Origin of the sequence: Bradyrhizobium sp. Bra78, from assembly GCF_024519855.1 — a bacterium.
GTDB lineage: Bacteria > Pseudomonadota > Alphaproteobacteria > Rhizobiales > Xanthobacteraceae > Bradyrhizobium > Bradyrhizobium japonicum_G.
The window spans coordinates 1-106,246 of record NZ_JALJRE010000021.1 but is presented as its reverse complement, the minus strand read 5'-3'; the positions used below and the strand labels follow the sequence as shown (position 1 = coordinate 106,246).

The window sequence follows — 106,246 nt, the reverse complement described above, 5'->3', positions numbered from 1 at the left end:
CAATGCCCCCGCAGAAAACGACCCGATGTCGCGAACTTCTGGTTCAGGACACTAGGGCGCATTCATCGCGTGCACTTCGGCCGCCAAAGCCGAATGCGGTCGGGCCGTCGCCTGCAGCACGACTGCTACATGTAACGCCTCACACTCTCGAGAAAGCGTTCTTTTTCGCCGGGCGCGTAACCCTGGCAAGCCCCGTAATAGGCTTCGACGCCATGATTGCACGATCTGGTCTCGGCAGGCGCGCGAGAGCCTGATCCGATTTGGCGATGATATCGCGGATCATTCCGTCTCACCCGGGACTTCGTACCGGCATAGTATGGATTAAGGCTGCACGATTGACCGTTAGCCGCTGCCCGGCATTGGTCCATCGTATGGTAGGCGCATCTATGGTAAGAGGCGCCTCCCCGGGCGACGACGCGCAAGCAGACCGGAAAAGCCGGATCATAGGTCTGAGCCCCGGCGTACCCCGCTGTTAAAACGATGCCCATCGTCAGGATCGTCAAAACCAACTTGCGCATTGGAACTTCCTCGACGTCGCACGAGGCTTCTGCACTTGGACCGTAGGCAGTCTTGATCCAAGTCAATGTTCTCCAAGTCAATGTTCCCGGAATAGGTTCCGTGCAGTGACAGGCCGCGCGCGGCGTCATTTTGCGCCGTGCAAATTCTGAACGGCGAAATGCCTTACATGGGTCGAAGACGGCGGCCGTCGTCCCTTGAGTGGGACGACTTCTGCTCTACCTCTCGCTCGAGACAGGTCGCTGCGGTGTGACAACCAACTCGATGGACCATTAGCGGTCATTCAGGTGCCGTGGCGAGAGTCAGCCTGACGTGAAAGATGGCGCCACCGGTCGGCTTGTTCTCCGCCCACAACTCCCCGCCATGCGCTTCTACAATGGTTCGGGCAATGGACAGGCCCATGCCCATGCCCCGGGGCTTGGTCGTAAAAAACGGCTCAAACACGTTCTTGAGCTTCTCAGTGGGAATGCCGGGACCTACATCTGATACGGAGAGTTCCGCAAAATTGCGGTCACGTTTGGCCGAAATCGCAATTGCGCGTTCAGCAATCGGCATATCAGACATCGCATCCATCGCGTTCGTGATCAAGTTCAAGACGACTTGCTGGAGTTGAATCGGGTCGGCTTTGATGGGCAGCGGCAGCGGATCAATGTGGTTGGTGAGATTGACATTCCGAGCAACAGCCAATGCAGAGAGAAAGTGCACGGTGTCGCGGACAACATCATTTAAATCGATCTGCTTAAGTTCAAATGGCGCTTTCCTAAGCAAACTGCGCAATCGCGCGATGACCTCGCTTGCGCGTTGATCGTCCCGGCGAATATCCGCAAGGATATCTGCGATTTCGTTAAGGTTGGGCGCGCCGGATTTAACAATGATTTCCGCGGTCTCGGTGTTGGTCAATATCGCACCAAGCGGTTGGTTCAGTTCATGCGCAATAGTCGCAGTAAGCTCACCCGCCGTCGAATATCGATTGATATGCGCGAGTTCCGCCGCGCGCTGCTGCGCCTGCACTTCGGCACGCGAACGACGCAGCCGCTCCCTCAGCAAATTAGAAATCAGCACGCCCTGAAGTAAAATGACCGTGGCAATTAAAGCAATTTGCCAACGGTATTGCTCCCACGCGGTCGGACCGCGAAAATCGACTTCACTTCCTTGAGGAAGGCGACCCTCGGCTATCCCCCAACGTTTCATTTCGCGCCAGTCGAATTTCGGAGCTGCAAATGGAAGAGCGGGGATCCTGATTTCGCCTGCCTTTTCACCTCCAAGGATGCGAACCGAGACAGCGGCCGTGGTGCGGCTTGTGTCGCGTATTGCGTTGAACGGTCCCCCAACAACGCCTTGCCCGATAAGTGGCTCGGTATAACCAAAGATGGGTGCATTAGCGACAGCACGTAAACTCTTAAAAGGTTCGTCGCCGTCGTGCACAACACCTGCCGCATCGACATTCATCCCTTCCCAAATGATCGCAGAGTGCGGCGGAAGACGGGAAGCTTCTTTCAATATGTCTGCAAAGGACAAATTGTCCCATATTGTTAGCTCTACGCGGCCCGCTAAAGGTGCCGCTTCCTTTTTGATGAGGTTTGACCAAAACTGCTCGTTGGGTGAAGTGCCGTTGACGACCGCGATATGTCGGGTGTCGGGTAATACCTTTAGGATGTTCGCGATCACCGCCTTGTAGTCGATCTGAATAGGTATGACCGCATCGTCCTGCGTAAGGTCGGAATATCGGATGCGACGCTCCTCGAGAGTGGTCAGGACCATCGGAGTAGAAGCAAATAGCTGGCCGCGGTTTCGTTGCACAAACGCCGCCGCAGGAGCGCCGACACTTATGATCACAGCGGGAGGGTGTTGGGCGAACAGAGCAGCGAGATAGTCGGCGAACGGCTTCTCCGAACTGTTGGTATCGTAGCGAGCCGAGACCACCGATTGGTCTGTAATCGTCAGCGGCCATGGCGATTGACGGTTCAGCTCTTGACGAATGCCTTGAGCATAGTCACTCCAAGGCCTCATCTCGGCGCCGAACGAATGCAACAACAAGACGTGTTTGTTGTCGTCGGCCAAGACGCCGGGACCAGCGGCCATCGCCAGCAGCAAAAGTGCAGAAATCAAAGCCCGTGAAATGCAAGGCATATAGAAAAACAGCCGGCTTAAGGTCGACAGCTAGGCTTGCAAATGTTGCCACCGAACACAAGGCCGATGGGCAAGAGTCGCTCGGTTCGGGTAGGGTCAGTCTCGTCGGCTTGCCCCCGATGTGATGACTTCCGGTCTGACCGAATGAAGCGACCTCGTCAGATCGGACCTGCATGTCTCGAACGGGCCAGAACGCCCGCTTCGGGGCATGAGCCGTCGGTGATGACTTAAGCGGGGGCGACCTTCGCTTTGCCGTCAGTAGCCGCCATTTCTGAGTACGCGCTCGCAACGCAGACGTTCGTCACCTAGGTCTCGCCGTCGACCATTGTCCGTCTGGCAAAACACCGGGACATTTGGATCACTTCTCCTGTCAATCTCCATCTGCGAAAATATTCCACTTTACCGAATTTCGGAATTATCGTACAGACGAGCCACCCTGGCCCGAGACAAGGGGCGGATCGCGATCGTCACGAACCGCGGTCCGGGCAGCGATGGACGCGACGGCGTTGGGCGCGATCGGCGTTACAGGGCGGCTTCGGCCGTGAGCAATCGCCTTCGCGCGTACGACACGACGCTGACAAGCGTCTTGGCATGGCTTCGACGGCGAGCACACGCCAGCCTTCGAAGTCCCAGCGAAGACGTGCGCGGACGGAGAAGTCGTGTGGTCCTGACGCCCGGGGTCTGTGCGTCAAGCCTTGCGGTGACGTGGCGGCCCGACCGGGCACGTGCATCAGCCATCCGCAAGCGCGACGGGGGCATAGTGCATCGCTCCCCGGGGAGAGCGCGAAGGACACCGTTAAAACCATTCGCGCAGGGAAGGCCGGGCGATCCGGCGAGACCTGTGGTCCACCCCGTGTGCATTTCTATGGCGCACGGACCTGCGGGTGCCAGCCGGCGCCCGGCCTTCCCTGCGCCCTTTCCTTGAAGATGGCGCGAAACTGACCGTAAATCTCGGGCACAACATGCCGCGAGAAAGCGACGGCGTGTCTGCTGCTTGACATGTGAATTGGAGAGCGATGCCTCGGCGCTTGCTCCGTCATTGCGAGCATCATGCCATCATCCTTAGGGCGCGCCTCAGGATGATGGTAACGAGTGGGTTTTGGCGCAGTAGCTCTACCGCATCATCATCCGCGCGATCGCCTCGCCGATCACCACCGTCGTGAAGTGGGTGTTGGCGCGGCAATCCGACGGCATGATCGAGGCGTCGGCGACACGCAGGCCGGAGATTCCCTTCACGGTGCCATCCGGGTTGACCACGCCGTCGGCGTCGTTGACGCCGCTCATCCGACAGCTGCCGGCGGCATGCTGGATGTCGCCGGTCTCGCGGCGCAGCAGCGCGTCGAGCTCGTGGTCCGGCAACGCTGCAGCCTGCGGCAATGTCAGTTCGGTGTCGGTGAGCCGGATCCAGTCGGCGATGCCTGAAAGCGCCGGCTGGGAGGTGATCACGGCCAGGCGCTTCACTGCATCCATCATGCGCAGCATGTCGCGGGGATCGGCCAGCATGTTTTCCTCGACAACAGGATCGATCGTCGGATCGGCCGAGGCCAATTTTAGCGTTCCACGCGAATATGCATTGAACAGACCCGCGCCGATCGCTCCGGGCACGCCGATGCCGCGGTGATTGAAGGCGATCAGGATCATGTCGCGCTTGCCGCCGTCGGCGAGGCCCGACGAATAGGTCACGCAGCAATTGGTGTGGCGGGGGTCGGGATCGGTGGGCCGCAGATTTTCGTGGAGTTGGATCGTGGCGCGAAACAGCGGATGGTCGAAGAAATGGCGGCCGACCGGCAGGTCGCGCTCGACCGCGATCCCCATCGCCTTCAACTCGTCGGCCGGTCCAATGCCCGAGCGCAGCAGGATAGCGGGGCTGTGGATGGCACCGGCGCACAGCACGATCTGGCGCGCGCTGATCTCGCTCGTGCCCTGGCCCTCGACGTGAACACGAAGGCCGGTCGCCCGGCCGTCGCTGATCAGCACGCGATCGACCAGCGCGCGCCCGCGGATCTCCAGATTGGCGCGCCCGCGCGCGGGCTCCAGATACCCCTCATTGGTCGTGATGCGGCGGCTGTCTCGGCTGTTGATGGGATAGCACGCCACCCCCTCGCCATCAGGACCGTTGAGGTCGTCGCACCAGGGATAGCCGCTCGCCAGTGCGGCATCGCGCAAGCCCCGATCGATCGGGCCCCACTTCTCAGGCGGCGCGCGGTAAACTGGCAGCGGGCCGCCGCGGCCATGGCCGGCAGCGTCGCCGAACTCAAAATCGTCCTCGATCACCGAGAATAGCGGCATCACTTCCCTGGCCGACCAGCCGGTGCAGCCATTGGCAGCCCATTCGTCGAACGCGTCGGCGACGCCGCGGATCGCGATCTGGCCGTTCATCATCGACGAGCCGCCGAGACCCTTGCCGCGCCAGTAGAAGCGCGGCTCCTGCCCGGCCACGCGGCGCGTCAGAAGATCAGGCCACTGCCACTTCTCCTGGTATTCGCGCTTGTGGATGATCGGGATCGGATTCGGCGTCCTGACCTCCCAGGGCGCCTCGTCGGCACGCCAGTCAAGGCCCGCTTCGAGCAGCAGGACACGCCTTGCGGAATCTTCCGAGAGCCGCGCCGCAACAGCGGCGCCGGCGGAGCCGCCGCCGACAACAATGACATCGTACATCGCGTTACTTCTCGACGTTCCAGAAAACCGGGATGGCGGACGGTATCAGACCGCGCAAGGTGGCGGAATGCAAATTGGAGAGCGACGCTCTCTCCTCGCGTCATTGCGTTGTGGAGGCAGTTGCACGCTGCTTCCACAACGTCACGGCCGCCCCTACCCGATCACCCGGCCGAACTTGTTCGACTTCGGGAATCCCTTGGGCGGCAAGCGGCCGGCGTCGGCGCGGGTGCCTTGCCACTCGGCCAGCTCCTTCATGGTCGCCGAGAATTCGCGGCCCGCGGAGTCCTTCCAGGTCAGGCCAGCCTTGGCCTCGAACACGGCAACGTCCGACAGGCCGCCGTCCTTGTACTTCTGCAGGCGGACGCCGCGGCCGCGGGCCATCTCCGGCACCTGGTCGAGGGGGAAGACCAGCATCTTGCGATTCTCGCCGATGACCGCGACGGTGTCGCCGAGCACCTCGGTGACCGTGCGCGCCTCGTTCGGCATGTCCACGTTGAGGACCTGCTTGCCCTTCTTGGTGGTGCCGACGCAATCGTCCTCGTTGACGACGAAGCCCTGGCCCTCGTGGCTCGCGACCAGGAATTTGCGGCCGCCCTTGTTGACGAACAGCGCGACGGGCGCCGCCTCCTGCTCCATGTCGATGAACAGGCGGATCGGCTCACCGTGACCGCGTCCGCCCGGCAGCTTCGCGACGTCGAGCGAGTAGAACTTGCCGTTGGTGGCGAACAGCAGCAGCTTCGAGGTGGTCTCGGCGAAGAAGGCAAAGCCGAGCTTGTCGTCCTGCTTGAAGGCAAGGCCCGAGAGATCCTCGACATGGCCCTTCATGGTGCGGATCCAGCCCTTGTCGGAGACGACGACCGTCACCGGCTCGCGCTCGACGAAGGCCTCCTCGATCGCGGCGAGATCGTGCTCGGGCGCGTCCGCGAAGGTGGTCCGGCGCTTGCCGAGCGGCGTCTTCGGCCCGAACATGTCGCGGACCTTGCCGACCTGCTCGCTGACCTTCCTCCACTGCTCGGGCTCGGACGCCAGGATTGCGTTGATGCCCTTCAGCTCGTTGCGGAGGTTCTTGTCCTCGGTGCGGATCTCCATCTCTTCCAGCTTGCGCAAGCTACGCAGCCGCATGTTGAGGATGGCTTCGGCCTGCACGTCGGTGAGCTTGAACGCCTTGATCAGCGCCGGCTTCGGCTCGTCCACGGTGCGGATGATCCTGATCACCTCGTCGAGGTTCAGATAGGCGATCAGAAGGCCGCCGAGAACTTCCAGCCGGTGCTCGATCTGCGCCTTGCGATAATTGGTGCGGCGGATCAGCACGTCGCGCAGATGGTCGAGCCATTCACGCAGGCACTCCGCGAGTCCCACCACCTTGGGCACGCGGCCCTTCAGCAGCACGTTGAGGTTCAGCGGAATCTTGTTTTCGAGCTCGGTCAACCGGAACAACGATTCCATCATCAGGGCAGGATCGACGTTCTTCGACTTCGGCTCGATCACGAGACGGACGTCTTCGGCCGACTCGTCCCTGACATCGCCGACCAGCGGCAGCTTCTTCTGGTCCAGCAACTCGGCGATCTTCTCGACCAGGCGCGACTTCTGCACCAGAAAGGGGATCTCGGTGACGACGACGACCCAGGTGCTGCGGGCGCCCTCCTCCTGCTCCCATCTGGCGCGGACTCGGAACGAGCCGCGGCCGGTGGTGTAGGCTTCGGCGATCGCCTGCTTGGAATCGACGATGATGCCGCCGGTCGGGAAATCCGGACCCTTGACCCACTTCAACAACGCCCTGGATTTGGCGTCGGGCTTCTCGATCAGATGCAGTGCGGCGTCACAGAGCTCGGCGGCGTTGTGCGGCGGGATCGAGGTCGCCATGCCGACCGCGATGCCCTGCGCACCGTTGGCGAGCAGGTTCGGGAAGCCGCCCGGCAGAACCACCGGCTCCTTGGACTGGCCATCGTAATTGGGACGGAACTCGACACCGTCCTCGTCGATGCCGTCGAGCAGAAGCCGCGCGACATCGGTCATGCGCGCTTCGGTGTAGCGGTAGGCGGCGGGATTATCGCCGTCGATATTGCCGAAATTGCCCTGGCCGTCGACCAGCGGATAGCGCGAGGAGAAATCCTGCGCGAGGCGCACCATGGCGTCGTAGATCGCCTGGTCGCCATGCGGATGGAACGAGCCCATCACGTCGCCGACGATCTTGGCGGACTTCTTGAAGGCCGTGCCGGGGTCGAGCCTGAGCAGACGCATGCCGTAGAGGATGCGCCGGTGCACCGGCTTGAGGCCGTCGCGCGCGTCGGGCAGCGCGCGGTGCATGATGGTGGACAGCGCGTAAGCAAGATAGCGCTCTTCCAGCGCCTCACGCAGCGGCACATCGTGAATTTCGGCCGGGTCTTCCGGCGGAATCAATCGTTTTCCCATGCCGCCCGGTTAAACCGTGGAAGCGAATCGGGCAAGGATCGATTGGTTCCCGGTGGGCGGCCTACTGGCCGGCCCAGCCGGCGGTGAAAGTCTGGGTGGGTTGCGCGTTTTTGGCCTGCGTGGTGGCCGGGGCATTGGTCACGCAACGCCGGGCGGTCTCGATCTCGGCCTCGGTTGCCCCCTTGGATCGCGCCCATGCCTCTGCTGCTGCAGCGGAATATTTGGCCACATAGAATCTGACGACGGTGCAGGAGGCGCGACGAAACACGCCCGGCTGCTCGCCAGCGAGCGCTTCCGGCGCCAGCGCGACAAGCGCTGCCGATACGATAAGTCCCTTGATCAGCATCAGGTTATCCCCGGGTTGGAACCCCAAAAGGCAAGTCAGGGAAACCCGATTTCGTTCCACGGCGGGCTGGCCTATTGCGACAATGCAGAACTGCGACAGGCTCATGGCGCCGGAATGGCCGCCTTCGCCTGCTGCCGCGTCAGCGCGTTGATGAAGCCGGCCCGGGCGTCGGAATGGCCTTGCCCGCGCGGCTCCAGCACGTGGCGCAGCAGGAACAGGCCGGTCAGTCGAAAGCCGTCCTGGAGATCCTCGTCAGTGAGGTCACTCTGCATCTCGCCCTGGCGCAGGAACGGCGGCAGCCGCAACAGCCGGTCGCGCCATGGCTCGCCGGCGCCGCGCGACACCGCGCCGCCGGATTTGGGCGAGACGTAGATCAGGTCCGTGGTCTCCCCGGTCACCGCACAGTTCTCCAGCGCCAGCCCGAAGCCGAGCTCGGCGAGCATCGCCAGCTCGAAATGGATCACGTGGACGGCCGCGCTGCCGATGTCGTCGAAATCGTCGAGCGAATGTTCGAGCAGCGCAAATATCTCCCCGTGCGGATCGCGCTCCGGGAGCAGCCGCGCGATCGAGGCCAGATGAGTGATGCCGTAGACGCCGTGGGACGATCCCAGCAGCGCCGCCGCGCGCAGCTTGAGGCCCTCGATGGCATAGGTCCCGAGATGCTCGTCGAGCCGCGCCCGCCACACCACGCTGACGCTGTTGCCGGGCTGCAGCAGCGGCCGCATCCGCGAGCCGGCGCCACCGCGGACGAGACCGAGATGCCGGCCATGCGCGCGGGTCAGCAGCTCGACGATGGCGCTGGACTCGCCATGCCGCCGCACGCCCAGCACGATGCCTTCGTCGGTCCATTCCATGGGGTGGATTCTACCGCATTTCACGCGTCCGTAGGGTGGGCAAAGCGAAGCGTGCCCAGCAATTTTGATCCGAACGGCGCGCTGGCAGTTGCGGTGGGCACGGCGCGCGAGTGCGCGCTTTTGCCCATCCTAAGGCACCGCGCGGACGCTCACGCGTTGAACCAGCCCTGCGCGTCGCCGCGGAACGAGAAATACAGGCCCATCGCCGTCAGCACGCAGGAAACGATCTCGATGGCGCTGTCGAGCTCCATGCCCTTCTCGCCGATGATCTGGCCGAGCGAGATCACCGACAGCACGAGCGCTGCCGCCAGCACCCAGCGCGGCCAGTTCTTGCGCCAGCGCGCGGCCAGCCAGACGAAATAGACCAGCAGCAGGATCATGCCCCCGGCGAGCAGCGACGACGTCATGATCATCTGCTCGGTCATCTCGGCATTGGGCGTGCGGTCCTGCACCGCCACCGACAAGGCATCCAGCATCAACGATGCATAGAGCAACGCTTCGAAGCGCCGGACGTTGCTGGGCACGCTCATCGGATACCGATCTTTTCTTGGTTATTCTTTGGGAAATTCCAGGCCCATCTCGCGGTAGCGATCGGGATCGTCGCCCCAGTTCTCGCGGACCTTGACGAACAGGAACAGGTGCACCGGCACGCCCAGGATCTCGCCGATCTCCTTGCGCGAGTCCGCGCCGATCGACTTGATGGTGGCGCCGCCCGCGCCGAGCACGATCTTGCGCTGGCTCTCGCGCTCGACGAAGATCGTCTGCTCGATGCGCACCGATTTGTCCTTGCGCTCCTCCCACTTGTCGGTCTCGACGGTGGATTGGTAGGGCAATTCCTGGTGCAGCTTGCGATAGATCTTTTCGCGCGTGATCTCGGCCGCAAGCTGCCGCATCGGCGCGTCCGACATCTGGTCCTCGGGGTAGAGGAACGGGCCCGGCGGCACCATCTCGGCGAGCGTATGCCTGAGATCGTCGACGCCGTCGCCCGAGATCGCCGCAATCATGAAGGTTTTCACGAACGGCATGCGCTCGTTGGCGGCCTGCGCCAGCGCCAGCAGCTTTTCGCGCTGGACCAGGTCGACCTTGTTGATGACCAGGATCTTCTCGTGCTTGACGCTCGCCGCCTTGGTGAGGATCGCCTCGGCCTCCTCGTCGATGCCGGCCTTGGCATCCAGCAGCACGCAGACGAGGTCGGCGTCATGGGCCCCGCTCCAGGCGGTCGAGACCATGGCGCGGTCGAGCCGGCGCTTGGGCAGGAAGATGCCGGGCGTGTCGACCAGGATGATCTGCGCGTTGTTCTCGATCACGATGCCGCGGATCAGCGCGCGCGTGGTCTGCACCTTGCGCGAGACGATCGTGACCTTGGCCCCGACAAGCGCGTTGACCAGCGTGGATTTGCCGACGTTCGGCGCGCCGATCAGCGCGACGAAGCCGCAGCGCGTCGCAGTGGGCGCCTCGCCGCTTGCTTCAACCGTCATTGCTGCCGCCGACGCCTTCGCGTTCGATCATCACCGAAGCTGCCACCTTCTCTGCCGCGCGCTTGCTGCCGCCGATGCCTTCAGCCGGAGCGAGACCCGGCAGGTCGACGGCGACGCGGAATTGCGGATCGTGATGCGGGCCGGTGCGCTCGACCTCGCGGTAGACCGGCGTCGGCAGCCCCTTGCCCTGCGCCCATTCCTGCAGCACGGTCTTGGGATCGCGCAAGGGACGGCGCGGCTTGTGCATGCGCTCGGTCCAGTTGCGCTTGACGAATTCGGACGCCGCCTCGTAGCCGCCATCGAGGAAGACGGCGCCGATCACGGCTTCGCAGATGTCGCCGAGCACGCTCTTGCGCAGGCGCGCATCGGCGCTGGGCCCGACCGAACCGAGCTTGACGTCGTCGAGCAGACCGAGCGACTTGGCAACGTCGGCGCAGCTTTCCTTGCGCACAAGTTCGGCAAGTCGCTTGGACAACTCGCCTTCGTCCGCGTTCGGGAAGGCGTGATAGAGCATGTCGGAGACGACCAGCCCGAGCACATGGTCGCCGAGAAATTCCAGCCGCTGGTAGCTGTCGCCGCGCTTTCGCCCGGACTTCAGGGCCGAGACATGCGTGATCGCCTGCATCAGGAGATTCGGATCGGCAAAGCTGTGGCCGATGCGCGCCTCAAGCGCCGCGTTCGCGTCCGTGGCCTTGGCCTTGCTGCTCCGCGCCCGCTTCTTCTTCGCGGGCATCTTGGTCGCAAGTGCCTTGGTCGCAGCTTCGCCGTCCGGGCCCGCTTGCGCCTCGGTCGGTTGGGTCGCGATGTCCTTGGCCTCGTCTTTCATCGGACGATTTTGAAGAAGCGGTTCCAGCGCACCGCCCACGGCCAGCGCCAGAACATCCAGGCATGCTCGCCTTCGGCGATGGAGAAGAAGATCATCTGGGCCCGCCCGATCAGATTCTCCTGCGGCACGTAGCCGACCTGGCCGAGGAAGCGGCTGTCGGTGGAGTTGTCGCGGTTGTCGCCCATCATGAAGAAGTGGCCGGTCGGCACGGTGTAGACGTTGGTGTTGTCCACATAGCCATTGTCGGCGCAGTCCAGCGTCTCATAGGACACGCCGTTCGGCAGCGTCTCCTTCCAGCGCTTCACCCGGGAGACGCCGCCGCCTTCGGCGCCGCAGGGATCCTCGCCGACAAACTCGCTCATGCGCTGCCGCTCGACCGGCGTGTCGTTGATGTAGAGCAGCCCGTCCCGCATCTGGATGCGGTCGCCGGGAAGCCCGATCACGCGCTTGATGTAGTCGGTGGAATCGTCCTTCGGCAGGCGAAACACGACGATGTCGCCGCGATTCGGGTCCGAGCCCCAGATCCGCCCCGAGAACAGCGGCGGCGAGAACGGGATCGAGTAGTGGCTGTAGCCGTAGGAATATTTCGAGACGAACAGATAGTCGCCGACCAGCAGCGTCGCCTTCATCGAGCCGGATGGGATGTTGAAGGGCTGAAACAGGAAGGTGCGGATCACCAGCGCGATCAGGAGAGCGTGGATCACGACCCGGATCGTTTCGCCGACGCCGCTTTCAGTTTTTGTTCCCGAAGTCACGCTCATTGCTCTCTCAATTCCGGCCGGCGGTCATAGAGCGCCCTCCTCCCGCGAACAGCCCATCGGTTCGCGGCCCAAGGAGATTGTCCTGATTCTGATAATGAGGGCCAATTCCGGCGTAAAGCCGAATTCGCCCAGCCTGATTTGCGTCCGCGGACTTTTAGACGGTTGTCGGAGGCCACGCAATCGATGAACACATCAAAAGCGCGTAAGCGACTGATGTATAACGAGAATTATAAAATATTCAGAAACCGTCAGGGTTTGGCCTGCGGAACGGCCGAAATGACGACGAAAGCCTGGGCCAACGGCCAGTCGTCGGTGATCGACAGGTCGATCCGGGGCTCGAACCCCTCCGGCGTCAGGGCCTGGAGCCGGGCCAGCGCCCCGCCCGTCAATTGCATGGTCGGCCGTCCTCCCGGCAGGTTGACCACCCCCATGTCGCGCCACCACACGCCGCGCCTTATGCCGGTGCCGAGCGCCTTGGAGCAGGCCTCCTTGGCTGCGAAGCGCTTGGCGTAGGTCGCCACGACCATCTTCTCGTTCTTGGCGCGCCGCTCCGCCTTGGCCCGCTCGGCGGCGGTGAAGATGCGATCGAGGAAGCGCTCGCCATGGCGCTCCATCACCTTGGCGACGCGCGTGATATCGATGAGATCAGAACCGATGCCGATGATCATGCCCGGCTCCGGCCGCGGTCCATCGCCGCGCGCATGCTGCGCACCGTTTCGGCGAGACCGACGAACAACGCTTCGCCGATCATGTAGTAGCCGATGTTGAGCTCCATGATCTCCGGCAGTGCCGCGATGGTCTCCGCCGTCGCGTAGTCGAGCCCGTGCCCAGCGTGCACTTCCAGCCCGGCGGCCTTCGCCAGCTTCACGCCCGCCACGATCCGCTTCCACTCCACATCTGCCTTGTCGCTGTGGCCGTCGACCACGGCGTCGCACCAGGCGCCGGTGTGGATCTCGATCACGGGCGCGCGCAGCCGCGCCGCCATCTCGATCTGGGCGGGATCGGCGGCGATGAACAGCGAGACGCGGATGCCGGCATCGTTCAGCCGCGCGATATAGGGCGCCAGCGCATTGTGCTGGCCGACCACATCGAGCCCGCCTTCGGTCGTCACCTCCTGCCTGCGCTCCGGCACCAGGCACACGGCGTGCGGCTTGGTGGCGAGCGAGATGCGCATCATGTCGTCGGTCGCCGCCATCTCGAAATTGAGCGGCTTGGCGATCCCGGCCTTCAGCCGCGCCATGTCCTCGTCGCGGATGTGCCGGCGATCTTCGCGCAAATGGGCCGTGATGCCGTCGGCGCCGGCCTCGATCGCCAGCAGCGCCGCGCGCACCGGATCGGGATTGCGGCCGGCGCGCGCGTTGCGCAGGGTCGCGACATGGTCGACATTGACGCCGAGGCGGAGCGGAGGTGCAGGCATTTCAGGACTCACGACGGTGACATTTCTCAACTTGTCATGCGCGGGCTCGACCCGCGCATCCATCCTCTTCGAAGAGACGGGTTGCCGGGTCAAGCCCGGCAACGACGAGCCTCATCCATTAACACGTTCGACGCGGGCGACGACCGCCTTCGCACGCAGTTGGGCCAGGATCGCGCTCAAATGCTTGAGATCGTAGACTTCGAGATCGATCGTCGTCTCCGTGAAGTCCGGTGAGCGGCGCTGCATGCTGATGTTGTCGATGTTGCCGTCGTGCTCGGCGATCACGGTCGCGATCTGCGCCAGCGCGCCGGGCTCGTTGACGTTCTCGACCTTGATGCGGGCGGGGAAACGCTGCGGCGCGGAGTCCTCGATGTCCCAGCGCACGTCGAGCCAGCGCTCAGGCTCCTCCTCGAAATCCTTCAGGGCCGGCGCCTGGATCGGGTAGATGGTGATGCCCTCGCCCGGCGTCACGATGCCGACGATGCGGTCGCCGGGCACGGCGCCGCCGTTCGGCGCGAACTTCACCGGCAGGTCGGAATTGATGCCGCGGATCGGGATCGCGACCGGACTGCGGGGCGGCTCGGACGACTTTTCCTTGAGCTTGGCGGCGAGCCCCTTCTTGATGCCGTAGCGCGCGATGCGCTCTTCCTTGTAATCGGGATACATTGCGCGCGCGACGTGGGAGGCCTTGATCTCGCCGCGCCCCACGGCCGCCATGACGTCCTCGATCGAGGTCCGGGCGAGCCGCGGCAGCGCGCCCTTGAGCTTGTCGTCGGCGTATTCGATCTTGGCGCGCTCGAACAGGCGCTCGACGATGCGCCGGCCGAGGCCGACATATTGATCGCGCACGGCCGTGCGCGTGGCGCGGCGGATCGCGGCGCGCGCCTTGCCGGTGACCGCCAGCGTTTCCCAGGCCGACGGCGGCGCCGATTGCGCCTCCGAGGTCAGCACCTCGACCTCGTCGCCGTTCTGGAGCTCCGAGGACAGCGGTGCGAACTTGCCGTTGATCTTGCAGCCCACCGCGCTGTTGCCGACGTCGGTATGCACGGCATAGGCGAAGTCGATTACGTTGGCATGGCGCGGCAGCGCGATCAGCTTGCCCTTCGGGGTGAAGCAGAACACCTGGTCGTGGAACAGCTCGAGCTTGGTGTGCTCGAGGAATTCCTCGGGGTTCGCACTCTCGGAGAGAATGCCGATGGTGTGGCGCAGCCAGGCAAACGCATTGGACTCGCGCTTGAGGAATTCGGTCGGCGAGCCCACGCCTTCCTTGTAGAAGACATGCGCGGCGATGCCGCGCTCGGCGATCTGGTCCATCGCCTCGGTGCGGATCTGGAGCTCGACGCGCTGGTTGCCCGGACCGATCACCGTGGTGTGGATCGAACGATAGTCGTTCTGCTTCGGCGTCGAGATGTAGTCCTTGAAGCGTCCCGGCACGACCGGCCAGGTGGTGTGGACGATGCCGAGCGCGCGATAGCAGGCCTCGATGTCGTTGACGACGACGCGGAAGCCGAAGATGTCGGACAATTGCTCGAAGCCGACCGACTTGCGCTCCATCTTGGTCCAGATCGAGAATGGCTTCTTGCGGCGGCCATAGACCCGCGCCCCGAGGCCCCGGTGGCGCAGATTGTTGGAGAGCTGGTCCTCGATTTCCCCGATCAGGTTGCGGTTGCGCTCGGCGAGTGCGTCGAGCCGCTGCATCACCACCGAATAGGCTTCGGGATCGAGCGTGCGGAAGGACAGGTCCTCCAGCTCCTCGCGCATCTCCTGCATGCCCATGCGCCCCGCCAGCGGCGCATAGATGTCGAGCGTCTCCTCGGCGATGCGCCGTCGCGATTCCGTCGGCACGAAGTCCAGCGTGCGCATGTTGTGCAGGCGGTCGGCGAGCTTCACCAGAAGCACGCGGACGTCGTCGGCAATGGCCAGCAACAATTTGCGAAGATTCTCGGCCTGCTTGGCCTCCCGCGACACCAGCTCCAGCCGCTTCAGCTTGGTCAGGCCCTCGACCAGGGCGCCGATCTCGGGCCCGAAGATCTGGTCGATCTCGGCCCGCGTCGCTTCGGTGTCCTCGATCGTGTCGTGCAGCAGCGCAGCCACGATGGTGGCGTCGTCGAGCTTCAAGTCGGTGAGAATCGCCGCCACTTCGAGCGGGTGGGAGAAATACGGGTCGCCCGAGGCGCGCGTCTGCGAGCCATGCGCCTTCATGGCGTAGACATAGGCGCGGTTCAGCAGGTCTTCGTTGGTGTTGGGATTGTAGGACCTGACGCGCTCGACGAGGTCGTATTGACGCATCATGCGCGCGCGAGGCTTTGCCGGGCGCGCCACCGGCGCAGTCGGGGCCACGGCAACCGATTCGGTTGCGGCCTGCATCTGCGATGGTGTGCGGCGCCGATATACCATGCCGTCCTGCCTTCAAACGGGCCACGAGACCGCCCGTTGTATACATCTTAGCTCCGATCGCGCGCGTGTCCGATCAAATCAGTGACAGGGCGAGGCGCGAACTGACAACGCTATGGTAACCACGAAAACGCCAACAAAAGCAAAGGCCCGAACAACGGTTCGGGCCCTTGATAAGATCACAAGAAGTCGACGATCGCGACGGGACGATTTACTCGTCCTCCTCGGGCTGCTCCTCGGGCGGCGCGAGGCCTTCGAGACCCTTCAGGAGCTCCTCTTCCGTCATGCGCTCAACGGCAACTTCGGTATCATCCGCATCCACGCTCGCACCCGCGGAGCCGATCAGCGGCACAGTGTCCGGCTCGGGCTCGTCGACCTCGACGAACTTCTGGAGCGAATGCACCAGCTCCTCGCGGAGATCCTCCGGCGAAATGGTCGTGTCGGCAATTTCACGCAAAGACACAACAGGGTTCTTGTCGTTATCGCGGTCAACCGTTAGTTGTGAACCAGACGAAATCATGCGGGCACGGTGGGCGGCCAGCAGGACCAGGTCAAACCTGTTGTCGACCTTGTCGATACAATCTTCTACGGTGACGCGAGCCATGGACTGTCGCTCCGTTGTGGGTGGGACGAAATATGTGGATGATTGGGGCTAGTTATAGGGGCCGGGATGGTTTCGCAAGGCCAATTTGTGATTTGGCCTCGCCAAACGGCTCTGATACCTCCACATTAGGGCTGGGATGGGTGGTTTCCCGGGCTGCCATCGAGGGCGGCCCCGGGTGTATGCAAGTCCGCCATAACTATACCTTGATTGCCCCGACTTCTCCGGATTTGCGGTTTCGACGGGTTTCGGCGGGACTTTAGAAGTGCGCGGCCTGCGGCCGCCGCGCCAACAATAAACGATCAATCACGAACTCTACGCGAGCAAACTGAATGTCACCTTCCACCACCGACAAGATCGCGCTCTTCATCGATGGAGCCAATCTCTACGCGACGGCGAAAACTCTCGGCTTCGACATCGACTACAAGCGCCTGCTGAAGGAGTTTCAGAGCCGCGGGACGCTGCTTCGGGCGTTCTACTACACCGCCATCATCGAGGATCAGGAATACTCCTCGATCCGCCCCCTGATCGACTGGCTCGACTACAACGGCTACACCGTGGTCACCAAGGCGACCAAGGAGTTCATCGACGCCTCCGGTCGCCGCAAGGTGAAGGGCAACATGGACATCGAGCTCGCCGTGGACGCCATGGAGCTCGCCGAGCACATCGACCAGATGGTGCTGTTCTCGGGTGACGGCGACTTCCGCTCCCTGGTCGAGGCCGTTCAGCGCCGCGGCGTGCGGGTCACCGTGATTTCCACGATCGCCAGCCAGCCGCCGATGATCGCCGACGAGCTGCGCCGTCAGGCCGACGTCTTCACCGACCTCGTGGAGCTTCAGTCCAAGCTCGGCCGCGACCCGTCCGAACGCCCTGCCCCGCGTGACCGCGGCGAACGCGAGGCGCGCCACCACGCCCCGCAGTTCCTCCAGCGCGCGACCACCATGGCGCCGAGGGGCGATGACGACTTCGAGGAGTGAGGCGGCTCGGTCAAGCCGCCAGCCTCTCACCGTCGTCCCCGACCGCGATTGTCCGCTCTGCCCGCGCCTGGTCGCCTTTCGCGAGGCGAATCGCGCGCGCGAGCCGTTGTGGCACAATGCGCCGGTTGCGCCTTTCGGCGACATCAAGGCGCGCCTCCTGATCGTCGGCCTCGCGCCGGGGATGCAGGGCGCCAACCGCACCGGCCGTCCCTTCACCGGCGACTATGCCGGTGACCTGCTCTACGCCACGCTGCTCGAATACGGTTTCGCCAAGGGCAAATATCAGGCGCGGCCCGATGACGGGCTGAAGCTGGTCGACTGCCGGATCGCCAACGCGGTGCATTGCGTTCCGCCGCAGAACAAGCCGCTGCCCGCCGAGATCAACACCTGCCGCCAGTTTCTCGCGGCGAATCTCGCGACGATGCCGAACCTGCGCGCGATCGTCGCGCTCGGGCGGATTGCGCACGATACCGTGCTCAAGCCGCTGAATCTGAAGGGCTCGCAAGCCCCGTTCGGCCACGGCGCTGTGCATCAGGCCGGCGCGTTCAGGCTCTACGACAGCTATCACTGCTCTCGCTACAACACCAATACCGGGGTGCTGACGGCGGACATGTTCCGCTCCGTCTTCGCGAAGGTGAAGGCCGAGCTCGACTAGTTTTGGGCTAGGCCTTGGCGGGATTGGCCTTCAGCCAGTCCAGCACGTCCCCGGCGTTCCGATCGGGCGGAAACACCGGATAGAACACATGGGTGACCTTGGCATCGTCGATGATCAGCGCGAGGCGCTTGATCAGCGTCAGGCCTGCGACCGCCATGGTCGGTAAATTGAGGGCACGCGTGAACGCCAGCTTCTCGTCCGACAGCACCGGGAACGGCAAATGCAGCCGCGAGGCCATCTCGGTCTGGTACGCGTTGCTCTGGGTCGATAGGCCGAACACGTGGGAGGCGCCGGCCGCCTTCAGCTCGGCGAAAAGATCGCGGAACGCGCAAGTCTGCGGGGTGCACCCGCGCGCGCCGGGAATCATGTCCCAGTCGTCGACCAGTGCAATCTTGCCGGGCTCGCCGGTGCGGGGATAGGCGAACACCACGGTCCGGCCACGCAGCGCCGACAGCGCGACCGACGTGTCGTCCGTGGCGAGCAGGCTGATCGGCGGCAGCGTCATGCCTTTCAGGTGCGAGGCGCCGCCGTCGTCCGCGGGGGCGGGAATCTGGGTCCAATCGACCTCGAGCAGGTTTCTCTGGGTCATCTCGCTAGCCCCTCGCCCGCATCAGGCGCCCCTTCTCCCGACTCCAGTCGCGCTTCTTCTCGGTCTCGCGCTTGTCGTGCAGCTTCTTGCCCTTTGCCACCGCGAGCTGCAACTTGGCGCGACCTCGCTCATTGAAGTAGAGCTTGAGCGGGATCAGCGTCATGCCCTCGCGGTCCACCGCGCCCATCAGCTTGTTGATCTGCTTGCGGTGCAGCAGCAGTTTTCGCGGCCGTTTCGGCTCGTGATTGAAGCGATTGCCCTGGAGATATTCGGGAATGGTGGCGTTGATCAGCCAGATCTCGCCGTCCTTGGAATCGGCGTAGGATTCCGCGATCGTGCTCTTGCCGCTGCGGATCGACTTGACCTCGGTGCCGGTGAGCGCAATGCCGGCCTCGATCGTATCCTCGATGGCATAGTTGAAGCGGGCCTTGCGATTTTCCGCCATGACCTTGATAGGACGTTCGTTCTTATCGGCCATGGTCGAAAAACCTGATCGCGTTGCGCGCGTAAGCTAGCAGTTTGGATGAAGCGCGCGCGTCACTTCTTGAGGAGATCGCGGATCTCGGTCAGCAGTTCGACCTCCGCCGACGGTTTTGGCGGCGCGGCTGGCGCGCTCTCTTCCTTGCGCTTCAATGTGTTCATGGCGCGGATCACCAGGAACAGCACGAAGGCGACGATGATGAAGTTGATCGTCAGCGTAAGGAAGCTGCCGTAAGCAAGCACTGCGCCTTGCTTTTTCGCATCCGCCAGGTTGGTGGCGGTGACCGCCTTCGACAAGGGGGCAAAGTAGTTCGAGAAGTCGAGGCCGCCGGTCGCAGCGCCGATGATCGGCATGATGATGTCACCGACCAGCGACGTGACGATAGCGCCGAAGGCCGCGCCGATGATGACGCCGACCGCGAGGTCGACGACGTTGCCCTTCATGGCGAACTCGCGGAACTCCGTGAGCATCCGCCTGCCCTTTTCGTCGACTGCGCTCATGACAAGCTCCCCGGTAGCCGATGCATCAGTTGATCAGGCCAGCGTGCACCATCGCACTGCGCACGGCAACGCGCGTCGGCTCGGTTACCGGAACCATCGGCAGCCGCAGCGTCTCGTCCAGCTTGCCGAGCAGCGACAGCGCATACTTGATCGGCGCCGGATTGCTCTCGATGAAAAGGTTGTTGTGCAGCGGCATCAGCTTGTCGTGCAGCTTCAAGGCGGTGGCATGATCGCCCTTCGCCCAGGCGGCCTGGAACTCCGAGCACAGGCGCGGCGCGACGTTCGACGTCACCGAGATACAGCCATGGCCGCCATGGGCCATGTAACCGAGGATGGTGGCATCCTCGCCCGAGAGCTGGTTGAAGTCCTCGCCCATCGCTGCGCGCTGCTGCGAGACACGGACCATACTGGCGGTGGCGTCCTTGACGCCGGCGATGTTCTTCAACTCCCACAGCCGCTTCATGGTGTCGACCGACATGTCGATCACCGAGCGCGGCGGGATGTTGTAGATGATGATCGGAATCCCGATCGCGTCGTTGATCGCCTTGAAGTGCTGGTACATCCCTTCCTGGGTCGGCTTGTTGTAGTAGGGCGTCACCACCAGCACCGCGTTCGCGCCCGCCTTTTCGGCGTGCTGAGCGAGCTCGATCGCCTCCTTGGTCGAGTTGGAGCCGGCGCCGGCGACGACAGGCACGCGCCCCTTCGCTTCCTCGATGCACCATTCGACGACCTTCTTGTGCTCGTCATGGCTCAGCGTCGGGCTCTCGCCGGTGGTGCCGACGGGGACCAGGCCGTTGGTGCCCTCTGAAATCTGCCAGTTGACCAGGGAGCGAAACGCCGCCTCGTCCAGCGAGCCGTTCTTGAACGGCGTGACCAAGGCGGTGAACGATCCCCGGAATTTCGTCTTGGCTGCCATGGACTTCCTCCGTACGCGGCAATCTTGAGAGCAAGCCGCATTCATATCGGGTCTATCCCGCGGGTAAAAGGCCCGCTTCCGCGTGACGCACCGTTTAGGCCGCGATTTTGCCGCGGTGGTGGTGCAAACCCGGCAAAGGTAAGCGGCTGTTGGTATTTTGTCCGCATATTCAATCAAATACAGCCAGATCTTGTACAAGCAGGTTTTGAGCCAGCTGACTGATTCGGGGCGACGAAACGCCGTGACCTCCTTTCCGCGCGCCGCATGGCGATCCCTGGGTTTGCTCGTGTGCCTGATGGCAGGGCTGTCGCTCGGCTGCGCCGCCTGGGCCAAGTCCAATGAGACAAGCGCGGAAACCTCCAAGGAACCACCTAAGGAAACCGCGAAGCCTGCCGCCAAGCCAGCCGCCAAGGACACCACGAAGGGACCCGCCAAAGGACAGGCCAAGGAATCGGCCAAGGGGACCAATAAGGGAACTGGCCCCGCCAAAGAAACAGCGAAGGGAGCAAGCAAGGGGGCAACTCCCGCCGCGGCGAAGGATGCCGCGAAGAAGCCTGCGCGGGACGCCGGCAAGGACCCCGCAAAGAACAAGCCCAAGTCTGCGGCAGCGGCCCCCGCGCCAAAATCACACCCGACCGCCAGCGGCCCGGTCCCGAGGACCGCACCCGCGCCGGCCATGACGGCCACCGTCAGGCCGACCGCCCCGGCCGCGGCCAAACCGCTTGCGGCTCCCGTGCTGGCTCCTGCGACCCGACAGCACGCGGCGCCTCGCAAGCCGATCACGCCGGCCGCGGTTGCCGCGACCTCCTCGACGTCACAGGCCGACAAGGACACGCTGGAGACCGTCATCGAACTCGTGCGCAAGCGCAAGTCGGGTGACGCCACCAATGCCGCGGACACGATCTCGGATCCCGTCGCGCGAAAACTCGCGGAATGGATCATCCTGCGCAGCGAGGACAATGGCGCCACGGTGGAGCGCTATCGCGCCTTCCTGTCCGCCAATCCGAGCTGGCCGTCGCAAACCTTCCTGCGTCGGCGCCTCGAGGCCGCGATGTGGGACGACAGGCGCGACGATGCAGTCGCGTGGTCATGGTTCGAGAACGAATCCCCCGTGTCGGCCAAGGGCCGCTTCACGCTCGCCAAGGCGATGCTGGCGCGCGGCGATCGCGCCAATGCCGAACGGCTGGTGCGCGAGGCCTGGCGCAGCGATCCGATGTCGGAAGACACCGAGAACAACGCACTCGACCAGTTCGGCGCGCTGCTGACACCGGGCGATCAGAAGGCGCGCATGGACACGCTGCTGTACGGCAGCGAGACCGAGGCCGCATTGCGTGCTGCAAAGCGCCTCGGCGCCGGCTATGTCGCACTCGCCAAGGCCCGCATCGCCTCCCTCAAGAAGGCACCGAACGCGCGTGCGCTGCTCGATGCCGTGCCGCACGAGCTGCACGGCGACGCCGGCTTCATCTTCAGCAAGATCCAGCTGTTGCGCCGCGAGGAGAAGTTCTCCGAAGCCGCGCAGCTCATGCTTTCGGCGCCAAAGGATCCGAACCGGCTCTACAACCTCGACGAATGGTGGATCGAGCGGCGCCTGCTGGCACGCAAGATGATCGACACCGAGGAATTCCGCAGCGCCTATCTGATCGCGCGCGACGCCGCACTGCCCTCGCGCGACATCTACAAGACCGAGCAGGAGTTTACCGCGGGCTGGATCGCGCTGCGCTTCCTCAACGATCCCGCGGCCGCCACCCAGCATTTCGCCCGCATCGGGATCGGCAGCGTCAATCCGACCACGCTGGCGCGCGCCGGCTATTGGCAGGGCCGCGCCGCGGAAGCCGCTGGCCGCCAGCAGGAGGCGCGCAACGCCTACGCGCGGGCAGCCGAGCAATCCACCAGCTATTACGGCCAGCTCGCGCGCGCAAAACTCGGCCTGCCCCAGATCGAGCTCAACAGCCAGCCGCGCGGCCGCGGCGCCGAGCGGCTCGAGATCGTGCGCGCCGCGCAATTGCTCTACGAGCTCGACGAGCGTGAGATGGCGGTGCCCGTTCTGGCCGACATGGGCGAGAACGGCGATCCCGAGGCGCTTGCCGGCCTCGGCGAACTCACCCAGCGCTACAGCGACGCGCGCGGCATGCTGCTGCTCGGCAAGGCGGCGCTCAACCGCGGCCTGCCGTTCGATTTCTATGCCTACCCCATCAACGGCATTCCGCAGTTCACGCCGATCGGCCCGGAGGTCGAGCGCAGCATCGTCTACGCCATCGCGCGGCAGGAGAGCGCGTTCAATCCTCGTGTGGTCTCGCCGGCGCAGGCCTACGGGCTGATGCAGGTGACGCCGGATGCCGCGCGCTATGTCTGCAAGCGGCACGGCGCGACCTACGATCTGGGAAGGCTGAAGAACGATTCGGTCTACAACGCCACGCTCGGCTCGGCCGAGCTCGGCGGACTGCTCGAGGATTATCGCGGCTCCTACATCATGACCTTTGCCGCCTACAATGCCGGCCGCGGCAGCGTGAAGAAGTGGATCAATCGCTACGGCGATCCGCGCGACCCGAAGGTCGACGCGATCGATTGGGTCGAGCTGATTCCGTTCTCCGAGACGCGCAACTATGTGCAGCGGATCATGGAGAACCTTCAGGTCTACCGCGCCCGCTTCGGCGGCGGCACGCGATTGCAGATCGAGGCCGATCTGCGCCGCGGTGCCGGCAGCGTGGAATAGCGGCGCGTCGGTGGACCCGATCGGCTCCTGAGCCGGGGCGCCGGTGCGGCAGACCTCGGCAGGATTCCGTTACTGCGTCAACGGCGCGGAGAGAGGGTTGGAACTAGCAATCCCACTCACCGGTTGGTAAGCCTCACAAAGTTGGAGACGTGTCATGTTGCGCGTGGTCGGTGCATTCATCTTCACCGCCGTGATTGTGTCGGTTCTGCCGAGCGGTGGCCCGCCGGCCTACGGCAAGAGTCGCCACCATTCCCAGCCGCAGGCGACCGGCATTCAGGATCGCTATTGCCTGCAAGGACGGCGTTGGGGGTACCCCGGCAACTGCCTGTTTTCTACTTACGGCCAGTGCATGGCGACCGCGTCAGGCACGAACGATTCCTGCGGTCTCAATCCAACCTACGCCTTCCAGGAGTGGAAGGGCCCGAGGTGGTAGTCTGATCGTTGTGCTCGGGGCAGCTCCGGGGAGCTGCAAAGCCGGCGCCGCCTCACGCGCGGAGGATGATTTTTCACCACGTCCTGGTCGGGGCGGACCGGCCCTGCGGCGCACCGGCTGGACTCGGCTGGGACCAATATGGATTGGCCATGCACATCGCCGACAGTCCCATTGCGGCGGCCCTGCAATCTTCCCATGACAGATAGCTGCAGGAGACCCTGTTACTGCCGCCCCACTCCCATTTCTGGAGGCAGACCGGATAACGGGGATCCAGGGGTTCAGCAGCTGCCGGCGCAAGAAGTGCCGTAACCGCGGCGACCATCGATGCCGCTGTCACGGCCAGCATCCGTCCCGTTAGAACCTTCATGCGCAGAAACTCCAATACCGCACAGCCCACCGAGCCGCTTTTAGACCGCCTCTACAAGGCCCGCAAAGAAAAACCCCGGCAGTTGCCTGCCGGGGTTTCCAGATCAACCGTAAGATTGATCAGAAGTTGCGCTGAGCGCGGAGCAGCAGCTGGAGATTGCCCTGATCCTTCAGCTCGTAGGTGGTCGCCGGCTTCGCAACCGCGGCGTTCGCCGTGGCCGCACCCGTGATCGTGCCCGAGTACTTCTGGTCGAGCCAGACGTAGCTCAGGTCGGCGGTGAAGGCGAGGTTCTTGACCGGGGTCCAGACCACGTTACCACCGAGAACCGCGAGGTTGAAGTCGGGGTTGCAAGTCGAAGTTGCGGCGCCGTAGGCGGCGACGAAGTTGGCGCAGATCAGAGCCTTGCCCGTGTCGCCGTAGCGAAGCGAAGCATAAGCACCATAGATCGACGAAGCCCAGTTCGGAGACCAGTTGTGGGTGTAACCACCGCGGAAGCCCCAAGTCTTGACCGTATCGATACCGGTACCGGTGCCGAAGACGCCGTCAGAAATACCGACGAAGCCGAGGCTCTGGTAGGCGATGCCGCTGCCACCGTAGATGAACATGTTCTGCGGCATCAGGCTCTGGAAGTTGTAGCGCGATGCACCGTCAGTGTAGACGGCCTGCAAGTTGATCGAGTCACCCGCGCCGGTCGGGATGTTCTTGATCGACAAGGCGCCCTGCACCGCAAAGCCCCACTTGTCGTCCGGGTGACCGGTCGTTTCCGAGGTGCCGTAGTAGGCCGAGTGCAGTTCGTGCGCGGCAACCGACACCTGGGCAAGACCCCAGGCCTGATCGACGCGAACCTGACCGACGATGTCGGGGGTACGCGTGCCACCCCAATCGTTGGTGCCGTAGATGCCCTGGATCATGGCGGCGCCGGCAGCCGAGGCCGAGGTGAAGCCACTGATGCCACCAGCAGTGATGCTGGCGTTATAGAGGTTCGTCTGGCCGCCCGCGGCGGTCGTCATGTCCTGCAACGCCACCGAACCGGTGATGCCCTGGCCGAAATCAGCCGTGTAGGCAACCTGGTTCACACCGGTCACGTTGTTGCTGCCGCCCGGGAGGAAGTCGGGGCCACCAGCCGGATAGCTCTGCCACGGCGCGTCGAAGATCGAGACCGTGCGGCCGAAGGTGAAACCAGCGAACTGGATGAACGCATGGTAGAGGCCGAGCGTCGCGGAGCCGACCGAGAACGCCGACGGGTTGCTGGCGGTGGTCGCCTGGCTATCCCAGCTGAAGATCATATCGGCGTAGGTGCGCACAACGCCATACTCGGTCGCCGTACGCGTATCGACGTTGAAGTCCATACGAGCGCGGGACTGGTAGTAGTTGTCCAAACGGTTGTTCGCACCGCCGGGAGCGCCCTGGCCGATGCCGTAGTCGCTGTTCGTGTTCCCCAGCATGTCCGCACGGACGTAGCCGCCGAGCTTGATGCAGGTGTCAGTGCCCGGCATGTAGTAGAATCCGGCACCGTACAGGGAGCAGATCTTCACGTATTCGACCGCTTTGGCCTTCACGGGAAGATCGGCTGCCTGAGCTCCGCCAACGGCGATCAGACCCGCCGCCGTACCGAGCAAAAGGCTCTTAAACTTCATGGTAAACCTCCAAGTTTGCTCTATAGGGAAGGTTCCGGATCCGCTGGGTGATGACACCCTAAGGTTGGTTCCCTTGTCCCTTAACTCACCGCTTAGCCGCTTCGCGCCTTCGGACACACCCGCTGAACGCGAGGGACTTAAGCGAACCACCTAAACCGGGACGACCTCGGGATGCCCCCCTCCGTCGCCCGATCACAATTGCCGAACGTCCCTGCACACACAACAAAAGAACGCTTCGAAGCGGGCCCGTGACGCGTGTTTTCCGACGGGTGTTGCACAAATAACACGCAGTTGTGATCAGAGCGCCCTCGTAACTATTTGATAAATATAACAAGTTTCAGACGGTTCCATTTGCCTTCAAAAATCCGCGGTTTGGGCGCCGGGGCCAATGGGCGCCGTTCCGCCTTCCGTCTCCTCGAATCGTGCGAACGAATCCGCGTCGAATCTGGAGGCCCCTCCTTGCAACAAGGACCGGGCAGGCACCCGAGCATCGCGTGGAACATTCGTGCGTGAACCGGATGCTCGCGGCTCCCGCATCAAACGGATGACACCGGAGAAATCTCGATGTGATCCGGCGGCAATCCGGCGCGACACCGCCGAACCATGACCTCGAACGCGTCTTCCAGGTTTCGGGCAAGCAGAGGCGTATCGAACAGCGGTGCCGTGAGACGTTGCTGTTCCAGCCTTTCCCGGATGCCCCGAAGCCTCTCACGATCGAGAGCCAATGCGATCGCGCGCTCTTCATATTCATCACGAGAATGCGTGATCAGTTCGGCAAGTCCCAGTGCCTGCAGCAGGCTGGCCGCCACCCGTCCCGCAAAGGCTTCTCCGGCCAGCGTCAACACTGGCAGGCCGGCCCAGAGAGCGTCGCTGGCCGTGGTGTGAGCGTTGTATGGCAGCGCGTCCATGAACAGGTCGGCCAGGCCATGCCTCGCCAGATGATCCGCCGTCGAGGCAACGCGTGTCGCAAAGACCAGGCGCTGGGGATCAACGCCGCTTGCCTCGGCCGCTCTCCGCAAATTGGATTTCGCGACATCCTGCAGATCGGAAAGCCAGATAACGGAGCCCTGGACCTCCTTCAGAATGCGCATCCAGCTCCGAAACGTTGCCGGATTGAGCTTGTAGGCGTTGTTGAAGCCGCAGAAGACAAAGCCCTCGGCCGGCAGTCCCTGCTCTCGCCTGTCGAGCCCGACATGCGACATCGCACGTCCCTCGGCATCGTGGGGCATGAAGCAATGCGGCAGCCAGACAACCTTTTCCGAAAAATGCTTGCGGTCGTCGGCTGGAATGACCCTCTCGTCGGCGATCACATAGTCCAGCAATCCCCCGCCGACCGTGCCGGCGAAGCCGAGATAGTTGACCAGGATGGGAGCTGGCCGCTGCGCGAGAACGCCGAGCCGCGCTCCAAGCGTGTGCCCCATCAGATCCACGAGGATGTCGATCTTGGCCGTCTTGATGCAGCTGACGATTTCGTCATCGCTCTGCCCGTGGAGATCGGTAAAGTGGACGAAGCTCCTCTCCAATCGTGCACGCAAATCGCTGTCATCGGTCGGGCCGATCGAGAATCCATGCGTTTCAAATCTGGTGCGATCGTGGGCTTCGAAAAGTCCTGCGGACAGATAGCTCACCGGGTGGGTGCGAAAATCCGCCGACAAGTACCCGATGCGGATCTTGTCGGCCTCGGCGGGGACGACGTCATCCGATTTGCGCACGGCAAGACCAAGCATTCTTTCGATCCAGAAATCGGCGCTTCGTCGTTGGTCCTCGGCCGATGCGGCGATCGAGAGAAGCGCAAACGGCTGACATGCGCCCTCGCCCGCGCGAATGGATTCAATCAAGCGCGCCTTTTCGCTCTCGATGTCGGTCCAGTCGCAGCAATTCAGCTTCGAGTAGAGCCGCGCGCCCTCCACGCCGGGCAGTTCGCGATTCAGCGATAGCGCCCTGTCGAAGGCTGCGAACGCATCGTCGTGGCGGCGAAGATCGGCGAAGATATTCCCTCGCCCGAACCAGGCTTCCGCCAAATCGGACCTGAGGGACAGCGCCTTGTCGTAGCCCTCGAGCGCCTCCCCGTAGCGCTTGATGTCAGCAAAGACGTTGCCTCGCCCCAGCCACGCTTCGGCAAGGTCCGGAGCGATGGAGAGCGCCCTGTCGTAGGCAGCGAGCGCCTCGTCATGGCGCCGCAGATCGAGAAAGACGTTGCCGCGGCCGAGCCAGGCCTCGGCCGAACCTGCCCTGCCCGAGAGCGCCGCGTCATAGATTGCGAGCGCATCGTCGTGGCGCCTGAGGCCGAGGAAGACGTTGCCGCGACCAATCATGGCTTCAGAGGAGTCCGGCTTGATCGAAAGTGCCTTGTCGTAGGCTGCGAGCGCTTCGTCATGGCGCTTGAGATCGGCGAGGGCGTTGCCCCGGCCGAGCCAGGCGGCCGCCGCCTGCGGGGCGATGGCGAGTGCGCGGTCGTAGGATGCGAAGGCGTCCTCGTGGCGCCTGAGCTCATACAGAACATGACCCCTGCCAATCCAGGCCTCCAGCAGGTCTGTCCGGATCGAGAGAACCCTCTCAAAGGCGGCAAGAGCCTCCGTGCGGCGCCTGAGCCGGGCCAGCACGGTGCCGCGGCCTAGCCAGGCTTCCGGCAAATCCGGCCTCAAGGAAAGCGCGCGGTCGTAGGCCGCCAAAGCGTCCTGGTAGCGCCCGAGTTCGAGCAGCGACTTGCCCTTGTTCGCATGGGGGTCGGGATAGTTTCGATCCAATCCGATCGATCGATCGAAGTCGGATATCGCCGCTTCGTATTGGCCGAGGTCATTGCAAACCGCGCCACGGTTGTTCCAGCTCTCGCGCACATTGGGATTGAGCCGCAGGGCCCTGGTGAATTGCTCGTGCGCCAGTGCGGGCTTGTTGAGCTGCTTCGCGATCAGGCCGTAATTGTAGAAGGAAACATCGGATCCCTGATTGAGCTTGACCGCCCGCGCGATGAACGGCTCGGCCTCGGCGAACCGGTTCGTGTTCATGAGAGCGATCGTCAGCAGGTTCAGCGCCGGAACATGCGACGGCTCGGACTTGATGACGCGCCTGAAGCCCTCTTCGGCCTGCGCGAGATCGCGTGCATTCAGGGCCGCGAGCGCCTCATTGAAGATTGCTGCGATGTTCTTCATCGACGGGAACAGACCTCTTTCACCGCGTCCGGTCAGGTCCAATGGACCGATGTCGCGCTCAGCACCAAAACCATGCGGATATCCGCCAAGTCGAGCGCAGGATCGGTGAAGTACCCTACGCTTGCCCGGTTGAACATATGCCCGGCGCCATGTTCTCATCGGGCGAAGGCCGCAGAGAACGTGATCCAGCGGGCTGGGACGATCTCAGCAGAGCCGGATTTGACGACCTTGCAGGGCGTCCTTGCGTCGATTCGCGAGCAGCAAACCGGACGCCCCGGACCATGCGGGAGGATGAGGCCGGTGATCCCTGGCCTTCGCCCAATCCCGGCAGCCGAGCGCGCGGGTCGCCTGCGGAAAATATCTGCGATTTCAATCGGATAAATCTGGCGGAGACGGAGGGATTCGAACCCTCGATAGGCCTTTACAAGCCTATAACGGTTTAGCAAACCGCCGCCTTCAGCCACTCGGCCACGTCTCCGGCTCCGCCGGGTATGCCCGACCCCGCGGCGAGCCGCAAGCGGCAGAATTAAGACCGGTAGTTTCTTTGCACATGAGAGCTTTGACAGCGATGGAAGCCAGGGGCGGGTCAGGGCTGGCCGACGTCCCGAGCGCCGGCCGTCGCCGCGCCCGCACAGCAGGGTGCCGTCGCCTCAGACCGGCATCGATATTTTCGTGCGCGACATCTCGGCACAAGCGCGGTCGTTTGGTGCCTCGAAGCGCGAGCGGCGCGGCCGTTGTTCTAGCCAGCAAAGGCGACTAGAGTTTTTTGCACCAGTTCGCCGAAGCACAGACCCCTCATCTGGGTCCAGAAACCCAATCACATGTCGCAGCAACGCCGCAACAAGGGAGCTTCGGCCCCCTCCTCGCTCCATCCGTCGGCTATTCTGGATCAGGCCATTGCGGCGCACCGTTCGGGCAATCTGTCGGATGCGGAACGGGCCTACGCGAGCATCCTGAGGGCAAGCAGAACGCATCCCATCGCGCTCCACATGCTTGGGCTGTTGCACGCCCAGCGCGGCAATTTCGTGGACGCCGAGCCATTGCTCAAGAAGGCGGCCCGCGTCGAGCCCGGCAATCCGCAGGTTCTCTTCAACTATGCCAACGTTTTGCGGGCATTGGACAAGACTGACGATGCGCTCGCCTGGCTCGCGAAAGCGATTGCCCTGTCGCCGAACTTCGCCGATGCGCATCTCAATCGCGGAGCGATCCTGATGGCACGGCAGGAGCTTCACGCCGCCATCGCGGAATTTGATCGCGCCATTGCGATCGCGCCATCGAGCGCAGCATTCGCAAACCGAGGCAGTGCGTTCCAGCAGCTTGGCCAACTTGACGAAGCGCATGACAGCTACCAACGCGCCGCCGCGCTTGCACCGTCGGATCCACAGAACCATTTCGCGTTGTCTGAGGTCCTTACCCGAATGGGCCGAGACGACGAAGCAATCGGGGCGCTCGAAAGAACGGTCGCGCTGGACAAGGCCTTCCCGTTCGCGCTGAGCAAGCTCGTTGCTTCCAGGCGGAAGCGTGCCGATTGGCGCAGTTTCGAGCGTGAACAGGCCGCGCTGGACGAGATCCTCGAAGCCGGCGCGCTGATCGACCCTTTCACCTTCTTTCATGCCTCATCATCTCCTGCAGGCCAATTGACCTGTGCGAAGACATATGTCGCCAACGTGGCCCCGGATCGAGGTGCCGCGAGACCCAGAACGCCGTCGCCGGCTTCCCGGCTGCGCGTTGCGTACATGTCTGCCGATTTCCGTAATCACGCGACCGCGAATCTGATGGCCGGAGTTTTCGAGGCGCACGACCGCGCGCGCTTCGACATCAGCGCCATCTCCTACGGACCGGATGACCGCAGCGAGATGCGCAACCGCCTGAAGGCAGCATTCGAACGCTTTGAAGATGTCAGCCACCTTGCCGACGAGGACGTGGTCGAGCTGACACGCAAGCTCGACATTGAGATCCTCGTCGATCTGGGAGGCTTCACCGCCGGTGCGCGCCCGAAAATCCTTGCGCGCCGGCCGGCTCCCATCCAGGTCAGCTATCTCGGCTTCCCCGGCACGATGGGCGCCTCGTATATCGACTACATCATGGCGGACCGGATCGTCATTCCCGAAGCAGAGCAGCAGCATTACACCGAGAAGGTGATCTATCTCCCCGACAGCTATCAGGCGACCGACGCCAGGCGACCGCTCCTGCCAAATGCGCCGGCCCGAAGCGAGGTCGGACTGGCGGATGATGCGTTCGTCTATTGCGCGTTCAACAGAACGCCCAAGATCACGCCCCTGCTGTTCGATGTCTGGATGAGGCTGCTTGCCAAGACCCCCAAAAGCGTCCTTTGGCTGCTTGATGGCGACCCGATCGCCACGGAGAACCTGAGGCGTGAAGCGGCCGCGCGCGGCATCGCCGCCGAGAGGATCGTGTTCGCCCCGTCGGTGCCTGCCGAGGAACACCTGGCGCGCCACCAGCTTGCCGATCTGTTCCTGGACACATTGCCCTACAACGCCCATACCGCCGCCAGCGACGCCCTATGGGCTGGCTTGCCGGTCGTCACCTGCCTCGGCACCGCCTTTGCGGGACGTGTTGCCGCCAGTCTCCTGAATGCCGTCGGCCTTCCCGAGCTGGTGACGCGATCGTTGGACGAATATGAGGCTTTGGCGCTTCGGATCGCTCACGATGTCGAGCTTCGAACCGCCCTCAAGAGCAAGCTGGCGGCGCATCGGTCCACTCGGCCTCTCTTCGATACTGTCCGCATGACGCGGCACATCGAAAAGGCCCTCAGTGAAATGTGGCGCCGGCATTGCGCCGGCGAAGCGCCGGCCTCGTTTGCCGTCCCAACCTCACCATGAGTCCGCCCCCGGCGCGATCGCACTGATCGGTCAAGGTTCGGTTCCCCCACGGCGAAGCGAACCGCTCAGTGGGCGGAAACCCACGCCCTCGCTTCGCGCTGTGCCGCCGCGATCTCGGCGTCCGACATCTGCCCGGCAACCTCCTGGCGCAGCGTCACGGCATCCTTGCGGCCCTTCAGTGCGGCGAGGTTGAACCATTTATGCGCGGCGACGAGATCGACGAGGCCGGAGCGGCCGCTCGCCCAATAGATCCCGCGCTCGAACAGCACGTCCGACAGCGCGCCCGCGTCGATCGGCGTTGCCGTCTCCAGATCGAAAGTACCCTGAAACATAACGCATCCCCTTTTTTCTTATGCCGCCTCGTCCCCCGAGCGCGGCTCCCGTCCAACTCTGATTTGCATGACCCCTTCCGGGATCGTGCGCTGTTCAACTCGTCCCCAAGTCTTCTTGCCAATGCCGTTTGCCGGCTTGTTGGAGGCGATGATGGCGGGCAAATTTGAATGGCAGTTTAAGTATCGCGATGAAGCAGAGGTAAACGCGAGCGCGCGGCGCCCCCGCGCCGAATTCAAAAAGTCCCTGATTTGCAGGCACTTCCGGGATTCCTCAGATTCGGTTTACCCTGGGATCTTGGGACATCGATAACCATCGCGCGCGGTGGTGCGTGTCGTGCGGTTACAATGTGTCGGAGCGGCCGCTGTCGTGCCCGCTCCTCGCCCTGTCATTCAATGACCGCAACGTCGTGCCCGATGGCCTGGTCAACCCGGGCGATGACGCCGTGCAATGGTCCGGCCGCAGCTCTCGCCTGCCCCAAGGCAGGCGGCCAAGGCAAACGTCCAAGGCAGGCGGTCACCTCAGCGCGATCAGATCAGCAATGTCGAGGGGGAATGCCGGCAATACCCCGGCCTCAAGAGAACGAGGGCGTCGGCGAACACGTCAGGACCAGATTCCACTTTGACCGCGAGGCCGCTCGTGAAATTGCAGAACCGGAAGAACCGGCCCCGCACCGAACGAAGAAAACTTGTTTCTTCTGCCGGACCGCGAAAGTGAAGCGATCCGACCGTTGACCTGATGTCTCGCCGACACCCTCTATCGTCGACCAGAACCTTAGGAGGCGCTGATGACGTGCCGGCTGTCTAGCAGCCGGCAACTTCAGAAGTCGAAGTTACTTCTTCTTCTTCGCGACCTTGCGGGTCTTCTTCGCAGTCTTCTTCACTGCGCTCTTCGCCTTCTTCGCCTTCTTCGCTTTCTTGGCCATGTTGCCCTCCGATGTGTGAGATGGCTTTAATCGCTGCATGCAGTCGGGGATCGAATGCACACTCATCCCGAATACACCAACACAACGAAAAAAACAGCGTCTCGCTTAAAGAAGTGTTGACGACGCAACGCGCGTGAGCTTGGCGAGCGCGATGCAGGCGCACTGCGTAACGTGCGGCAGCCATCGCACGGAGTGCTTGCAGCATCGACGTTTGCGGCAGATGCGATTGCAGGAAAACACTATGCAGCAAGTATTTTTCTGCATGAATGCATCGCGCGCGATCAGCGCGATGACCTGCGCCGCCAATCCCGCGATCGCCCCGCGAAGGCGCTTCGCGGACTCTGAGTCGCGACTTTTGGCAACGAAAATATTTTCATGCTTAACGGCGGAGGCGCTCGTCTGAGCGTGTGCAAGTCGCCGTTTTGCGCGAATCGCGTGACCGCGATTCGGTCGGGGGTCGCGGTCGATCAGGATGAAGTTTGCCGCCGAGCATGCGCGCGAGCGTCGCACCGCGAACCGAGAGCGAGGTGACGATGCATGTCCGTCACCTCGTTCGCACGCGTGACGTCAGATGCCGAGCTTGGACTTGAGCAGGTCGTTGACGATCTGCGGGCTCGCCTTGCCGCCGGATGCCTTCATCACCTGGCCGACGAACCAGCCGAGCGACTGCGGCTTGTCCTTGACCTGCGCCGCCTTGTCGGGATTGGCCGCAATGATGTCGTCGACCACCTTCTCGATCGCCGAGAGGTCCGTGACCTGCTTCATGCCGCGGCTTTCGACCAGCGCGCGAGGATCGCCGCCCTCCTGCCAGACGATCTCGAACAGATCCTTGGCGATCTTGCCGGAGATCGTGCCCTCGCCGATCAGATCGATGATCGCAGCCAGCTGCTCGGCGTTGACCGGAGAGCCCGTAATATCCCGGCCTTCCTTGTTGAGACGGCCGAACAGCTCGTTGATGACCCAGTTCGCGGCAACCTTGCCGTCGCGCGCGCGGTTGGCGAGATTCTCCAGCACGGTCTCGTAGAACACCGCGCTCTCGCGCTCGGCGACCAGCACGCTCGCATCATAGGCCGACAGGCCGAGATCCGCGACGAAGCGCGTCTTCTTCTGGTCCGGCAGCTCGGGCAGTTTTGCTTTCAGCTCATCGACGAAGCTTTGCGTGAACTCCAGCGGCAACAGGTCGGGATCGGGGAAGTAGCGATAGTCGTGCGCCTCTTCCTTCGACCGCATCGAGCGCGTCTCGCCCTTGTTGGGGTCGTAGAGCCGGGTCTCCTGATCGATCTGGCCGCCGTCCTCGAGGATCTCGATCTGGCGGCGCGCCTCGTACTCGATCGCCTGGCCGATGAAGGTGATCGAGTTCATGTTCTTGATCTCGCAGCGGGTGCCGAGCGGCGCGCCCGGCTTGCGCACGGAGACGTTGACGTCGGCGCGCAAGGACCCCTTCTCCATGTCGCCGTCGCAGGTACCGAGATAGCGCAGGATCGAACGCAGTTTGGTCACATAGGCCTTGGCCTGCTCGGCGTCGCGGATGTCCGGTTTCGAGACGATCTCCATCAGCGCCACACCACACCGGTTGAGGTCGACATAGGACATGGTCGGAGATTGGTCGTGCAACAACTTGCCGGCGTCCTGCTCCAGATGCAGCCGCTCGATCCCGATGGTCGCGGTCTTGCCGCCGTCCAGTTCGACCGCGACCTCGCCTTCGCCCACGATCGGCGACTTGTACTGGCTGATCTGGTAGCCCTGCGGCGAGTCCGGATAGAAATAGTTCTTGCGGTCGAACACCGAGCGGAGGTTGATCTGCGCATTGAGGCCCAGGCCAGTCGTGACAGCCTGCCTGACGCATTCCTCGTTGATGACGGGCAGCATGCCCGGCATCGCGGCATCGACCAGCGACACGTGCGAGTTGGGCTCGCCGCCGAAGGCGGTGGACGCGCCCGAGAACAGTTTTGAGTTCGACGTCACCTGGGCATGGATCTCCATGCCGATGACCATCTCCCAGTCGCCGGTTGAACCCTTCAGAAGCTTATGCGTGGCCGTACTCATGTCTTGCTCCCGAGCAGCGTGGCAACGATCCGCTCCCACTCCGCTTCCAATGAATCCTTCGCCGCCGACTGGCCCGCCTGACGATACCAGTAGCCGGCATTGCCGAGGTCGCCCTCGACGCGGTGCAGATAGGCATGCACCCAGGCCGCCTCGCGGCTGCTGTCGTCCTGCACGATCCTGTGCGCCTGCTCCCAGTCGCCCTTGGCGGCCCACCAGAGGCCCGCGAGCGGCGCACTGAGATCCGGCGCCGGCGCTGCGCCCTCAAGGCTGGCTATGAACGCCGCCGCATTCACCACCACCTCGCGGGCGTAAAGCGGCCGGCCGCCTGCTCGATCACCTCGCCGAGCGAGAACAGCGTCTCCTCGTCGAACGGACGGCCGATCAATTGCAGGCCAAGCGGCAGGCCCTGCGCGTCCTTGCCGGCGGGCACTGCAATGCCCGGCAGGCCTGCCATGTTCACGGTCACCGTGAAGATGTCGTTGAGATACATCTCGACAGGGTCCGCACCGCCCTTCTCGCCGATGCCGAAGGCCGCCGACGGCGTCGCCGGCGTCAGGATCGCGTCGACACCCTTGGCGAAGCAATCCTCGAAATCCTTCTTGATCAGCGTGCGCACCTTCTGGGCGCGCAGATAATAGGCGTCGTAATAGCCGGCCGAGAGCACATAGGTGCCGATCATGACGCGGCGCTTCACCTCTGCGCCAAAGCCTTCGGCGCGGCTGTTCTCGTACAGCTCGATGATGTTCTTGGCCTGCTCGCGCAGCCCGTAGCGCACGCCATCATAGCGCGCCAGGTTGGAGGAGGCCTCCGCCGGCGCCACGATGTAATAGGCCGGCAGCGCGTACTTGGTGTGCGGCAGCGAGACCTCGACGAGTTCGGCACCCGCCGCCTTGAGCCAGGCGGCGCCCTCGCTCCACAGCTTCTCGATCTCGGCCGGCATGCCGTCGAGGCGATACTCCTTGGGAATGCCGATCCTGATGCCCTTTACGGACCTGCCGATCGCGGCCTCATAGTCCGGCACGGGCATGTCGACCGACGTCGTGTCCTTCGGATCATGCCCCGCCATCGAGCGCAGCAGCATCGCGGCATCGCGCGTGCTGCGCGCGATCGGACCGGCCTGGTCGAGCGAGGAGGCAAAGGCGACGATGCCCCAGCGCGAGCAGCGGCCATAGGTCGGCTTGATGCCGACGGTCGCGGTGAACGCCGCCGGCTGGCGGATCGAGCCGCCGGTATCGGTCGCGGTCGCTCCCATGCAGAGCAGCGCCGCCACGGCCGAGGCCGAGCCGCCGGACGAGCCGCCCGGCACCAGCGTGGTGTTGCTTCCCGCACGCCGCCAGGGATTCCCGACGGGGCCGAAGCACGAGGTCTCGTTCGCCGAGCCCATCGCGAACTCGTCATTGTTGAGCTTGCCCAGCATCACCGCGCCGTCGCGCCAGAGCTGCGAGGTCACTGTCGACTCGTAGGTCGGCACGAAATTGCCGAGGATCTTCGAGCACGCCGTGGTGCGCACGCCCTTGGTCGCGAACAAATCCTTGATGCCGAGCGGAATGCCGGCGAGCGGACCGCCCTCCCCCTTGGCGATCTTCTCGTCCACCGCCTTCGCCATGTCGCGCGCGCGATCCGGCGTCTCCATCACGAAGGCATTGAGCACGCGCGCGGCCTCGATCGCGCTCAGATGCGCGTCGGTCAGCTCGAGTGACGTGAAAGTCTTGGCCGCGAGGCCCTTGCGGGCCTCGGCGAGCGTCAGCGATGTCAAATCGGTCATTTATTGATCGGGCTGCAGAAGAACGGAGACAGGGTCTTGTCGTTGGCCGGGTCGTCTTTTTTCTTGGCGGCGGCGTTGGCAGCAGCCTCGATCTCGTCGAGCACGGCGTTGACGGCGACGTTGGGATCGGCAGCCTTGCCCTGCCGCTCCATCTTGTCGAGATAGTTCATGTAGGCCTGATAGGCCTTCTCATCGTCGCAAAGCATGCACATCGGACGGCGTCCTAAGACTATTTAGTTTGACGCGTTTTCTTTACGCGAACCGGCTTCCACTTCGCTCGAAAACGCTATGCAGATTACTCGACGACCTTCGGCACCAGGAAGAAGTGACCCTCGGTCGCGGGCGCGTTGGCAACGATATCGTCGGCGATCTCGCCGTCATTGACCACGTCCTGCCGCTTCTTCATCTGCATCGGGGTGACCGAGGTCATCGGCTCCACGCCCTCGACATTGACCTCCGAGAGCTGCTCGACAAAGGCGAGCATGGCGTTGAGCTCGCCCTGCAGATGCGGAACCTCGCCCTCGGAAACCGCAATGCGCGCCAGATGCGCGATGCGGCGGACGGTAGCGGCGTCGACGGACATTATATAAGGCCTCTCACGGCAAAACCCATGTGCCGTATAGCAGAGGCCGGTTTTGCGCCGCAACCGGCGCTGCGCGCATGATCCGGAAAAGTGCGCAGCGGTTCTCCGAAAAGATCATGCGCAAACAATAACCTAAAGCGATGAGATCCTCTCGGACCTCATCGCGCCCTATCCACCCAGTGCTTTCATGCGGGCCAGCGCCGATTTGGCGAGATCCCGGGTCAATTCGGCCGCCGGGACCTCGCGGCCCAGGGCAATGGCCTGGCCGGCCCAGAGATTGGTGAAATCGACCCTGCCCTGCTTCTCGGCCGCAGCCTTCAGCGGTCCCAGCGCCGTTGCGGCATGGGGAAATGGCGGCGCATCCGGCGAAATCGGACCGGCCTCGCGCATCAGGCGGTTCTGGACACCGCGCGCCGGCCGCCCGGTCATGACGTTGGTGATGACGGTGGAATCGTCCCGGCCCTCGGCCAGCGCCACACGGGCCGCTGCACTGACCTTGGATTCCGGACAACGCAGATAGGCGCTGCCGATCTGCACGCCGGCCGCGCCGAGCGCGAAGGCCGCCGCGATGCCGCGGCCATCCGCGATGCCGCCGGCTGCGATCACCGGCACCTTCACCGCGTCGACCACCTGCGGCACCAGCGCGAAGGTGCCGGGCTGTTCGGAGATCTTGTCGGTCAGGAACATGCCGCGATGGCCGCCCGCCTCCGCGCCTTGCGCAATGATGGCATCAGCGCCGTGCTGCTCGAGCCAGACCGCTTCCTTCACCGTGGTCGCCGAGGAGATGACGAGACAGCCGGCCGCCTTGACCCGCTTGAGCAGTGCGTCCTCCGGCAGGCCGAAATGAAAACTGACGATCTCCGGCTTCAGTTCCTCCACCACCTCGCAGAAGCCGGCGTCGAACGGGGCGCGGTTCGCGGCATTGATGGGTGCGGCAGGATCGAGACCGTGCTCCCGGTAATAGTTCGCGAGGCGCTGCTTCCAGCGGGCCTCCGCCTCGGCCGTGAGCTCGACCGGCTTGTGGCAGAAGAAATTCATGTTGACCGGCGCGGAGACGCGCTGGCGGATGATGTTGACCTGCTCCCGCGCCTTCTCCGGCGACAGCATCGCGCTCGGCAGCGAGCCGAGCCCCCCGCCCTGCGCGACGGCAATCACCAGTTCCGCATCCATCACGCCGGCCATCGGCGCCAGCACGATCGGGAATTCGGTCTTGAAGAGATCAATCAGTCGACGGTTGGGCCACATGGTGGTGTCTCTTGTGTTTCAGGCGACGGAGGCGATGAAGTTGCGTCGGCCAGCAAGATGCAGCTCGGCTTCGGTGGCAATGCGCCCGACGATCTCGGCCGCCGGTGGAATATCATGGATCAGGCCGACAGCCTCGCCCGCGATCACCGCGGCGACGTCGAAATTGCCGGCCGCCTTCGCAGCCGCATAGTCGGCCCCGACTGCGGCGACATTCTGCATCAGTTCGACCTCGCGGCCGATCCAGCGTCTGGCGTGATCGTTGATGAGGCACCGGCCGGTAAACGGCGCCGGCCAGACATTGTTGCGGGAGAGATCGAAGATGATGCCGCGCACCGTGGAGCCGCTGTTTGCCGCGCAGATGCGCCGCTTGGCTTCGTCCGCGCCGTCGGCCTCCTGGCTCGCATAGAAGCGTGTGCCGAGCAGCACGCCGCCTGCACCGAGCATCATCATGGCCGCAAGCCCGCGCCCATCGGCAATGCCGCCGGCCGCCACCACCGGCACACGGCCCGCGGCAAGATCGACGATCGCGGGCACGAGATCGATCGTGGTGCGCGAGGCGCCGTGACCGCCCGCCTCCGTCCCCTGTGCGATCAGGACGTCGGCGCCGGCATCGAGCGCTTGCCGCGCCATCGTCTCGTCCTGCACCTGGCAGATCAGGCGCGCACCGGCGGAGTTGATCCTGGCCGCGAAGGGTGCGGGATCGCCGAACGACAACATGATCGCGGATGGTTTTGCGGCGAGCGCGATGTCGAGAAGTTCAGGCCGCTTGGCGAGGCTCCAGGTGATGAAGCCGATCCCGAACGGCGCGGACAAGCCGGCGAGCTTCGCAGTCTCGCGCTCCAGCCATTCCCTCTCGCCGTAGCCTCCGCCCAAGATACCAAAACCGCCGGCGCGGCTCACCGCTGCCACGAGGCGGCTGCCTGCGACGATATCCATCGGCGCCAGCAGGATGGGATGCTCGATCTGAAGCAGCGCGGTCAGCGACGTCGCGATCGGCATGGCCCCTCTCCCGTCTGGACAGCGAGACTAGTCGCGATTAGCATTCTCGAAAAATGAATTGTTGCGAACGCTGCCATCTCAAAAGCGAAACGAAGCCATGGAACTCAGCGACATCCAGACCTTTGCCGCGGTCGCCCGCAGCGGCGGCATCACCCGCGCCGCCGAAGAGCTCAACACGGTGCAATCCAACGTTACCCAGCGCGTCAAGGCGCTGGAAGCCGAGATCGGCACGCCGCTGTTCGAGCGCCACAGCCGCGGCATGGCACTCACCGCCGCCGGCAAGCGCCTTTTGCCTTACGCGCAACGGATGGCGGCGTTGTCGCGCGAGGCCGTGCTCGCCGCGCGCGACGATGGCGAGCCCAAGGGACCGCTCGCAATCGGCTCGATGGAGACGACCGCAGCGGTGCGGCTGCCGCCCCTGCTCGCCGATTTCCACCGCCGCTTTCCCGCCGTGCGGCTGAGCCTGCGCACGGCACCCACGGCCGACCTCGTCGATTGCGTGCTCGAAGGCACGCTCGACGGCGCCTTCGTCGCAGGACCGATCGCGCATGCCGACCTGTTCGCGACCAGCGCTTTCCGCGAAGAGCTGGTGCTGGTCAGCGCGCGGCGCTGGAGCTCGCTTGCCGAATTGCGCGCCGGCACGCCGGAGTCGGGTCCGACCGCGCTGGTGTTCCGCACCGGCTGCACCTATCGCCAGCGCCTCGAGCAGGTGTTCGTCGAGTTCGGTTGGCCCTCGGCCGCGCGCTTCGAACTCGGGACGCTCGACGGCATGATCGGCTGCGTCGCCGCCGACATGGGCGTGACGCTGCTGCCGCGCGCGGTGGTCGAACGCAGCGCGATGAACGGCAGCGTGTCGATGCACACGCTCGGCGCCGCGCACGCGCGCGTCGAGACGCTGTTCGTCCAGCGCCGCGCCGGGCATCAAACCAGCGCGCTCGGCGGTTTTGCCGCCTGCCTGAAGACGGATGACGACGTCATCGCGGCCTGAGATGCCATCGCCGCAGCGCGACAACGGCCCAGACCGCCTCGACCAGGCCGAACGGCCAGGCGCCTTGCAGGATGCCGTAGGCCGAGCCGAGCGCGCAAGCACCGGCGAACAGCAGCACGAACCAGTGGCTGCGATCCTCCATGGCATAGCAGACCAGCATCGCGGACACGGCGAACAAGCCGAATAATGTCAGCGCATCCATGTTCCGGGTTCACTCCGCAGCGCGACGCGTGATAAGCGCTAGTCCCATGCCGGCTCTTATCCTGCCTCTCGTCGATGCTGCAACCCACTGGCCCGATCGCGGCGGGTTGGTCGGCCTTGATCTCGGCACCAAGACCATCGGCGTTGCCGTGTCCAATCCGGACCGCCGGCTGGCGACCGGCGTCGAGACCATCCAGCGCAAGGCGTTCAAGCAGGATGCCGCCCGGCTGCTCGAGATCGCGACCGAGCGCAAGGCCGTCGGCTTCGTGCTCGGCCTTCCCATCAACATGGACGGCAGCGAGGGTCCGCGCGCGCAATCGACCCGCGCCTTCGCCCGCAATCTCGCCAGCCTGACCGCCCTCCCCATCGGCCTCTGGGACGAGCGCCTGTCGACGGCCGCGGTCGAACGCGAATTGATCGGCATGGACGTGAGCCGCGCCAAACGCGCCGAGGTGATCGACGAGCACGCCGCGATCTTCATCCTGCAAGGCGCGCTCGACCGTCTCGCCAATCTTCGCGCAAGCCCCGGGGCCGGCTGATCCATGGCCGTCGTGATCGCGGCGCTGCTGCCGGTCTTCATCCTCATCGTGCTCGGCGTGGTGCTGAAGCGCAGCCTGATGCGGCTCGACACGCAATGGCACGGGCTGGAGCGGCTGACCTATTTCGTGCTGTTTCCGATGCTGCTGATCCAGACCTTGGTGAAGGCCGATCTGTCCAGGGTGCCGGTCGCCGGCGTCGGCGGCGCGCTGCTGCTGTCCGCGCTCGCGATGTCGCTGCTGTGCCTGGCGCTCCGCCCGGCGCTGGCACGGCTCGACATCGACGGACCTGCCTTCACCTCGATCTTCCAGGGCGCGACCCGCTGGCAGACCTATGTGGCGCTGTCGGTCGCCGCCAACCTGTACGGCGATGTCGGGCTGGCGCTGGCCTCCGTGGCGATGGTCGCGATCATTCCACTGGTCAACGTCTTCAGCGTCGCCGTGCTCGCCCACTATGCATCGCCCGAAAAACAATCCGCGCGCACGATCGTCATGACGGTGATCCGCAATCCCCTGATCTGGGCCTGCGTCATCGGCCTCGTCATCAATGTGATCCATCTGCCGCTGCCGAAAATCTGGCACGAAGTTGCGGACGCGCTCGGCCGCTCCTCGCTCGCCATCGGCCTGCTCGTCACCGGTGCCGGCCTGCAGCTCAAAGGCCTGCTCCGGCCGAGCGTCAGCGCGAGCATCGGCGTAGTGTTCAAGCTGGTCCTGATGCCTGTGATCGCACTGGTGCTGGCGGCCTGGTTTGGCCTCTCCGGCAACAGCCTCGCAATCGTCGCGATCTGCGCGGCGGTACCGACCTCGCCCAGCGCCTATGTGCTGGCCCGCCAGATGGGCGGCGACGCGCCACTGCTGGCGCAGATCATCACGCTGCAGACGATCCTGGCGGCGATCACCATGCCGATCGCGATCGCGCTGGTGGCCTGAGCATTCGACATTGCGAGCGCACGTCTCTCACCTCGTCATTGCGAGGAGCCCTTGCGACGAAGCAATCCAGACCGCCTCCGCGGAGGGATTCTGGATTGCTGCGCTGCGCTCGCAATGACGGAGTGCCTAGCTCCCCAGCCACATCGTCAGCACCACCGCCGTCAGATTGTTCAGCGCATGCAGCACGATCGTGAGCCAGAGCGAGTTCGCGCGGTAGCGCATGTAGCCGAACCAGAGACCGATGGTGAAGACCTCGGCGAGGAAATACAGGTCGTATTGCAGATGCACGACCGTCCACAGCAATGACGACAGGATGATCGCGCCGGGCACGCGCAGGAAGCTCGCCGACCAGCCGCGATAGAGGAAGCCGCGCGCCAAAACCTCTTCCGACATCGGCGCTGCGACGCTGAACGCGAACAGCAGCATCATTGCGGCGCCCTTGTCGCGGCCCGATTTCAACAGATCGCTCATGAAGCCCGGCGTCGCCTCGCGGCCGAGGCTTCGCGAGATTGTTTCCCAGGCCACGACGAGCAAAATGAGGCCGACCGCGCCGAACAGGAGCTGTGTCCAGGACGGCCAGCGCAGCGCGAGATAGTCGACGAAGGAGGCCTTCTTGATGCGAATGGCCAGCCACACGGCGGCCAGCGTCGCCGGCAGGCCCATCGTGACAGAAAACGCGAGCGACGCCGGCTCGCGGCCGACGTGCTGCATCGATGTGAGGTCGATGGGGTCGCGAGCGACCCAGACCAGATAGACGATGGCACCGATCTGCCCGACGAACATCGCAGCGAAGATGACGATGCCCCAGAGCGAGGTGCCCCAGAATTTCCAGACGCGCGCGTCGGCCGCGGGCGTCACGGTGAGCGGCGGGAGATCGGGAGTGAGGGAGTCCATTCAAGCGCTTTCGTTGGCACCGTCACGCCGGGCCGTTCTCATGACGATCTACCTCGTCCGCGGCGGAATCGGGAAATCATAGGCCGCCCCGCCCGCCCCCGGCAGCGAAAAGTGCCACCACTCCTTCGCATAGTTCACAAAGCCTTGCCGGGCCATCGCAGCCACCAGCCGCCTGCGCCAGGCGCGCTGGTCCGAATTGATCGACGGTGCGGACGTATGTCCCTTCGCGTCCGTGCAGTCATAGCCGGTGCCCATGTCGACGCTGCCTTCCGGCAATCGGGCCTCGACCGGCGCCGTGCAATCGGCATAGGCTTTCGACGAATCGTATTTGGCGGAATTGTCGGCTTTGAGGTCGACCAAAGTGAGATCGAGCGCCGCCCCGGTGGAATGTTGCGAGCGGCTCGCGATGTAGCCGAGACGGAACAACTCGGTCTTGGGAATCTTCGGATTGTAGCGCCGCTCGGCGGCGGTCTCATGGCCATTCTGCGACCACTTCACCATGTCGAGCGAGGCCTGCGCCGGCCGGTAGCAGTCGAACATCTTCAGCGACAGGTTTTGCGCCGCCAGCTCCTGCTGCACCGCCTTCAGCCGCAGGCCGACCTCCCGCTTCACCACGCATTCGCCGGCGTTGTACCCGGCGAGTGGACGGCCGACGAAATTGTTGGAGCTGGCGTAGCGGATGTCCTGGACAATGCTGGGGTCGATGTCGCGCAGATAGACGAAGCCGCCGGGAAGCGATTGGGCGTGAGCGGACGAGGCCAGGGCAATCGCGAGACATGACATCAAAATTGGCCCAACGAAACGCATCGCTTCCCCCTGTCATTCCGAGCCGGCCCGAAGGACGGCACCCGGAATCTCGAGATTCTCCGGTACGGGAGCCCGCATGATCGTGCGATGCTTCGCATCGCCCCGCACCGACGACAAGGTGACAGATCGGGGGATAACTCCCCGCCCCGGCATTGGCCCTTGCCCCCCCGGCCATCCCCGCCTATAGCTCTCGCTTTAATGACATCGAAATCGACCTTCGTCCTCGGCCACCGGCATTTGCTGGGCATCGAGGGCCTTTCCGCGGCCGACATCACCGGCCTCCTCGACCTGTCCGAAGAATATGTCGAGCTCAACCGCCAGGTTGACAAGAAGCGCACCGTCCTGCGTGGACGGACGCAGGTGAACCTGTTCTTCGAGGCCTCGACCCGGACCCAGTCCTCGTTCGAACTCGCCGGCAAGCGGCTCGGCGCCGACGTCATGAACATGTCGGTGTCCTCCTCGTCCATCAAGAAGGGCGAGACGCTGGTCGATACCGCGATGACGCTGAACGCCATGCACCCGGATATCCTGGTGGTCCGGCATCACGCCTCCGGCGCGGTGGAACTGCTGGCCCGAAAAGTCGACGGTTCCGTGATCAATGCCGGCGACGGCGCACATGAGCATCCGACCCAGGCGCTGCTCGACGCGCTCACCATCCGCCGCAACAAGGGCCGGCTCGAGGGCCTCGTGGTCGCGATCTGCGGCGACGTGTTGCATTCGCGCGTCGCGCGCTCCAACATCATCCTGCTCAATACCATGGGCGCCCGCGTCCGCGTCGTCGGCCCCTCCACCCTGCTACCGCCCGGCATCGAGCGGATGGGCGTCGAGGTCGCGCGCGACATGCGCGAGGGGCTCAACGGCGCCGACATCGTCATGATGCTGCGGCTCCAGCGCGAGCGCATGAACGGCTCCTTCGTGCCGTCGACCTCCGAATATTTCCACTATTTCGGGCTCGACCAGAAGAAGCTCGCTTACGCCAAGCCGGACGCCCTCGTCATGCATCCCGGCCCCATGAACCGCGGCGTCGAGATCGACACCGCGGTCGCCGACGGCGCGCAATCGCTGATCCGCGAACAGGTCGAGATGGGCGTGGCCGTGCGCATGGCCGTGCTCGAAGCGCTCGCCCGCAATTTGCCGAACGCGTGATGCTCATGCTGACTGACCGCCGTCCCATCCTGCTCGCCAACGCCCGCGTCGTCGATCCCAGCAGGGATTTCGACGGCCCCGGCGACGTCCTGATCGCCGACGGCATCATCCGCGAGACCCGCCGCGGCATTGGAGCTGCCGGCGTCCCCGAGGGCACCGACGTCGTCAATTGCGCCGGCAAGATCGTGGCCCCCGGCCTGATCGACATGCGCGCCTTCGTCGGCGAGCCCGGCTTCAGCCACCGCGAGACCTTTGCCTCCGCGAGCCAGGCCGCCGCGACCGGCGGCATCACCACCATCATCTGCCAGCCCGATACGTCTCCGGTGATCGACAACTCGGCGACCGTCGATTTCGTGATGCGGCGCGCCCGCGACACCGCGATCGTCAACATCCAGCCGATGGCGGCGCTCACCAAGGGCATGCACGGCGAGGAGATGACCGAGTTCGGCCTCCTCAAGGCCGCCGGCGCGATCGCCTTCAGCGACAGCGACAAGAGCGTGACCAATGCGCAGGTGATGCGCCGCGCGCTGACTTACGCCCGCGATTTCGACGCGCTGATCGTGCATTACACCGAGGATCCCGATCTCGTCGGCGAAGGCGTGATGAACGAGGGCGAGTTCGCCTCGCGGCTCGGCCTGATGGGCATCCCGAATGCCGCGGAGGCCGTGATGCTCGAACGCGACATGCGTCTCGTCGCGCTCACCGGCGGCCGCTATCACGCGGCATCGCTGACCTGCATCGACTCGCTCGAAATCCTCAAGCGCGCCCGCGACGCCGGCCTCGCCGTGACCGCCTCGGCCTCGATCAATCATCTGGCGCTGAACGAGAACGACATCGGTCCCTACCGCTCGTTCCTGAAGCTGTCGCCGCCGCTGCGCACCGAGGACGACCGCCGCGCGCTGGTCGCGGCCGTGGCTTCCGGCCTCATCGACGTCATCATGTCCGACCACAATCCGCAGGACGTCGAGGTCAAGCGCCTGCCGTTCGCGGAAGCAGCATCCGGGGCCATCGGGCTCGAGACCATGCTGCCGGCAGGCCTTCGCCTCGTGCACAATGACGAACTGAACCTGAAGACGCTGATCCGGGCGATGTCGACCCGGCCGGCCGAGATCCTGGGGCTGCCGGGCGGAACCCTGCGCACAGGCAGCCCGGCGGACGTCATCGTGATCGACCCGGATGTGCCCTGGATCGTCGATCCCGCCGACCTCAAATCGCCCTGCAAGAACACCCCGTTCGACGAAGCGCGCTTTACGGGCCGCGTGGTGCGCACCATTGTCGGCGGACGGACGGTCTATGAGCATGTCTGACGTGCGGAGCTGCAGCCAGGGAATTTGCAGACATGGCGCTTGAATTGTTTCTGCCGGTGGCCTTCGTCATCGGTTACCTGCTCGGCTCGATTCCGTTCGGGCTGATTCTCACCAGGCTGGCGGGCACGCAGGATATTCGCTCGATCGGTTCCGGCAGCATCGGCGCCACCAACGTGCTGCGCACGGGACGCAAGAGCCTTGCCGCGGGCACCCTGCTGCTCGACGCGCTCAAGGGCACCGTGGCCGTGGTGATCGCCGGCTACATCGCTGGGCCCAATGCCGCCATGGTGGCCGGCCTCGGCGCCTTCCTCGGCCATCTCTTCCCGGTCTGGCTCAAATTCAAAGGCGGCAAGGGTGTCGCCGTCTATATCGGCATTCTGCTCGGGCTGTTCTGGCCCGCCGCACTGGTGTTCTGCCTGCTCTGGCTGGCGACCGCCTTCACCACCCGCTATTCCTCGCTTTCGGCGCTGGTGGCGTCTTTCATCACGCCGCTGTTCCTGTGGTGGTTCGGCCATCTCGCACTTGCAGCGCTGGCCGTGGTGCTGACGCTGCTGCTGTTCTACGCGCATCGCGAGAACATCAAGCGATTGCAAGCGGGCAAGGAAAGCCGGATCGGCGAGACGGCGTAAGGCCGGAAAAAGTACGGATATCGCCGCACCCTTTCCGCATTATGTGCCAAATCCTGTTCGCAACTTGCGGCCGAATCGCGATTGTATTGGCGAACGGTTCCATGCCTGTCATCCTGACAGGGGAAATGGCGTTACGCGGTTGCTCAGAATGAGCGAGAAGATTGTCGGCGCGCAAGACGAAGTTGGTTCGCACGGTGCTGCGCGCACCGCGGCAAGCCGGCTGCTCTCGGCGACCAACATCTGGTCCGATGCGCCCTCGCCGCCTCCCATGCCGGAGCCGGCCCGTCTCCCGCCACCACATCCCGAATCCGTCGCACATGCGCCGCCGCCCGGGATCGTGACCGTAGCGGCGCCCGTTGCGCCCGCGCCGCCACGCGCCAGCCAATGTCCGCCGCGAAAACTCTCGCTGGCGCTCCAGGGCGGTGGCACCTACGCCGCCTTCACCTGGGGCGTGCTGGAACGGCTGCTCGAAGAGCCCTCCATCGCGATCGACACCATCAGCGGCGCCAGCGCCGGCGCCATCAATGCGCTGCTGCTCGCCTCCGGCTTTGCGGAAGGCGGCCGTGAAGGCGCCCGCTCGCGGCTGAACCGGTTCTGGATCCGGCTGATGCACGAGGCCTCGTTCCGGTCGTTGATGCTGATCGGCGGCTTTTCGCCAGCGGGAAGCTCGGTCGCGTTCGGCCCGACGCTGCGCTCGGGCCAGTTCGATCCGTTCGATCTCGATCCGCTGCGGCAGGCGCTGTCGCGCGACATCAACTTTTCCGTCTTGCGCGACGCGCGGTGCCCGAAGCTCCTGATCGCGGCGACGCGGATCCGCGACGGACAACAGCAGATCTTCCGCAACGACGCCATCACCGCCGACGTCGCGCTGGCCTCGACCTGTCCGCCATTGGTTCATTGCGCCGTGGAGATCGACGGCGAGGCTTATTGGGACGGCGGCCTCGGCAGCAATCCGCCCCTGCTGCGGCTCGCGCAGGACACGACGAGCACCGAAATCCTGCTCGTGCAGGTCACGCCGGCGCGCGACAGCTACGTGCCGATCACACTTGCCGCCATCGACCGCAGGCTGGACCAGATCGCGGCCAACGCTGCCCTCAATGCCGAGATCGCGGCGATCGCATGGGCGCAATCGCACGCCGCATCGTCGTTGCGGCTCTCCAGGATCGCAGCCGAGGACTTCGTCGACGGCCTGGCGCAACGCTCATCGACCGATCTCGGCCGCGGCTTCATTCGCGCGCTGCACCGGAGCGGCCGCGAGGCCGCCGAGCGCTGGCTCGGGCAAGGCGCGACGGCTGCGGAGGCCCAACGCGCTCCGCCCACCGCCGAACTGGCGCTAGCCTGATTTCGCCAGCGCATCCTCCAGGAACCACGCCGCAGCGAGTGCGCCGGGATCGTTGCCGAAGCGCGCGATCACCTGCACGCCGATCGGCAGGCCATTGGCTTTCAGCACCGGCACGTTGACGCAAGGATTGCCCATCAGCGTCCAGAGCCGGTTGTAACGGGGGTCGCCGGTGGAGGCGAGCTCCTTGGCCGGCGGCGTGCCCGGCGCCGAATAGGTCAGGAGCACGTCGAAACCCTCGAACAATTCGCCAAGCTCGCGGCGGCCGCGACGGCTGATCCGGCGTGCGTCGTCGTAGTCTTTCGGCGTCAGGCCGACGGTGGCATCGAGACTGGCGCGCAGCATCGGCGCGATCTCGTCGTGACGCTCGGAAAACTCCCAGGCGAGCGCGCGATGCGCCTCGAAATCCTGGATGACCGGATGAATACGCCAGGCCTCCTGCACTCCTTCGGGCAGATCGATCGTCTGCACGCTGGCGCCGGCCCGCGTCGCGGCCTTGATCGCGGCTTGCAGCCCCTGTTCGGCGGCCGGCTCCACGGCACCGGCGAATTCCTGCCGGACCACGCCGATGCGTGGCATTTTTGCCGCGACGATGCCGGAAAACTCCGTGCGACCGGTCATTCCCAAAAGGCCGCGCGCGAGATCTTCAGCGCGGGCGCCGAACAGGCCGACCGTGTCGAGCGCCCACGAATAGCATTTCACCCCGACCGTCGGCAGCATCCGGAACGACGGCTTGATCGCGGCAGTCCCGCAATAGGCGGCGGGCCGGATCACCGAACCGCCGGTCTGGGTGCCGAGCGCCAGCGGGATCATGCCGGCGCCGACGGCGGCCGCCGAGCCCGAGGACGAGCCGCCCGGCGTATGGCCGAGATCATGCGGATTGAGCGTCGCCGTAGGATCGCGCGAGGCGAATGCCGTGGTCGTGGTCTTGCCGATGATGGTGGCGCCCGCCCGCTTCAGCATCATGACGACCGGCGCATCGGCGCGCGGCTGCCAGCCGCGATAGATCTCCGAGCCCATCTCGGTCGGCATGTTGGCGGTGTCGATGATGTCCTTGATCCCGACGGCGATGCCGCGCAGCGGGCCGGAGGCTTGCGCCTTCGCCAACTTGTCGTGACGGACGAAGGCGCGGACGTCCGTCTCCCTGGCCTCGATCGCCGCGTGCGACTGGGCGATGGCATCATCGGGCGCAAGCTCGCCGGCTTCAATGCGGCGCTGGAGGTCGGCGAGTGAGATCATGGCAAAACCCTTCTTATTGGGATCGCTTTTAGCATCGCGGCGAGGTCGCGCAAGCGCACGCCACTGTTGCCCACGCCCCCAGGTTGTTCCATGCTGTGCCTGCAAGGAGCCGACGTGGACGCCATCAACCGAAGCGTAGAGCTGACCGAGCCTGACAGGATCGACCGCCTGCGGCTGATCCGGTCCGACAATGTCGGGCCGCGCACCTTCCGTTCGCTGGTCGATCATTTCGGCACGGCGCGCGCCGCGCTGGAGCGCTTGCCTGATCTCGCGCGCCGCGGCGGTGCGCAGCGATCGGCGCGCATTTGCAGCGCCGACGAGGCGAAGGCCGAGCTCGCCGCGAGCCGCAAGGTCGGCATCGCCTGGCTCGCGCCCGGCGAGGATGGCTATCCGGCGCGGCTGGCGATGATCGACGATGCGCCTCCACTGCTCGCCGTGCGCGGCGACACCAAAACCCTGATGCGGCCGATGATCGCCATCGTCGGCTCGCGCAACGCCTCCGGCGCCGGATTGAAATTCGCAGGCCAGCTTGCCCGCGAGCTCGGCGAAGCCGGCTTCGTCGTCATCTCCGGCCTCGCCCGCGGCGTCGACCAGGCCGCGCATCGCGCCAGTATCGAGAGCGGCACGATCGCTGTGCTCGCCGGCGGGCATGATTGCATCTATCCGCCCGAGCATGGCGATCTGCTGGCCTCAATCCTCGATCACAAGGGCGCAGCGATCTCCGAGATGCCGCTCGGCCACGAGCCGCGCGCCCGCGATTTCCCCCGCCGCAACCGGCTGATCTCGGGCGCCGCGTTCGGCGTCGTCGTGGTGGAGGCGGCGCACCGTTCGGGCTCGCTGATCACTGCGCGCATGGCTGCCGAACAGGGCCGCGAGGTGTTCGCGGTGCCGGGCTCCCCGCTCGATCCGCGCGCCGCCGGCGCCAACGATCTGATCAAGCAGGGCGCAACGCTGGTCACGGAAGCTGCCGACATCATCAACGCGGTCGCACCGATCATGGAGCGGCCGCTGATGCGCACCGCGAGCGAGCCCGACAGCGAGCCGTTCGAAAGCGATCCGCAAGGACACGACCGCGACCAGATCACCGGCCTGCTCGGCCCTGCCCCCGTGACGATCGACGATCTCGTGCGGATGTCCGGCGCCTCACCAGCGATCGTGCGCACCGTGCTGCTGGAGCTCGAGCTGGCCGGGCGGCTCGAACGCCACGGCGGCGGCCTGGTGTCTCTGCTTTAGTTCTCGCCGCGCTCGTCGAACTGCGCACGTGCAGCCTCGATCTGCGCGAGATGCTCCATCGCCCACTTGCCGAGCGCCTCCACGGGCCGCGACAGGCCGCGGCCGAGATCGGTCAGCTCATAGTCCACGCGCGGCGGAATGGTCGGAAAGATGGTGCGCGTGACGAGGCCGTCGCGCTCGAGGCCGCGCAGCGTCAGGGTCAGCATCCGCTGCGAGATACCGTTGATCATGCGCTTGAGCTCGTTGAAGCGCTTGGGCCCGTCGCCGAGCATCATGATCACGAACACGCTCCATTTGTCGCCGACGCGGGACAGCACGGAGGCAACCCCGCGACAATCGGCGTGGTTCGGATCCGGCCTCGGTGAGGCAGGCAAACCGGTGTGTGTCGGTTTCAAATATGTGTCCATGGCTCAAAAAGGTGCGTTCTTGCGGGGATTTCGATAGTCACTCATGTAGCTCTGGTTACAAACTTATACCAGGGTGACCCCAAATGAAACTGCTCCATATCGACTCCAGCGTGCTCGGCCCCCACTCCGTCTCCCGGCAGGTTTCCGCCGCCATCGTCGACCGCCTCAGGCAGGCGACACCGTCGCTCGACATCGTCTATCGCGACCTCACCCAGAGCCCGCTCGCGCACCTCTCCGGCTCGCACCTCGCGGCCGCGCAAGGCGCCCCGGCGCCGGCGGAACTCGGCCCCGACCTCGCCGCCAGCAAGGCCGCGCTGGACGAGTTCCTGGCCGCCGACATCGTCGTGATCGGTGCGCCCATGTACAATTTCACCATTCCCAGCCAGCTCAAGGCCTGGATCGATCGGGTTCTGGTGGCGGGGAAGACCTTCAAATACGACGCAAGCGGCCCGCAGGGTCTCGCCGGCGGCAAGCGCGTGATCTTTGCGATCTCGCGCGGCGGCTATTACGGCGCGGGCTCGCCCGCCGCGTCGCTGGAGCACCTGGAAACTTATCTGCGCGGCGTGTTCGGCTTCATGGGCATTCACACCCCTGAGTTCATCACCGCCGACGGCATCCAGGTCGGTCCGGAGCATCGCGAGAAGTCGCTCGCAAGCGCGCTCGAGGCGGCAACCACCCTGCGCGCGGCCTGAGCCAAAGCGCCCATCATCAGCCGCCGCAACATCGCCTGCGGCGGCTGATCGACCGATGCGCGATCGGCGAAACTAAAACCAGGCGCCCTGAATGCCCAGGATGACGGCGACGAGCGAAACGAACAGGCCGATGCCGCAGAAAAGAGCGACCCCGATGAACTCGGAGGTGTCGGAATGCTTGGCGGGAACGGCGGTCTTCTCGGTGTAAATACGCGGTGCTGAAATCGGCGAAAAAATACGAGCTGCCTTTGGCATATCGGGCTCCATCGAAATGAATCTTCGTGACCCCTGCCCGTAAAAGGGTCTTGGCAGCGCAACCGAAGGTTCAACGCCTCACGCAAGGTTCAGAAAATACAGCTCGCAAAATGTGGGAACCGGCCGGCGCAACCGCGTGCCGCTGCGCCGGTCGATTCAATTTGCACCAGGATTGATCAACCGCGATAGATCGGCGCGCCGCTCGGAGACGCAACAGCGCCGCCATCGACGAAGATTTCCTGGCCCTGCACATGCGCGGAATCGTCGGAGGCGAGGAACAGCACCGTCTTCGAAACGTGATCTGTTTCACCAATGCGCCCCAGCGGCGTCGTCAGCGCGATCCGCTTCTCGAATGCCTTCTCCGCCTCGGGCGTTGCGATCGCGGCGCCCCAGATCGGCGTGCGGATCGCGCCGGGCGCAACGACGTTGACGCGGATGCCGCGCGGCGACAGCTCCGAGGCCATGATCCGCGCCATCGCCCGCACGCCGGCCTTCGCAGCACCGTAAGCGGAGTAACCGGGAATGCCGAGCACGGAGATCACCGAACCGTTGAGGATGATCGAGGCGTTGTCGTTGAGATAAGGCAGCGCAGACTGCACGGTGAAGAACACGCTGGTCAGATTGGTGCTGATGACCTTCTCGAAAACGTCCAGCGTGGCTGAGCCGAGCGGCGTGCCGCCGGCGATGCCGGCATTGGCGAACACGATGTCGAACTTGCCGAATTTTTCGGCGCCCTGATTGATCGCAGCTTCGGTCGCCGCGATGTCGGTGGCATCGGCAGCGAGCGCAATTGCGTTCGGGCCTAGTTCCTTCGCCGCCGCCTCCAGCGTCTCCTTGTTGCGCCCGGTGATCACCACCTTCGCACCCTCGGCCACGAACAGTTTTGCCGTCGCAAACCCGATGCCGCTGTTGCCGCCTGTAATCAGTGCCGTCTTGTCCTTCAGCCTCATGCTCGCCTCCAGTAGTTGCATGATAAAACTAGATTGCCATCTAGGCCATTTGGTTTTATGATGCAACCACACAAACGCGTGATCGCCGCCCAATTCTGGCGAATGCGACAGGACGACAGACGATGGTGAAACGAACCAGCTTCGAGGGCGATGCCTGCCCGATCGCGCGCTCGCTGGAGGAGATCGGCGACTGGTGGTCGCTGCTGATCATCCGCGAGGCGCTGTTCGGCGTGCGCCGCTTCGGCGAGTTTCAGTACAAGCTCGGCATGGCGAAGAACATCTTGTCGGCGCGGCTGCGCGCGCTGGTCGACCACGGCATTCTGGCGACGGCACCCGCTTCCGACGGCAGCGTCTACCAGGAATATGTGCTGACGCCGAAGGGCCACGGCACCTTTCCAATCCTGGTGGCGCTACGGCAATGGAGCGAGGAGTTCGACGATCACCCGGAGGAGATCGCGACCATCCTGGTCGATCGCGCCAAGGGCCGCCCGGTGAAGAAGCTGGAAATGCGCGCGGAGGACGGGCGCCTGCTCGCGCCGGCCGATACCATGCTGAAGCCACGGCCCGCACCAAGGCGACGATCGGCCTGAGGGCTCCTTTAGCCCGGATTCCGCTCCGCTCTATCCGGGCTACTTTAGAATCCTGCCCTCACGACAGCTTGAGAATCCTGCCCTCACGACAGCTTGCGCTTGCTCCGCAGCCGCAGATGCTCGTCGGCTTCCAGCTTGGTCATGCCCAGCAGATAATGCAGCACGTCGAGATTGTGGCGCTCGGCGAGCTTGCGCAATGCCCCGGCCTGCTCGGCGATGAAGGCGACCGCCTCCTCGACGCCGCCCTCCCCCGGCTCCTCGTGACGCGAGCCCGCTGCCGCGTCCGATGCGGCACGCGCCCGTTTCTTTCCCGGCTTAGTCACCAGCCCCCCAGCCGAATCCATGCCCCAAGGAAACATTACGCCTACATCGGCCGCAACTCCAAGGTGGTATTTTGCAACTTTCTCGATATGAAACTTTTCCCATCGGGAGGGCCTTCAACACCCTTCGATTTGACAGCGAGGGCCTCACCACCCATGTTCGGGACGAAAGGGCCGACCCGAATCCCTTCGAATTCGGCCCCAAATTTTCCCATAAGTTACTGGAACTACATGAATATCGTCATTGTGGAGTCGCCGGCGAAAGCCAAGACGATCAACAAGTATTTGGGCTCGTCCTACGAGGTTCTGGCCTCGTTCGGCCATGTCCGGGACTTGCCGGCGAAGAACGGCTCCGTCGATCCCGACGCCAATTTCAAGATGATCTGGGAGATCGACCCCAAGGCGGCCGGCCGGCTCAACGATATCGCCAAATCCCTGAAGGGCGCCGATCGCCTGATTCTCGCCACCGACCCTGATCGCGAGGGCGAGGCCATCTCCTGGCACGTGCTGGAGGTGTTGAAGGAAAAGCGCGCGCTGAAGGATCAGAAGATCGAGCGCGTGGTGTTCAACGCCATCACCAAGCAGGCGGTCACGGACGCGATGAAGAATCCGCGCCAGATCGACGGCGCGCTGGTTGACGCCTATATGGCGCGCCGCGCGCTGGATTATCTGGTCGGCTTCACCCTCTCCCCCGTGCTGTGGCGCAAGCTGCCGGGCGCCCGCTCGGCCGGCCGCGTGCAGTCGGTGGCGCTGCGGCTGGTCTGCGACCGCGAACTCGAGATCGAGAAGTTCGTCGCTCGCGAATACTGGTCGCTGATCGCGACCCTGCTGACGCCACGCGGCGACGCCTTCGAGGCGCGTCTCGTCGGCGCCGACGGCAAGAAGATCCAGCGTCTCGACATCGGCACCGGCGCGGAAGCCGAGGACTTCAAGAAGGCGCTGGAAGCAGCCAGCTACGCGGTGACCGCGGTCGACGCCAAGCCGGCCCGGCGCAATCCGCAGGCGCCCTTCACCACCTCGACGCTGCAGCAGGAAGCCAGCCGCAAATACGGCTTTGCGCCGGCCCACACGATGCGCATCGCCCAGCGCCTCTATGAAGGCATCGACATCGGCGGCGAGACCACCGGACTCATTACTTATATGCGTACCGACGGCGTGCAGATCGATCCGTCCGCGATCACCCAGGCGCGCAAGGTGATCGGCGAGGATTACGGCAACGCCTACGTGCCGGAAGCCCCCCGCCAGTACCAGGCCAAGGCCAAGAACGCGCAGGAAGCGCACGAAGCGATCCGCCCGACCGACATGTCCCGCCGCCCCGACAGCATGAGCCGCAAGCTCGATGCCGATCAGGCCAGGCTCTATGAGCTGATCTGGAAGCGCACCATCGCGAGCCAGATGGAATCTGCCGAGCTCGAACGCACCACCGTCGACATCACGGCGAAAGTGGGCGGCCGCACGCTGGAGCTGCGCGCCACCGGGCAGGTCGTCAAGTTCGACGGCTTCCTCGCGCTCTACCAGGAGGGCCGCGACGACGAGGAGGACGAGGATTCCCGCCGCCTGCCCGCGATGAGCCCGAACGACGCATTGAAGCGCCAGTCGCTCGCCGTCACCCAGCATTTCACCGAGCCGCCGCCGCGCTTCTCCGAAGCCTCGCTGGTCAAGCGCATGGAAGAGCTCGGCATCGGCCGGCCCTCGACCTATGCCTCGATCCTCCAGGTCCTGAAGGACCGAGGTTACGTCAAGCTGGAGAAGAAGCGCCTGCACGGCGAGGACAAGGGCCGCGTCGTGGTCGCGTTCCTCGAAAGCTTCTTCAGCCGCTACGTCGAATACGACTTCACCGCCAATCTCGAAGAGCAGCTCGACCGCATCTCCAACAACGAGATCTCCTGGCAGCAGGTTCTGAAGGACTTCTGGACCGGCTTCATCGGCGCCGTCGACGAGATCAAGGATCTGCGCGTCGCGCAGGTGCTGGACGTGCTCGACGACATGCTGGGGCAGCACATCTATCCGCCGCGCACCGATGGCGGCGACATCAGGCAGTGCCCGAGCTGCGGCAACGGCCGGCTCAATCTCAAGGCCGGCAAGTTCGGCGCCTTCGTCGGCTGCTCGAACTATCCGGAATGCCGTTACACCCGTCAGCTTGCCGCCGACGGTGAGGCGAGCGCCGATCGTTCGCTCGGCCAGGACCCCGAGACTGGTCGCGATGTCTGGGTCAAGGCCGGCCGCTTCGGGCCCTATATCCAGCTCGGCGAGCCCAAGGACTACGAGGAAGGCGAGAAGCCCAAGCGCGCAGGCATTCCGAAGGGCACTTCTCCGGGCGATGTCGAGCTCGAGCTCGCGCTGAAGCTGTTGTCGCTGCCGCGCGAGATCGGCAAGCATCCGGAGACCGGTGAGCCGATCACCGCGGGTCTCGGCCGCTTCGGTCCGTTCGTGAAGCACGAGAAGACCTACGCCAGCCTGGAGGCCGGCGACGAGGTGTTCGACATCGGCCTCAACCGCGCGGTCACGCTGATCGCCGAGAAGGTCGCCAAGGGCCCGAGCCGCCGCTTCGGCGCCGACCCGGGCAAGGCGATCGGCGATCATCCGACGCTTGGCACCGTCACCGTGAAGAGCGGCCGCTACGGCGCCTATGTCACGGCCGGCGGCGTCAACGCGACGATCCCGGCCGAGTTCGAAAAGGACACCGTCACGCTGCCGCAGGCGATCGCGCTGATCGACGAGCGCGCGGCCAAGGGCGGCGGAAAACCCAAGGCGAAGAAAGCGGCCAAGCCGGCCAAGGCCAAGAAGGCTGCGGAGAAGGCCGCGGACGGCGATGATGCCGCGCCAAAGCCAAAGAAACCGGCCGCAAAGAAAGCCGCGGCCAAATCCGAATCCACCAGCAAGGCGCGCGCCGCCGTGTCGTCGACCGCCAAGACGTCGCCGACCAAGGCCGCCGCCACCAAGAATCCTGCAAATACTCCGGCCAAGAAAAGTGCCGGCAAGACTTAGATCAAGAATTAGAGGTTAAGTGAAACGCAAGAATGACCATGGCTTTCCCGACAGGAGCGCCATCGTCGCCTTCATCAAGGCAAACCACGGAAACGTCGGGACCCGCGAAATTGCGCGCGAGTTCGGCCTGAAGAACGCCGATCGCGTCGAGCTCAAGCGCATGCTGCGCGAGCTCGCCGATGACGGAACCATCAAGAAGAAACGCCACAAGGTCTCGGAGCCGGACAGCCTGCCGCCGACGCTGGTCGCCGACATCACCGGCCGCGACGCCGACGGCGAGTTGATCGCCTCCCCCACCGAATGGGACGAGGTCGAAAGCGGCGAACCGCCAAAGATCCTCATCGTTCTGCCGCGCCGGCCGAAGCCCGGCACCGCGGCCGGAAGCGGCGACCGCGTGCTGCTGCGCGTCGAGCGCTCCGACGAGGCAGAAGGCCCCGCCTATCGCGGCCACATCATCAAGGTCTTCGACAAGACCAGGAGCCGCATCCTCGGCGTGTTCCGCAGCCTGCCCGAAGGCGGCGGACGGCTGGTCCCGGTCGACAAGAAGTCTGCCGACCGCGAGCTGAACATCGCCCCGGCCGAGACGCACGGCGCGCAGGACGGCGACCTCGTCAGCGTCGACATCATCCGCTCGCGCGGATTTGGCCTCGCCTCCGGCCGCGTGAAGGAGAAACTCGGCTCGGTCAAGTCCGAGAAGGCGATCAGCCTGATCGCGATCTACGCCCACGACATCCCGCTGCAATTCCGTCCCGCGGCGGAGCACGAAGCCGAAGCGGCGGAGCCTGCGAACCTGAAGGGGCGCGAGGACTGGCGCGACGTCCCGCTTCTCACCATCGATCCGCCGGACGCCAAAGATCATGACGACGCTGTGCATGCGCAGCCCGACCCTGATCCGAACAACAAGGGCGGCTTCATCGTCAACGTCGCGATCGCCGATGTGAGCTTCTATGTGCGCCCCGGCACCGCGCTCGACCGCGATGCGCTCGACCGCGGCAATTCGGTCTATTTCCCCGACCGCGTCGTGCCGATGCTGCCGGAGCGCATCTCCAACAATCTCTGCTCGCTGGTCCCGGGCGAGCCGCGCGGCGCGCTCGCGGTGCGGATGGTGATCGGCCCGGACGGCCGCAAGCGCTCCCACAGCTTCCATCGCATCCTGATGCGCTCGGCGGCGAAGCTGAGCTACGCCCAGGCACAGGCCGCGATCGACGGAAGGCCTGACGACACCACCGGCCCCCTGCTCGATCCGATCCTGCGGCCGCTCTACGCCGCCTATGCCTGCGTCAAGCGCGCCCGCGACGAGCGCGATCCGCTCAATCTCGATCTGCCCGAGCGCAAGATCCTGCTCAAGAGCGACGGCACGGTCGATCGCGTCGTCGTCCCCGACCGGCTCGATGCGCACAAGCTGATCGAGGAGTTCATGATCCTCGCCAATGTCGCGGCGGCGGAGATGCTCGAGAAGAAGTCGCTGCCGCTGATCTACCGCGTGCATGACGAGCCGACGCTGGAGAAGGTCCACGCGCTGGCGGAATTTCTGCAGACGCTCGATGTTCCCTTCGCCAAGAGCGGCGCGCTGCGCCCGGCGCTGTTCAACCGCGTACTGGCGCAGCTCGAAGGCCACGACCACTTCCCGCTGGTGAGCGAAGTGGTGCTGCGCGCCCAGGCGCAGGCCGAATATTCCTCAGAGAATTACGGTCATTTCGGCCTGAACCTGCGCCGCTACGCGCATTTCACCTCGCCGATCCGCCGCTACGCCGACCTCGTCGTGCATCGCGCGCTGGTCCGCGCGCTCGGGCTCGGCGAAGGCGCCCTGCCCGACAGCGAGACGCCGGAAACCCTGAGCGAAGTCGCCGCCCACATCTCGGTGACCGAGCGGCGCGCGATGAAGGCCGAGCGCGAGACCGTCGACCGCCTGATCGCCCATCATCTCGCCGACCGCATCGGCTCGAGCTTCCAGGGCCGCGTCTCCGGCGTCACGCGCGCCGGCCTGTTCGTCAAGCTGGCCGAGACCGGCGCCGACGGATTGATCCCGATCCGATCCCTCGGCACGGAATATTTCAACTATGACGAGGGCCGCCACGCCCTGGTCGGCACGCGCAGCGGCACCATGCATCAGCTCGGCGACGTCGTCGACGTCCGCCTGATCGAGGCCGCTCCCATCGCAGGCGCGCTGCGCTTCGAGCTGCTATCGTCGACCGGCGAGACCGCGCCGCGGGGCCGCAGGCCATCCGGCCCGCAACGCCGCCCCTCGTTCAAGGCGCAGCCCGGACGCAGCCCGGCGAAGAAGCACAAGGCGGCGAAGCCGAAGAAGCCCGGCAAGGGCAAGAAGCCCAGGGGAAAAGGCAAGGGACAGAAAGGCAAGGCATGGTGACGATGAGCACGGCGCCGAAGATATGGACCCGCGAGACCGGCCTCGTCGAGAAGCGCGACCTCTGGACGGCGATGAAACGCGGCTTTCGCGGCCGCTGCCCGCGCTGCGGCGAGGGAAAGCTGTTCCGCGCCTTCCTGAAGACGGCGGACAATTGCTCGGCTTGCGGCCTCGATTTCACGCCGCACCGCGCCGACGACCTGCCCGCCTATCTCGTCATCGTCATCGTCGGCCACATCGTGGTGCCCAGCATCCTCTGGATCGAGACAAATTACACCACGCCGGTCTGGATCAGCTTTGCGGCCTATCTGCCCTTTACGTTCCTGGCCTCGCTCGCGTTGCTCCAGCCGGTCAAGGGAGCCGTGGTCGGATTGCAATGGGCTCTGCGCATGCACGGCTTTGACGACAACCCTCCGGATGGTATTCCGCCGGTGTAAGCAATAAGCAAGAAGCGGTTTGGGTGAGGACATGACGGATACGGCGCAGGCGGAAAAGGCAAAGATCCACGAGGGCAAGGAAGCCGACCACCATCCCTATTTCCGCCCGAAGGATGCGGCGACGCTGATCCTGGTCGATCGCAGCAGCGCCATTCCAAAAGTCCTGGTCGGCAAGCGCCACGACAAGGTGGTGTTCATGCCCGGAAAGTTCGTCTTCCCCGGTGGCCGCGTCGACAAGGACGACTATCGCGTGCCCTGTGCCGCCCCCATCACGTCCGAGTTGGAAGCCAATCTCGCCAAGGGCAGCCCGAAGACGCCGCCCTCGCGCGCCAAATCGCTCGCCATTGCCGCGATCCGCGAGGCCTGCGAGGAGACCGGTCTCTGCCTCGGGCGCAAGGCCGAGGGCAAGGCGCCCAGGCTCGAGGGCCCCTGGAAGCCGTTTGCGGATGCGGGTCTGCTGCCCGATCCCTCCAGCCTGTTCCTGATCGCGCGCGCGATCACCCCGCCCGGCCGCGTCAAGCGGTTCGACACCCGCTTCTTCACGGCGGACGCCTCCGCGATCGCCCACAGCGTCGACGGCGTGATCCATGCCGACGCCGAGCTGGTCGAGCTGGTGTGGGTCGAGCTCGGCTCGAAGCCGCTCGCCGATCTGCATCCGATGACGCGCAACGTCCTCAACGAGCTCGACACGCGCCTGGCCACCGGCCCGCTCGGCCACGATGCACCCGTGCCGTTCTTCCATTTCTACGGCGGCAAGATGCAGAAGGATATTTTGAGCTGATCAATCGGCGTCGGGCTCGGTGCCGACATAGTCGCGCGCCGGCAGTTTGAGGACGCGGCCGATCTCGCTTGCGAGCTGGTCCGCCTGCTCCCGCCTCGTAAAACTCTGAAGCGTGATCGGCTCGGTGCCCTTGTTGCCGCAGAGATTGACGTCATAGGTCGTCAGATCCGCATCACAGTCGTCGGTGATGCTGATGAAATGATAGTCGGCGAGACTGCGCTGCCTGCGGATGTTCAGCGGGCCGAACTGCCGGGTGATGATGATCTGGCGCAGCGTCTCGTTGAGCACGACGAAGGTGCGGAAGGTCAGCAGGATCAGGCCGGGGATGCCGACGAGCAGCCCGAGGCCGGTGAACACCAGCACCGGCACGAGATCGTCGGCGAGCCGGCCGAAGCCGGAAAAATCCTGGCGCAGGCCGAGCGCGACATTCCACAGCAGATAGCCGCTCGCCGCCAGCAGCGGCAGCGACAGCAGCCGGCCGATCCAGGGCATGGGCCGGTCGATGCGGACGATTCCGCCGTCCACGCTCATTGCGCCGGCCATCAAGAGTCTCCTTGGAAGCGAAGGTCTTGGCTTGGTCGGCGCCGGCGGCGGATTGGTTCGATAAGCCTTCTCCCGCACCGTCACTCGGCGCCGCGGAATGACGCGATTGTGCTGAGCTGATCGCGAAAAACAAAAAATTCCTCCCGCCTCCCCCAATGGCGGAGTTCCCCGGCGTGCCTATGTCTTCCCGAACGTCACACAAAACGGACCAGGGCGCGATGGCACAACGGCAACTCAAGCTCGGCGCGTTCATGCGCCCGATCAGCATCCACACCGGCGCCTGGCGCTATCCCGGCGCCTGGCCGGACGCCAATTTCAACTTTGGACACATCAAAACGCTGATCCGGAAGCTCGAGGCCGGCAAGTTCGACGCCTTCTTCATGGCCGATCACCTCGCCGTGCTGAACATGCCGGTCAACGCGCTCAAGCGCAGCCACACCGTCACTTCATTTGAGCCGTTCACGCTGCTGTCGGCGCTCTCGGCCGTCACCGAGCGCATCGGCCTGATCGCGACGGGCTCGACCACGTTCGACGAGCCCTATCACGTCGCGCGGCGCTTCGCCTCGCTCGACCATCTCAGCGGCGGCCGGGCGGGCTGGAACATCGTCACCACATCCAATCCGGACGCGGCGCTGAATTTCGGCCTCGACGACCACATGGAGCACGCCGAGCGCTACAAGCGCGCCCGCGAGTTCTACGACGTCGTCACGGGCCTGTGGGATTCCTTCGCCGATGATGCCTTCGTGCGCGACGTCGAAAGCGGCCTGTTCTTCGATCCTTCGAAAATGCACACGCTCGACCACCACGGCAAATATCTCAAGGTCCGCGGCCCTCTCAACATCGCCCGCCCCGTGCAGGGCTGGCCGGTGATCGTGCAGGCCGGCGCCTCCGAGGACGGCCGGCAGCTTGCGGCGGAGACGGCGGAAGCCGTGTTCACCGGCGGCGGCAGCCTTGCCGACAGCCAGAAACTCTATGCCGACATCAAGGGCCGCATGGAGAAGGTCGGCCGCGACCCCGAGCACCTCAAGATTCTGCCCGGCGCCTTCGTCGTGGTCGGCGACAGCGTCGACGAGGCCAGGGATAAGCGCGCGCTGCTAGACGGCCGCGTGCACTACGACAGCGCCATCGCCTCGCTCTCGGTCATCCTCGGCACCGATGCCTCGGGCTTCGATCCCGATGGCCCTCTCCCCGAAATCCCCGAGACCAACGCCAGCAAGAGCGGTCGCCAGCGCATGGTCGACCTCGCCGCGCGCGAAAAACTCACGGTGCGCCAGCTCGCCCAGCGCGTCGGCGGTTATGGCGGCCTGTCCTTCGTCGGGACCGCAAGGACCATCGCCGACCAGATGGAGGAATGGCTGGTCGGCCGCGGCTCCGACGGCTTCAACATCATGTTCCCGTTCCTGCCCGCCGGCCTCGACGATTTCGTCGACAAGGTGGTCCCGGAGCTGCAGCGGCGCGGGATTTTCCGGAAAGAGTATGAAGGGGCTACTTTGAGGGAGAATCTGGGCCTGCCGCGGCCAAAAAACCGGTTCTTCGAGGCGTAATGGGCCCGATTTGGGTGGTTTTCCGGCCCTAAAACCTTGACATCAGGCGGTTTCTGGCTAGGTTGCCGGCCAACGCGGGCCGTTTGGCCGGCTCCAGATTCCCTTCATTTCTGAGGTTCTGAACATGGCCAAAGCGGTCACCATCAAGGTCAAGCTCGTGTCCTCGGCCGACACCGGCTTCTACTACGTCGCCAAGAAGAATTCGCGCACCATGACCGACAAGCTGGTCAAGAAGAAGTACGACCCCGTCGCGCGCAAGCACGTCGAATTCCGCGAAGCCAAGATCAAGTAAGCAGATCAAGCAAGATCGCGGAACGTTGAATACTTCGGGGCCCTTTCGGGCCCCGTTTCATTTTGGACCCGGAAAGTCCCACGCGCGATGCGGACACATGGGCCCCCGCTCTGCAGCACATCGTCGAAGTGACGCTGCGCTGCGTCCGGGCCACGAGCGCTTTGACTGAGATCAACAATATCTGCCGGCAGATCGCTAAACAGGACAGCACGTAGCAATCCCACCGCTACGTCCCCACCAACAAGCCGCCAGCGCCCCCAAAGCTGGCGGCTTTTTCCTTTTCGCCTTGCTCCCCTACCGCTGCGCTCACCACATCAAATTTGATCTCCCGCAACAGTGCTTGCCGGTTTTTCCCATAGCCTTAGCCAGGTTCCGCTGAAACGCGGGGGAGGAACGAATGCTCGTAAGAAAGCAACAAGCTGCACCTCATCGGCCAAGCTCGAGCGAATTGAATGCGCTCGCCGGCCACGCCGTGTTTTGCAGTGAATTCAAATATCGGCGCGGCACCGAGATCTTTGGAGAGGCGGAGCCGACCGAATACCTCTACCAGGTCAAGAGCGGAGCGGTTCGAAGCTATAAATTGTTGGCTGACGGTCGGCGGCAGATCGATCATGGCCTTTCATCTGCCGGGTGACATCTTCGGCGTCGAGAACGGTGCAGTTCACCGGTTTACCGCCGAAGCAATCGTCGAAACGACTGTTCGCCTGACCGAGCGCCAGAATGTCGTCGAGCAGGAACGTGGCGATGCGACCGCGACGAACAACATCCTCAGGCTCGTCACGGGCAGCCTTCAACATGCCGAAACTCACATGCTGCTGCTCGGGAGGAAAACGGCAATCGAGAAAGTCGCGGCTTTCCTGATCGAAATGGACGTCCGCTTGACTGCGGCGGGGGTCATGAGCCTCCCCATGAACCGCCGCGACATCGCCGACTATCTGGGGCTGACGCTGGAGACGGTGTCACGTGCCCTGTCGGAGCTCAGGGATCGCGACATTCTCAGCTTCATCGGGCAGTCCCAGCGACAAATCTTGTTGCGAGATCGAGCGAAACTGACCGAGTTCGATCAATGAGCGGAATTGATGCAATTGTTCTGCCCGGGGTTGCAAGCAGCTGATCCCGGCCGGGCGACCGACGGCGGCGGAGCAAGTGTGACCCACCTCAAAGAGCCCAGTGAAAGGATTCAATATCTCCAGCGGGATCGTTGCATGACATTGGTCCATTCCCGTGAAGAGCCATTTGCCCCTGCTGGATCCGCTGCGCTTCGGGACCGCTCTCGGAGTCGCCATTTTTCACCAGATGTTCTGGTCCTGGGCCTGGGTTTCGATTGGCGTCCCGGGCTTCGAGCACTACGTCGCCGCCGATGTTCTTTACCCGTCCGCCGCGCCCTTCACATGGTTCGGCTGGGTCGGCGTTGAAATCTTCTTTGTCATCTCCGGTTACGTCATCGCGAATTCCGCGAGCCAATCTTCACCGGCCGCGTTTCTTCTCGGTCGCGCGCTCAGGCTTTATCCGGCCGTCTGGGTGTGCGCCACCGCGACCTTGCTCGTTCTGCTTGTCTTCGGGAGCGGACCGGCATCCGAATTCATTCTGCCCTACATCCACGCCATGCTGATGGTCCCCAAGGGGGTCACAGGTCAATGGCTTGACGAGGTCTACTGGACGCTGGCAGCCGAGACGGCGTTCTATGGACTCGTGTTTTGCGCGATGCTCACGAAGACAATCACCCTGCGACACCTGGCCTGGGGTCTCACCGTCTACAGCGCAATCTTCAACGCCGTCGCGCTGCTCGTACTGTCCTGCACGACGCCGTCCGACCTGCCTTATCTGGTTATTCTGATGTTCCGGGTGCCGTGCGCGGCATTCCTGTTGACGCATGGCTGCTTCTTTGCGCTGGGGATCTGGCTGTTCATCTCCGCGAACAGGCAATTGACGGCGCTCGAACAGGTAGCGGTTGCCGTCACGTGTCTTTCGGGCGCCGCGGAGATCTACTTCTTTGCTTCTTTCTTTTTGACGTCCATTCCCGCCATCTCGGATCAATCGGCCCTTGTGCCGATCATGGTCTGGGCGGCTGCGGTGCTCCTCATTGCAATTGCCGCGAACCGGAGCAGGCGCTCGGCTGGCACCGCTTCGCCTGAAGCACCGGCCTATTCGAGAACGCTCGGGCTGATCGCCTATCCGCTCTATCTGACCCACAACGTCATTGGCACGGCGATCATCCGCGCCCTGGTCGTTTCAGGCCTGGATGCCACCTCGGCCCTATGGATCGCGTTGGGCATGCTTGTCCTGCTCTGCTGGTTCATTTGCGCAAGGATCGAGCCAGCCGTCAGATGCGCTATGATGCAAGCCCTCTCCCAGTTCGGAAAGCTGCCGGAAAGACAGCCGGCGTCGAGACGCCGGGCATTGGCCCGGGGGCTGCGTCTTCCCCTGCCCGTCTCCGTGAAGGTGAACGTCGCGGCGTCCTAAGGGGCGCCGCGCTGCGCGTAGAGCACGAGAGCCGAGATGCTTCTAAATTGTCGCGTCGGCTTTACGCGCGGAAGACGACGTCGACGCAGAGCTAGTTGATGTCAACAACGGGCCCAGTTCAAGAAATTGCGAGAACCACTTTGGACGCCATTGCTAGTGTAGACCCCCGCACTGGGATCCGTAGATTGGCGTCCGGCTCCGCTGAAATCTGCTACGCCAAATTCTGCAGACGAGCTGGTCCATATGGCACAAATAGGCTTCTACGGTCCGACTGTGAAGCGGTTCATGCACATGGAGCATGAACCGGTCTCGCTGATCACGCGTTCGCTGCGCAACGCGGAGATTGCTGTCACTGAAACCCGCGTCGATGCTGCTGTGTCTCGCCCATCCGGCGAGATGGGTCTTGCAGATGCCTATGTTGTAACCCTTGCACTCAACGATTTCCCCAACTGCAAGATTTGGCAGCGTGGTATGTCCGTCCGGACCGATGTCCGCTCGGGCGCAGCGTACTTCTACGATATGAAGAAGGATCCTCGCTTCGTCATCGATAAGCCCTTCCACTCCCTTCATTTCTACCTTTCGCGTACATCACTCGACGGCATCTCTGAGCTGTCAGCCGCACCGCGCGTTGGTGAGCTTCCCTCGCGGCTCGGCGGCGGCCATGACGACGCGGTCATCCGTCATATTGGTGGGTCGCTCCTGCAAGCGCTGGGTAGGCCCGCTGAGATCAACCAACTCTTCATCGATCACATGATGCTCGCATTCACTGTACACGTCGCGCAGACTTACGGCGGTATGAGAAGCACCGCGGCGCTTGCACGAGGGGGTCTCGCGCCTTGGCAGCGGCTCTAATTCATCTTGCGGCGGAGCTTCTGGATGACTTCTCGGAGTTCGGCGGCATATTCCTCGATCAACCGGCGTGCCTCGTCCAAGCGAGACGGCCTCGCTTCCTTATTCTCGACTTTGCCAGGGTCGGACATGGCCGCACGGTCTGCCACGGAAGCGGAGACCGTTTGAGCCGGATCAAAGGAACATGGCCAACTGAGGCGGCTTACTTCTCCGGCGGATGAAGCGCCGCCTTCCTCAATTCTGGGTCGGCAAGCATCCAAGCCGCGCTCGCCCATTAAGGACAGCGCCGCTGAGGCATTTCTCGTCCGACCAGCAATAAGCCTTGCACCAAATGCGCAAAGGGCAGCTAATATTGGCTTCAGCGCGCCACGCTACCCGCCGTCGGAGGGCGCAATGCAAAACTACATAAGCCACGAAAACATCAGACGTTACGAGAAGCTGATCGCCATCAGTGAAGGTGACCCGTCACGCGACGAAGCACGGCACCAAACGCTGTTACGGCTCCTGGCCGAGGAAAGAGCCAAGGACGAGAGACCGCACGACTGGCCAGACGTCTAATCGGGGCCGCTCCGATCGAGCGTTATGCGAGGCTCATCCCCAAGGCCCGGCGTCCGTTGCAAACTCCCAAGCGGACGCTCATAAGCACGCGCCCCGCCTACGCCGTCCGTAACACCGGCGCTGGCGGCTGCGACGGACGGATCAGCGCGAACGCGACCTGGATGATGCCGCCCGCAAGGCCCAGCGCGACGCCGATGCGCCAGGCCATGGTGTAGGAGCCGAGCGCGTCGTAGATCACCCCTCCTCCATAGGCGCCGAGAAAGCTGCCGATCTGGTGGCTCATGAAGGCAAGGCCCTGGATCATCGCCTGCCAGCGCAGGCCGAACATCTCGGCGACCGCGCCTGCCACCAGCGGCCCCACGCCCATCCACAGGAAGCCCATGATCGCGCCGAAAAGCAGCGTCGAGGCCGGAGTCGCGGGCAGCGTGAAGTACCAGGCGAGCGCCAGCGAGCGCAGGATGTAGATGCCGCCGAGCAGCGCCAGCTTGTTCCAGCGCTGGCCGGCCCAGCCGAAGAAAAGCGAGCCCAGCACGTTGAAGCCGCCGATCATGCCGAGCGTCTGTGCGCTCAGCATCGGATCGAGGCCGCAGATGGCGAGATAGGACGGCAGGTGCGTGGTGAGGAACACGAGCTGCATGCCGCAGACGAGATAGGCGCAGGTCATCACAACGAAGGACGCATTGCCGAACGCGGTCTTCGCCGCGGTCATGGCGGTGGCATCGCCGATGTCGTCGGCCGTGGGCTTCGGCAGCGGAACCCCGTCGACGCGGCCGGCATACCACGCGGCCGGAAGCATCAGCACCGACATGATGACGAAGCCGGCGAGCCCGACGCGCCAGCCAAAGCCCTCGTTGAGCAGCTGCCCGATCGGCGCCGACAAAAGAGCGCCGAGCGAGCCGGCGCCGGAGACGATGCCGAGCACGGTGGAGCGCACCGTCGCAGGGACCGCGCGTGCCGCCACCGACATCGCGATCGCGGCCGCGGTGCAGGCCAGCGACGTCCCGATCAGCACGCCGGCACCGATCATGATGCTGACGAGACCGTTCGCGGTCGCCATCAGCAGGAGGCCCGCGATGTACATCAGCGAGCCCACGATCATGATCGGGCGGAAGCCGTAGCGCACCGTCATCGCGCCGGCGAGCGGCTGCAAGAAGCCCCAGGCGAGGTTCTGCACGGCCAGCGCCAGCGTGAAATCCGAGATCGAAATGTGGATGTCATGCGTGAGCGGCTGCATGAAGATGCCGAGCGACTGCCGCAGTCCCATGCTCAGGGTGAGCATGATCGAAGCGCCGATCAGGATGGGCAATGTCGGGCGCAGGACCTGCAACAGGGGCATTTTCTTCTCCCTCGTGGGCGCGGCGCACGCGCCAACGTCTGCAATATCGGTTGATTTTGGTTACACAGACCTGTGTACTTAGGCTATGAAAGGTGGACGCTTGTCAAGCCAACAGGACGCACGCTATCGCATGGCTCCCCCGACGACCCCACAGACGATGAAGGAGCGGATCCTCGAGACCGCCGACAAGCTGTTCTATCTGCAAGGCATTCGCGCCATCGGCGTCGATACCATCGCGGCCGAGATCGGGATCTCCAAGCGCACGCTCTACAACCACTTCCCCTCCAAGGATGCGCTGATCGCGGCGTACCTCGAACGCCGCTTCGTGCAGCCCCGCGCCTCGGACAAGCCGCCGGCCGAGCAGATCCTGGCAACGTTCGATTCGCTGGAACGGCGTTTCGCCGCCCGGGATTTTCGCGGCTGCCCGTTCGTGAACGCGGTCGCCGAGCTCGGCCCAGCCGACCGCGCCGTGAAGAAGATCGCGATCGCCTTCAAGGAAAGCCGCCGCGTCTGGTTTCGCGAGCGGCTGATCGAGCTCGGCGTCGCCGATGCGGATGCGCTCGCGACGCAGCTCGTGCTGCTGGTCGACGGCTCCATCGCCCAGGACCTCGTGCGCGACAACCCCGCGATGGCGCGCGCGGCGAAGGAAGCGGCGAAGGTGCTGCTGCGCAATGCAGGCGTGGATGTGGGGGATGGTGCGAAGCCGCCTGTGAAGCGAGGCAAGCCCTAGCCTCAATAACCGCTGTCGTCCCGGACAAGCGAAGCGCGGATCCGGGACCCATGGATGCGGCGACAGCGTTCATTCACGCCCCGCCCGATCCTACTAAGATGCTCCTGTTTTGCCCGACGTGTCAAACGGCGCTGCCGATGGCGCAAGCGATTTTCGCGGCCCACGTAAGCCGTTGATCCGACTGGCGCGGCTACTGTGCATGGGGTTGTTTTCGCATTTCTTGTGTCGCCGGCCTTACGCCGCGTGCGACACCACCCGGTTGCGGCCATCGTGCTTGGCGCGATACAGCGCCGTGTCGGCGCGCTTGAGGACGTCGGCGACCGCCTCGCCCTTCTGCTCCAGCGTGGTCAGCCCGATCGAGATCGTGACCTCGATGCGCTTGGTGCCCTTGTGGACGGCAAACGGCTCGCCCGCGATCGAGCGGCGCAGGCGCTCGGCGACCATGCCGGCGACGTGGAGATCGGTCTCCGGCATCACGATGACGAACTCCTCGCCGCCGTAGCGGCAGGCCAGATCGATGCCGCGGATCGACTTGCGCACGCGCACCGCGAATTCGCGCAGCACGTCGTCGCCGGCGTCGTGGCCGTAATTGTCGTTGATCGACTTGAAGTAGTCGATGTCCAGGATCATCAGCGCGAGCGGCTTGCCGCGGGTCGCGGCCTGCTCGGCGAGCGTCGCCAGATGGCTCTCCATGTAGCGGCGATTGTGCAGGCCGGTGAGCGCGTCGGTGATCGCCATCTCGATCGAGTTCTGCACGTTGTCGCGCAAGTGGTCGGTGTAGCGGCGGCGGCGGATCTGGGTGCGGGCGCGCGCCAGCAGCTCGATCTTGTCGATGGGACGCAGCAGATAGTCGTTGACGCCGATCTCGAGCCCACGCAGCAGCCGCGTCGAGTTCTCGGGGTCGGCGATCGCCAGGATCGGCACGTGGCGGGTGCGCTCCAGCGAGCGCGCCTGGCTGCAGAGCCGCAGGCCGTCGAAATTGTTGAGGTCGAGCGAGACGATCAGCAGGTCGTAATTGCCCTCGGCGGCGTGGAACAGCGCTTCCGTCGGGTTCGGCTCGACATCGACGGTGTGCTCGGCGGCGAGCAGGCCCGCCAGCCGCTCGTAGGAGGACTCGCGGTCGTCAACCAGCAGGATGCGGCCGCCCTTGCCGGTGTCGGCGACCGCAGTGCGCTCCGGCGCCTGCATGCCGATCTCGAGCGAGGTGATGGCGCGCATGCGCAGCTCGTCGGTCATCATCTTCAGCCGCGTCAGCGAGCGCACGCGCGCGATCAGCACGACGTCGGAGACGGGTTTGGTGAGGAAATCGTCGGCGCCGGCTTCCAGCCCGCGATTGCGGTCGGCGGGGCTGTCGAGCGCGGTGACCATCACGACCGGAATGTGGTGCGTGGTCGGATCGGTCTTGAGGCGGCGGCAGACCTCGAAGCCATCCATGTCGGGCATCATGACGTCGAGCAGGATGATGTCGCACTCGGCGCGGGCGCAGATCGCAAGTGCCTCGGCGCCGTTGGAGGCGGTCATCACGTCGAAATATTCGGCGGACAGACGGGCTTCGAGCAGCTTGACGTTGGCAGGGACGTCATCGACGACGAGGATACGCGCGGACACTTTGAACTCACTTCCTATCCGATGAAACGCCGGACCGTCTCAATGAACTTGCCGACCGAGATCGGCTTGGACAAATAGGCTTCGCAGCCGCCTTCGCGGATGCGCTCTTCGTCGCCCTTCATCGCGAACGCCGTGACCGCGACGACCGGGATGGAGCGCAGCTCCGGATCGTCCTTGATCCAGCGCGTCACCTCGAGCCCGGAGACCTGCGGCAATTGGATATCCATCAGCACGAGGTCGGGCCGCATCTTGCGGACGAGATCGAGCGCCTCGTAGCCGTTGCTGGTGCCCGTGGTCTGGTAGCCGTGCGCCTCCAACAGGTCGCGGAAGAGCTTCATGTTGAGCTCGTTGTCTTCCACGATCAGGACGGTCTTAGCCATCCCGCCCTCCTGTTTGGTCCGCAGACCGATGCATGTAGCGCCTCAGGCGCCGCTCGCCGGCGCTTCAAAAACTGGATTCAAACTAGCCTCGAATTCGCTCTAGTTTCGTTAAACCCGAGTGCCCACTTTCTGCGATGTGGTTTCCAGTTGCTTGTCGAGGGTCCAGAGACTCGGGCATGATGGTTTCAAAGTAGACACCTAAAGTTAACGGAAAGGCAAACCGGCCCCTTGAAAAAGCCTGTTCACAACCCTCGCGAAGTCGCTGAAATCGTTGCGATTCAGGCCCTGTCTTTCGTCGCGGGCGATCCTGAGCGGCTGGGCCTGTTCCTGGCTGAGACAGGCGTCGGCCCGGAGTCGCTCCGGAACGCCGCCTCGGATCCCGGTTTCCTGCTCAGCGTGCTCGATTTCGTGATGCGCGATGACGCCACCGTGAAGGCCTTTGCCAGCTCCGCGGAACTGCACCCCACCAACGTGGCTGCGGCCCGGCAGGTCCTCGGTGACGCACTGGGCGACCGGACTTGGGAGCGCGACGTGCCGTGAGCGCTCCCGATCCGGCCGGGCCCCGCTGCTTCTGCCGGGATTGTTCGGCCGATCTGGATGCGGGCGTGCGGCGCTGTTCCGCCTGCGGCTCTCCTCGCCTCGTCCGCCACCGCGCGCTCGCGAGCCTTACCATCGCGCATATCGACTGCGACGCCTTCTACGCGACGGTCGAGAAGCGCGACAATCCTGAGATCGCCGACAGGCCCGTCATCATCGGCGGGGGAAAACGCGGCGTCGTGTCCGCCGCCTGCTACATCGCGCGCACCTATGGCGTGCGCTCGGCGATGCCGATGTACAAGGCGCTGGAAGCCTGCCCGCATGCGACCGTGATCCGGCCGGACATGGCGAAATACGTCCGCGTCGGCCGCGAGGTGCGGCAGGCCATGCAGGCGCTGACACCGCTGGTCGAGCCGCTCTCGATCGACGAGGCCTTCCTCGATCTCTCCGGCACCGAGCGGGTGCACGGCATGATCCCGGCCAAGGTGCTGGCGCGGTTCGCGCGCAACATCGAGCGCGATATCGGCATCAGCGTCTCGGTCGGCCTGTCCTGCAACAAGTTCCTGGCCAAAATCGCCTCCGACCTCGACAAGCCCCGCGGCTTCGCCGCGCTCGACCAGGAAGAAGCGCGTTTGATGCTGGCTTCGAGGCCGGTCGGCTTCATCTTCGGTGTCGGACCGGCCACGCAGGAGCGCCTGGTTCAGCGCGGCTTCCGCATCATCGCCGATCTGCAGAAGGCCGACGAGATCGAGATGATGCGGCAGTTTCCGAGCGACGGCCGCCGGCTATGGCGGCTCGCGCGCGGCATCGACGACCGCCGCGTCGAGCCAGATCGGGGCGCCAAGACGATCTCGAGCGAGACCACTTTCGAGACCGACATCCGCGATTTCGCGACGTTGGAGAAGATCTTGTGGCGGCTGTGCGAGAAGACCTCGTCGCGGCTCAAGAGCAGCGAGCTTGCCGGATCCACCGTCACGTTGAAGCTGAAGACCGCCGATTTCCGCCAGCGCACCCGCTCGCAGTCGATCGCAGCGCCGACGCAGCTCGCCGCCAAGATCTTCTCGATCTGCCGCGAGATGCTGGCCAAGGAGATCGACGGCACCGCCTTCCGCCTGATGGGCGCCGGCGTCAGCGCGCTGCGCGAGGGCTCGGCCTCCGACGACACCGACATGCTCGACCGCCGCGCCGCCCATGCCGAGCGCGCGGTGGACAGTTTGCGGAAGAAATTCGGCAGCGCCGCGGTGATCCGCGGCATTGCGTATGACGGGCCGGAGAAGGCGCAGGAGTGATGTCGGGGGAACGAGACCTCACCGCGCTGCTGAGACACATGAAGCCGGAGCTGCGGCCTGGCATCTTCGTGTTCTGCACGATTCCGGCAAACGAGCGCGTTCCGGCGGCGATCAGCCCGCTGCTGACATTCCGCGAGCGGGAAGGAACGACGCTGGTGATCCTGCGTGACGAAGCCGAAGCCGTGGGATTGCGCTACGAATTCCCCTCGCGTTTGATCACCTTGACGGTTCACTCCGCGCTCGATGCGGTGGGCTTTCTTGCGGCCATCACCGCACATCTGGCTGACTCCGGCATCAGCGTGAACGCCGTTTCGGCCTTCCACCACGACCATCTCTTCGTACCCGTCGAGAGGGCCGATGATACGATGGCCGCTCTGCAGGATGTATCAGACGCGAGCCTGGACTAATCCATCGTTTTGGCCGGCCGCGAGCACAGCGGAGGCAGCCTGTCGCGCGTCAGAGGTGCAAGCTTTAAGGCTCCGGGCGTGGACGGATCGAGCCAGAGAATCTCCTCAATCTCCGCTCCGGGAGCGACCGGGTGCGCGATGACGATGCGGAAGTTCCGCATCGACTTGCCGGCCAGGCTCGTGCGCCGCAGGCGCGGTATATCCTCCGACATAGACATCCCGCTTGGATCGACGTCGATGCCGAGTTCCTCGGACAATTCCCGCTTCAGCGCGGCCTGAGGGTGCTCGCCGGCCTCGACTTTAATCCGCGACCGCGATCGCCTCGATCTCGATCAGCCATTCCGGCGCGGCGAGCGCGGAGACGCCGACGAGGGTCGAGGCCGGCGGCTCCATCCCTTCGAAGAAGGCGGAGCGGGCCTTGCCGATGATCGGGCGCAGCTCCGGCTTGTAGTTCACGACGAAGGTCGTGATCTTGACGATGTTGGCGTAGCTCGCACCGGCCGCCTTCAGCGCGTGGCCGAGATTCTGCATCACCTGGGTGGTCTGCGCGGCAATATCGCCTTCGCCGACGATCCGCCCTTCCTCGTCCACCGACACCTGGCCGGAGATGTAGATCGTGCGCGCACCTGTGGCGGTGACGACATGGGAATAGGCCGGATTGTGGTGCAGGCCGCTGGGGCGGAGATGATCGAGCTTGGGCATAGGCTTGCTCCCGGAGGTTTGTGGTTGGGAGCAAGCGTAGACGCAGAGTGCGACAAGGGCTAGACGCCTCGCCCTCAATTACAGGGCTTGCTGTCCTTGACGTCGAACTTGCCCATCGCGCCGGAGATCACGAAATCGTTGTAATCAAGCACGAGCTGGCGCGAGACACCGTTTTCGTAGAGCTCGAACGCCATCGCATAGACGGGGGTTTGCTCGCCTTCCTTATGCTGGGCTTCGCGGTCGAAATAGCTGACGGTGACCGGCCAGCGCTTGAGCGATTTCATGTGCTCGTCGGACGTCGACGGATCGGACGAGCCGGCGCGCTCGGCGGGGATCGGCTGGCCGATCACGGTCAGCGTGTTGTAGACCTTCTGGCCGTCGTCGGAGCCGTCATAAACCGACAGCTCGAGCAGCGACTTGCCGTCCTTGGCGGCGGCAATGATGCGCTGGATCTGCTCGGTCGGGAACACGATCTTGCCGTCGAGGGTAAAGCTCTTCGGCGCCGGCAGCTTCAGCTTGACGTTGATGTGGTCGCCGTCGCGTTCCGCGGAGCCGTCGACCCGGCCGGCGTCGGCCTCGTTCATCCGTGTCTCGATCTTGAAGCGATAGCTTTTGCCCGCAGCGTCCTCCCAGGAATTGGAGCGGAGGTCGCTGAGCGTGATCTTGCCCTCGCCGCTGTCGAGCTCGGAGACCTGGCGGAATTCGGAGGTGTAGCCCTCGCACGAGCTTCCGGTGAAGTTGTAGAGGATGCGCCCGCGCGCGCTGTTGACCGAATTGGAGCGCGATTTCACCAGACTGAGGTCATAGAGCGCCTGATGCGCGAGAAACGGACCGCTGGCTGCGTAAGCCCCGCCCCCGGCTCCAAAGACGGCTGCCGCGAGCGCCATCACACCGAGTGAAGTCCGGAAAAGGTGCACCATGTCTGTTCCTTGAAGATGCGTCCTTGGGGAAGCGCAGATTCGACATTTTAATGACCGTTCCATTGCGCCGCAACTGAGGCCGTTTCACGTAAATTTGCGACCCTCACCCCGAACCGCCTGCCCTGCCTCAACAAAATGCGGGCCTTCCGGTTGCTTGCATGTGGCTGCACGATGGGCGAAACAGGGCGCGCCCGGCCGCCAACGGACGCGCCGGAGCGGATGAATTTTGGACAACGAGGTCGAAGATGGCGGGCACGGTCGAGCAGAAACTGGCGGAACAGGGCATCAAGCTGCACGAGGCCCCCACCCCCGTGGCCAATTACGTGCCGTTCGTGCGCACCGGCAATCTGCTGTTCGTCTCCGGCCAGGTCTGCTTCGATCCCGCCGGCAAGCTGATCGCCAAGGGCAAGCTCGGCGCCGGAGTGACCATCGAAGAAGGGACCGCGGCCGCCCGCGGCTGTGCCGTCAACCTGCTGGCCCAGGTCAAGGCTGCCCTCGGCGACCTCGACAAGGTCGTCCGCGTGGTGCGCCTCGGCGGCTTCATCAACTCCGCCCCGGACTTCCTGGACGGGCCGAAGGTGCTGAACGGCGCCTCCGACCTGATGGTCGCCGCCTTCGGTGACAAGGGCCGCCACGCCCGCACCACCGTCGGCGTCGCCTCGCTCCCCGCGGATGCGGCGGTCGAGGTCGAAGGCGTGTTCGAGGTCGCCTGACGCGAATGCGCGCTCCTGATTGGCTGACAGCCCGGCCGGTCGCCCATCGTGGCCTGCACGACATTTCCCGCGGCATCGTCGAGAACATGCCGGGCGCGGTGCAGGCTGCCATCGCTGGCAATTTCTCGATCGAGGTCGATATCCAGCTTTCCGCCGACGGCGAGGCTATGGTGCATCACGACCATGCGCTCGGCCGCCTCACCGAGGCGACCGGCGATCTGGTCAAGAAGACCGCCGCCGAACTGAAGGCGATCAAGTTTAGGGATACCGACGAGCGGATGATGTCGCTGTCCGACCTCTGCGCCATGGTGGCCGGCCGCGTGCCGCTGGTGATCGAGGTGAAGAGCCATTTTGGCGGCGACCGCAAGCTGGTGAAGCGGATGGCCGAGGTGCTGGCGTCCTATCAGGGGGCAGCGGTCGGCATGTCCTTCGACCCCGACCAGGTGCTGGCTCTGCGCGAATTGTTGCCCTCCCGCCCGCGCGGCATCGTCGCGCAGCGGAGCTATGAGGACGAGTACTGGGCCTACCTGACCCGGGAGCAGCGCGACAGCATGCTGTACCTGCGCCACGGCTTCCAGACCCAGCCGCATTTCGTCGCCTTCAAGGTCGACCACCTCCCGGCCCCCGCCCCCTGGATCGCCCGCAACGTCTTTGGCTGCGCCCTGCTGGGCTGGACCGTGCGCACGCCCGAGCAGCGGACGCGGGTCGGGCAATATGCGGATCAGATGATCTTCGAGGGGTTCGTGCCTTAGGACGCCCTCTTGGGACGCCCTCTTGAAGTCACTGCTGCAATGCACGATCTTGGGCACGATGGCATCATCTGAAATCACGCTCGAGGCTGTACCCTCGATTGGCGAGGTATCTGCTGAGGATTGGGACGCCTGCGCCAATCCCGGCACGGCTTGTAACGGACATGGCAAGGGAACCTCGTCCGGACTTCCAGGCGATTCCCTCGGACTCTCAAAGCCTGCCTATAACCCCTTCGTCTCCCACGCATTTCTATCCGCCGTCGAGAAATCAGGTTCAGCCACAATCCGCACCGGCTGGGGCCCGCGGCATCTCGTGGCCAAGCTCGACGGCCGCGTCGCTGGCATCGTCCCTTGCTATCTGAAATCGCACTCTCAAGGTGAGTACGTGTTCGACCGCGGCTGGGCCGACGCCTATGAGCGTGCGGGCGGGCGCTATTACCCGAAGCTGCAGGTCTCGGTTCCCTTCACGCCCGCGACCGGCCCTCGGCTCTTGGTCCGAGACGGCGTCGACCACGAGCGCATCACGGAAGCGCTGGCGAGCGGGCTGGTGGCGCTGTGCGGCGTCAGCAAGGCCTCCTCGGTCCACGTCACCTTCGCGCGCGAGGCTGAGTGGAAGCTACTGGCCCGGCACGGCTTCCTCCAGCGCACCGACCAGCAGTTCCACTGGCACAATGAGGGTTTTGCGAGCTTCGACGACTTCCTGGCGACGCTGAACTCGCGCCATCGCAAGTCGATCAAGCGCGAGCGGCGCGACGCACTGGCCGCCGGCGTCACGATCCATTGGCTCACGGGCCGCGACATCACCGAAGACGCATGGGATGCGTTTTTCACGTTCTACATGGAGACCGGCTCACGCAAATGGGGCCGGCCGTATCTGACGCGGGAATTTTTCTCGCTGATCGGCGAGACCATGAGCCAGGATGTGCTGCTGGTGATGGCCCGCCGTAACGATCGCTGGATCGCGGGCGCGATCAACTTCATCGGCTCGGACACGCTGTTCGGCCGCAACTGGGGCGCGGTCGAGCATCATCCCTTCCTGCATTTCGAGGTCTGCTACTATCAGGCGATCGATTTCGCGATCAAACACGGCTTGGGGAATGTCGAGGCCGGCGCGCAGGGCGAGCACAAGATCGCGCGCGGCTACCTGCCGCGGACGACCCATTCCGCCCACTTCATCGCCGATCCCGGCCTGCGCCGCGCCATCGACGATTACCTCAAGCGCGAGCGCGCCTATGTCGCGGAGGCTGGGCGGGAGCTCGCCGAGCTCGGCCCGTTCCGCAAAGGCGTCGACGAGGCGCCTTGACGCCCTTGCGCCGCTGGTGACAGTAGGCAAAAATCTCGAGGAGCCGCCGCCATGACCGCCTACGATCCCAACAACATTTTCGCGAAGATCCTGCGCGGCGAATTCTCCTGTCACAAGGTCTATGAGGACGAGCATGTGCTCGCATTCCTCGACATCATGCCGCGGGTGCCCGGCCACACGCTGGTGATCCCGAAGGCCCCTGCCCGCAACATCCTCGACATCAAGCCCGACGACTATGCGCATGTCGCCCGCGGCGCGCACAAGATCGCCGCCGCTGCGATGAAGGCGTTCAAGGCCGACGGCATCACCGTGCAGCAGTTCAACGAGGCCGCCGGCGGACAGGTGGTGTTTCACCTGCACATGCACGTGATGCCGCGCCACGACGGCGTGGCCATGCTGCCGCCCGCCAGCCGCAAGGAAGACGTCAAGGTGCTGGAAGAGAACGCAACCAAGCTAATCGCGGCGTTGCAGGCGGTCTAAGTCTCTCCCAATCGTCATTGCGAGCGAAGCGAATCCAGACTGCTCCCGCAGAGACAGTCTGAATTGCTTCGCCGCAAGGGCTCCTCGCAACGACGACGTTAGAGCGGAGCGCCCCCCCTATTCGGTCTGGAAATCCCCCGGCTGCGGCGCGGCCAATGGGGTGAACTCGCAGCGGTCGGGCTTGATGTCGATCAGCGGCGTATTGTCGATGCAATCGAGCCCGCGCACCAGGATCGCGTTGCCCTCGATGCCAACGAGCTTCACGATCGAGGTGCCGATCGGATTGGGCCGAACCGGCGAGCGCAGCGAAAAGGCGCCGCGGGTCTTCTCGTTGTTCTTCGGGCTTTGCAGGAGGATGTCGCGGCGCGACTTGTCGAGCCAGTAGAGCACTTCGAGATTGCTGTAGAAATCGACGCCCTTGATCGCCGGCAGGAACGGCTCGAAGATCTCGAGCCGGCATATCGGGCCGTCATGCCGCCCCTGCCGCGGCGTCTCCAGCCGCGAGGTCCAGGGCGTGCGGATGCGGCCGATGAAGACGAGGCCGGCATCCCCGGTCGGGGGCAGCTCGATGGCGACCTCGCCTTCGCGGAGCTCGTTTTCGCGAACCATATTTCCAGTTCCCTGCTGTTCGCCGGGGTTTTAACCCAACCACCACTTGCCGGCCAGCATGAAGACTTCGCCCGCGACCACGCCCGCGAAGATCGAGCGGCGGGTCAGCAGGAATACCACGAGGCCGGCGCCGACTGAGCCATAGCGCAGGACATCCGGCACGCTAGCGAGCGCGCCCGGCGGCTCGACCACGATCTGGGCGATGACGCCGGCCAGGATCGCGGTCGCGACCGCCCTCACCCAGACCAGAAGCTCGGAGCCCTCGTCGAGGCCGCCGCCGAACCACAGGCCCAGCATCCGCCATATCTGGTTGGGAACGACGCCGGCGACGAACAGCACCGCTAGCGCATGCCAGTCGCCGATGAGCTGCGCATAGCTCATGCGCGCACCTCCCGCCACCAATGCACGCCATAGGCGATCGTGCCCGCGATCAGGCCGCTGACGAGGATGTCGAGGCCGGAGTTCATCTTCGCGGCCAGCGGATACAGCAATATCCCCAGCGCGAGCGCGACGACATCGGCGACCTCGCGGCTGTTGCGCGCGGTCGAGAACAGGAAGGACAACGGCGTCAGCAAGAGGATCGCCGCGCCAAGCGTCTGCGTGAGATTGGCGGCAAGGAAATAGCCGACCGCATTGGCGGTAAGGCACACCGAGACCAGGCCGCAGCCGAGCCCGTGGACGAACGCGATGCGCCGCTCGCGCGGCACCTGCGGCAGGAAGCGGTGGCATTCGACCCACAGCGTCACCGCGGTGAGGTGAGCGGCAAAGACCAGCTCGCGCCTCTTGGTCGTCGGCGTGCGCATCAGCGGCAGCACCGAGACCACCATCGGAAACAGGCGGATCGCACTGACGGTGACCGCGATTGCGGACTGGATGACGGTCGCACCGGAGCCGAGCGTCGTGATCAGGATGATCTGCGCCGGACCTGCCCATACGAAAAGCGTCGAGCAGAGCGCCCAGAGCAGACTGAAATGGGTGTCGTGAGCGAGCGCGCCGATTCCGAGATAGGTCACGAACAGCACGATTGTGAGGATCGTCTGCGTGATCGAGCGCAGCCCCCACGCAAAGGCGCGCCACGGGCTTTGCCATTGAGGTGAATCGAGCGGAGGAAGCGCCACGGGAGTCTTGGGCCGGGGTGAGGAATCGTGCTGGCATAACGGGCAAAGCGAGGGCTGGCGTCAAGCAAGCGGGCGGCGGGGCTGGCATGCACGCGTGGCGCTCGCGACCGTCGTTCCGGAATGCCCTACCCGCTCACACCACGGTTCTTCAGCACGAAGCAAGCCCCGCCTGACTTGCGGATTCGACCGCAGAGTTCGTCCGCCTCGCTCCGCGTGTCGGCGCCGATGCGCACCTGATAGAAGGCGCGCGTGCCGCGGCTGCGCAGCACCGAGCTTAGCAGGCTCGGATCGCGTTCTCCGATCACGGGGCCGAGCCGGGTGACGGCGCGGGAATACATCGCCAGCGCCCTGTTGCGGTCGAAGCCGGCGGCGAGCTGCACGCCCCAGATCTTTGCGGCGGCAAGCTCGACATGCTGCTCCAGCTCGGCGACGAAGGCATTCGGAGCGCGCTTCAGGAGGGCCATCAGATCGCGGCAGCCCGTCGGTGGCGCGCTTGGCGGCCCCTTGCCGGTGCCCCCTGCCTTGGCCCAGGCATCGACGGATGTGCCGGTGATGGCGAGAACGTAGTTGCGTGTCTGCTCCGGCATCGGACCGGTGCCGGCGAGCCATTCCTGCACCCGGCGCGGCCCGGCATTGTAGGCGGCGGCAGCGAGGCCGAGATTGCCGAACTGGTTGCGCAGCTCGTTCAGGAATTCGGCCGACTTCGGCAGCGCCTGTACCGGATTGAAGGGATTGAGCAGCCCACGCTCGCTCGCGGTGCCCGGCATGAATTGCGCGATCCCCTGCGCATGCTCGCCGCTGCGCGTCATGGGCCCCACGGCATCGGCCTGGAAGCGGCTCTCCTGCCAGATCACGCGGGCGAAGAACTCCAGCGGCAGGTTGGCATCGCGCGCGGCCGCCTCGACGATCAGGCAGATCGACTCCCGCGTGTCGCTCTCGCGCGCGTCGGTGGATTTCTCCGCCGGCTTGGCGGGCTCTTCGGCACTGGGGACGGCGACGTCGGAGCTCGCGGGCGAGCTGTCCTCTGCTGCCACCGCTGTCGCCGAAACAAACAGTACAGTGATGACGCGCCATGCAATCTGCATCCACCGCGGGCAGGCGGGCCCGTGGCGCGCGCCGGTGCGGCGTGCAACAAGATGATCCGCCAGATTGTGGCATCCTGCCATGGTTCGATGAGTTGCCAATATGCTGCCTGACCTGCCTTTCCCAATGCGCTCCCTCGCCAAACGGATCCGGGCGATCCTGGCCCTCACCGCACTCCTCCTGACCGCCGCGCCGGCCATGGCGCAGGTCTGGCGCAGGTCTGGCACAGGTCTCCTGGCAGATGACCACGGAATACCCCGAGAATAACATCTCCGAGATCGGGCTCGCGACCTTCGCCAGCCGCGTCTCCGAAAGGACGCACGGTTTTGTGACCGTCGCGAACGCCTACGAAAACGCCCTCAAGATCAATTCTGGCGAGATGCCGCGCGCCACGATCGACCGTCGGATCGCCGGAGGCGATGCCTTCGCGGGGGCGCTTTCGAGGCTCGATCCGGTGCTCGGATTGTCCACCCTGCCCTTCCTGGTCCAATCGGTGGATCTCGCCCGCGCCACCAATGTGCAGGCGCGCCCGCTCTACGAGAAGGCACTGGCAGCTCGCGGCCTGAAACTGCTCTATCTGACCATCTGGCCGGCCACGGGGCTGTGGTCCGACCAAGCGCTTGAAGGCGACAGCGATCTACCGAGACTGAATTTGCGAGCCTACGCGAAACCCAGGCAGGAGCGGAGACAACCGCGATCGTCGAATGGGCGAGACAATAATGAGGGAGCGGCAGCGGCCATCGGCGATGAACGCTCCGCCAGTGTTGTCGCTTGCCGGTCTAGTTTTTGATTGGAACCGGGCTTTCGCCGCGAATGGCGCGGTCGAGCGCATCGATCAGCGCCTGGATCTCCACGAACTTGTTGCGCGCTCGCTCGGCCGTGTCGCGCACAAAGGGAGCGGCCAGCACTTTCGCATGCGCGTCCCTGTCCTCGATCATGCGATCGCGGGCCTTCTTCAGTGTTTCAAGTCGCTCGCTCATCCAGCCTCTCCTGAAAATTTCGTTTCGATCCCAAGCCCGAACTCAGTCGAAGGACGCCGGCAGCTCGCCCTTCCGGAATAATATCTTGGGCTCGTCGTCATAGTCGCCCATTTCGGGATCGCCGCTCGACGAGAACGCAACGACGGCGAGTTTGATCAATGCCAGTCTCTCGGCCGTTCACAGCGCGCCGCTTTCCGACTTGCAGACGATCGGAGATCCCGGCTTCAAATTTGCGCCCTTGCCGGGGTTGAAGGCTTGCACGACATAAGTTGTTTCGCTGACCACGGGGAACTTCCTTTGGCCGGCTGCAAAACGCGGCGAATGAGCCCCCCTCAACAGCCGCGGCAGATGTTCTTCAGCTTCGCTGCGGTTCTGGCCTCTTCCGCAACGAACGGGTCCTTGTAAGCGGCGCGGGACGTCTCGTTCTCCGCAGCAACGGGCGTTTTCTCCTTCGGAGGAAACGCGGCGTCGTAGCAGGCGAGACGGCCGCTCGTGCTTTCGATCACGCGGCATTCCGGTCCTGCCGCGGCGGCGCCTTGCGACAATGTGCCGAGCGTCAATGCGACAAGAATCGCACTCACACGGGCGCCTTTCCTATCCATGCAGGACAGCCGCAGCGGCGACCAGAAGCAGGAGAAACAATGGAACGACCACCGGCGGCACGATCCATTCGGCTAGACGAAATTGAGACATGCATGCTCCTGCTCAGTCGGCGGGAGCGCTCGTGACCCTCAGTCACCGGTGGATGCCATGGGAAGGGCGGTGATGGCGCGAGTCTACGCTTCCCTCACGCCAATAGCGAGCGTTAAACGGTAAGCGACCTCAGTAGGGCGGATTTCGGCGTGAGAGCTGTTGCGTCTTGTCTTGGCGCGTTGCCTTGGCCCGTGGCCTCGTTTAGGTCAAACAACGGACGGCGGTATCAACACAGGCACGGCAACATGGTTACGATCTATTTCGATCTCGACGGCACGTTGACCAATCCCAAGCCCGGGATCACCCGCTCGATCCAGTACGCCCTGGAGCGCCTGAACCTCGCGGTGCCGGACGAGGACGAGCTGACCTGGTGCATAGGTCCGCCCCTGCATGCCAGCCTGCAAAAGCTCACCGGCAGCGAGGAACTCGCCGACCGCGCGCTGCTGCTCTATCGCGAGCGCTTCAGCGATGTCGGCCTGTTCGAGAACGAGGCCTATGCCGGCATCACGGATACTCTGGCAACGCTGGCCGCGACAACGCCGCGCATGTTCGTGGCCACCAGCAAGCCCGCGGTCTACGCCACCCGCATCGTCGATCATTTTGGCCTGAAGCCCTATTTCGAGCGCGTGTTCGGCTCCGAGCTCGATGGGACGCGCGTCGACAAGCGCGACCTGCTGCGCTACGCGCTCGACGAGGCGGAGGTCGACCCGAAACAGGCGATCATGATCGGCGACCGCAGCCATGACGTGGTCGGTGCTCGCACCAACGGCATGACCGCGATCGGCGTGCTCTACGGCTATGGCAGCGAGGCCGAGCTGAGGGACGCCGGCGCGCATCACATCTGCGCCGCGCATCCCGAGCTGCTCGGCCATTGCGTGGCCTAGGCGCCGACCGTTTCGACCGCCGCCAGCATGCCGGTCTTCGGGTGACAGTTCAGATATTCGAAGAACTGCTCGTCCGCGGCCGCCACCGTGACCTCGTGATAGAGCCTCAGCTTTGCCGAGGGTCCGAGCGTCGAGAGGTACTTCATCGCCGCGCCGAAGATCCTGACATGGGTCGGATGCGACTCTGCCCAGCGTTCCAGGGCGGCGAGACTCTTCCACCAGCTCTGGCCGTAGGATTTTTCGCTCGCGCTGCCCTCGGCCGCGAGCACGCGCATGTAGCGGTTGGCATAGCAGCCGATGCCGAGCCCGTCGTCGCTCAGAAAATCCATGCCCTCGCGCAGCACCGGCTCGACGTCGTCGAGATAGAGCTTTCGCTCGGAGGCCTCGGTGTCACTCCAGTCCTGCCCGGAGCGGATCAGGCAGAGATTGTCGTGAGCCTTCACCCGCAGCCGCGCGCCATCGCGGACCAGCTCCGGAGCACCGCCGGGCGCCAGCGCATCGGTTTGCGACAGCGGGATGCGGTCACGCATGCCGCCCCAATAGGCGTGCTCCTGCACCTCGCCGCTCATGCCGTCGGCGATGACTGCCACGCCTTCGGGCCGGCCGAGCGAGGAGAACAGCGTCTCGTGCCGCGCCAGTGCGGGACGCAGCACCTCGATGAAGGTGCCGACGCCCTCGCGCTGCCTTGCGGTCCAGGCCTCACGCCCCGGTTCGAACCAGGCGTCGAAACGCGCGATGTCGTCCCAATAGGCCACCGAGACGACGTTCTCATGGCCGGTGTGGTCGAGATATTGCGCGCGGTCCCAATGCGAGGGACCGCACTCGCCGGCGAACCGGCCGCCGATTTCAGCGAGCGCCTCCATCGCCGCCGCCGGTGCGGCGCCGCGATACTGCACGCCGAAATAGGCCATGACGACACGACTGACCGCGGGCTTGTAGCGCGCCACGAACGACGGGTATGGCGGCTGATAATCGTCCGGCACCCGCTTGTGGCGCGAGCGCTGAGTCTCGAGATGCAGGGGAATTGCGGATTCCATGATCAACCCTCTCAGCTCGCCGCTGCGCCGATGTCCGCGGGCTCGACGGTGTCGACCGGCAGCGCGAACTGCTCGACGCGCTGGTACCGCTTCTTGTTGAGCAGCAGCCGCGTCACGTCGGGCCGGGAATAATGCCCGGCAGGATCGGCGGCGTTCTTGGCGACGCCGATGGCGCCGAGATCGATCTCGGCGATCAACAGCCCTTCCTGGTCCGGCGCGAGCTTGTCGCCGATCTGGCTGCCGTCGGGGCCGTAGATCGCAGCAAAGCCGCCACCGGCATGCAGCAGCGCGTGCTTGTCCGGCCGATCACAGAGTTCGTCGATCATCGCTTGCGAGACTGTCGCGCAAGGCGCGAGCACGAAGCAGGAGCCTTCCACCGCGTAGACACGCGAAGCGGCGTTGTTGACCTCAGCGCCGAGCGCCGGCGCGAAGGGATCGTAGAGCGAGAAGCTCGGCCAGGCCGCGACATGCACCTGCTCGTTTTGCGCATACATCGCGTATTTCGACAGCGGCTGGAGGTGCTCCCAGCAGCAGAGCGCGCCGATGCGACCGATGTCGGGCCGCGCATGCACGGCAAGATCGCTGCCGTCACCCTCGCCATAGACGGTGCGCTCGGCATGGGTCGGCCGCAGCTTGCGGCGCTTTGCGATGGTCTCGCCGTCCGGCCCGATCAGCCATTGCGCCAGGTAAAGGCTGCCGCCATCGCGTTCGGAAAGGCCGATCACGGCGGTAAGCTTCGCCTTGCGCACGGCATCGCGCAGCCGCTCGGCCTGCGGACTGTCGTAGGAGAGCGAATTGTCGAAATAGCGCTGCACGAAGCCGCGGCCGATCGCCCAGGCCGGCGAATCCATCCAGATGTGCCAGGGGTAACCGGGGATGAACGCTTCCGGAAAGGCGATCAGCTTGGCGCCCTTCTCGGCGGCGTCCCTGATCAGGGCGATCGACTTGTCGATCGAGGCGTCGAGATCGAGCCAGGCGGGCGCCGCCTGCACCACTGCGACCTTGTATTTCGGATGTTCGATGCCCATTGCCGCCTCCATTGCCGGTTGATCGGAAGCCACGTCCGATGCAGTCTATTTGGCCAAGCCCGGCGGCCGGGCGCTCGACCGCCGCGGAACGAAAACTCGACCGGACGGGATCGCGGCCCGGTACGGGATTTGCCTCCGGTTGGGTCGGAGCTGCGCCAACACGCGATTTTGCGGGATGTGAAAGGGAGGCTCTCCAGATGCCAATCCAGTTCACCACGGACGACAGCCCCGGCCACCGGCGGCTTGCGCTCTGGCAGGATATCGTCTGCGACGTCTTCGTCGGGCTGGACTGCAAGTCCGACCTCGGCAGCGCCTTTCGCGGCTCGGTCACGCAGGCTCCGCTCGGCAAGGCTGTATGCTCGGAGGTCTGCTCGGACCGTCAGCATGTATTTCGCACGCCCTCGCGCATCGCGCGCTCGGATCAGGATTTCGTGCTGGTCGCGCTCGGCAATCGCGGTGACGGCGGCGTGGTGCAGGACGGCCGCGAGACCGTGATCCACCCCGGCGAGTTCGCGCTCTACGACACGACCCGGCCCTATGAGCTGAAGTTCAACGGCACATTTTCGCAGACCATCTTCAAGGTGCCGCGCGAGATGCTGCAGCGCCGGCTCGGCGCGACCGAAGCCCTTACCGCCAGCTCTTTCGGACCAGATTCGCCGCTGCAGAGGATCGCCTACGACTTCATCGCCCGGCTGTGCCAGAGCGCGGATCAGATCGATCCGCTCCACGCCGCCGCTCTGTCGGAACAGGCCGTCGATGTCCTCGCCATGGCACTGGGCGAACGGCTGGGCAGGACGCCGCTGCCGTCCTCGACGCATCGCTCCGCCCTGCTCTACCGGCTGAAGGCGCATATCCGGGCTCACCTTGCCGATCCCGACCTCTCGCTGTCCGATACCGCAGTGGCGCTCGGCATGTCCTCCCGCTACGTGAACGATCTCCTCGCCGACGAGGACACCTCGTTCCAGCGCTATGTCCTCGGTGAGCGTCTTGCTCAATGCAGGCGCGACCTCGCCACCCCCGTGCTCGCCCACCGCCACATCAGCGAGATCGCCTTCGCCTGGGGCTTCAACGACCTCTCGCATTTCGGCCGGGTCTTCCGCGAGCATTTCGGGATGTCCCCGCGCGACTTCCGGCAGAGTCAATTGCGGCATTGATATCAAGACAGGCATCGGTCCGAGCCTTCGCCTCGGGCGAAGGCGATGCTCGGCAATCCAGATTGTCAGATCGTCCCGCCGGCATCAGGCTGGCGCACATGAGGACTCATGTCACGACAGGCGGATCGGAGGGTGCTGGTCGTGCTGGGCTGGGGCCTGACGCTCCTGCCGCGGCAGGCGCGTGACGGCGAGGCCGTCTGCCTTCCCTCGTCTGCAACAAGAGGCGTCGCTCAGCTTTCGGCGACGACGATCAGCGCGCGCCTGACCGACGCAGTCGTCGAGGACATGCGCCTGCATGACTAGGCCGTTTCCAAGCAAGGCCGGTATGTGAGCGCGGCGTAGGACACGGCGCGTGCTTGCACTACCATCGAGGACCAAGGCTGCAGGGATCAATCAGCGGCCAGCCGAGGAGCATATCGATGGAATACCGACGCTTGGGCCGCTCAGGCCTCATGGTGCCCGCCTTGAGCTTGGGAACAGGCACTTTCGGCGGCGTGGGCCGCCTTGCTGCGTGGGGGACGACCGACGCGACCGAAGCGCGCCGCCTTCTCGATATCTGCCTCGAGGCCGGCGTGTCGATGTTCGACACCGCCGACGTCTATTCGCTCGGCGAGTCCGAGCGTGTTCTCGGCGAGGCCATAAAGGGCCGCCGCGACAAGATTTTGGTCTCGACCAAGGCAACCTTCCGCTTCGGCGACGGCCCCAACGACATCGGATCGTCACGGCAGCATCTGCTCGCGGCCATCGATGCTTCGCTCGCCCGGCTCGGCACCGATTACATCGACCTGTTCCAGCTTCACGGCTTCGACGCCTTCACCCCGCCTGAAGAGGTGCTCGCGACCCTCGACGTGCTCGTGCGCGCCGGCAAGATCCGCTATGTCGGCGTCTCGAATTTTTCGGGCTGGCACCTGATGAAGTCGCTCTCAGTCGCCGACAAGCACGGTTTTCCGCGCTACGTTGCCAACCAGACCTACTATTCATTGATCGGGCGCGACTATGAATGGGAGCTGATGCCGCTCGGCCTCGACCAGGGGTTGGGGGCGGTGGTCTGGTCGCCGCTCGGATGGGGCCGCCTCACCGGAAAAATCCGCCGGGGCCAGCCGAAGCCCGAGGTGAGCCGCCTGCCCAAGACCGCCGACTTCGGCCCGCCGGTGCCGGACGAGCATGTCTACCGCGTCGTCGATGCGATCGACGAGATCGCGAAGGAGACGGGCAAGAGTGTCTCGCAGATCGCGCTGAACTGGCTGCTCCAGCGTCCGACCGTCTCGACGCTGATCATCGGCGCGCGCAACGAGACACAGCTGCGCGAAAACCTCGGCGCGATCGGCTGGTCGCTGACCAAGGATCAGATCGCCAAGCTCGATGTCGCCAGCAAGGTGACGCTGCCCTACCCCTACTGGCACCAGCGGGGGACTTTCTCCGACCGCAATCCGCCGCCGGTGTAAGGCGCGCCCGCCCTTGAGCTGCGTCAAGCCCGCTTGCGTCGGGCGTGGCATCCTGCGGCCGTCGCGAGGCTCCCGATGCGCCGATTTGCCATGAAGGCCCTGTTCACGGCTCTCACTCTCAGAAGGGGTGAGAACGAGAGGATCGATTGGGATCGCCGCATCCTGATCTTCTCGATAGCAGTAACGATCGCCTTGGTCGCATTCTACGTCTGGGGCAAGGCAGACTTGCGCTGGGAATGACGGGGAATGCTCGATGAAGAGGTTCACGCCGGTTCTGCTGGCCGTTGGCGTGCTATGGAGCGCCGATGGTCAAGCCAAGAACTTCGAGAACATTGAGCAGCGGCACGCTGAAGCACTGTTGCAGCGGATGTGCTCGCAGTGCCACGCGGTCGGCAGGACCGGCACGAGCCCAAACAAGGTGGCGCCGCCGTTTCGCCGCCTCGGCGAGAACAAGCTCTACGATCCCGATTTCATGCAGCGCCTTCAGGACGGCTACAGCAGCATCCACCGCTTCATGCCGACGTTTCGATTCGGCCGCGACGACGCCGAGGCCGTGGTAAACTATCTCAGAGCGATTCAGGAGCCGCAGAAGCCGAAATAGCCGTCGGCTTTGGCTGGAACCATCCCGGGTCGGACCAAGTTGCGGACGAGCAACCGCGCCTCAACCGAACACGTTTGCCATGTCGTCAACTACGATCGAGCATGCCGACGGCCTGCCGCAGCCGCAGCGGAACCGAGCGGTGCTGACCATTGCGCTCGGCATCATCATGGCCGTCGTCGACAGCGCCATCGCCAACGTCGCGCTGCCGACGATCGCGGCCGACCTCGACGCGAGCCCAGCTATCTCGATCTGGATCGTCAACGGCTACCAGCTCGCGATCACGATCTCGCTCTTGCCGCTCGCCTCGCTCGGCGAGATCGTCGGCTATCGCCGTGTCTATCTGGTCGGGCTTGCACTGTTCACGCTGGCATCGGCATTTTGCGCGCTGGCGCATACGCTGCCGCTGCTGACGATCGCCCGCATCATCCAGGGCTTTGGCGCGGCCGGCATCATGAGCGTCAACTCGGCCCTGGTGCGCTTCACCTATCCGCGCAGCCAGCTCGGCCGCGGCATCGGGCTTAACGCGCTCGTCGTCGCCTTCTCGGCCGCGATCGGCCCGACGCTCGCCGCCGGCATCCTCGCGGTCGGAAGCTGGCCCTGGTTGTTCGCCATCAACGTGCCGCTCGGTGCGGTGACGCTGGTGCTGGGCCTGCGCTGCCTGCCGCACACCACGCCCGCGAGCCGTTCCTTCGACTGGCAAAGCGCGGGGCTGTCCGCCATCACCTTCGGCGTCGGCATCGCCGCGGTCGACAGCGTCGGGCACGGCGAGGCCGCCGCCACCTGCCTCGTGCAGTTCGCCATCGCTCTCGTCGCCGGCGCGCTGCTGATCTACCGCGAAACCCACATGAAGTCGCCGCTGCTGCCGGTCGACCTCTTGCGCATCCCGGTGTTCGCACTGTCGATTGCGACCTCGATCGCCTCGTTCTGCGGGCAGATGCTGGCCTTCGTCGCGATTCCCTTCTACCTGCAGAGCCGCTTCGGCTATTCGGCGGTGCATATGGGCCTGTTGATCACGCCATGGCCGATCGCGGTGGCGTTCGCAGCGCCCCTCGCCGGCCGCCTGGTCGAGCATTATCCGGCCGGCCTGCTCGGCGGCATCGGGCTCACGCTTTTCGCCTGCGGGCTTGGCGCGCTCGCCTTCCTGCCAGCGGCGCCGACGCCGCTCGACGTGATCTGGCGGATGGCGCTGGCCGGTGCCGGCTTCGGCCTGTTCCAGACCCCCAACAACCGCACCATGATCGCCGCCGCCCCGCGTGAGCGCGCCGGCGGCGCGAGCGGCATGCTGGGCACGGCGCGACTGCTCGGCCAGACCACGGGTGCGGCGCTGGTGGCGCTGTTCCTCGGCCGTTATCCGCTGGAGGGAACGCGGATGGCGCTGCTCACCGCCGTCGGCTTCGCGCTCTGCGGCGCGGCGCTGAGCATGCTGCGGCTGTCGCCCGCGGGCGCGCGCGGCGCGGAGCACGTCCGCGTGCAGGACGACCAGCGCCTGCGCGGCGAATAGCGCGTCACCGCCCGGCCGGCGACAACCCGTAGTTTTACCATGCCACCCAAGAATGATTGCGCTCGCGCTTTGGTTGCGCTTCATTGGCGATGGGACAAGGGGCATTTCATGCGATCATTTGGAATTGTGGCGCTCAGCGTCATGCTGGGCGGCTGCGCGTCTGTGACTCGCGGCACGACTGAAAACATCAGCATCTCATCGACACCTTCGGGCGTGGAAGCCGTGGTCAGCGGACTGGAGGTTCCGACCACCTGCACGACGCCCTGCGCCGTGGTCGTCAAGCGGAACGCCGACATCTCCATCACCTTCCAGAAGGAAGGCTATGAACCGCAGATCGTGCCGCTCAGCCGAGACATTCAGGGCGGCGGGGCCGCCGGCTTTGCCGGCAATCTCCTGCTGGGCGGTGTCGTCGGCATGGGGGTCGATGCCGCAACGGGCGCCGCAACCGATCACAAGCCGAATCCGGTCATCGTGACGATGCAGCCGTCGGTTCCTGCCCGCACGCGGCCGCCTGCGCCGAAGAAGCCGCGGCCGCCAGCGGCACCCGCGCCCGACACCGGCACTTAGAATCACTCACTGCTGCGACAAGCAAAAAGGCCGGCTTTTCAGCCGGCCTTTTGATTCATTGCGCGCGGATCAGACCTTGACCAGCGGGCCCTTGGAGGTCGGCCCCTTCGAGCCGCCGGGGCCGCCCGGCTTGGACTTGCCCGGCGGACGCTTGCGGGCGCCGGGGAGCTTCTCCTGCTTCGGCGTGACCGGGCCGTCGAGGAACTCGAAGCCGATCTTCTCCTTGGTCTCGTCGGCCTCGTCCTTGACGAGAACGACGCGAACGTGGCCGCCGCCCTTGAGCTTGCCGAACAGCACTTCGTCGGCCAGCGGCTTCTTGATGTGCTCCTGGATCACGCGGGCCATGGGACGTGCGCCCATCTGCTCGTCGTAACCATGCTGGACCAGCCAGACCTTGGCGGGCTCGGACAGCTCGATGGTGACGTCGCGATCGCCAAGCTGCGCCTCGAGTTGAAGCACGAACTTCTCGACCACCGTGCCGATCACCTCGACGCTGAGATGGCCGAACGAGACGATGGCATCGAGGCGATTGCGGAATTCCGGCGCGAACTGCCGGTTGATCGCCTCGTGGTCGTCGCCTTCCCGCTTCGAGCGCGTGAAGCCGAACGCCTGCTTGGCGAGATCCGCCGCGCCAGCGTTCGTAGTCATGATCAGGATCACGTTGCGGAAGTTGACCTGCTTGCCGTTGTGGTCGGTGAGCCGGCCGTGGTCCATGATCTGGAGCAGCACGTTGTAGAGGTCGGGATGCGCCTTCTCGATTTCATCGAGCAGCACCACGCAATGCGGATGCTGGTCGACGCCGTCGGTGAGCAGACCGCCCTGGTCGAAACCGACATAGCCGGGAGGCGCGCCGATCAGGCGCGAGACGGTGTGCCGCTCCATGTATTCGGACATGTCGAAGCGCAGGAGCTCGACGCCGAGGGAGGCCGCAAGCTGCTTGGCAACCTCGGTCTTGCCGACGCCGGTGGGACCGGAGAACAGGTAGCAGCCGATCGGCTTCTCCGGCTCGCGCAAGCCCGCGCGTGCGAGCTTGATCGAGGCGGCGAGCGACTCGATCGCCTTGTCCTGACCGAACACGGTGCGCTTCAGGGTCTGCTCGAGATGCTTGAGCACCTCGGCGTCGTCCTTCGACACGCTCTTCGGCGGAATCCGCGCCATCGAGGCGATCGTGGTCTCGATCTCCTTGATGCCGATGGTCTTCTTGCGCTTGTTCTCGGCGACCAGCATCTGCGCCGCACCGGATTCGTCGATCACGTCGATCGCCTTGTCCGGCAGCTTGCGGTCGTGGATGTAGCGCGAGGAGAGCTGCACCGCGGCCTCGATCGCCTCATTGGTGTATTTCAGCCGGTGGTAATCCTCGAAATACGGCTTGAGACCCTTGAGGATCGCGATCGCGTCCTCGACCGTCGGCTCGTTGATGTCGATCTTCTGGAAGCGCCGCACCAGCGCGCGGTCCTTCTCGAAGTGCTGCCGGTATTCCTTGTAGGTGGTCGAGCCCATGCAGCGGATGGTGCCCGAGGCGAGTGCCGGCTTCAGCAGGTTCGAGGCATCCATCGCCCCGCCCGACGTCGCGCCCGCACCGATCACGGTGTGGATCTCGTCGATGAACAGGATGGCGTTGGGATGCGCCTCGAGCTCCTTCAGCACCTGCTTGAGGCGCTCCTCGAAGTCGCCGCGATAGCGCGTGCCGGCGAGCAGCGTGCCCATGTCGAGCGAGAACACGGTGGCAGCCGCCAGCACCTCCGGCACCTCGCTGTCGACGATGCGCTTGGCGAGGCCTTCGGCGATCGCGGTCTTGCCGACGCCGGCCTCGCCCACGAACAGCGGATTGTTCTTCTGCCGGCGGCACAGCACCTGTATCGCGCGGTTGATCTCGGAATTGCGTCCGATCACCGGATCGATCTTGCCGTCGCGCGCCTTCTTGTTGAGGTTGACGCAATAGGTCTCGAGCGCCTCGCCCTTCTTCTTTGCGTCCTCGCTGCCTTTGGTCTCGGTCTCCTCGTCGACGCCGCGTACCGGCCGCGCCTCGGACACACCGGGCCGCTTGGCGATACCATGGCTGATGTAGTTGACCGCGTCGTAGCGCGTCATGTCCTGCTCCTGCAGGAAATACGCGGCGTGGCTTTCGCGCTCGGCGAAGATCGCGATCAGCACGTTGGCGCCAGTCACCTCCTCGCGGCCGGACGACTGCACGTGGATCACCGCGCGCTGAATCACGCGCTGGAAACCGGCGGTCGGCTTGGCGTCGTCGGCGCCGTCCGTCACCAGGTTCTCGAATTCGGTCTCAAGATAATTGACGAGGCTCGTACGGAGCTTGTCGAGATCGACGCTACAGGCGCGCATGACCGCGGCTGCATCGGAGTCGTCGATCAAGGAGAGCAAGAGATGCTCGAGCGTCGCGTATTGGTGATGACGCTCGTTTGCGATCGCCAGTGCACGATGCAGGGATTGTTCAAGGCTTTGAGAAAAAGTCGGCATTCGCGTCCTCTATGGCCCCCACCATCATGATCGCCATCGCCCGGTCAGGCAACAACAACCTTTGTCACATATAGGTATACAATATCGCCGCGAAAGACCGGTTCCGCGACTCAGGCGGATGCGCACCTGCGCCGGTTACGATGCAAGACCCGTTCCCATTTGGGCGCGATCGGGGCCCGTGCAGAATTCCAAGGCTTTTCCGGCGGCGACGAACATCGCGCGCAGACATCACGCGGCGATCACATTGCGACATGCACAAGAGGCGGCTTCGAACTCGCCGTGAGAGGCCTTACTTCTTTTCCATCACGCATTGTAGCGGATGCTGGTGCTTGCGGGCGAAATCCATCACCTGCGTCACCTTGGTCTCGGCGATCTCGTAGGTGAACACACCGCACTCACCGATCCCGTGATGGTGGACGTGCAGCATGATCTTGGTGGCGGCCTCGGCGTCCTTCTGGAAGAATTTCTCCAGCACGTGGACGACGAATTCCATCGGCGTGTAATCGTCGTTCAGGATCAGCACACGATACAGGTTCGGCCGCTTGGTCTTCGGTTTGACCTTGGTGATGACGGACGTATTTGGCGCGGCAGGACCGCCGGAACGGTTCTCGTCGTTGCTCATCCGGGGAGCGTGGGCCGCGGAGGCCGCGGACAGGTCTGGTCTGGAAGACAATTGCGGCATGGCTCAGGCGTTCAAATTCCCCACGGAAGCGTATGGCAGTACACTGCGCAGCCCCAGCCTTCGGAGCTTCGCACAGGCGCGCCGCCCTGTCGGATCGCCGCTTCCAGCCGGTCCGGTTCGAGCCGGATTGGCTTCACCGAATATGGGCCCGCCCCCGGCTCGCCGCAAGCGTGCGACGGCTCGGCCGACGGCCGCAGCGGCCCCGATTCCCGGTTCGGGCGATCCTCACCGAGGTTAATCAATCCGGACCGATTTGACAAAACCTTCCGCCCCGCCCGCTTTGAAGGCGTTTGATCAGGAACCGGCCGCCGTCGCGGCTGGCACGATCTCGCGCAGGATGCCTCCGGATTTCTACGGTGCGAACACCGCCGAATTCAATTCGAGGACCTCGGTACGCCGTTGTCGAAGCTGCGTGGCGCGCCGAAGCGAATCCCCTGCGACCAAGAAAAAAAGCCCGGCATCAGCCGGGCTTTTCGATTCCAGGACTTCCAGAGAACGTTAGTTGGCCGGAGTGAACTTCGACACGATGGTCTCGACCGGCTTGAATGCCTGCTTGGCGAGGTCGCTGTAGAGGCCGGCGATCTTCTGCGATTCCGCAACGAAGGTCTCGTAAGCGGAACGGGCGAAATCAGTCTGCGCTTCCATGGCCTTGTCCAGCGACTTCACGCCGGAAAGCTTCTCGACGAAGGACTTGGTGTCTTCGAACGACTTCTTGGTGTAGTCGCCATAGGCGCTGGCGATCGCCTGGAGGCCGTGCTGCACCGAGGTCGCGGAGGCAACGTACTGCTCGAAGTGCTCTTTCCCGTAGTTCTGAAAGTCTTCAACCTTGAACATCTTGGAATCCTTTTCCCTGACTTTGTCGGGAAGCCCCGGCTCCCTGACTCTGCCCACAATTAGTGCAACGCACAAAAAAGTCAAGAATCTTGTGCGTCGCACAAAATTAACATGCAAATCGCTGAGATTCCCGGGGTTTCCCGCAATGGTTCCTTAAGCATTTGGAAACCGCGGCCCCCTACTTTGATTCCCTGGACGTGTTCAACTTCCGCAAGCGGCCAAAAGCCGTTTAAGAACATCACCTTAGCCAGAACAGCGGCTCAGGTTCAACGTCTCCCGCGGCGAACACCAGCGGACGGACAGCCTGAGCAGGTAATGATCCCGGGTCCATTGGGCACAATTTCGCCTCACGGGCCGGTGATCAAGTCAGAAACGGGGACGGGGTTTCATGCTTCGTAAAAACTTGTCTTCCTCGCGCTTGGCGCGGGTTGGCGTTTTCGGGCTTCTTACGGTCACCACCGCGGTCATCTTCACCACCGATGCTGCCGAGGCGCGGCGCCACCGGCGTCATTACGCGCATCACCGGGTACAGCGCGATATATCCGAGAGTTCCAGCCCGAAATTCGCGTCGATCATCGTCGACGGCAATTCCGGCTCCGTGCTCCAGGCGACGAGCCCCGACGGGATCCGCCATCCGGCGTCGCTCACCAAGATCATGACGCTCTATCTGCTGTTCGAGCGCCTCGAGTCCGGCAAGATGAAGCTCGACACCGAGATGCCGGTGTCCCAACACGCCGCCGATCAGGATCCGACCAAGCTGAACCTGCGCGCCGGCCAGACCATCCGCGTCGAGGACGCGATCAAGGGTCTCGTCACCCGCTCCGCCAACGACGCCGCCGTGGTGATCGCGGAAGCCATCGCCGGCGACGAGGACGACTTCGCCACCATGATGACGCGCAAGGCGCGTTCGCTCGGCATGTCCAAGACGGTCTACCGCAACGCCAACGGCCTTCCCAACGACGAGCAGGTCACGACCGCGCGCGACCAGGCCACGCTCGGCCGCGCCATCCAGGAGCGCTTCCCGCGTTACTATCGCTATTTCGCGACCTCGACGTTCAACTGGCACGGACAGTCGATCCGCAATCACAATCACCTGCTCGGCAGCGTCGAGGGCGTGGACGGCATCAAGACCGGCTACACCCGCGCCTCCGGCTTCAACCTTGTGACCTCGATGCGCCGCGGCAACCGACACCTGATCGGCGTGGTGCTGGGCGGCCGCAGCGGCGGCTCGCGCGACGCCATCATGCGCAACCTGCTCGCGGAGAACCTCGACAAGGGCGCGACCACTCACACCGTTGCCGCGGTTACCGAGCGCAACGGCTCCGACGCCAGCACCGAGGTCGCCGACGCGTCGGATACTCCGGCGCGCCCCGCCCCGCAGGCCCAGGCCGCAGCGGCCCCTGCTCCTGAAGCAGCCCCGTCACGTCTCGCCGCGCGCCTGTCGACGCTCGCAGCTGCGACTGCCGCGGTGCCACCGGCTCAGCCCAGGCCTGAAATCAACAAGCCCGAAGTTCGGCCGACTGAATCCAAAATCGAGCCGGCGCCGCTCACCAATGGCGTGATCTCGAGCCAGCCGCTCTCCATCATCCCCGGCTCGTCCGAGCCGATGAAGCCGGTCCGGGTCAAGACGGTTCAGGTCAAGGCCGGCGCCGTGAGGGTCGCCTCCGCTGCCCCAACTCAGGTCGCACCGCAGGTTACGAGCACGATTGCGTCCCGCTCCGACGTCGCGGAAACCTCCGGCGCCGTGGTCGCGCGGGCAGACCTCATCAACAGGCCCGAGATCGTCAGCCATCCGGAAGCGCCGAGGGCCGAGATGGCCCGGACCGAGCTGCCGCGGCAGCCGGCGGGCTTCGGCACCGGCAACGGCATCCTCGGTGTGCTGCCGGCCGCAACCGCGGCCGCCGCCCCGGCGGCCCCGAGGCTCGCTTCAGCCGACCCGGCGCCGCAGCCGATCCAGATGAGCTCCACCACCAGGCCCGTCGTCACCCACAGCGGCTGGATCGTCCAGGTCGGCGCACTCGAGAGCGAGAACGAAGCCCAGCAGCGCATAGACGCTGCGCGCAGCTCGGCCCGCGGCCTGCTCAGCAAAGCCGATCCGTTCACCGAGCCGGTCGTCGCCAAAGACAATCGCAAGCTCTACCGCGCCCGCTTCGCCGGGCTCGAGCGCGACCAGGCCGAAGCCGTCTGCCGCGCCCTGAAGCGCGCCGACATCTCCTGCATCACCGTTCGCAACTGATCTTTCGCACCGCTGCGATCAAGATGCCCGCGCCTTGCGCGGGCATTTTGATTTTCGGGGTCCGGTGATGACAAGGCCGTTCCACGACAACCTCTCGTCAAGGATTTACGGTTAAAACTTTACTCAAGGGATCGACCACGCCGGCAATGGCGGGCATCGGGGCGACGGCAAACAGAGCAAGCGGGACTCACGCGGGACTGGCGTTTGTAGCGTGGTGCCGGAGTTAGCCGTTATGCGTACGAAGCAGAGTATCCTTGGCCTCGTTTACACGGGCAGCGAGATACGTCGAGCCCCCCTGGTCGGGATGGAGTTTCTTCATCAGGGACTTGTGAGCCCGGCTGATGTCGTCACGTCCCGCCCCCGGCTGCAAGCCAAGGATCTGGTAGGCTTCCTCCGTCGTCATTTTGCCGGTCGCAACCGTGCGACGCTGCCCCCCTGCCGCGTCGCCCTGCGCGTTCTGACGCCAAGCGGGAAACCGGCGGTCCAGATAGCTTTCAAGTAGGGCCACGCTCTCGGCATCGAACGCCGGGACCATTGCCAGCAGGCCTGCAAGATCGAACTCGTCGAGATCGCGCCCAGCGTGAGGCCCGGCGACGATCTGGCCCGCGAGTCGGCCAGAATCGTGGTCGAGCCGCATGTCCAGGAATTGCGAGCGCACACGCGAGGCCTGTCCGGACGGGCGCGTCGCGCCGCCGCCGAACAGCCCGCCGATATTGCCGAAGCCGGCGTTCGCCAGCGGCGTCCAGCCGAGCAGCCCGGCGCCGAATATGCCGAGCGGGATCGCCACCGCCAGTTCGCCCCGCAGGCCCGTGAAGGCTGCGACCGCCAGCGCGACGACGCCGCCGCCGAACTTGATGGTGCGCGCCAGCACCGCCGGATTCGCGGAACGGAACATCTGGAGCAGCAGATAAAGCGTGATAATTGCGACAACGCCGGCGATCAGGGTCATGGCCGGAATATAGTCGCGTCACGCCGAAAAAGCATGCCGTTGCATCCCGCCAGGCAAACCCGCCTCACTTGAGCTGCTCGATCAGCTTCGCCGCGCCGTTCGCGGTTTTGGCCAATTGCAACAGCGCCTCGCGGCCGCCGGCGGCATAGGCCGCGGCTGCGCGCAACAGCTCGCGCAATTGCGCCGCCGCGCCCGGATCGAACCGGCACCACGCCCCGCCGGTAAGCCGGGCGATCTCGCGAAAGGCCTGCTCGGCCACGGCGTCATGGCCTTCCTGAAACATGAACACGGGCACCTTGAGCATGCCTAGCTCGCCGGCCTTGGCGCAGAGTTCGTCGACCTTCTCCTCCATGGCGTCGCCGACGAAGACAACGGCACGCACGCCGGACGCGACCGCCTCGCGCCGCGCCTCGCTCAGCACCTTGCCGATCTGGGTATCGCCGCCGCGGCAATCGATCTTGCTCATCAGCGCCGCAAGCCTGGCGCTGTCGGAGATCCATGCCGTGGCGCGACACTCGTTGAAGCCGCGATAGTAGACGAGCCGGATGTCGAGGCTGCCGAGCGCGGCGGTTTCGCGGAACATGTCGGCCTGCAGCGCGCACGCCATGTCCCAGGTCGGCTGCCGGCTCATCGTCGCATCCAGCGCGAAGATCAGCCGGCCTTTCGCACCGGGAGCGTGCGGCGACAGCGCACGCGCCTTGGCGACGAAGGCCGCGATGTCCTCCGAGGTCGCCGTCCCCGCCTGCGGCACTGCGCCGCCAGATTGCGCCGAGACGGCATCGCGGCCGCGCGGTTTGATGGGTTCGCCCGACATCTCTTGACCCTGCGTGAGCGGCTAATGTGGTCAGCGCGTGCAGCCCGGTCAATGAGCAAAGCCCCCGCCAGCGGAGGCCGGCAGGGGCTTTGAAATCGCTGCTGACGATGAGGGCGATGTCAGCGAGTAGGCTGTCAGCGAGGAGGCTGTCAGCTCTTGGCGGGCGCCATCAGAGCGACCGGACCAGGCTCGAGAATCTTGGGCGGGGAAGCCTGCGTGTTGACCGGCGCCACGTCGCTGTCGGTCGCGCTCAGGAATTTGTCGAGCATGCCCTGAATCGAGTTCTTGGCCACATCCGGACCGGTGTCGCGCATGTCGTTGTGCTGGAATTCGGTTTTGACGACCTGGATTCCGGCCTTTTCGCACTCCTCCTCGGTCGGGATCACGCCCGCATCGGTCTTAAACTGCGGATCCTGCGAACGGAACGACAGGATCTTGAACTTGCCGGCGGTGACGAAGGGCACACGCAGATTGTCGAGCGTGACGACCTTCTTGACCTCATCCGGATACTGCTTGGCGAAATACATCGTGATGTCGCCGCCCATGGAGTGGCCGACCATCGTCACCTTGGCGTAGTCGGCGTTGGGCTGAACCTTCTTCATCTCCTGCATGGCGAGATGGATGTTGGCGACGCCGCGCAGAATCTGCGGCAGGCGGCCGACATAGAGCTCGCCCGGTTTGGTCACCATCGGAGGATCGGTCGGCAAATCATGCTGCGGGCTGACGACCATGTAGCCGCGCGCGGCGAAGATGTTGGCGAGGAAACCGTACTCGGTGTTCTTGACGGTATTGCCGTGATTGATCACGGCAACGGGCAACGTGATCATGCCGGCATTGGCCTGCATTTCCTTGTCGCGGCGGATCGCGATGTCGACGGGCACCGGACGGTTGTCGCGCGAAGCGTCGTAGAAGGTGATGGTCTCGTGCTTGATCGCCCACTTGCTCGCGGTGAAATAGGCGACGCCACAGAGGGCACCGACGGAAACCAGAACGGCAATTCCACGCTTCATTTTCGTCCTCAGCCTCAGGCTCTTTTGCGGCCTGATCCCTGTTGAAAATCGTGTTTCTTCCGGAGCTCTTCGGCCCCTGGTCGCCTATTCCCTAATATATGTCACAGCCGCGTGACAGGAAGGCTAAATATTGTGAATTGGCAGCCCTTTCATTGTGCGTCGCACGCGTTTCTTGGGCACCCACTTTCTTACGGCTACGTGAGGGTGCAGGTCACCATCCGACGCAACCAGTCTCGATTGGGTTCAATTTTGCAGTAAACGCGTGGTGAAAACGACCGAGCGCAAGCTGGGTTCCGGCGGGAGGCGACGGCTTTATCGATTGGAAGTAGCGATATACCGCCGCCTCAGGCGCCGAGGATGTCGTGGACCTCGAGCGGCTTGTCGACCTGATTGAACCACTCGGCGCGGTTCGCCGCCCGGCGGCGGCCGCGCTCGTCGAGCGGCAGCTTGAGCTGACGCAGCAGGCTCGTCACCTCCTCCCGCGCGGTGAGATGGCCGAGATTGGGCCGCATGCCGAGCGTGGCTTCGTCGATCTCGTCGAGGGCGGTCAGGCCACGCGGGAAGAACTCGCGATAGACGACGCGCTCGGCGAAGCCGTCGACGTAGCGGAAGCCGAGTCGCAGCGACAAGTCCTTGAGGCCCTCGGCAACCAACTGCTTGTTGCGCGAACCGAGCATGGACAGGCGGTTGCGCACGACGATCCAGTCGGTGGTCGCGCCGTCGAGCTGGCGGCGCTTGCGGCGGGTATCCCGCACCATCTCGGCGTAATGGCTCTCGCCCGTGACGGCGTAGTTCGCCGGATCGACGGTGCCGAGCACATCGAAATCGAGGAAGCTGTCGTTGATCGGGGTCACCAGCGTATCGGCCATCGAGTGCGCGAGCCGCATCAGGTAGCTGTCGGTACCGGGCGTATCGATCACGATGAAGTCGAAGCTGCGCTCGACCGCAGAAACCGCCTCCATGAACTGCTGGAACTCGGAATTCTCGTTCTCGGCGATCTGCATGGTCTCGCCGAGCTTGATGCAGCGATGCACCGGCAGTTCGAGGTCGAGCTTGGTGCGGCGTGCCCAGGCGGAGCGGTTGCCGATGTAACGGGTAAAGCTCTGCTGACGGCAGTCGAGGTCGATGGTGGCGACGCGCTGGCCGGCTTTCAGGAGCGCCACCGCAATGTGCAGGGCGGTGGTCGACTTGCCGGAGCCGCCCTTCTCGTTGCCGAGCACGACCACATGCGCCGAGCCGGACTGGCCTTGGCTAGCTTGCACAAGCATCGCGATCCTCAACACCCCTGACGATGATCTTCGAATTGGCCGCGTCTGCGGTCAAGTGAAATGCGTGACAGGTCATGCAAATCGCAGCGCGCCGTTTTTCATCATGAATCGCTGTGCCGCCTCGCGTCTGTGATCCAGCCCACAATGTCGCGACATCCTCCGCAGGCTTGCGCGGGATGCTGTGCCGCATCCGGATGCATGGCGTCCATGACGCCCGCTTGTTAAGGTTAGCCGGCCGGACCACGAGCCGCGCCCGCTCCAAATCCCAACCCCGCCGAGTCCCGATGTCGCCACGCCCCTTGATCGCCCGCACGGTCCCTGCCCTGCGACGCGCCGTCGACAATCTTCGCAAGCGCAAGGCCACGATCGCGCTGGTGCCGACCATGGGAGCGCTCCATGACGGGCATGTGTCGCTGGTGCGCCTTGCCAAGCGGCGCGCAAGCCGCGTCGTGGTGTCGATCTTCGTCAACCCGACGCAGTTCGCCCCGACCGAGGATTTCGGCGCCTATCCGCGCACTTGGAAGGCCGACATCGCCAAGCTCGCGGCCGAGGACGTCGATGTCGTCTGGCATCCCGGCGCCGAGGCCATGTATCCGGAGGGCTTTGCGACCCGCATCGTGCCGGAGGGACCGGCGCTGGCCGGCCTCGAGGACCGCTTTCGGCCGCACTTCTTCGGCGGCGTCGCCACCGTCGTCGGCAAGCTGTTCACGCAATGCCGGCCGGACGTCGCGATCTTCGGCGAGAAGGACTTTCAGCAATTGCGGGTGGTGACGCAGATGGCGCGGGATCTCGATCTCGGCGTCAAGGTGATCGGCTCCCGCACCGTCCGCGAGCGCGACGGGCTCGCGATGTCCTCGCGCAACGTCTACCTGTCGCCTCAGGAGCGGCAGACCGCGACCACGCTGTACCGCGCCATGAAGGAGAGCGCCGCGCGCATCCGTGCCGGCGAGGCGATCGCCCCCGCGATGGCGCACGGGGCCGGGATGATCACGGCCGCCGGCTTCGCGCTCGACTATTTCGAGCTGCGCCACGCCGCGAGGCTGGCAGAGGTCGCCTCGCGCAAGGACGGCCCGTTGCGGATCCTGGTCGCCGCCAATCTCGGTAGCACCCGGCTGATCGACAATCTCGCGGTTTAGAGCAATCCGAGATCGCGCAGCTCGCGCCGCATCGGCTCGGGCATCGCCGCGATCGAGCCGGCGGCGGACTTGCCGAGATCGGGCGGCACGGATTCATCGGCGAGATAGCGCCAACCCTGGAACGGCCGCATCGGTCGCGGCGACACCGGGATCACCTTCGGCTGCATCACGATCCGGCAGCGTCCGATGCCGTCCTTGTCGCGGAACGGCTCGATGCCGATGATCTTTTCGCGCGCGGCGATCTCGCCCTTGATTACCCAATAGAGCGACCCGCCCGACAGAATCTCCGCGTCGCGCTTGGGCACCATGCGGGTGATGTGGATGTGATGTTGCGGCAGACCCTTCTTCTTGGCGGTCTGCATCCGTTCGGCGATCCACTCCTTCAATTCCTTGACGGAGTCGCAGCCGACGGCGAGCTTGATCAGATGTAGTGGCATGCCCAAGCATTAGCCGGGCAGCCACCCATTTGGAATGCCGATCTACTCGTTATCCGCAGCTGCGGGAGCCGCGGCCGGCGGTGCGAGCGGAACCGGTGCTGCCGCCGGCGCCCGCGCAGCCTTCGGTGCAGGCGGCTTCTTCGCGGCCGGTGCGGCGTGCACTGCGGCCTGCGCCGCGGCCGCAGCCGGCGCGCGCGGAGCCGGCGCTGCGGCTGCGTTTGCGGCCGGCGCCGCCTGGCGGGCCGGCGGCTCCGGATTCATGATGCTCACCGGGGGCGTCGACGAGGCGCTCGGGAACTCCGCATTGGTGGGCTTGCCCGTCGGCATCGACGGCGGCAGCCCGGCAAGCGCAGCCGTGGCCGGCATCGACGGCGCCGCTGCGGGCGCATTCCAGGTCGGCGCATAGCGTGCGACCAGCGTGTCGTAGAGATGGGAATCCATGTTGGCCGCGACCTGTTGCTGATCGCTCAGCGAGCGGAAGGCCGCGCAGTCGAACTGCGTGCAGCCGTCGCGCGCGACCAGCACCTGCGCGACCAGGCCATAGCGATCACGCTCCAGCGACTTGCGCAGCACCTTCGTGTCGAGCGTCAGGCCGTTGTCGGCGGTTGCCGCATCGCCGAGCGCGGTCAGCCGGTCGATGCGGGCCGCTGTGGCGGCGACGGCCGCGGCCGCCGCGTCAGGCGCGCCGAACAGCGCCTTCTCGCACCCAATGGCCACAGCATCGCCGGCGAGATCGTCGAGACAGGACAGCGCCGTCAGGCTCGCGGCGACGGCGGCCTGGGCGCGCGCCTCGGTCGGCATGGCCTGCCCCGCCGGTCCATAGACGCGCACGGTCGCAGCCACGGCTGTGGCAATCGCGATCAGCGTAATGACGGCCAGCGCGCCGTTGGCGACCGATCTCTCGGCGCGCAGCAGCGTGATCAGGAGAATCAGTCCGAAGAAGCCGGCAGCCGCCAGCGTCATCCACATCGGAAAGGCCGGCGAGCGCCAGATTTGATCCAGCGAAGTGGCCCATGCCCAGTTCATGCGCGACGTCCCCTCACGCGAGCAAAGAGCGAATGGTCAAAGCGAGCACCGCGAACCGGCAACCGCCCCGGCCCACCTTGTGAAGGTGAAGCGGGCCTTTTGACGGCGGCAGGACACAAATTCCCGGAGGCGCCGATGCCGGCGGCGTCGGCCTTCAGGACAGCGCGAGCTGGCTTTCCTTGGCGACGCGTTCGAAGGCTTCGGTCGAGCTCTTGATCCGATACTGGCAGTCGTCGCCATCGGTCGGCAGCAGACGGATGACCTCATACGAGCCGCTGGCAGCGGGGCGCGCGACGTTGCTGGCCGTGAACAATACGCGCGCTCCAATCGGGAATTTGTGCTTCAACACCCTCTCCATCACTCAAACAGCGCCTGCCCCGCCCATGGTCCCACTGCGGCGGCCGGCCGGAAACCCGCCCGTCATATAGCATGCGACCGGGCTTTTTGGCCAGCAGTATGCGGCATGGCAAAGGCACCAATTTTGCAGTCTTTTCAGAGTGATCGGCCAGCGGATGATACCGCCGGAACCGGCCCTTCAGGCGCTATGGGGCAGATGGCCGTCGGGGCTGGCGTGGTCCACGGCCTTGGGCACTTCCTGGGCCAGAATCTGGCCGAGCTGGTCGACCGGGATGTTGTAGCGCGCAGCCAATTGGCGAACGGTGTCGCTGCCGAGCACGGCGCGGAGCTGGTCGGCCGAGATCGGCAGGTTCTGGCCGTTGCCGAGCCAGGATTTGACCTGTTCGCCGAAGCCGGCCTGCTGGAGCTTGGCGACGATCGCGCTGAGGCCGCCCTGATTGTTGCTGCCGAGCACCTCGTTCAGCACGGCCGGCAACACGGCGGCGCCGAGCTGGCCGAGCGCGCTGCGGAGCGCGGGGTTGTTCTCCAGCGAGTCCAGGATTCCCATGGCCGTCTGCTCTCCTTGCCGATCACCGGGCGATTGAGCGCCGCCGGCTTGCTCAACGTCAAGCGAGGCCCGATCACGATTGCGGGTTACATGGTCTCGAACTTTGCGATGACGAGCGTCTCGGCGAGCCCGTCCTTGGTCCATTCCTGGAACGCCGGCAGACCGAGCATCGTGTCCATGTAGGCCTGGGTCTCCGGCGTGACCTCGATCGCGTAGGTGCGGAAGCGGTGCACGACCGGGGCATACATCGCATCCGCCGCGCCGAAGCGGCCGAACAGGAAAGGTCCGCCGGCACCATACCGGGTCCGGCACTCGCGCCAGATCTCCTGCACTCGCGCGATGTTGGCCTTGGCGTCCGCCGACAACGGCACGGGACCCACGGGGCGGTGCAGGTTCATGCCGCATTCGTTGCGCAGGGCCATGAAGCCCGAATGCATCTCGGCGCAGACGGAACGGGCGTGGGCGCGGGCGGCGACATCGTCCGGCCACAGCTTCTTTTCCGGATAACGCTCGGCGATGTATTCGATGATGCTGAGCGAATCCCACACCGTGAGATCGCCATCGACCAGCACCGGCACCTTGCCGGCGCGACTGAAGGAGATGATCTGCTCCTTGTCCGCGGGATTGTCGGTGTAGAGCGGGATGACGGTCTCCGCGAACGGGATGTCGTTGGCGCGGAGCGCGAGCCAGGGCCGCATCGACCATGACGAGTAGTTCTTGTTGCCGATCGCGAGTTTCAGCGCAGCCATGTCACCAGTCCTTCCCGAGTCTGCCGGATGCGGCTGCTTTTAGCGCCAACGCCTGCCACCAATCAATCGTTGCCGGGCTGGATCATGCGTGGCAATCGTTGCGATCTCGCGAGGAGACAGACATGAGCAGGCATTGGGTCGACATCACCGCGATCAGCTTCTTCGTCATCGAATGGCTGGTCTATGCCATGACGCTCGAGCACTCGGCCTATGGCCGCAACAGCCTGTCGGCGCGCATGAACGGCTATCGCGAGGTCTGGGTCCGCCGCCTGCTCGATCGCGAGGCCCGTATGGTCGACATGCAGATCATGGCCTCGCTCCAGAACGGCACCGCGTTCTTCGCCTCGACCAGCCTGTTCGCGCTCGGCGGCGCTCTGGCGCTGCTGCACGCCACCAACGACGCCATCACCATTTTGGGCAAGCTGCCGATCGACCTCAGCACCTCGCCCGCGATGTGGGAGCTGAAATGCGTCGGCCTGGTGCTGATCTGCGTCTACGCCTTCTTCAAGTTCGCCTGGGCCTACCGCCTGTTCAACTATGTCGCGATCCTGTTCGGCGGCATGCCGCCGGCCTCGCAGCGCGGCACGCCGCAGGCCGAAGCTCATGTGATCCGCACCTCGCGTGTGTTCGAGTCGGCCGGCCGCCACTTCAACCGCGGCCAGCGCGCCTTCTTCTTCGCACTCGGCTATCTCGGCTGGTTCGTCAGCCCCTGGGTGCTGTTCGTGACCACGGCAGCCGTGGTGATCGTGACCTGGCGACGTCAGTTCGCCTCCAGTGCATGGGCTGCGATGGCGCCGGAGGTGGCGACCGACGGCGACGCGATTCAGAAGCGCGGTCATTGGGCTCCGCAGCGCGAGAGCGAGATGTGACGCATGCTTTCTCCGCGTGGTCATGCGAGCGCAACACAGTCCTGCGACACACATTTCGACTTGCAGACACGCCTTCGCATCCTCGCGACGCAATTCGCCCGAGCATTGCTTGGTCGCTCCACCCTCTTTAAGCCAAGAGGGCGCAGGGAAGGCCGGGTGCCGGCTGGCACC

General features: G+C 64.6%; 106 protein-coding genes, 1 tRNA gene and 1 pseudogene. 43 read left to right on the top strand and 65 right to left on the bottom strand.

Annotated features, from left to right (window positions below; all coding sequences use genetic code 11):
• Nucleotides 1-125: 125 nt before the first annotated feature.
• From OC450_RS32565 to rpoZ, 14 genes are all read right to left on the bottom strand, one after another.
• Nucleotides 126-518, bottom strand: coding sequence for a DUF3551 domain-containing protein (locus tag OC450_RS32565; RefSeq protein ID WP_262049376.1), 393 nt, complete (start codon nt 516-518; stop codon nt 126-128).
• A gap of 277 nt (nt 519-795) precedes the next feature.
• Nucleotides 796-2,625: a sensor histidine kinase gene (locus tag OC450_RS32560; protein ID WP_262049375.1), complete on the bottom strand. Its 1,830-nt coding sequence runs from the start codon at nt 2,623-2,625 to the stop codon at nt 796-798.
• A 1,134-nt stretch (nt 2,626-3,759) separates the two neighbouring features.
• Entirely contained in the window at nt 3,760-5,304 is a 1,545-nt protein-coding gene (locus tag OC450_RS32555; protein WP_262049374.1) for a GMC family oxidoreductase, read from the bottom strand.
• A 153-nt stretch (nt 5,305-5,457) separates the two neighbouring features.
• Nucleotides 5,458-7,716: a DNA topoisomerase IV subunit A gene (parC, locus tag OC450_RS32550; protein WP_262049373.1), complete on the bottom strand. Its 2,259-nt coding sequence runs from the start codon at nt 7,714-7,716 to the stop codon at nt 5,458-5,460.
• Nucleotides 7,717-7,777: 61 nt separating this feature from the next.
• Entirely contained in the window at nt 7,778-8,062 is a 285-nt protein-coding gene (locus OC450_RS32545; RefSeq protein WP_211385909.1) for a hypothetical protein, read from the bottom strand.
• Nucleotides 8,063-8,163: 101 nt separating this feature from the next.
• Complete coding sequence (gene recO / locus OC450_RS32540) at nt 8,164-8,916, bottom strand: DNA repair protein RecO (RefSeq protein ID WP_211385908.1); 753 nt, start codon at nt 8,914-8,916, stop codon at nt 8,164-8,166.
• Between the two features lie 149 nt (nt 8,917-9,065).
• Nucleotides 9,066-9,446 carry a hypothetical protein gene (locus OC450_RS32535; protein WP_262049372.1) on the bottom strand — a complete coding sequence of 127 codons (381 nt, stop codon included), beginning with the start codon at nt 9,444-9,446 and terminating at the stop codon, nt 9,066-9,068.
• Nucleotides 9,447-9,467: 21 nt separating this feature from the next.
• Nucleotides 9,468-10,394 carry a GTPase Era gene (gene era, locus OC450_RS32530; RefSeq protein WP_211385906.1) on the bottom strand — a complete coding sequence of 309 codons (927 nt, stop codon included), beginning with the start codon at nt 10,392-10,394 and terminating at the stop codon, nt 9,468-9,470.
• Entirely contained in the window at nt 10,384-11,220 is an 837-nt protein-coding gene (gene rnc / locus OC450_RS32525; protein WP_211385905.1) for a ribonuclease III, read from the bottom strand. Before rnc ends, era begins: the two co-directional genes overlap by 11 nt.
• Complete coding sequence (gene lepB / locus OC450_RS32520) at nt 11,217-11,981, bottom strand: signal peptidase I (RefSeq protein ID WP_211385904.1); 765 nt, start codon at nt 11,979-11,981, stop codon at nt 11,217-11,219. Before lepB ends, rnc begins: the two co-directional genes overlap by 4 nt.
• A 248-nt stretch (nt 11,982-12,229) precedes the next feature.
• Nucleotides 12,230-12,649: a holo-ACP synthase gene (gene acpS / locus OC450_RS32515; protein WP_211385903.1), complete on the bottom strand. Its 420-nt coding sequence runs from the start codon at nt 12,647-12,649 to the stop codon at nt 12,230-12,232.
• Entirely contained in the window at nt 12,646-13,398 is a 753-nt protein-coding gene (locus OC450_RS32510) for a pyridoxine 5'-phosphate synthase (RefSeq protein ID WP_211385902.1), read from the bottom strand. Before OC450_RS32510 ends, acpS begins: the two co-directional genes overlap by 4 nt.
• A 111-nt stretch (nt 13,399-13,509) precedes the next feature.
• Nucleotides 13,510-15,795, bottom strand: a complete 2,286-nt coding sequence (locus tag OC450_RS32505) for a RelA/SpoT family protein (protein ID WP_211385901.1) — start codon at nt 15,793-15,795, stop codon at nt 13,510-13,512.
• Nucleotides 15,796-16,003: 208 nt separating this feature from the next.
• Nucleotides 16,004-16,396: a DNA-directed RNA polymerase subunit omega gene (rpoZ, locus tag OC450_RS32500; protein ID WP_008133017.1), complete on the bottom strand. Its 393-nt coding sequence runs from the start codon at nt 16,394-16,396 to the stop codon at nt 16,004-16,006.
• 329 nt (nt 16,397-16,725) lie between these two features.
• On the opposite strand from rpoZ, the gene OC450_RS32495 reads away from it, so the two are divergent.
• On the top strand, nt 16,726-17,370 hold the full coding sequence (locus OC450_RS32495) for an NYN domain-containing protein (RefSeq protein WP_211385900.1): 645 nt from the start codon (nt 16,726-16,728) through the stop codon (nt 17,368-17,370).
• Nucleotides 17,351-18,025 carry a uracil-DNA glycosylase gene (locus OC450_RS32490; protein WP_262049371.1) on the top strand — a complete coding sequence of 225 codons (675 nt, stop codon included), beginning with the start codon at nt 17,351-17,353 and terminating at the stop codon, nt 18,023-18,025. Before OC450_RS32495 ends, OC450_RS32490 begins: the two co-directional genes overlap by 20 nt.
• A 7-nt stretch (nt 18,026-18,032) precedes the next feature.
• On the opposite strand, the gene OC450_RS32485 is transcribed toward OC450_RS32490, so the two are convergent.
• Genes OC450_RS32485 through dapA form a run of 4 tightly spaced genes read right to left on the bottom strand, consistent with a single transcriptional unit; the run spans nt 18,033 to nt 20,511 of the window.
• Nucleotides 18,033-18,614: a peroxiredoxin gene (locus OC450_RS32485; RefSeq protein ID WP_262049370.1), complete on the bottom strand. Its 582-nt coding sequence runs from the start codon at nt 18,612-18,614 to the stop codon at nt 18,033-18,035.
• Nucleotides 18,615-18,618: 4 nt separating this feature from the next.
• Entirely contained in the window at nt 18,619-19,092 is a 474-nt protein-coding gene (gene smpB, locus OC450_RS32480; protein ID WP_211385897.1) for an SsrA-binding protein SmpB, read from the bottom strand.
• A gap of 59 nt (nt 19,093-19,151) precedes the next feature.
• Nucleotides 19,152-19,565 carry a large conductance mechanosensitive channel protein MscL gene (mscL, locus tag OC450_RS32475; RefSeq protein ID WP_211386080.1) on the bottom strand — a complete coding sequence of 138 codons (414 nt, stop codon included), beginning with the start codon at nt 19,563-19,565 and terminating at the stop codon, nt 19,152-19,154.
• 55 nt (nt 19,566-19,620) lie between these two features.
• A complete protein-coding gene (gene dapA, locus OC450_RS32470; protein ID WP_211385896.1) occupies nt 19,621-20,511 on the bottom strand; it encodes a 4-hydroxy-tetrahydrodipicolinate synthase in 891 nt (296 codons plus the stop codon).
• A gap of 295 nt (nt 20,512-20,806) precedes the next feature.
• On the opposite strand from dapA, the gene OC450_RS32465 reads away from it, so the two are divergent.
• Both OC450_RS32465 and OC450_RS32460 read left to right on the top strand, forming a co-directional pair.
• Nucleotides 20,807-23,224 carry a lytic transglycosylase domain-containing protein gene (locus tag OC450_RS32465; RefSeq protein WP_211385895.1) on the top strand — a complete coding sequence of 806 codons (2,418 nt, stop codon included), beginning with the start codon at nt 20,807-20,809 and terminating at the stop codon, nt 23,222-23,224.
• 154 nt (nt 23,225-23,378) lie between these two features.
• Nucleotides 23,379-23,657 (top strand): DUF3551 domain-containing protein, encoded by a 279-nt coding sequence (locus OC450_RS32460; RefSeq protein ID WP_211385894.1) that lies wholly within the window; start codon nt 23,379-23,381, stop codon nt 23,655-23,657.
• Nucleotides 23,658-23,730: 73 nt separating this feature from the next.
• On the opposite strand, the gene OC450_RS32455 is transcribed toward OC450_RS32460, so the two are convergent.
• The 4 genes from OC450_RS32455 to OC450_RS32435 all read right to left on the bottom strand — a co-directional run bounded on the left by OC450_RS32455 (nt 23,731) and on the right by OC450_RS32435 (nt 29,288).
• Entirely contained in the window at nt 23,731-24,003 is a 273-nt protein-coding gene (locus OC450_RS32455; RefSeq protein WP_262049380.1) for a DUF3551 domain-containing protein, read from the bottom strand.
• A gap of 140 nt (nt 24,004-24,143) precedes the next feature.
• Complete coding sequence (locus OC450_RS32450) at nt 24,144-25,661, bottom strand: porin (RefSeq protein WP_211385892.1); 1,518 nt, start codon at nt 25,659-25,661, stop codon at nt 24,144-24,146.
• A 536-nt stretch (nt 25,662-26,197) separates the two neighbouring features.
• A complete protein-coding gene (locus tag OC450_RS32445; RefSeq protein ID WP_410050530.1) occupies nt 26,198-28,810 on the bottom strand; it encodes a tetratricopeptide repeat protein in 2,613 nt (870 codons plus the stop codon).
• 384 nt (nt 28,811-29,194) lie between these two features.
• A tRNA-Ser gene (locus OC450_RS32435) sits at nt 29,195-29,288 on the bottom strand.
• Nucleotides 29,289-29,631: 343 nt separating this feature from the next.
• On the opposite strand from OC450_RS32435, the gene OC450_RS32430 reads away from it, so the two are divergent.
• A complete protein-coding gene (locus OC450_RS32430; protein WP_262049369.1) occupies nt 29,632-31,653 on the top strand; it encodes a tetratricopeptide repeat protein in 2,022 nt (673 codons plus the stop codon).
• 65 nt (nt 31,654-31,718) lie between these two features.
• Here the strand turns inward: OC450_RS32430 and OC450_RS32425 are convergent, their stop codons facing one another.
• The 8 genes from OC450_RS32425 to OC450_RS32390 all read right to left on the bottom strand — a co-directional run bounded on the left by OC450_RS32425 (nt 31,719) and on the right by OC450_RS32390 (nt 39,546).
• Nucleotides 31,719-31,985: a hypothetical protein gene (locus OC450_RS32425; RefSeq protein ID WP_211385889.1), complete on the bottom strand. Its 267-nt coding sequence runs from the start codon at nt 31,983-31,985 to the stop codon at nt 31,719-31,721.
• A gap of 1,490 nt (nt 31,986-33,475) precedes the next feature.
• On the bottom strand, nt 33,476-34,954 hold the full coding sequence (gene gatB / locus OC450_RS32420; protein WP_211385888.1) for an Asp-tRNA(Asn)/Glu-tRNA(Gln) amidotransferase subunit GatB: 1,479 nt from the start codon (nt 34,952-34,954) through the stop codon (nt 33,476-33,478).
• Complete coding sequence (locus OC450_RS32415; protein WP_211385887.1) at nt 34,951-35,253, bottom strand: hypothetical protein; 303 nt, start codon at nt 35,251-35,253, stop codon at nt 34,951-34,953. Before OC450_RS32415 ends, gatB begins: the two co-directional genes overlap by 4 nt.
• Nucleotides 35,244-36,719 (bottom strand): Asp-tRNA(Asn)/Glu-tRNA(Gln) amidotransferase subunit GatA, encoded by a 1,476-nt coding sequence (gatA, locus tag OC450_RS32410; RefSeq protein ID WP_211385886.1) that lies wholly within the window; start codon nt 36,717-36,719, stop codon nt 35,244-35,246. The genes OC450_RS32415 and gatA overlap by 10 nt, the downstream gene beginning before the upstream one ends.
• The gene (locus OC450_RS32405) at nt 36,716-36,931 is read right to left on the bottom strand and encodes a hypothetical protein (RefSeq protein WP_014494728.1); all 216 of its coding nucleotides are present in this window, start codon (nt 36,929-36,931) and stop codon (nt 36,716-36,718) included. Before OC450_RS32405 ends, gatA begins: the two co-directional genes overlap by 4 nt.
• An 83-nt stretch (nt 36,932-37,014) precedes the next feature.
• Nucleotides 37,015-37,302, bottom strand: a complete 288-nt coding sequence (gene gatC / locus OC450_RS32400; protein ID WP_007611211.1) for an Asp-tRNA(Asn)/Glu-tRNA(Gln) amidotransferase subunit GatC — start codon at nt 37,300-37,302, stop codon at nt 37,015-37,017.
• A gap of 168 nt (nt 37,303-37,470) precedes the next feature.
• Nucleotides 37,471-38,547 carry an NAD(P)H-dependent flavin oxidoreductase gene (locus OC450_RS32395; protein WP_211385885.1) on the bottom strand — a complete coding sequence of 359 codons (1,077 nt, stop codon included), beginning with the start codon at nt 38,545-38,547 and terminating at the stop codon, nt 37,471-37,473.
• 18 nt (nt 38,548-38,565) lie between these two features.
• Nucleotides 38,566-39,546, bottom strand: coding sequence for an NAD(P)H-dependent flavin oxidoreductase (locus OC450_RS32390; RefSeq protein ID WP_211385884.1), 981 nt, complete (start codon nt 39,544-39,546; stop codon nt 38,566-38,568).
• A gap of 97 nt (nt 39,547-39,643) precedes the next feature.
• On the opposite strand from OC450_RS32390, the gene OC450_RS32385 reads away from it, so the two are divergent.
• On the top strand, nt 39,644-40,534 hold the full coding sequence (locus OC450_RS32385; RefSeq protein ID WP_256807114.1) for a LysR family transcriptional regulator: 891 nt from the start codon (nt 39,644-39,646) through the stop codon (nt 40,532-40,534).
• Here OC450_RS32385 and OC450_RS32380 read toward each other — a convergent pair.
• Nucleotides 40,521-40,736, bottom strand: coding sequence for a hypothetical protein (locus OC450_RS32380; protein WP_262049368.1), 216 nt, complete (start codon nt 40,734-40,736; stop codon nt 40,521-40,523). The two genes, OC450_RS32385 and OC450_RS32380, sit on opposite strands and share 14 nt — an antisense overlap.
• 46 nt (nt 40,737-40,782) lie before the next feature.
• On the opposite strand from OC450_RS32380, the gene ruvX reads away from it, so the two are divergent.
• Nucleotides 40,783-41,274 carry a Holliday junction resolvase RuvX gene (ruvX, locus tag OC450_RS32375; RefSeq protein WP_262049367.1) on the top strand — a complete coding sequence of 164 codons (492 nt, stop codon included), beginning with the start codon at nt 40,783-40,785 and terminating at the stop codon, nt 41,272-41,274.
• A gap of 3 nt (nt 41,275-41,277) precedes the next feature.
• On the top strand, nt 41,278-42,201 hold the full coding sequence (locus OC450_RS32370; protein WP_211385880.1) for an AEC family transporter: 924 nt from the start codon (nt 41,278-41,280) through the stop codon (nt 42,199-42,201).
• Between the two features lie 126 nt (nt 42,202-42,327).
• On the opposite strand, the gene OC450_RS32365 is transcribed toward OC450_RS32370, so the two are convergent.
• Complete coding sequence (locus OC450_RS32365) at nt 42,328-43,095, bottom strand: CPBP family intramembrane glutamic endopeptidase (protein WP_211385879.1); 768 nt, start codon at nt 43,093-43,095, stop codon at nt 42,328-42,330.
• Between the two features lie 48 nt (nt 43,096-43,143).
• Nucleotides 43,144-43,902, bottom strand: coding sequence for a M15 family metallopeptidase (locus OC450_RS32360; protein ID WP_211385878.1), 759 nt, complete (start codon nt 43,900-43,902; stop codon nt 43,144-43,146).
• A 198-nt stretch (nt 43,903-44,100) separates the two neighbouring features.
• On the opposite strand from OC450_RS32360, the gene OC450_RS32355 reads away from it, so the two are divergent.
• The 4 genes from OC450_RS32355 to OC450_RS32340 all read left to right on the top strand — a co-directional run bounded on the left by OC450_RS32355 (nt 44,101) and on the right by OC450_RS32340 (nt 48,326).
• A complete protein-coding gene (locus OC450_RS32355; RefSeq protein ID WP_015685626.1) occupies nt 44,101-45,048 on the top strand; it encodes an aspartate carbamoyltransferase catalytic subunit in 948 nt (315 codons plus the stop codon).
• Nucleotides 45,049-45,053: 5 nt separating this feature from the next.
• Nucleotides 45,054-46,355 (top strand): dihydroorotase, encoded by a 1,302-nt coding sequence (locus OC450_RS32350; protein WP_211386079.1) that lies wholly within the window; start codon nt 45,054-45,056, stop codon nt 46,353-46,355.
• 32 nt (nt 46,356-46,387) lie between these two features.
• Nucleotides 46,388-46,984, top strand: a complete 597-nt coding sequence (plsY, locus tag OC450_RS32345) for a glycerol-3-phosphate 1-O-acyltransferase PlsY (protein WP_211385877.1) — start codon at nt 46,388-46,390, stop codon at nt 46,982-46,984.
• Between the two features lie 148 nt (nt 46,985-47,132).
• Complete coding sequence (locus OC450_RS32340; protein WP_256807111.1) at nt 47,133-48,326, top strand: patatin-like phospholipase family protein; 1,194 nt, start codon at nt 47,133-47,135, stop codon at nt 48,324-48,326.
• On the opposite strand, the gene OC450_RS32335 is transcribed toward OC450_RS32340, so the two are convergent.
• Nucleotides 48,318-49,562, bottom strand: a complete 1,245-nt coding sequence (locus OC450_RS32335; protein WP_262049366.1) for an amidase — start codon at nt 49,560-49,562, stop codon at nt 48,318-48,320. The genes OC450_RS32340 and OC450_RS32335 overlap by 9 nt on opposite strands.
• 90 nt (nt 49,563-49,652) lie before the next feature.
• Between OC450_RS32335 and dprA the strand changes: the two genes are divergently transcribed.
• On the top strand, nt 49,653-50,795 hold the full coding sequence (gene dprA / locus OC450_RS32330) for a DNA-processing protein DprA (RefSeq protein WP_211385874.1): 1,143 nt from the start codon (nt 49,653-49,655) through the stop codon (nt 50,793-50,795).
• Here dprA and OC450_RS32325 read toward each other — a convergent pair.
• The gene (locus tag OC450_RS32325; protein WP_211385873.1) at nt 50,792-51,202 is read right to left on the bottom strand and encodes a winged helix-turn-helix transcriptional regulator; all 411 of its coding nucleotides are present in this window, start codon (nt 51,200-51,202) and stop codon (nt 50,792-50,794) included. The two genes, dprA and OC450_RS32325, sit on opposite strands and share 4 nt — an antisense overlap.
• Before the next feature lie 83 nt (nt 51,203-51,285).
• On the opposite strand from OC450_RS32325, the gene OC450_RS32320 reads away from it, so the two are divergent.
• Nucleotides 51,286-51,894 carry an FMN-dependent NADH-azoreductase gene (locus tag OC450_RS32320; protein ID WP_211385872.1) on the top strand — a complete coding sequence of 203 codons (609 nt, stop codon included), beginning with the start codon at nt 51,286-51,288 and terminating at the stop codon, nt 51,892-51,894.
• 72 nt (nt 51,895-51,966) lie between these two features.
• Here OC450_RS32320 and OC450_RS32315 read toward each other — a convergent pair whose 3' ends face one another.
• A complete protein-coding gene (locus OC450_RS32315) occupies nt 51,967-52,149 on the bottom strand; it encodes a hypothetical protein (protein ID WP_262049365.1) in 183 nt (60 codons plus the stop codon).
• A gap of 176 nt (nt 52,150-52,325) precedes the next feature.
• Nucleotides 52,326-53,099: an SDR family oxidoreductase gene (locus tag OC450_RS32310; protein ID WP_262049364.1), complete on the bottom strand. Its 774-nt coding sequence runs from the start codon at nt 53,097-53,099 to the stop codon at nt 52,326-52,328.
• Between the two features lie 122 nt (nt 53,100-53,221).
• Between OC450_RS32310 and OC450_RS32305 the strand changes: the two genes are divergently transcribed.
• Nucleotides 53,222-53,689, top strand: coding sequence for a winged helix-turn-helix transcriptional regulator (locus OC450_RS32305; RefSeq protein WP_262049363.1), 468 nt, complete (start codon nt 53,222-53,224; stop codon nt 53,687-53,689).
• A gap of 83 nt (nt 53,690-53,772) precedes the next feature.
• Here OC450_RS32305 and OC450_RS32300 read toward each other — a convergent pair whose 3' ends face one another.
• Entirely contained in the window at nt 53,773-54,012 is a 240-nt protein-coding gene (locus OC450_RS32300; protein WP_262049362.1) for a hypothetical protein, read from the bottom strand.
• A gap of 228 nt (nt 54,013-54,240) precedes the next feature.
• Between OC450_RS32300 and topA the strand changes: the two genes are divergently transcribed.
• Genes topA through OC450_RS32280 form a run of 4 tightly spaced genes read left to right on the top strand, consistent with a single transcriptional unit; the run spans nt 54,241 to nt 60,580 of the window.
• Nucleotides 54,241-56,997: a type I DNA topoisomerase gene (gene topA, locus OC450_RS32295; protein WP_262049361.1), complete on the top strand. Its 2,757-nt coding sequence runs from the start codon at nt 54,241-54,243 to the stop codon at nt 56,995-56,997.
• 19 nt (nt 56,998-57,016) lie between these two features.
• The gene (rnr, locus tag OC450_RS32290) at nt 57,017-59,365 is read left to right on the top strand and encodes a ribonuclease R (protein ID WP_262049360.1); all 2,349 of its coding nucleotides are present in this window, start codon (nt 57,017-57,019) and stop codon (nt 59,363-59,365) included.
• Nucleotides 59,359-59,799 (top strand): DUF983 domain-containing protein, encoded by a 441-nt coding sequence (locus tag OC450_RS32285; protein WP_211385865.1) that lies wholly within the window; start codon nt 59,359-59,361, stop codon nt 59,797-59,799. The genes rnr and OC450_RS32285 overlap by 7 nt, the downstream gene beginning before the upstream one ends.
• A 31-nt stretch (nt 59,800-59,830) precedes the next feature.
• A complete protein-coding gene (locus OC450_RS32280) occupies nt 59,831-60,580 on the top strand; it encodes an NUDIX hydrolase (protein WP_211385864.1) in 750 nt (249 codons plus the stop codon).
• On the opposite strand, the gene OC450_RS32275 is transcribed toward OC450_RS32280, so the two are convergent.
• A complete protein-coding gene (locus OC450_RS32275) occupies nt 60,581-61,123 on the bottom strand; it encodes a hypothetical protein (protein ID WP_211385863.1) in 543 nt (180 codons plus the stop codon).
• Nucleotides 61,124-61,341: 218 nt separating this feature from the next.
• On the opposite strand from OC450_RS32275, the gene OC450_RS32270 reads away from it, so the two are divergent.
• From OC450_RS32270 to OC450_RS32250, 5 genes and pseudogenes are all read left to right on the top strand, one after another.
• Entirely contained in the window at nt 61,342-62,667 is a 1,326-nt protein-coding gene (locus OC450_RS32270; protein ID WP_262049359.1) for an LLM class flavin-dependent oxidoreductase, read from the top strand.
• Between the two features lie 124 nt (nt 62,668-62,791).
• The gene (gene rpmG, locus OC450_RS32265) at nt 62,792-62,959 is read left to right on the top strand and encodes a 50S ribosomal protein L33 (RefSeq protein WP_007603295.1); all 168 of its coding nucleotides are present in this window, start codon (nt 62,792-62,794) and stop codon (nt 62,957-62,959) included.
• Between the two features lie 397 nt (nt 62,960-63,356).
• Nucleotides 63,357-64,029, top strand: a pseudogene (locus OC450_RS32260) (helix-turn-helix domain-containing protein).
• Between the two features lie 154 nt (nt 64,030-64,183).
• Nucleotides 64,184-65,422, top strand: coding sequence for an acyltransferase family protein (locus OC450_RS32255; protein WP_262049358.1), 1,239 nt, complete (start codon nt 64,184-64,186; stop codon nt 65,420-65,422).
• 243 nt (nt 65,423-65,665) lie between these two features.
• A complete protein-coding gene (locus OC450_RS32250; protein WP_256807101.1) occupies nt 65,666-66,274 on the top strand; it encodes a hypothetical protein in 609 nt (202 codons plus the stop codon).
• Nucleotides 66,275-66,926: 652 nt separating this feature from the next.
• On the opposite strand, the gene OC450_RS32245 is transcribed toward OC450_RS32250, so the two are convergent.
• The gene (locus tag OC450_RS32245; RefSeq protein ID WP_262049357.1) at nt 66,927-68,165 is read right to left on the bottom strand and encodes an MFS transporter; all 1,239 of its coding nucleotides are present in this window, start codon (nt 68,163-68,165) and stop codon (nt 66,927-66,929) included.
• A 130-nt stretch (nt 68,166-68,295) separates the two neighbouring features.
• Between OC450_RS32245 and OC450_RS32240 the strand changes: the two genes are divergently transcribed.
• On the top strand, nt 68,296-68,895 hold the full coding sequence (locus OC450_RS32240) for a TetR/AcrR family transcriptional regulator (protein ID WP_262049356.1): 600 nt from the start codon (nt 68,296-68,298) through the stop codon (nt 68,893-68,895).
• Between the two features lie 234 nt (nt 68,896-69,129).
• Here the strand turns inward: OC450_RS32240 and OC450_RS32235 are convergent, their stop codons facing one another.
• Together OC450_RS32235 and OC450_RS32230 are read right to left on the bottom strand one after the other, a co-directional pair.
• Nucleotides 69,130-70,503 (bottom strand): PleD family two-component system response regulator, encoded by a 1,374-nt coding sequence (locus OC450_RS32235; RefSeq protein ID WP_256807099.1) that lies wholly within the window; start codon nt 70,501-70,503, stop codon nt 69,130-69,132.
• A 14-nt stretch (nt 70,504-70,517) separates the two neighbouring features.
• Nucleotides 70,518-70,883, bottom strand: coding sequence for a response regulator (locus OC450_RS32230; RefSeq protein WP_007603272.1), 366 nt, complete (start codon nt 70,881-70,883; stop codon nt 70,518-70,520).
• Nucleotides 70,884-71,111: 228 nt separating this feature from the next.
• Between OC450_RS32230 and OC450_RS32225 the strand changes: the two genes are divergently transcribed.
• Genes OC450_RS32225 through OC450_RS32215 form a run of 3 tightly spaced genes read left to right on the top strand, consistent with a single transcriptional unit; the run spans nt 71,112 to nt 73,116 of the window.
• Complete coding sequence (locus OC450_RS32225) at nt 71,112-71,423, top strand: DUF3572 domain-containing protein (RefSeq protein WP_015685596.1); 312 nt, start codon at nt 71,112-71,114, stop codon at nt 71,421-71,423.
• Entirely contained in the window at nt 71,420-72,709 is a 1,290-nt protein-coding gene (locus tag OC450_RS32220) for a DNA polymerase IV (protein ID WP_211385856.1), read from the top strand. The genes OC450_RS32225 and OC450_RS32220 overlap by 4 nt, the downstream gene beginning before the upstream one ends.
• On the top strand, nt 72,709-73,116 hold the full coding sequence (locus OC450_RS32215; protein WP_262049378.1) for an ACT domain-containing protein: 408 nt from the start codon (nt 72,709-72,711) through the stop codon (nt 73,114-73,116). The genes OC450_RS32220 and OC450_RS32215 overlap by 1 nt, the downstream gene beginning before the upstream one ends.
• On the opposite strand, the gene OC450_RS32210 is transcribed toward OC450_RS32215, so the two are convergent.
• From OC450_RS32210 to OC450_RS32200, 3 genes are all read right to left on the bottom strand, one after another.
• Nucleotides 73,113-73,421: an NUDIX domain-containing protein gene (locus OC450_RS32210; protein WP_262049377.1), complete on the bottom strand. Its 309-nt coding sequence runs from the start codon at nt 73,419-73,421 to the stop codon at nt 73,113-73,115. The genes OC450_RS32215 and OC450_RS32210 overlap by 4 nt on opposite strands.
• Nucleotides 73,417-73,818, bottom strand: coding sequence for a RidA family protein (locus OC450_RS32205; protein ID WP_256807098.1), 402 nt, complete (start codon nt 73,816-73,818; stop codon nt 73,417-73,419). The genes OC450_RS32210 and OC450_RS32205 overlap by 5 nt, the downstream gene beginning before the upstream one ends.
• Before the next feature lie 74 nt (nt 73,819-73,892).
• A complete protein-coding gene (locus tag OC450_RS32200; RefSeq protein ID WP_256807097.1) occupies nt 73,893-74,738 on the bottom strand; it encodes a cell envelope integrity EipB family protein in 846 nt (281 codons plus the stop codon).
• A 245-nt stretch (nt 74,739-74,983) separates the two neighbouring features.
• Between OC450_RS32200 and OC450_RS32195 the strand changes: the two genes are divergently transcribed.
• Genes OC450_RS32195 through OC450_RS32180 form a run of 4 tightly spaced genes read left to right on the top strand, consistent with a single transcriptional unit; the run spans nt 74,984 to nt 77,983 of the window.
• Nucleotides 74,984-75,451: a RidA family protein gene (locus OC450_RS32195; protein ID WP_262049355.1), complete on the top strand. Its 468-nt coding sequence runs from the start codon at nt 74,984-74,986 to the stop codon at nt 75,449-75,451.
• 5 nt (nt 75,452-75,456) lie between these two features.
• Entirely contained in the window at nt 75,457-76,203 is a 747-nt protein-coding gene (locus OC450_RS32190; protein WP_211385852.1) for a glycerophosphodiester phosphodiesterase, read from the top strand.
• A gap of 58 nt (nt 76,204-76,261) precedes the next feature.
• Entirely contained in the window at nt 76,262-77,503 is a 1,242-nt protein-coding gene (locus OC450_RS32185) for a GNAT family N-acetyltransferase (protein WP_211385851.1), read from the top strand.
• Between the two features lie 51 nt (nt 77,504-77,554).
• Complete coding sequence (locus OC450_RS32180) at nt 77,555-77,983, top strand: HIT domain-containing protein (protein WP_211385850.1); 429 nt, start codon at nt 77,555-77,557, stop codon at nt 77,981-77,983.
• A 117-nt stretch (nt 77,984-78,100) separates the two neighbouring features.
• Here the strand turns inward: OC450_RS32180 and tsaA are convergent, their stop codons facing one another.
• The 4 genes from tsaA to OC450_RS32160 all read right to left on the bottom strand — a co-directional run bounded on the left by tsaA (nt 78,101) and on the right by OC450_RS32160 (nt 80,795).
• Nucleotides 78,101-78,592, bottom strand: a complete 492-nt coding sequence (gene tsaA, locus OC450_RS32175; protein WP_262049354.1) for a tRNA (N6-threonylcarbamoyladenosine(37)-N6)-methyltransferase TrmO — start codon at nt 78,590-78,592, stop codon at nt 78,101-78,103.
• Between the two features lie 30 nt (nt 78,593-78,622).
• The gene (locus OC450_RS32170) at nt 78,623-78,973 is read right to left on the bottom strand and encodes an AzlD domain-containing protein (RefSeq protein WP_262049353.1); all 351 of its coding nucleotides are present in this window, start codon (nt 78,971-78,973) and stop codon (nt 78,623-78,625) included.
• The gene (locus OC450_RS32165) at nt 78,970-79,710 is read right to left on the bottom strand and encodes an AzlC family ABC transporter permease (RefSeq protein ID WP_262049352.1); all 741 of its coding nucleotides are present in this window, start codon (nt 79,708-79,710) and stop codon (nt 78,970-78,972) included. Before OC450_RS32165 ends, OC450_RS32170 begins: the two co-directional genes overlap by 4 nt.
• 125 nt (nt 79,711-79,835) lie before the next feature.
• The gene (locus OC450_RS32160; RefSeq protein ID WP_262049351.1) at nt 79,836-80,795 is read right to left on the bottom strand and encodes a transglycosylase SLT domain-containing protein; all 960 of its coding nucleotides are present in this window, start codon (nt 80,793-80,795) and stop codon (nt 79,836-79,838) included.
• Nucleotides 80,796-81,034: 239 nt separating this feature from the next.
• On the opposite strand from OC450_RS32160, the gene OC450_RS32155 reads away from it, so the two are divergent.
• Nucleotides 81,035-81,583 (top strand): hypothetical protein, encoded by a 549-nt coding sequence (locus OC450_RS32155; RefSeq protein ID WP_262049350.1) that lies wholly within the window; start codon nt 81,035-81,037, stop codon nt 81,581-81,583.
• Here the strand turns inward: OC450_RS32155 and OC450_RS32150 are convergent.
• Complete coding sequence (locus OC450_RS32150; RefSeq protein ID WP_256807092.1) at nt 81,573-81,773, bottom strand: hypothetical protein; 201 nt, start codon at nt 81,771-81,773, stop codon at nt 81,573-81,575. The two genes, OC450_RS32155 and OC450_RS32150, sit on opposite strands and share 11 nt — an antisense overlap.
• 332 nt (nt 81,774-82,105) lie before the next feature.
• On the bottom strand, nt 82,106-82,354 hold the full coding sequence (locus OC450_RS32145; RefSeq protein ID WP_262049349.1) for a type VI secretion protein: 249 nt from the start codon (nt 82,352-82,354) through the stop codon (nt 82,106-82,108).
• 357 nt (nt 82,355-82,711) lie between these two features.
• Between OC450_RS32145 and OC450_RS32140 the strand changes: the two genes are divergently transcribed.
• On the top strand, nt 82,712-83,350 hold the full coding sequence (locus tag OC450_RS32140) for an HAD family hydrolase (protein WP_256807090.1): 639 nt from the start codon (nt 82,712-82,714) through the stop codon (nt 83,348-83,350).
• Here OC450_RS32140 and OC450_RS32135 read toward each other — a convergent pair.
• Both OC450_RS32135 and OC450_RS32130 read right to left on the bottom strand, forming a co-directional pair.
• On the bottom strand, nt 83,347-84,387 hold the full coding sequence (locus tag OC450_RS32135; RefSeq protein ID WP_211385841.1) for a phenylacetaldoxime dehydratase family protein: 1,041 nt from the start codon (nt 84,385-84,387) through the stop codon (nt 83,347-83,349). The genes OC450_RS32140 and OC450_RS32135 overlap by 4 nt on opposite strands.
• Nucleotides 84,388-84,398: 11 nt before the next feature.
• Complete coding sequence (locus tag OC450_RS32130) at nt 84,399-85,415, bottom strand: carbon-nitrogen hydrolase family protein (RefSeq protein WP_211385840.1); 1,017 nt, start codon at nt 85,413-85,415, stop codon at nt 84,399-84,401.
• A gap of 197 nt (nt 85,416-85,612) precedes the next feature.
• Between OC450_RS32130 and OC450_RS32125 the strand changes: the two genes are divergently transcribed.
• The 6 genes from OC450_RS32125 to OC450_RS32100 all read left to right on the top strand — a co-directional run bounded on the left by OC450_RS32125 (nt 85,613) and on the right by OC450_RS32100 (nt 90,683).
• Nucleotides 85,613-86,569 carry a helix-turn-helix domain-containing protein gene (locus tag OC450_RS32125; protein ID WP_211385839.1) on the top strand — a complete coding sequence of 319 codons (957 nt, stop codon included), beginning with the start codon at nt 85,613-85,615 and terminating at the stop codon, nt 86,567-86,569.
• 108 nt (nt 86,570-86,677) lie between these two features.
• Nucleotides 86,678-86,872, top strand: a complete 195-nt coding sequence (locus tag OC450_RS32120; RefSeq protein ID WP_249129394.1) for a hypothetical protein — start codon at nt 86,678-86,680, stop codon at nt 86,870-86,872.
• Between the two features lie 116 nt (nt 86,873-86,988).
• On the top strand, nt 86,989-88,014 hold the full coding sequence (locus OC450_RS32115; protein ID WP_211385838.1) for an aldo/keto reductase: 1,026 nt from the start codon (nt 86,989-86,991) through the stop codon (nt 88,012-88,014).
• A gap of 253 nt (nt 88,015-88,267) precedes the next feature.
• Nucleotides 88,268-88,615, top strand: coding sequence for a c-type cytochrome (locus OC450_RS32110; RefSeq protein ID WP_211385837.1), 348 nt, complete (start codon nt 88,268-88,270; stop codon nt 88,613-88,615).
• Between the two features lie 79 nt (nt 88,616-88,694).
• Nucleotides 88,695-90,116: an MFS transporter gene (locus tag OC450_RS32105; RefSeq protein ID WP_256807089.1), complete on the top strand. Its 1,422-nt coding sequence runs from the start codon at nt 88,695-88,697 to the stop codon at nt 90,114-90,116.
• 108 nt (nt 90,117-90,224) lie between these two features.
• Nucleotides 90,225-90,683 (top strand): translation initiation factor 2, encoded by a 459-nt coding sequence (locus tag OC450_RS32100; RefSeq protein WP_256807088.1) that lies wholly within the window; start codon nt 90,225-90,227, stop codon nt 90,681-90,683.
• Between the two features lie 69 nt (nt 90,684-90,752).
• Here the strand turns inward: OC450_RS32100 and clpA are convergent, their stop codons facing one another.
• From clpA to OC450_RS32085, 3 genes are all read right to left on the bottom strand, one after another.
• The gene (clpA, locus tag OC450_RS32095; RefSeq protein ID WP_211385834.1) at nt 90,753-93,161 is read right to left on the bottom strand and encodes an ATP-dependent Clp protease ATP-binding subunit ClpA; all 2,409 of its coding nucleotides are present in this window, start codon (nt 93,159-93,161) and stop codon (nt 90,753-90,755) included.
• 289 nt (nt 93,162-93,450) lie between these two features.
• Complete coding sequence (gene clpS, locus OC450_RS32090; protein ID WP_211385833.1) at nt 93,451-93,783, bottom strand: ATP-dependent Clp protease adapter ClpS; 333 nt, start codon at nt 93,781-93,783, stop codon at nt 93,451-93,453.
• Between the two features lie 558 nt (nt 93,784-94,341).
• On the bottom strand, nt 94,342-94,677 hold the full coding sequence (locus OC450_RS32085) for a phasin family protein (RefSeq protein ID WP_211385832.1): 336 nt from the start codon (nt 94,675-94,677) through the stop codon (nt 94,342-94,344).
• A gap of 388 nt (nt 94,678-95,065) precedes the next feature.
• Here OC450_RS32085 and OC450_RS32080 point away from each other — a divergent pair, with 388 nt between their 5' ends.
• On the top strand, nt 95,066-96,913 hold the full coding sequence (locus tag OC450_RS32080) for a D-alanyl-D-alanine carboxypeptidase (RefSeq protein WP_262049348.1): 1,848 nt from the start codon (nt 95,066-95,068) through the stop codon (nt 96,911-96,913).
• 223 nt (nt 96,914-97,136) lie between these two features.
• On the opposite strand, the gene OC450_RS32075 is transcribed toward OC450_RS32080, so the two are convergent.
• The 4 genes from OC450_RS32075 to OC450_RS32060 all read right to left on the bottom strand — a co-directional run bounded on the left by OC450_RS32075 (nt 97,137) and on the right by OC450_RS32060 (nt 100,954).
• On the bottom strand, nt 97,137-97,862 hold the full coding sequence (locus OC450_RS32075) for a DnaJ domain-containing protein (protein WP_211385830.1): 726 nt from the start codon (nt 97,860-97,862) through the stop codon (nt 97,137-97,139).
• Between the two features lie 64 nt (nt 97,863-97,926).
• Nucleotides 97,927-98,676, bottom strand: a complete 750-nt coding sequence (locus tag OC450_RS32070) for a VWA domain-containing protein (protein WP_256807086.1) — start codon at nt 98,674-98,676, stop codon at nt 97,927-97,929.
• A 149-nt stretch (nt 98,677-98,825) separates the two neighbouring features.
• Nucleotides 98,826-99,686 (bottom strand): alpha/beta fold hydrolase, encoded by an 861-nt coding sequence (locus tag OC450_RS32065; protein WP_211385828.1) that lies wholly within the window; start codon nt 99,684-99,686, stop codon nt 98,826-98,828.
• A gap of 344 nt (nt 99,687-100,030) precedes the next feature.
• Nucleotides 100,031-100,954 carry a division plane positioning ATPase MipZ gene (locus tag OC450_RS32060; RefSeq protein ID WP_211385827.1) on the bottom strand — a complete coding sequence of 308 codons (924 nt, stop codon included), beginning with the start codon at nt 100,952-100,954 and terminating at the stop codon, nt 100,031-100,033.
• A 284-nt stretch (nt 100,955-101,238) separates the two neighbouring features.
• Between OC450_RS32060 and panC the strand changes: the two genes are divergently transcribed.
• Nucleotides 101,239-102,090 (top strand): pantoate--beta-alanine ligase, encoded by an 852-nt coding sequence (gene panC, locus OC450_RS32055; protein ID WP_262049347.1) that lies wholly within the window; start codon nt 101,239-101,241, stop codon nt 102,088-102,090.
• Here panC and OC450_RS32050 read toward each other — a convergent pair.
• The 5 genes from OC450_RS32050 to OC450_RS32030 all read right to left on the bottom strand — a co-directional run bounded on the left by OC450_RS32050 (nt 102,087) and on the right by OC450_RS32030 (nt 105,206).
• A complete protein-coding gene (locus OC450_RS32050; protein ID WP_211385825.1) occupies nt 102,087-102,527 on the bottom strand; it encodes a DUF1489 family protein in 441 nt (146 codons plus the stop codon). The genes panC and OC450_RS32050 overlap by 4 nt on opposite strands.
• Before the next feature lie 42 nt (nt 102,528-102,569).
• Nucleotides 102,570-103,553, bottom strand: a complete 984-nt coding sequence (locus OC450_RS32045) for a hypothetical protein (protein WP_262049346.1) — start codon at nt 103,551-103,553, stop codon at nt 102,570-102,572.
• Between the two features lie 154 nt (nt 103,554-103,707).
• Nucleotides 103,708-103,911 carry a hypothetical protein gene (locus OC450_RS32040; protein WP_007611353.1) on the bottom strand — a complete coding sequence of 68 codons (204 nt, stop codon included), beginning with the start codon at nt 103,909-103,911 and terminating at the stop codon, nt 103,708-103,710.
• Between the two features lie 177 nt (nt 103,912-104,088).
• Nucleotides 104,089-104,457, bottom strand: coding sequence for a YidB family protein (locus tag OC450_RS32035; protein WP_211385823.1), 369 nt, complete (start codon nt 104,455-104,457; stop codon nt 104,089-104,091).
• A gap of 86 nt (nt 104,458-104,543) precedes the next feature.
• On the bottom strand, nt 104,544-105,206 hold the full coding sequence (locus OC450_RS32030) for a glutathione S-transferase family protein (protein WP_211385822.1): 663 nt from the start codon (nt 105,204-105,206) through the stop codon (nt 104,544-104,546).
• Between the two features lie 122 nt (nt 105,207-105,328).
• On the opposite strand from OC450_RS32030, the gene OC450_RS32025 reads away from it, so the two are divergent.
• Nucleotides 105,329-106,075: a DUF599 domain-containing protein gene (locus tag OC450_RS32025; RefSeq protein ID WP_262049345.1), complete on the top strand. Its 747-nt coding sequence runs from the start codon at nt 105,329-105,331 to the stop codon at nt 106,073-106,075.
• Nucleotides 106,076-106,246: the final 171 nt, after the last annotated feature.

Bases quoted from the DNA above. Each gene is read 5' to 3' on its own strand.
- OC450_RS32310 (WP_262049364.1), bottom strand. From the start codon at position 53,099: ATGAGGCTGAAGGACAAGACGGCACTGATTACAGGCGGCAACAGCGGC.
- OC450_RS32170 (WP_262049353.1), bottom strand. From the start codon at position 78,973: ATGAGCTATGCGCAGCTCATCGGCGACTGGCATGCGCTAGCGGTGCTG.
- OC450_RS32355 (WP_015685626.1), top strand. From the start codon at position 44,101: ATGACATCGAAATCGACCTTCGTCCTCGGCCACCGGCATTTGCTGGGC.
- mscL (WP_211386080.1), bottom strand. From the start codon at position 19,565: ATGCTCACGGAGTTCCGCGAGTTCGCCATGAAGGGCAACGTCGTCGAC.
- OC450_RS32350 (WP_211386079.1), top strand. From the start codon at position 45,054: ATGCTGACTGACCGCCGTCCCATCCTGCTCGCCAACGCCCGCGTCGTC.
- tsaA (WP_262049354.1), bottom strand. From the start codon at position 78,592: ATGGTTCGCGAAAACGAGCTCCGCGAAGGCGAGGTCGCCATCGAGCTG.
- OC450_RS32230 (WP_007603272.1), bottom strand. From the start codon at position 70,883: ATGGCTAAGACCGTCCTGATCGTGGAAGACAACGAGCTCAACATGAAG.
- OC450_RS32190 (WP_211385852.1), top strand. From the start codon at position 75,457: ATGCGCGCTCCTGATTGGCTGACAGCCCGGCCGGTCGCCCATCGTGGC.
- OC450_RS32050 (WP_211385825.1), bottom strand. From the start codon at position 102,527: ATGCCACTACATCTGATCAAGCTCGCCGTCGGCTGCGACTCCGTCAAG.
- OC450_RS32245 (WP_262049357.1), bottom strand. From the start codon at position 68,165: ATGCCCCTGTTGCAGGTCCTGCGCCCGACATTGCCCATCCTGATCGGC.
- dprA (WP_211385874.1), top strand. From the start codon at position 49,653: ATGCTGTGCCTGCAAGGAGCCGACGTGGACGCCATCAACCGAAGCGTA.
- OC450_RS32120 (WP_249129394.1), top strand. From the start codon at position 86,678: ATGTCACGACAGGCGGATCGGAGGGTGCTGGTCGTGCTGGGCTGGGGC.
- OC450_RS32565 (WP_262049376.1), bottom strand. From the start codon at position 518: ATGCGCAAGTTGGTTTTGACGATCCTGACGATGGGCATCGTTTTAACA.
- OC450_RS32140 (WP_256807090.1), top strand. From the start codon at position 82,712: ATGGTTACGATCTATTTCGATCTCGACGGCACGTTGACCAATCCCAAG.
- OC450_RS32280 (WP_211385864.1), top strand. From the start codon at position 59,831: ATGACGGATACGGCGCAGGCGGAAAAGGCAAAGATCCACGAGGGCAAG.
- OC450_RS32455 (WP_262049380.1), bottom strand. From the start codon at position 24,003: ATGCTGGCCGTGACAGCGGCATCGATGGTCGCCGCGGTTACGGCACTT.
- OC450_RS32490 (WP_262049371.1), top strand. From the start codon at position 17,351: ATGACGACTTCGAGGAGTGAGGCGGCTCGGTCAAGCCGCCAGCCTCTC.
- OC450_RS32465 (WP_211385895.1), top strand. From the start codon at position 20,807: ATGGCAGGGCTGTCGCTCGGCTGCGCCGCCTGGGCCAAGTCCAATGAG.
- OC450_RS32045 (WP_262049346.1), bottom strand. From the start codon at position 103,553: ATGAACTGGGCATGGGCCACTTCGCTGGATCAAATCTGGCGCTCGCCG.
- OC450_RS32445 (WP_410050530.1), bottom strand. From the start codon at position 28,810: ATGAAGAACATCGCAGCAATCTTCAATGAGGCGCTCGCGGCCCTGAAT.
- acpS (WP_211385903.1), bottom strand. From the start codon at position 12,649: ATGATCATCGGCATCGGTTCTGATCTCATCGATATCACGCGCGTCGCC.
- OC450_RS32160 (WP_262049351.1), bottom strand. From the start codon at position 80,795: ATGCAGATTGCATGGCGCGTCATCACTGTACTGTTTGTTTCGGCGACA.
- OC450_RS32370 (WP_211385880.1), top strand. From the start codon at position 41,278: ATGGCCGTCGTGATCGCGGCGCTGCTGCCGGTCTTCATCCTCATCGTG.
- gatC (WP_007611211.1), bottom strand. From the start codon at position 37,302: ATGTCCGTCGACGCCGCTACCGTCCGCCGCATCGCGCATCTGGCGCGC.
- OC450_RS32320 (WP_211385872.1), top strand. From the start codon at position 51,286: ATGAAACTGCTCCATATCGACTCCAGCGTGCTCGGCCCCCACTCCGTC.
- OC450_RS32535 (WP_262049372.1), bottom strand. From the start codon at position 9,446: ATGAGCGTGCCCAGCAACGTCCGGCGCTTCGAAGCGTTGCTCTATGCA.
- ruvX (WP_262049367.1), top strand. From the start codon at position 40,783: ATGCCGGCTCTTATCCTGCCTCTCGTCGATGCTGCAACCCACTGGCCC.
- OC450_RS32365 (WP_211385879.1), bottom strand. From the start codon at position 43,095: ATGGACTCCCTCACTCCCGATCTCCCGCCGCTCACCGTGACGCCCGCG.
- OC450_RS32130 (WP_211385840.1), bottom strand. From the start codon at position 85,415: ATGGGCATCGAACATCCGAAATACAAGGTCGCAGTGGTGCAGGCGGCG.
- parC (WP_262049373.1), bottom strand. From the start codon at position 7,716: ATGGGAAAACGATTGATTCCGCCGGAAGACCCGGCCGAAATTCACGAT.
- OC450_RS32385 (WP_256807114.1), top strand. From the start codon at position 39,644: ATGGAACTCAGCGACATCCAGACCTTTGCCGCGGTCGCCCGCAGCGGC.
- era (WP_211385906.1), bottom strand. From the start codon at position 10,394: ATGACGGTTGAAGCAAGCGGCGAGGCGCCCACTGCGACGCGCTGCGGC.
- OC450_RS32100 (WP_256807088.1), top strand. From the start codon at position 90,225: ATGCGATCATTTGGAATTGTGGCGCTCAGCGTCATGCTGGGCGGCTGC.
- clpA (WP_211385834.1), bottom strand. From the start codon at position 93,161: ATGCCGACTTTTTCTCAAAGCCTTGAACAATCCCTGCATCGTGCACTG.
- OC450_RS32135 (WP_211385841.1), bottom strand. From the start codon at position 84,387: ATGGAATCCGCAATTCCCCTGCATCTCGAGACTCAGCGCTCGCGCCAC.
- OC450_RS32460 (WP_211385894.1), top strand. From the start codon at position 23,379: ATGTTGCGCGTGGTCGGTGCATTCATCTTCACCGCCGTGATTGTGTCG.
- dapA (WP_211385896.1), bottom strand. From the start codon at position 20,511: ATGGCAGCCAAGACGAAATTCCGGGGATCGTTCACCGCCTTGGTCACG.
- OC450_RS32030 (WP_211385822.1), bottom strand. From the start codon at position 105,206: ATGGCTGCGCTGAAACTCGCGATCGGCAACAAGAACTACTCGTCATGG.
- OC450_RS32240 (WP_262049356.1), top strand. From the start codon at position 68,296: ATGGCTCCCCCGACGACCCCACAGACGATGAAGGAGCGGATCCTCGAG.
- OC450_RS32545 (WP_211385909.1), bottom strand. From the start codon at position 8,062: ATGCTGATCAAGGGACTTATCGTATCGGCAGCGCTTGTCGCGCTGGCG.
- OC450_RS32485 (WP_262049370.1), bottom strand. From the start codon at position 18,614: ATGACCCAGAGAAACCTGCTCGAGGTCGATTGGACCCAGATTCCCGCC.
- OC450_RS32390 (WP_211385884.1), bottom strand. From the start codon at position 39,546: ATGCCGATCGCGACGTCGCTGACCGCGCTGCTTCAGATCGAGCATCCC.
- gatB (WP_211385888.1), bottom strand. From the start codon at position 34,954: ATGAGTACGGCCACGCATAAGCTTCTGAAGGGTTCAACCGGCGACTGG.
- OC450_RS32425 (WP_211385889.1), bottom strand. From the start codon at position 31,985: ATGTTTCAGGGTACTTTCGATCTGGAGACGGCAACGCCGATCGACGCG.
- OC450_RS32270 (WP_262049359.1), top strand. From the start codon at position 61,342: ATGGCACAACGGCAACTCAAGCTCGGCGCGTTCATGCGCCCGATCAGC.
- OC450_RS32405 (WP_014494728.1), bottom strand. From the start codon at position 36,931: ATGTGCATGCTTTGCGACGATGAGAAGGCCTATCAGGCCTACATGAAC.
- rpmG (WP_007603295.1), top strand. From the start codon at position 62,792: ATGGCCAAAGCGGTCACCATCAAGGTCAAGCTCGTGTCCTCGGCCGAC.
- plsY (WP_211385877.1), top strand. From the start codon at position 46,388: ATGGCGCTTGAATTGTTTCTGCCGGTGGCCTTCGTCATCGGTTACCTG.
- panC (WP_262049347.1), top strand. From the start codon at position 101,239: ATGTCGCCACGCCCCTTGATCGCCCGCACGGTCCCTGCCCTGCGACGC.
- OC450_RS32155 (WP_262049350.1), top strand. From the start codon at position 81,035: ATGACCACGGAATACCCCGAGAATAACATCTCCGAGATCGGGCTCGCG.
- OC450_RS32430 (WP_262049369.1), top strand. From the start codon at position 29,632: ATGTCGCAGCAACGCCGCAACAAGGGAGCTTCGGCCCCCTCCTCGCTC.
- OC450_RS32075 (WP_211385830.1), bottom strand. From the start codon at position 97,862: ATGACCCTGATCGCCGGCGTTGTCGCAATTATCACGCTTTATCTGCTG.
- OC450_RS32380 (WP_262049368.1), bottom strand. From the start codon at position 40,736: ATGGATGCGCTGACATTATTCGGCTTGTTCGCCGTGTCCGCGATGCTG.
- clpS (WP_211385833.1), bottom strand. From the start codon at position 93,783: ATGAGCAACGACGAGAACCGTTCCGGCGGTCCTGCCGCGCCAAATACG.
- OC450_RS32115 (WP_211385838.1), top strand. From the start codon at position 86,989: ATGGAATACCGACGCTTGGGCCGCTCAGGCCTCATGGTGCCCGCCTTG.
- OC450_RS32065 (WP_211385828.1), bottom strand. From the start codon at position 99,686: ATGAAGCGTGGAATTGCCGTTCTGGTTTCCGTCGGTGCCCTCTGTGGC.
- OC450_RS32305 (WP_262049363.1), top strand. From the start codon at position 53,222: ATGGTGAAACGAACCAGCTTCGAGGGCGATGCCTGCCCGATCGCGCGC.
- OC450_RS32510 (WP_211385902.1), bottom strand. From the start codon at position 13,398: ATGCCTGCACCTCCGCTCCGCCTCGGCGTCAATGTCGACCATGTCGCG.
- OC450_RS32125 (WP_211385839.1), top strand. From the start codon at position 85,613: ATGCCAATCCAGTTCACCACGGACGACAGCCCCGGCCACCGGCGGCTT.
- OC450_RS32200 (WP_256807097.1), bottom strand. From the start codon at position 74,738: ATGGTGCACCTTTTCCGGACTTCACTCGGTGTGATGGCGCTCGCGGCA.
- OC450_RS32555 (WP_262049374.1), bottom strand. From the start codon at position 5,304: ATGTACGATGTCATTGTTGTCGGCGGCGGCTCCGCCGGCGCCGCTGTT.
- OC450_RS32185 (WP_211385851.1), top strand. From the start codon at position 76,262: ATGGCATCATCTGAAATCACGCTCGAGGCTGTACCCTCGATTGGCGAG.
- OC450_RS32275 (WP_211385863.1), bottom strand. From the start codon at position 61,123: ATGGCCGGCGCAATGAGCGTGGACGGCGGAATCGTCCGCATCGACCGG.
- OC450_RS32495 (WP_211385900.1), top strand. From the start codon at position 16,726: ATGTCACCTTCCACCACCGACAAGATCGCGCTCTTCATCGATGGAGCC.
- OC450_RS32110 (WP_211385837.1), top strand. From the start codon at position 88,268: ATGAAGAGGTTCACGCCGGTTCTGCTGGCCGTTGGCGTGCTATGGAGC.
- gatA (WP_211385886.1), bottom strand. From the start codon at position 36,719: ATGACCGATTTGACATCGCTGACGCTCGCCGAGGCCCGCAAGGGCCTC.
- OC450_RS32040 (WP_007611353.1), bottom strand. From the start codon at position 103,911: ATGGAGAGGGTGTTGAAGCACAAATTCCCGATTGGAGCGCGCGTATTG.
- OC450_RS32285 (WP_211385865.1), top strand. From the start codon at position 59,359: ATGGTGACGATGAGCACGGCGCCGAAGATATGGACCCGCGAGACCGGC.
- OC450_RS32060 (WP_211385827.1), bottom strand. From the start codon at position 100,954: ATGCTTGTGCAAGCTAGCCAAGGCCAGTCCGGCTCGGCGCATGTGGTC.
- OC450_RS32080 (WP_262049348.1), top strand. From the start codon at position 95,066: ATGCTTCGTAAAAACTTGTCTTCCTCGCGCTTGGCGCGGGTTGGCGTT.
- OC450_RS32450 (WP_211385892.1), bottom strand. From the start codon at position 25,661: ATGAAGTTTAAGAGCCTTTTGCTCGGTACGGCGGCGGGTCTGATCGCC.
- OC450_RS32070 (WP_256807086.1), bottom strand. From the start codon at position 98,676: ATGTCGGGCGAACCCATCAAACCGCGCGGCCGCGATGCCGTCTCGGCG.
- rpoZ (WP_008133017.1), bottom strand. From the start codon at position 16,396: ATGGCTCGCGTCACCGTAGAAGATTGTATCGACAAGGTCGACAACAGG.
- OC450_RS32340 (WP_256807111.1), top strand. From the start codon at position 47,133: ATGAGCGAGAAGATTGTCGGCGCGCAAGACGAAGTTGGTTCGCACGGT.
- OC450_RS32505 (WP_211385901.1), bottom strand. From the start codon at position 15,795: ATGGTATATCGGCGCCGCACACCATCGCAGATGCAGGCCGCAACCGAA.
- lepB (WP_211385904.1), bottom strand. From the start codon at position 11,981: ATGAGCGTGACTTCGGGAACAAAAACTGAAAGCGGCGTCGGCGAAACG.
- OC450_RS32205 (WP_256807098.1), bottom strand. From the start codon at position 73,818: ATGCCCAAGCTCGATCATCTCCGCCCCAGCGGCCTGCACCACAATCCG.
- OC450_RS32035 (WP_211385823.1), bottom strand. From the start codon at position 104,457: ATGGGAATCCTGGACTCGCTGGAGAACAACCCCGCGCTCCGCAGCGCG.
- OC450_RS32180 (WP_211385850.1), top strand. From the start codon at position 77,555: ATGACCGCCTACGATCCCAACAACATTTTCGCGAAGATCCTGCGCGGC.
- OC450_RS32335 (WP_262049366.1), bottom strand. From the start codon at position 49,562: ATGATCTCACTCGCCGACCTCCAGCGCCGCATTGAAGCCGGCGAGCTT.
- rnc (WP_211385905.1), bottom strand. From the start codon at position 11,220: ATGAAAGACGAGGCCAAGGACATCGCGACCCAACCGACCGAGGCGCAA.
- OC450_RS32325 (WP_211385873.1), bottom strand. From the start codon at position 51,202: ATGGACACATATTTGAAACCGACACACACCGGTTTGCCTGCCTCACCG.
- recO (WP_211385908.1), bottom strand. From the start codon at position 8,916: ATGGAATGGACCGACGAAGGCATCGTGCTGGGCGTGCGGCGGCATGGC.
- smpB (WP_211385897.1), bottom strand. From the start codon at position 19,092: ATGGCCGATAAGAACGAACGTCCTATCAAGGTCATGGCGGAAAATCGC.
- OC450_RS32215 (WP_262049378.1), top strand. From the start codon at position 72,709: ATGTCGGGGGAACGAGACCTCACCGCGCTGCTGAGACACATGAAGCCG.
- OC450_RS32150 (WP_256807092.1), bottom strand. From the start codon at position 81,773: ATGAGCGAGCGACTTGAAACACTGAAGAAGGCCCGCGATCGCATGATC.
- OC450_RS32360 (WP_211385878.1), bottom strand. From the start codon at position 43,902: ATGCGTTTCGTTGGGCCAATTTTGATGTCATGTCTCGCGATTGCCCTG.
- OC450_RS32315 (WP_262049365.1), bottom strand. From the start codon at position 52,149: ATGCCAAAGGCAGCTCGTATTTTTTCGCCGATTTCAGCACCGCGTATT.
- OC450_RS32105 (WP_256807089.1), top strand. From the start codon at position 88,695: ATGTCGTCAACTACGATCGAGCATGCCGACGGCCTGCCGCAGCCGCAG.
- OC450_RS32250 (WP_256807101.1), top strand. From the start codon at position 65,666: ATGGCACAAATAGGCTTCTACGGTCCGACTGTGAAGCGGTTCATGCAC.
- OC450_RS32395 (WP_211385885.1), bottom strand. From the start codon at position 38,547: ATGTGGCCCAACCGTCGACTGATTGATCTCTTCAAGACCGAATTCCCG.
- OC450_RS32025 (WP_262049345.1), top strand. From the start codon at position 105,329: ATGAGCAGGCATTGGGTCGACATCACCGCGATCAGCTTCTTCGTCATC.
- OC450_RS32195 (WP_262049355.1), top strand. From the start codon at position 74,984: ATGGCGGGCACGGTCGAGCAGAAACTGGCGGAACAGGGCATCAAGCTG.
- OC450_RS32085 (WP_211385832.1), bottom strand. From the start codon at position 94,677: ATGTTCAAGGTTGAAGACTTTCAGAACTACGGGAAAGAGCACTTCGAG.
- topA (WP_262049361.1), top strand. From the start codon at position 54,241: ATGAATATCGTCATTGTGGAGTCGCCGGCGAAAGCCAAGACGATCAAC.